Origin of the sequence: Pseudarthrobacter sp. S3 (genome assembly GCF_050156905.1) — a bacterium.
In the GTDB taxonomy this organism is placed as follows: Bacteria; Actinomycetota; Actinomycetes; order Actinomycetales; family Micrococcaceae; genus Arthrobacter.
Window position 1 is genome coordinate 2901797 of sequence record NZ_CP189583.1, and the last position, 113525, is coordinate 3015321.

Below are 113525 nucleotides of genomic sequence, written 5' to 3' on the forward strand. Positions count from 1 at the left end.
CATCCTGACGGACTGGGCCATCTACCTGGCACCGGTTGCCACTGCTGTGGTGCCCGTGTCGGCGCAGACCTATATGTACCTCGTCGGCGTCGTGGAGATTATCGCCGGCATTGCGGTGGCGGTCCGTCCACGCTTCGGCTCCGTGCTGATTGCCGTCTGGCTGCTGGGCATCATCATCAACCTGCTGGTCCTGGGCAGCTTCTACGACGTTGCCTTGAGGGACTTCGGCCTGCTCGTGGCCGCGCTCGCCCTGAACCGCCTGTCACCTGCCGGGTCCTGGCACAGGCACGGCAAGTAACCGGCACGGCTAATTCGACGGCGGTACCAAAAGGAGGCGTCCTGCGACGTCGGCCCGGGCGGCTGCCAGTGTGGCGTCGTCCGGGCAGGCCACGGAAATGTAGACCGACGATGCGGCGGCACCGAACACCCTGGCCATCACCGCCGTCGACCTGACGCCTGGTTGGCCGGGCTTCTCCAGCACCAGCACCTCGGCCGCTGGCCCCGGCTCGCCACCCTCACCGCCCCACCGCATTGACTGGGTCTTCAGGTAACCGGGCAGGATGCTCGGATCAAGGTACGTGAAGAGGCCAATGGTTGACTCCTTATCGTCCTGGCGCGCCAGCGGCACCTGGTTGGTACGGACCTTGGCCGCCACCAGACAGCCATCAGCCTTCAAATACTGGCTCTCGCCAGCCACGTCCTCCTTGACCTGCTGCCAGCCGGGCATTTCCTTCAGTCCGTCCGAGATCCCCACGGGGACTCCGGCGGCCAGGGAACCGCCAGCGGAGAACGGCATGTCCTTTGCGGCCACCGCTTCTGCGTCATGGCCAGGGGTAATGCTAGGGGTGGCCAGGGCGGTGCCGGTGGGCTCCACTTTTGGGGCGGCCGGATCGGGCACGCCAACACTGCAGCCTCCCAGTGCTGTCACGCCAAGCAGCGCCCCCCCACGAGTGCAGCCGCCTGTGCCTTCACGTCCACCCCAACATGTTCGCCCGGACGGCCAGCCTGCCGCCACCCTCAAAGAGTCAAGACGCCGGCCGCGGGAACTGCTGGCGCTGGCGCAGACGTTGTGTGGGCAGACGTTGTGTGGGCAGGCCGTAAACTGGGCGCACCGGGCTGCCCGCGGTGGACTGGCCAGACGAAGAAGAGGATGAGTGTTTGACCGAGAGCAGCAGCTCCTACTACGAGGTGCTCCGAGTCGCCGTGACAGCCACCGACAAGGAGATCAAAGTGGCCTACCGCCGGGCCGCACGAAAGGCCCATCCTGACCATGGCGGAGATGCCGCAGCCTTCCGGCAGGTGACGGCAGCATACGAAACCCTGATGGACCCCACGCGCCGGAAGGCCTACGACCGCTCCTATGCTGCAAGGACTTCCCGCGACATCGATGATTCGGCCGGACCGCATTTTGATGCGCCGGCGGCGGGCACCCATGCCTCGGCCACCGTGCACAGGACCACCACGCCCCGCAATACCGCGGGTGACCCGCCCGTTTACTTCCCTTCCTACGATGCTGCGGCTTTCGAGGCGTCCGGCACGGTGCCGCTGATCCCGTTCGCCCAAGCCAGCCAGCAGGTACACGGGACGCCACGGAAACGGGGCATTTTTGGCGCTGAGGCCAGAATCCAGCGCGAACTGCGCACCGTGCAGCTCATCACCCGCCAGGTCCTGCCCGCGGTCCCTGCGGCCCGGCTGGTGAACGGCCTGCAGTCGCCGGCCGACAACAGCCACATCGACCACGCGCTCCTGTCCGGCTACCGGCTGGCGCTGATCGGGTCCATGCTGCTGCCAAAGGGGGCCTACGCCTGGGACGGACAGACGCTGAAGCACGGCGGACGCTCCATCGCGCCGCCGCAGCTTGCCCATGTTGTCCGGGCCATGCAGGACATCTTCCCGGAGCTGAACGTCACGGGCTGGACGGTCATCCACAGCGCCGACGGCAACCTCCACGAACCCGTCATTGACCGCCACCGGCGAACAGCCAACACCTCCGAAGCCATTCAGGTGGTCAACGCAGCGGGCCTGGTCCGCGGCCTCAAACAATTTCTCTCCGCCGGCCCCACGCCCAACACAGTCAATGTGTCCGTGCTCGCCAGGCTGCTTCGCGGGATGCACTGAGACTAGGATTGGATCGTGTTCCGAATCCTCTTCCATGCCCCCGAAATCCCCGGCAACACCGGCAACGCAATAAGGCTGGCTGCCATTACCGGCGCCCAACTGCACCTGGTGGAACCCCTCGGCTTTGATTTCTCGGACGCCAAGCTACGCCGCGCCGGGCTGGACTACCATGACCTCGCCGTCGTCACCGTCCACAAAAACATCGAGGATGCCTGGCGCGAACTGCAGCCGGAGCGTGTGTACGCCTTCACTTCGGACGGCACCGCCAGCTATGCGGACATCGCCTACTGCCCGGGCGACGTGCTGATGTTCGGCCAGGAATCAGTTGGCCTGCCTGAAAACCTCAAGAGCGATCCGCATGTCACGGCCACCGTGCGACTCCCCATGCTTCCGTCCCTGCGTTCCCTGAACCTGGCTAACGCGGCGTCCATTGCGGTCTACGAGGCCTGGCGGCAACAGGGATTTTCCGGCGCCCAGATTTGAGCGCCCTCGGCCCATCCCCCGGGCCGCCGGCACCGAATTACTCCTGACAGCAATTCCGGGGCGAGGAGGAAGGAGCGGTAGGTGACACTGTTGGAGACGAGGCGGGCTAAGCCGCCGGCTTTCCCCTTTCCCATGGGCAGCACCGGACGGAATGCTCAGGTTTTACCGCCGGGCGACCTATGCTGGGTAGTGATGGAAACTCCGAACGCGCCAAACTACGAGGCCCCGGCCGCAGTAACAGACACACCGGCGGATCTCAGCAAGCGCTTGGCCGGGCTGCTGGCACGCATAGCCGGCGGCGACCAGGCCGCGTTTGCCGAGTTCTACCAATTGACATCCCGCCGGGTTTTCGGCATGGCCCGGCGAGTGCTCATCGATCCCGAACTCAGCGAAGACAGCACGCAGGAGGTTTTCCTCCAAGTATGGCAAAACGCCGCGAAGTTCAACCCGGAAGCAGGCAGTCCACTCTCCTGGCTGATGACCATTTCGCACCGCCGGGCCGTGGACAAGGTCCGTTCCTCGCAGTCGGCCACCGACCGCGAGGCGAAGTACGGTGCCAGCAGCCAGGACGTGGACCACGACTCCGTCTCCGCCGAGGTGGACAGCAGGCTCGAGGCCGAGGCAGTGGTCCGGTGCCTGGAAACGCTGACCGATACACAACAGGAATCCGTGCGGCTTGCCTACTACGGCGGCCTCACCTACCGCGAAGTCGCGGAAAAGCTAAACGCAGCAGTACCCACCATCAAGTCCCGCATCCGCGACGGACTGATCCGCTTGAAAACCTGTCTGGGGGTGAGTTGAGATGACAGAAATGAATAGTCAGGGAGGCCCCCGCCGTCCAAGCTCTTTCGGAACTGAGATCGCTGCCGACCTCGAATCCGGGCGGGCCGTGGATCTCGCCGAGCTCTATGCTCTGGACGCGATCACCGATACCGAACGCGCCGCTATTGAGCGCTATATCTCGGCCTCGCCCGACGCCGAGCGCAGCGCCTTCTTTGAGCGTGTCCGCCAGGCCCGGGAGACTCTCGCGACGTCCTTCACGGCTGAGGCCGAGCCTCCCGCTGACCTTTTCGCCCGCATCGTGTCGCAGTTGCCGTCGCTCGCGCAGCTGCCAGCCGATGGGCCCGCCGCAGTCACAGCGGCCCCTGCCGCCACGGCCACGCCGGCAACACAGTCGCCGGCAGATGGCTCGGATGAGCTCGCTGCGGCCCGGGTCCGCCGGGAAGAACGACGCCGGCCCGCCGGCGCCCGCCGCTGGCTCACCGCTGTGGCAGCCGCCGGCGTGATCGCCCTCGGTGGCGTGGGAGTGGGTGCGTACATGGCAGACCAGAACGACCCCCTGAACCAGGTGGTCCGGGCCGGCGACGTCCGCGAAGCATCCGTACCCGTCTCCGCCGGCGGCACTGCCACCGTGCTGATTTCTTCATCGAAGGATGCCGTGGTGGTCAAGATGAACGGTGTACCCGCGCCGCCGGCCGGCAAGGTCTACCAGATGTGGCTGATCCCGAAGGACGGCTCGGCACCAGTTTCCCAGGGCCTGATGGACGAAGCTGCCCTGTCGAAGCCTGCTGTGGTGAAAGGCATTGCGTCCGCTGCAGCGCTCGGCATCACCGTGGAGCCTGTGGGTGGCTCGGCCACCCCGACATTCCCCACCGTGGCTGCCGCACCTCTGGGCGCCTGAGCAAACCCTTCGAGTTTTTGTCCAGATAATGTGCCTCAGACGGCGTTTAGGGCACGTTATCTGGACAAAAACTCAGGGGCTGCGCCAAAGGCCAGCCGCGCCACCACCGGAAATCCTAGAACCCGGCGATCGTCCCTGGGCCGTTGACGGCAACCACGTGGAATGCTTCGGCGCTGCGGCCCTCGACAAAGCCCGCACGCCGGGCATTCGCGTGCATGCCGCTGCGCACCGCTGATTCCATGGCCGCGACGTCGGGATGCTGGCTCACGTGCACGTGGATTGCCTCAAGCTTGGCGTCCACATGGTCGGTAACGTCCACAACATGGTTCTCGCGCTCCTCCGGCCCGGCGTAGAGCCACAGCCACGGCAGCTTATAAGCCTCAAGGCCGGCCTCAGCCAGCTCGGGATAGGCGAACGGGTTTTCCACTGCAGGATAGACGGCCCGGGTCACCGCCTCCCCCACAGCGAGGTGGTCCGGGTGGCTCTTCTGCAGACGGTTCCAGTTCCGTTCCGGATGCATGGAAAGCACGACGTCGGGACGGATTTGCCGGATCAGCTTGACCACACCCTTCATCACCTCATGCGTCGGTTCCAGGTAGCCGTCGCGCTCATGGAGGTAGTGGATTTCGGTTACACCCACGAGTGCGGCGGCCCGGCGCTGCTCGGCCGCCCGTAGCGCGATGATCTCCACCCGCTGCGCAGGGTCGAAGCCGCCCGCGTCGCCGTCGGTCATGATGCAGTAGCTGACCTGGATCCCCGCGGCCGTCCAGGCGGCGATGGTGCCGGCCGCACCGAAGTCGATGTCGTCCGGATGGGCGGCGAAACAGAGCACCCGCCCAATCCGGTGGATGTCCGGGTCGAACGGGCTCTGTGCTGAGGCAGCGGCGTGGGCCAAGGTCAGCCTTTTCGCTTCTTGATTTCTTCGGTGGCCTGCGGAAGGACGTCGAAGAGGTCCCCGATGATGCCAAAATCAGCGATTTCGAAGATCGGCGACTCGGCGTCTTTGTTCACGGCCACGATGACCTTCGCTGTCTGCATCCCGGCTTTCTGCTGGATGGCTCCGGAAATGCCGGCGGAGATGTACAGCTGGGGCGACACGGTCTTGCCAGTCTGGCCAACCTGGGCGTCGTGGCTGATCCAGCCGGCGTCCGTGGCTGCACGGGAGGCGCCGACGGCAGCACCGAGGGCGTCCGCAAGCTGCTCCACGGGACCGAAGTCGCCGTCCACGCCGCGTCCGCCGGCCACCACGATGCGGGCGTCCGAAAGATCAGGGCGGCCGCTGGCCACCTTCAGCTCGCGGGCGGTGATGCGGGCCGCCGTGGTGGTGGCATCCGCCGGCACTTCGATGGTAGACGTCTCCGGAGCGGAAACCACGGATGCTGGCTCGGGCGTGACGTTGTTGGCCTTCACCGTCAGGACGGAAACCGCCGTGGTGGCCCTGGCAGCGGTGGTGTAGGAACCTGCGAAGACCGACTTGTGCGCCGTACCATCGGCGTCAACCGCCACAACGTCAGTGATGACGCCGGCGTTGAGCCGGATGCCGAGCCGCGCCGCGATCTCTTTGCCTTCGGGCGAGTTGTCCAGGAGGACCGTGCCCGCACCGGCTGCGCTGGCGGCAGCACCGAGATAGGCTGCCTTCGCCGAGACAAGGTAGTCATCCAGGTCCTGGGCGGAGGGCCGGAAAACGGCGCTGACGCCGTATTCGGCGAACGTGGCCGAAACACCTTGATGCAGTTCGCCGTTCAGGGCAACAGCGGTCTCGCCGAGGGAGCGTCCCAGGGTAAGCAGTTCGAGGGTGCTCTTCTTCAGGGCGTCGCCGGGGTTGTCAATGAATACGAGTACGTTTGCCATGTCTGTGATCCCTCTTAGAGCAGCTTCTGGGCGGCCAGGAAGTCGACGAGCCTGACTCCGGCGTCGCCTTCGTCGGTGATGATGGTTCCAGCCGTGCGCGGCGGGCGTTCCTCGGCAGCTGTTACCGTGGTCCAGGATCCGGCGTGCCCCACGTGCGCGGGATCAACTCCTATGTCGGCCAGGGACAGGGTAGTGATGCTCCTGCGCTTGGCCGCGATGATGCCCTTGAAGTTAGGGTAGCGCGGCTCGTTGATCTGGTCCGTCACGGAGACCACCGCGGGCAGCGAAGCTTCGACGGTCTCCGAGTAGGTGTCAGCGTCGCGGCGCGCGGTGAGCCGCCCGCCGTCGACCGTTAGCGAAGACGCGAAGGTGACCTGAGGCAGGCCCAGTCGCTCGGCGAGCTGGGCCGGCACCAATGACGTCTCGCCGTCGGTGGACGCCATGCCGGTGAGGACAAGGTCCACCGGGGCGCCGGTTCCCAGGTGGCGGATGGCGGCCGCGAGCGCCAGCGACGTGGCGGCGGCATCTGAACCTGCCAGCCCACTATCGGTGAGGTGCACACCTTCGGTGGCGCCCATCTGGAGTGCCTTCTTCACCGCGTTCACCGCACCGGACGCGCCCATGCTCAGCGCAATGACCTGGTTGCCGGCCTTGGCGCCACCGCGGGCCTCAGCCAGCTGCAAAGCGGCCTCAAGAGCGTACTCGTCCAGCTCGGAAAGGATGCTTTCGTCACGGTCCGTCGTGTAGCCCTCGCCGGTGAGGTGACGGTCAAACTGTGCGTCCGGTACATGCTTGACCAGGACGATGATCTTCAATGTCTCTTCCACTGTATTTACAGCAGCCTTCCATGCTTGTGGACAGCCAGCCGGATAGGGTCATGGCCTCGGAACGCCCGGGGTACGGGTAGATCCTAGCTAACCATATAGCCGTCCCCCGTTGCCGTCCCGTTAACGCCTGTGTCACGGCCCTGCCCTGCGCGCACTGGGAACACGGGGAACACGAACGACGGCGGCGGCGATCACCTTGGTGAGCCCCGCCGTCGTCCGCTGTTTATGGTTGGCCGTTCGTCCTGCTGCCCAGTCCCTACTGGTCCGCTGCGGTGCCAAGCGTGACGTCGAACGTCTGTTCCTGACCGTTGCGCAGGACCGTGAGCTTGACGGTGGAGCCGCCGGCCTGCTCGCGGACGGCCGCGGTCAGCTGGTTGGGCTCGCTGATGACCAGGTCATTGAACTTGGTCACCACATCGCCCACCTTGATGCCTGCCTTGGCTGCCGCTGAGTTTGCCTCTACCGTGGCCACGTCAGCGCCGACGGAGAACCCTGAGGTGGTCCCGCTGGATGACTTGTCCCGAACGCTGACACCCAACTGGCCGTGGGATGCCTTGCCGGTGTCGATAATCTCCTGCGCCACCCGTTTGGCGTTGTTGATGGGGATGCTGAAGCCCACACCGATGTTGCCGCTCGACGCGGAATCGGAGCCAGCGGACGCGATGGCCACGTTAACGCCGATGATCTCGCCCTTGCTGTTGACCAGGGCACCACCGGAGTTGCCGGGGTTGATGGCGGCATCCGTCTGGATCACATTGATGGAGATGGACCCCTGGTTTGCGGTGCTTTGGCCTTGGCCACCGTTTGGCGGCGCGAACTGGAAGCCCTGATCGCCGCCCTGCGAGCTGCTGTCACCGTTCTTGGGTGCCGCCGACGAGGCAACGCTGATGGTCCGGTTCAGCGTTGAGACGATACCGTCGGTAACGGTGCCGGTCAGGCCAAGCGGGGAGCCGATCGCGATGGCCGTGTCACCCACATTGAGCTTGCCGGAATCTCCGAGGGTCGCAGGGGTGAGGCCGGACGCGTTATCCACCTTGATGACCGCCAGGTCAGACAGCGGGTCGGTGCCCACGAGCGTGGCCTTGAGGACCTTGCCCGCACTGGTGCGGACCTCAAGGGCCGCGTTGGCGCTCTGGCCATCCAGGGTCACCACGTGCGTGTTGGTCAGAATGTGGCCCTGGTCGTCCAGGACGATGCCCGAGCCGGTCCCGCCGGAGCTGCCGCTGGAAGCGCTGATGGTCACCACGCTGGGGGAAGCCTTCAGCGCTGCTGCCGTGATGGCGTTGACGTCGTCCCTGTTGTTCACGATGACGGTGTCAGGCTGGCTGCTGCTGCTCGCCGCCGACGAGGATCCGCTGTTGAAGAGGTTGCCCGAACCCACTGTGGCTACGCCGCCACCCACGAGGCCGGCGGCCAGGATGCTTGCCACCAGGGTGCCGACGCCGAACGAGGCTTTTCGGCGGGGCGCGTCGGCCGGGTTCGGGGCAGCGTTGTACGGGCCCGCGTTATATGGGACTGCGTTGTACGGGCCCGCGTTATATGGGACTGCGTTGTAAGGGCCCGGACCGTTGTGGTCTGGGTTGTGCTGGCCCGGACCGTTGTGGTCTGGGTTGTGCTGGCCCGGGTTGTGCTGGCTCGGCGTCTGTTGGCCATAGAAGGGCTCGCGGGGAGGATAACCCGGACGGGCCGCACCCGGCAGCGGCTGGGTGGGGTTATCGGGTGCCCCGGATCGGTCCAGCTTCTCGGTTGGATTAGCCTGACCGGCAGCGTCACTGCGGACCTCCGCAGGGCTCTGGTCCGCATTCCGGTTCTCATCCGGTTTGCGGTTCTCCGGCGCTGCACCCTGGGTTGGGTTCTCAGTCATTGGACTTCCTTTCATCCTCGTCTGCATTAACTATGTACCGTCTGGCTGGAACTGGGGCGAACGTTGGCTGGGAGGTTGCTGGGAGGCCGAATTCCGCCGCCAACAGGCTCTTCCGGGGGTTTCGCTGGTGGCATATTCGCCGCTGTGGACGCACCAGGAGGTGCACCATAGAATCAAAAGGAAATGCCACAGCGACCTGCGGCTTTACACCACGCGTGGGGGCGCTGCTGCATTCTGAGACGCTCATTCGTCCCGAATCGGTGTCAGTCGTGCTGAAGGGTTGCACATGCGGTCAAAGTTCAAACGTATCCTCGCCGTGATCGGCCTGACCGGGCTGCTCGCGGTTCCTGCCGGGGCGGCCTGGGCTGAACCGCCCGTGACGCTGGATCCGGCGACCAAGATTGTGGACTCTGCCGGCGTTCTCGGTTCGAAGAAGGCTGATGTACAGGAAGCAATCAAGAAGCTGGGGACCGATCACGCCACCGTTCTCCATGTTGTCACTGTCAAGAAGTTCGAAAACCCAACCGACCGCGAAGCGTGGACGGACGAGGTAGCCAAAAAGGCCAACCTCGGACCTAACGCATTGATTTTTGCGGTGGCTACCGAGACCAGGCAGTACATCCTGAATAAACCCGGTGGCAGCAAGATCAGCACCGCCCAAATTGAAAACATCAAGAGCAAAGCCATCGGCCCGCAGCTGGCCAATGACGACTACGCCCAAGCGGCAATTAACGCCGCTGCAGCCATCGGCGATGCCGCAGGCGGTGGCAACGGCAACGTCCCAGGTGACGGGGCCGACGCTGGGGTCCTCGTCGGCGTAGGCGTCGTAGCCGCCGGTGGGGCTGGCGCCTATCTGTACCTCCGCAACCGGCGCAAGAAGGCCGCTCTGTCGTCCAGCGCCAGCTACGGTCCCCAGGGTGCCGAGCTCGATCCGCTGGCCTCGCTCAGCATCGAGGAACTCCGGCGCAGGAGCGGCTCGCTGATCATCGAGGCCGACGACGCCATCAAGTCCAGCGAACAGGAACTTGGGTTCGCGGAGGCCCAGTACGGCGATGCCGCGGTGGGGAACTTCACCAAGGCCCTGGCCGAGGCCAAAGCCCACATGTCAGAATCCTTCAAGCTCCAGCAGCAGCTTGACGACCACATCCCTGACACGGAAGAACAGCAGCGCAGCTGGCTCGGCGAAATCATCCGCCGTTCAGAGGCAGCGCTTAGCTCGCTTCAGGAACAGAAGGCCGACTTCGATTCGCTCCGCGAGCTCGAGAAGAACGCCCCGCAGGCACTGGCGGCCATCAGCGCCGGAGCCCACGAAGCCGACGCCAAGATCGCCAGCGCCGAACAGTCACTGACGGCTTTGCGTGCCAAGTATGCAGACAGTGCGCTGGTGCAGGTCGCTGACAACATCACCCAAGCCAAGGAACGGCTGGCCTTTGTGCAAAATGCCACGGCCACCGCCCAGGAGAAGCTCACCGCAGGCGAGGGCAGCCTCGCCGCGGTCGCCGTGCGGGCCTCTGAAGAGAGCCTGCACCAGACCAACGTGCTGCTGAACGCCATCGCCAAGGTTTCTGCCAGCCTTGATGAAGCCCGTACCGGCCTGGAGGCGGCCGTCGTTGAGACCTCCCAGGACCTCGCGCAGGCGAAGGCCATGATTCAGTCCGGCGAACACCCCGAACTGGCCGGCCCGGTGGCCGGCGTTGAAGCCGCGCTGGGCCAGGTCAAGGCCGAAATCCAGGGCGGGAAGATCGATCCCATCGCCACCCTGCGGCGGGTTGAGACGGCGCACCAGGCGCTGGACCAGTCCCTCACCGGCATCCGGAACCAGCAGGACCAGGCCCGCCGCGCCCAGGCGTCACTGCAGCAGACCATCATGTCGGCCCAGGCCCAGATCGGCGCCACGTCGGACTACATCACTGCCCGTCGTGGCGGCGTAGGCACGGAAGCCCGTACCCGGCTCGCCGAGTCCCAGCGCAACCTCGACTACGCGCTGTCCATCTCCCGCAACGATCCCGTTACTGCCCTCACGTACGCCCAGCAGGCCCACGCCCTCGCGGCCCAGGCAGCGCAGCTCGCCCAGGCCGACGTCGACAACTTTGGTGGCTACGCCAACCAGGGCTTCGGCGGCGGGGGCATGTTCGGCGGTCGCGGCGGAGGCGGTGGCGGCCTCGGTGGCGCCATCCTTGGCGGTATCCTCATCAACTCCATCCTCAATGGCGGCAGCGGCGGAGGCTGGGGCGGTGGCCACAGTGACGGCGGCGGCTGGGGCGGTGACTCCGGCGGCGGCGATATGGGCGGCGGCTGGGGCGGCGATTCCGGCGGCGGCGGGGACTTCTGACCCATCACAGGCTAGGCGCCGGACGGGATCACCCTGCCGGCGAAACAAGCGGTACAACAACTGTTCACTGATCTCAGTGGCCACCATTGAGCAGGACGAAAGGTAACACCATGGTTAAGCAGTCCATTTTCGGCCGGATCGCACAGCTGGCAAAGGCAAACATCAACACTTTGCTGGACAATGCTGAGGATCCGCAGAAAATGCTGGACCAGATGGTCCGGGACTACACCAACAACATTGCGGAGGCTGAATCCGCAGTCGCCCAGACCATCGGCAACCTCCGTATGCTCCAGGATGACTACCGCGAGGACATCAAGAACGCCCAGGACTGGGGCAACAAGGCCCTCGCCGCATCTCGCAAGGCTGACGAATACCGCAGCGCCGGCGACAGCGTAGACGCCGAGAAGTTCGACAACCTCGCCAAGGTAGCCCTGCAGCGCCAGATGTCCGCGGAAAGCGAAGCCAAGGGTGCTGAGCCGAGCATCGCCTCGCAGACCGAGGTAGTGGACAAGCTCAAGTCGGGCCTGGACCAGATGAAGGGCAAGCTCAACGAGCTGACCAGCAAGCGTAACGAGCTGGTTGCCCGCTCCAAGACGGCCGCGGCACAGTCCCAGGTGCACGATGCCATCAAGAGCATCGACTTCATGGATCCCACCAGCGAAGTTGGCCGTTTCGAAGAGAAAATCCGCCGCGAAGAGGCGAAGGTCCGCGGCCAGCAGGAGCTTGCCGCGTCGAGCCTGGACGCCCAGTTCAATCAGCTGGAAGATCTTGGCGAGCAGGTGGAAATCGAGGCACGCCTGGCAGCGCTGAAATCCGGCGGTGCCAAACCGGCCATCGGCGCTTCCGGCGCGAGGTCCGAGTCCACAGTCGACGAAGCCGGCTTCGACAAGCTGTAGCCAGCCGCGTCCGCCGCTGAGCGGGCCAGCCGGGGCCGGGGTTCATCATGAACCCCGGCCCTTGCTATGCCCGGACAGCACCTCCCACCGGTAGTGCAACCGGCCCCGGTGCGGCCGTGGTCGCGGATGTGTAGCGTGGAGGCCATGGCTTCCCTCGTCTCATCCTCCCTAGTTTGGCTCCGTGACGACCTTCGGCTGGACGATAACCCCGCACTGTCCCACGCCGTCAAACTCGGCCTCCCGCTCACGGTGGTCTACATCCTCGACGAGGAATCCCCCGGAATCCGTCCATTGGGAGCCGCGGCCCGCTGGTGGCTACACCACTCGCTGACGTCCCTGGCAGCGGCGCTTGCCGAGTCCGGGTCCGCACTCACCCTCCGGCGCGGACCTGCCCGCCGAGTGATCCGGGACCTCATAGCCGAAACCGGCGCGCGGCATGTGCTCTGGAACCGGCGCTACGGCGGTCCCGAGCGGTCCCTGGACGCCGATATAAAGGCCTGGGCAACCGCGAATGACATCGAAGCCGCCAGCTTCCAGGCCAACCTGCTCTTCGAGCCGTGGACCATCACCACCGGAACAGGCGGCCCCTACAAGGTGTTTACGCCCTACTGGCGGGCCTGCACAGCGTCCGGCGAGCCCCGAGGGCCACTGGATGCACCGGCCGGCCTGCCCTCCCCTGCCGCTGCCGGGTCGAAGACGCAGGCCGGCAGCGACGCACTGGCGGAGTGGTCACTGCTGCCCGTCTCGCCGGACTGGAGCGGCGGACTGGCTGCGACCTGGGAACCAGGGGAGGCCGGAGCACACAGCAGGCTTGAGGACTTCCTGGACGGGCCCGCACAGGATTACGGCACCGGGCGCGACATACCCGGGGTGGACGGCACCTCCAGGCTGTCCCCCCACCTCCGATTTGGTGAAATCAGTCCGTTCCGCGTCTGGCATGAGCTCCGCCGCCACTTCCCCCGCGAGACGACGCCCGACGTCGGGATCTTCCGTTCCGAGCTGGGCTGGCGGGAGTTCTGCTGGCAGCTGCTCTATGCCAACCCCCAGCTGGCTACCCGAAACTATCGGCCGGACTTCGACCGGTTCGAATGGCAGCAACCCACCGCGGCGGAACTGGGCGCCTGGCAGCAGGGCCGAACCGGCTATCCGCTGGTGGACGCGGGGATGCGGCAGCTGTGGCAGACGGGCTGGATGCACAACCGGGTCCGGATGGCCGCGGCGTCCTTCCTCGTCAAGAACCTCCTGGCCGACTGGCGCCTGGGCGAGGCGTGGTTCTGGGACACCTTGGTGGATGCCGATGCGGCGAGCAACCCCGCTAACTGGCAGTGGGTGGCAGGCTCAGGCGCCGACGCGTCCCCGTACTTCCGGATCTTCAATCCGGTAACGCAGAGCAAGAAGTTCGACGCCGAGGGCCGGTACCTTCGCGCGTTCCTTCCGGAGCTCGCGCAGATGGACCGCAAGGCCATCCATGAACCGTGGAAGCATCCCGATGGCCAGGGCTATCCCGCGCCCGTGGTGGGACTCCCCGAGTCCAGGGAGCGTGCGCTGGCGATCTATCAGAAGCTTCGGGAGGACCAGCCAGGCCGGGACGCGCCCACCGGCCCGGAAATCAGCGGCTGACTTTGCCCATCAGGGAAGCAATGGGGCGCAGGAAGATGGGCCGGGCGAGGAACCATGCCGCCACCATCACGGCCACGGATACAAGGAAGATCCAGAAGCCGAGCCAGCCGTCGCCGTCGGACACTGCGTACATGTGGTTCAGGTTCCGCAGGGCCCCGGTGGCGAACACCAGCAAGACATGCACAACGATGAAAGCCACGAAGTAAATCATGACGGGGAAATGGATGGCCCGCGCCAGCTCGATCGGGTACGCCTTGTTCAGCGCGGCAGCCTTCTTGGGCCAGGCGGAGGACGTCCGGATGCCCGAGATGAAGGCAAGCGGCGCAGCGATGAAGACGGTAAGGAAGTAGGTCAGCAGTTGCAGGGCGTTGTAGTTGACCCAGCCGTTTTCGGTGGGCCAGTTCAGGGATGCATACTGCAAGGCTGCGGACAGCGCGTTGGGAAAGACATCCCAGCTGGTGGGGACGATCCTGGTCCACTGTCCTGTCGCGAACAGGAGGACGGCAAACACCAGTCCGTTGAGGATCCACAGTGCGTCCAGCGTCAGGTGGAACCAAAGCTCCAACGTGATCTTGGTGGGCGCGTTCCTGGTCTTGAGCAGGCCCTTGTTGTTGCGCGTCCAGTGGCCGGTGGGGCGGTTGGTGGTCCGCACCTGCCAGCCGGTCCTGATGATGAGCAGCAGGAAGAAACCATTCAGGAAATGCTGCCAGGCCAGCCACGTCGGGAATCCGACAGGCGCGCCCTCAGGGAGTTCCGAATGCCCCGGATAGTCCGCCAGGAACGAGGCCACCGCAGGAAGGCCCGTCATCCATTTCGCCAGCAGCACCACCAGCACCAGCACTACGAGCGCGGCAGGAACACCCCAGTAGAGCCCGGAGCGCTTGCCTGTCGAGGAGCCGGGCTTCTTCGTGGGTGTGGACATCGAACAACATTCCTCTCGAGAATGACTGACCAGGTGCTCAAAGGGCTTTGCGAACGAGAATACTAGGAACCACGTGTAATCGGGCAAAAGAAGACCCCGACCGGCGTCATGCCGGTCGGGGTCTTCTCCATGGTTGCGGGGACAGGATTTGAACCTGTGACCTCTGGGTTATGAGCCCAGCGAGCTACCGAACTGCTCCACCCCGCGTCGCAAGAACAACACTACCGTACTTTGGAGTAGGTAAAAACCAATCGTGATTAAGGGTCACTTCAACACCGAGGTTGCCTGCCTGGGGCGGGTCCGGTTAAACCAAAAAGTCCGGATTCTGTTTCCAGAATCCGGACTTTTCCGCCAGTTGCGGGGACAGGATTTGAACCTGTGACCTCTGGGTTATGAGCCCAGCGAGCTACCGAACTGCTCCACCCCGCGTCGCAAGATCAACTCTACCGTTCGGTGAACGGGAGACCAAATCCTGGTGGCGTGATGTGCGTCTCGCTGGGTCAAACCCCCTAGTTGCTGGCTGCAGGCGAGGGCGTCGCCGTTGATTTAGCTTCCGGCGATGGGGTCGCCCCGGGCGACGGCGTGGCTTCGGGGGCCGGCGCCGGGATCTTGCCCTCGGAGTCAATCGCCTTCTGCAGGGCCGCAGCCAGCTTCTTCTGTGCTTCCCCATAAGCTGCAAAGTCGCCGGCTGCCAAGGCTGCCTGGCCGGCCTTGATGGCAGCGTTCGCCTCATCCAGCGCGGCCTTCAGGTCAGCCTGGGCACCTGCGCTCACCGGCGGTGTGGTCCCCGTAGGGGGCGGGGTCTGGCCGTTATTGGCCGAATCGCCGGCAGAGGCGCCCGAATCTCCGTTGAACAGCTGCTTCAACGCTTCATCCAGGGTCGGCGCAAAACCGACCTTGTCACCGAAGGCCACCAGCACACGCTGCAAGGTGGGGTAGGACGTCTCGCCGGTTGACTTCAGGTAGACCGGCTGCACGTACAGGATGCCGCCGCCCACAGGCAGCGTCAGCAGGTTACCGTTGAGCACTTCGGAGGCACCCTGCCGCAGAAGGTTCAGAGCCTGGGACACCGTGGGATCCGAGTTGAACTTGTTCTGGGCCTGTCCCGGGCCCGGAACCTGCGTTGCGGGGGGAATCTGAAGCAATCGCAACTGCCCATAGGTGTCAGCCTTGACGCCCATTTGGTTGCCGGCGTCAGAGTCCGCCGCCAGGAAGCCATAGAGGACGTTCCTGGCAGTGCCGTTCACGATCTGCGGAATGAAGGAGGACGTGAGCTGGAAGGCCGGTTGCTTCTGGTCGGGCATCTGCAGTGACATGTAGAACGGAGGCTGCTTGACGTCGGTCTTTACGGTGGGGTCGTTCGGAACGCTCCACACTTCGTCGCTCTTGTAGAAGCTCACGGGATCAGTGACGTGATACCGGCCCAGGAGCTCGCGCTGCACCTTGAACAGGTCCTCCGGGTAGCGGACATGGCTCATCACATCCCCGGACATCTCTGAGTACGGCTTAAGCGATGTGGGGAAGACTTTCTGCCACGCCTTCAGTATCGGGTCCTGGTCGTCCCACGCATAGAGGGTGACCGAGCCGTCGTAGGCATCAACCGTGGCTTTCACTGAATTCCTGATGTAGTTCACCGAACTGTTGGGAAGAGCAACGGTCCGGCCTGAGGTGGTCTGGGAGTCCGTGGTGGCAGCGGAGAGCTGCTCCTGCTGCGAGTAAGGGTAGTACTGGCTGGTGGTGTAGCCGTCCACGATCCACTTGACGCGGCCGTCAACAACGGCCGGGTAGGCGTTGCCGTCCACCGTCAGGTACGGCGCGACTTTCTCGACCCGGGCACGCGGGCTGCGGTCGTACAGGATCTGGGATTCAGCGTTGACCCCGTCTGAGAGGAGGAGATCCGAGGACTGGAACTTGATCGAGTACAGGACCTTGTTGAAGAAGCTGCCCACATTGGGACCGCCGTTGCCGGTGAAGGTGTACTGGGTTTCCGCGTCCCCTTCCTTGCCGGAGGGCCTGTCCTGTTCGCGCTGAGGGGATCCCGCCGGCGCGCCGACAATGGAGTACTCTGGGGAATTTTCGCCGAAGTAGATCCGTGGCTCGTAGGTGGAGTCATTGCCAAGGACTCCGGTTGATGGAATTCCCGACTGCAGGAACTCCGGCTTGCCGTCAACGGTGAACTTGTTTCCCTTGGCCGCCACCACGCCGTAGCCGTGCGTGTAGACGACGTGCTGGTTGAGCCAACCCTGCTGGTTTGTGGCGATGTTCGCCGGGTTCAGCTCGCGCACGGCGATGACGGTGTCCTGGATCTTGCCGTCCACCTCGTAGCGGTCCACGTTAAGTGCATCTGGGAACTGGTAGTACGGGCGGTACTGCTCCAGCTGGGAAAACGCGTCGGAAATCAGGTTGGGGTCCAGGAGCCGGATGTTGGCTGTGGTCTGTGCATCAGGAGCCAGCGCACCGGTGCTGGCGGTGTTCGTAGCGTCGTAGCGGTTCACTTGGATCTTGTCCAGGCCATAGGCGGCCCGGGTCATTTCGATGTTGCGGCCGATGAAGTCCTTCTCATACGTCTGCTCGGAAGGACGGACCTGGAACTGCTGGATGACCCACGGGTACACACCGCCGGCAAGGATTGAGGTGATGATGAGCATTGCCGTGCCGATAACGGGCAGGCGCCAGCGGCCAATGACTGCAGCGATGATGAAGAGGATGGCCACCAGGCCTGCAGCCACAGCGAGGATCGCTTTGGTGGGGATCACGGCGTTCACGTCCGTGTACAGTGCGCCAGCCCAACGCCCGCCGCTGTTCTGCAAGGCGGCGTAGCGGTCCAGCCAGAAGTTGGTGCCGAGCAGGAGCAGGAAGGCTGCACCGGTTACGGCGAGGTGGATCTGCGCCGCGCGGCTGGTGAACACGCCGCGTTCCATCAGCCGGATGCTGCCATAAAGGTAGTGGGTGAGGATTCCGGCGATGCCGGCCACCACCACCACGCTGATCAGGAACCCTGTGACGAATCCCAGGAACGGAAGAGTCATGAGGTAGAAGCTGATGTCCAGGCCGAACTCAGGATCGCTCTGGCCGAACGGCTCCTGGTTGAAGAACAGCAGCACTTTCTGCCATTGGCTGGCCGCAGCGCTGCCCGCGAACAGTCCGAACAGGATGGGCAGGCCCACCATAACGACGCGGCGGACCGGTTCAAGCTGGGCCTGGTAGCGGTTCAGGTTGTCACGCATCTCGGAGTCGGGTGCGTACACCGGCCGTGCGTGGTAGGCAACCCGGATGGCAAAAAAGACGGCCGCAAACATAAGCGCGAAGCCGGCGAGGAAGATCCCGATCCGGGCGAGGTTTTCCGTCACAAACACTTCGAAGTAGCCGAGCTGCCGGTACCAGAGGACGTCAGTCCAGACGTTGGCGAAGAAGATGAAGCCCACCACTACGATGGCAACAACGATCAGCGTGGGCGTTAGGGCCCCGCGTCGCGAGGGGGGTCTTCCGGGCGGGATGGGGCTGGTAGGACGGGACAAACTCGGTACCTCATAGCTGGTCGTCAGGTTTACATGAGAAGCGTGCGTGCGGTTGACGTCCGGCACCGGTCAAGCGTGTGGCAACGTCCGTCATATCTGCCACGAGTGGCGGTAAAGCTTAGTTCCTGGCCTCAGTCTAGTTGCTGGCGCAGACCGGCAAAGCGCCCGTGTCCTGCCCGGATCCGGCGAGTTCGACGGCGTGGCGCGCCTCTGCGATGTTCTCCACTTTGAGCACCTGCAGTCCCTCCGGCACATGGCCCACAACTTCGTCGCAGTTTTCTGCCGGGGCGAGGAATACGGTGGCTCCCCCGGCACGCGCGCCCAGCATCTTCTGCCGGATGCCGCCGATGGGACCTACGGTGCCGTCGGGGGTGATGGTCCCCGTTCCGGCGACATGTTTGCCGCCGGTCAAGTCCCCCGGTGTCACCGTGTCGATAATGCCCAGCGAAAACATCAGCCCAGCGCTGGGCCCGCCCACCTTGTCCAGGGAAATTTTCACGTCGAACGGAAACGTGAACAAGTACTTGAGCATGACGCCGAGAATGTAGCGGCCCGCACCGTTGTTCATGGGGGTGATGGTCTGTGTGACGGATTTCCCTGCGCGCTGCACCACCAGGGTGGCCGGCGCTCCGTTGCCGGCGGCAAGTTCCTCCTGCACAACAGCGAGCGAAGTGATGGGTTTGCCGTTGATCGATTCAAAGATGTCCCCGTCCTCAACCTTGCCGGCCGACGGCGAACCATCAGGCAGCCCCGCAGCCTGGAGCTGCTGGCCGAAGGGAATGCCAAGCTCCTTGAGCGCCGAGGCCACAGCGTTCTCCTGCGACGAGGTCATGGCCACGGAGCTCTGTTCGTCGGCCTGCTCCTTCGTGGTGCCGCTGGGGTACAGCAGTTCCACAGGGTGAACGGACTTGGACCCGTCCAGCCAGGCGGCGAAGGCACCCAGAACGCTCACCGGGCCGTTGGGGCCGCCGTCAACATAAACGGTGGTCAGGTCCAGGTTTCCCTGGGCGGGATAGGTTTCGTGGCCCCTCACGCTGATGACAGGACTGCCCTGGCTCTGGCCGATTGTGTTGAAGGTGGGTCCGGGTGACTCCACAACATAGGGCACCGGGACGGTTACGGCCGCGATCCCCAGACCCAGCGCCAGGACGCCGGAAAGCATCATCACGGACACCCGCCGGTCCTCTGGCGGGGAGCTGCGTGGGGCATATTGCCCGGTCGGCGGGATGCCGGCAAGGCCCGTTCCGGGTGCTGCGGCACTCGCTGTGGTGCCGGCGTCGAACTCTGGATCGTGGTCCTCATGCGGATGATCGCCGCGGGTTGTAGTCACTGAATCAACAGTACGCGGTGCCGCCTCCGGCCGGCTCTTTGCCTACAGCGAACGTGACGCCTGTCCGGCAGACAGCCGCTCCGGCCCGGGGTACCGTGAAGTGAACAGTCACACCGACGATCGGCGGGATCATGACCTCCAACCCACTCAATCCATCCAACGGCGACGATACGCCGAAGGATCCGTTGACCGAGATGCTGCAGAACCTGATGGGCGGCAAGGGCATGGAAAACTTCGACCCTGCCGAACTCGCAAAGGCAGCCGGCCTGCCGAACGACCCCAATCTCCTGGCCCAGATGTTCTCCCAGGTCCAGGCCATGATGAGCGCCCCGTCCGAGGGGCCCGTCAACTGGCAGCTCGCGCACGAGAACGCCCGCCGGGTTGCCGCCAGCAGCGCCGACCCGTCCGTCACATCCCTGCAGACCCGCGAAGTCGACGAGGCCCTGCGGCTGGCTGAACTGTGGCTGGATCCCGTGACCGACCTGCCTGCCACCGGCCTGATCGGCCGCGCGTGGTCCCGCGCTGAGTGGGTCGAAGCCACCCTGGGAACGTGGAAGCGGCTGACCGAGCCCGTAGCCAACAGCATCGCCAACGCTCTTTCCAGCGCCATGACCGAACAGATGCCCGAAGAGATGAAGTCCATGATGGGCGGGGCCTCGTCCATGCTGCAGAACATGGGCGGCGCGATCTTCGGGATGCAGCTCGGGCAGGCCATCGGCGCACTGTCCGCCGAGGTTGTCAGCTCCACCGACATCGGCGTTCCCCTGGCCGACCTGGAAATGGCGCTCCTGCCGGCCAACGTGACCAAGTTCGGCGAGGGCCTGAGCCTCCCCGAGAACGACATCCGGCTGTTCCTGGCCGTCCGCGAGGCCGCCCACACACGGCTGTTTGTCCAGGTGCCCTGGCTGCGCGGCCACCTGCTCGGCGCCATCGAGGCCTACGCCCGCGGCATCCACATCGACACATCCAGGATTGAAGAGCTGGCCCGCGACCTGGACCCCAGCAACCCTGAAGGCATCCAGGAAGCACTCTCCCAGGGTGTCTTTATGCCGCAGCGGACCCCTGCACAGGAGCAGGCGCTGGAAAAACTGGAAACCGCCCTGGCCCTCGTTGAAGGCTGGGTGGACGAACTCACCGCTGCGGCCACGGAGAAACTGCTGCCCTCCGCCGGCGCGCTCCGGGAAACAGTCCGGCGCCGCCGTGCCACCGGCGGTCCGGCGGAGCACGCGTTCTCTTCCCTCGTGGGACTGGAACTTCGTCCCCGCCGCCTGCGCGAGGCGGCCACGTTGTGGGCCGCGCTTAGGGACGAGCGCGGTATTGCCGGACGCGATGCCATCTGGCAGCACCCGGACCTCCTCCCCACCGCCGAGGACCTCGATGACCCGCAGGGCTTCAGCGGCCGCCGCAAGCTGGCCGAGGCCAGCGACACCGAAGTGGACGATGCCCTGCAGAAGCTGCTGAGCGGCGGCTTCGACGACGCGCCGCAGGATGATTCCGACGCTGGCGACGGGGAACAGCCCACTGGCGACGGTGACCAGCCCAAGGCTTAGCCAGACCCCACGGGACGACGGCGGCCACGCCGGCTTTCGCCGCCGCTGGAGGTATTCGAATGCGCCGGATCATCCAGATGATGTCGGTGTCCTTACGCGACGGCGACGTTTAGACGACCCTCCCTAGTCGGCGTCACCTGACGCTGAATCATTGCTGCCTGCGGTCAGACCCCGGGAGGTGGCGAAGGACACGCCTTCCAGGAATGCCTTGGCCCGCATCGTGTCAGGGTAGGCCTCCAACAGCTTCCAGAACGCGGCATTGTGCCCGGCCACCAGCAGGTGGGCGAGTTCGTGCAACAGAACATAATCGATGACCCACTGCGGCATGGGCCTGAGCTTGTCGGAGAGCCGGATGGAACCTTCCGACGGCGTCGCGGAGCCCCAGCGCGAGTTCTGGTTGCTGACCCAGCGGACCGACGTCGGGATTGCCCTGCCGCCGAAGTGCCGGGCCGAAAGGGCTGCGGCGTGGGCGGCCAACGCAGTATCTGTGGCTGGCTGCTTACTTCCTTTGCGGGAGCGCCGCTCCCCCTGGCGGTGCAGTTTCTCCAGCATGCGGTGCACCCATTCAGACTCCTGCGCCGCGGTGAAACGGGCCGGAATGGCCACCACTGCCGTGCCGTTCTCCCAGAAGGCGGCCACGGTCCTGGTCCGGCGCGCCGACCGCCGCACTTCAACGCGTGCCCCGTCTGCGGTGGTGAGGGGAAGGGTGTCCTGTCCTGCCGGCCGCCGGGTCACAGGGTGGTGCTTTCGACGAGCACCCGCAGCACGTCCTCGCCGTAGCGTTCCAGTTTGGACGGACCCACGCCTGCCAGCGCCGCCAGTTCCTCCAGTGTGGACGGTTTGGCCTCTGCGATGGCGGTCAGCGTGGCATCCGTGAAGACCACGAACGCCGGCACCTCCGCGGCCAATGCAATTTCCTTCCGCCACTGCCGAAGGGCATCGAAGCTCTGTTCTTCGTAGCTGGGAGGACAGTCGTTACAGCGGCCCACCTTCCGTTCGGCGCCACTCGCCAGCATGCTTCCACAGATCCTGCAGGTGGCGGGGGCCGCCGATTTCCGGCGCGGTGCCGGCCCTTTTCCGCGGGCGCTGGAACTGGCAACCGAGTTGGGCCGGAGCCCGTCGAGGAAGCGTGAGGGTTTGCGGTTGGCTCGGCCGCCCGGCGTGCGTGCCGTGGACCAGGAAAGTGACAGGTGCTCGCGGGCCCGCGTGATGCCCACGTAGAGCAGCCGGCGCTCCTCATCCACGGCTTCGGGTGTGTCCGCGAAGGAAATGGGCATCAGGCCTTCGCAGAGGCCCACCAGGAACACGGCGTCCCATTCGAGACCCTTGGCGGCGTGCAGCGAAGCCAGCGTCACACCCTGGACAGTGGGCGCATGCTGGGCGAGGGACCGCTCCTGGAGTTCATTAACAAAGTCACCGAGACTGAACTGCTCGCCCCGGACGTGGACAAGCTCGTCCGCAAGAGCCACTAGCGCGGCCAGGGACTCCCAGCGTTCGCGCAGCGCGCCGCCGTTATGGGGTGGAGCCTCCGTGTAACCCAGCGAGGCCACGATATCGCGGACCAGTTGGCCGAGAGGTTCCGGTGTCGCGGTTTCAGCGACGGCCCTGGTGGCCGCGCGCAGCTGAAGGATGGCGTCGCGCACTTCCTTGCGGGCGAAGAAACGCTCACCTCCACGGAGCTGGTAGCTGATTCCGGCCGCCGCGAGCGCCTGTTCGTAGGCTTGGGACTGTCCGTTGGTGCGGAAAAGGACAGCCACCTGGCTGGCGGGAGTGCCGGCGTCGAGCAGTTCCTGAATCTTGATGGCCACGGTGGCGGCTTCGGCTTCATCGTCGCTGCATTCGGTGAACTGCGGGACGGGCCCGGCCGGCCGCTGGGCCACCAGCTGCAGCGGAGCCGCCCAGGCAGCATCAGCCACCGGCCCGCCGCCGCGACGGGCGGCAAGGAGGTCGTTGGCCAGCTTGACCACCTGCGGCGTGGAACGGTAATCCCGGATCAGTTTGACCACATTGGCCTCGGGGTACTGGGCCTTGAATCCCAGCAGGTGTTTGGGCGAAGCGCCGGTGAACGAGTAGATCGTCTGGCTCGCATCGCCCACTACGCACAGCTCGTCCCGCCCACCAAGCCACAGTTCCAGGAGTCGCTGCTGCAGCGGCGAAACGTCCTGGTACTCATCCACCACAAAATGCCTGTACTGCTCGCGGACGGTGGCTGCGACTTTCTGGTCCTCCTGCAGGATCCCGACTGTGATCAGGAGTACGTCCTCGAAGTCGATGACGTTGCGGTCGGTCTTGACGTCCTCATAGGACTGGAAGACCCGGGCGACGGCGGTGAGATCGAACCCGCCCGGAGTTCCCCTGCCCTGCGCGTTCTCCAGGTAGTTGGCAGGGGTCAGCATGGAGACCTTGGCCCACTCGATTTCGGAGGCGAGGTCCCGGATGGACGCGCGGTCAGTGCTGAGCCGCAGGCGGCGGGACGCTTCAGCGATCATCTGGGCCTTGTGGTCCAGCAGGTTGGGCAGCGTGCCGCCGACCGCCTGCGGCCAGAAAAACTGCAGTTGCCGCAGGGCGGCGGCGTGGAAGGTGCGCGCCTGGACACTGCCCACGCCGAGGTCCCGCAGCCTGCTACGCATTTCCGCGGCAGCCCGGGCGGTGAACGTCACGGCGAGGAGCCGCTGGGGACTGTACACCCCTGAGTGCACGCCATAGGCAATCCGGTGCGTAATGGCCCGGGTCTTGCCGGTGCCGGCACCTGCAAGGACGCACAGCGGCCCATTCAGCGTGCTGGCGACCTCGCGCTGTTCAGCGTCAAGTCCCCCAAGGATTCGTTCCTCAAGGGACTCGGCACTGTCAAAATTCTCTGTGGTCACTTCTGCTGCTCTGTTGTTGTCGCGACTGCCACGTGCTGGCGTCTGGCCAAGGGTGATGCCTGGTCCGGGTCTTAGGTGTCCGGGCGGTCCATGATCCGGCCGCCATACCAGTGCTCAATCAGCGAGCGTGCAATGGACAGCCGGCTGGAGATGGTGATTTCACCTGTAAGCACGGCGTCCTGGAGTTCTGCCCGGCTGAACCAGCGCGCACGGGTTACCTCCACGCCGTCGGGCTTTGCCACGGCGTCTTCGGTGATGGCGGTAAATCCAAGCATAAGGGAGGCCGGGAACGGCCACGACTGCGAGCCCAAGTACTGGCATCCCGTGACCCGGACGCCCACTTCTTCGTGGATTTCCCTGACGACAGCCTGTTCCAGGGATTCGCCTGGTTCGACGAATCCGGCCAGCGTGGAGTAGTTCTTGGCGTCAACCGGCCCGCCGCCACCTAGCAGCAGCCGTCCGTCCGGCCCTACAACTGTGACGATGATGGCCGGATCCGTGCGGGGGTAGTGTTCCGAGCTGTCCACGGGACAGCGGCGGACCCAGCCGCCGGCCTCCACTGCGGTACGGGCCCCGCAACGGGGGCAATGCGTATGGCCGGCATGCCAGTTGGCGATGGCGCTGGCTTCCACGAACAACGCCGTGTCAGTGGGGTTTAGGACGGCAGCGATGTCGCGGAAGCCAGCCCACTGCGCATCATCCGGGATTCCCGCAGCACCGGGCTCGGCAGGTGCGGAAAGGATAACGAGGACCACTTCGGTGCCGGCGGCAAGATCCGAGCCGTCCAACGCTGCGCCAAGATAGATGACCTGCTCCGGGGCTGAGCCGCGGTCCCGCAGGTCAGCGAGCAATTGGGCGGCTGCGGGCAGCAAGAGCTGGTTGCCTTGTACCAGGGCCTGCCGCCCGGCCAGGACCACTGCCCGAGTATGCTCGCTGTCCAGCAATTCCTCAACCATGCCTGGCCGGACGCGGTCAGCGGAGCCTCGGTCAACGGCAGCAGGGAGGACCGGCAGCACGGTATCGAACAGGTGGTTGGCCGGCAGCTGGACTGACTGCGGCTGGTAGGCCGGTATAGCGGACTCCGCATGACTCATGTGTCCACCGTACTGACTCGGGCTGACAATTTACATTCGGCGGGGCCATTCGGCAAGGACATGTGCTGTGGGCCTCCACGCGGTGCGCCGAGACCGACTTTTGCAGCATATCTGGAGACTCGCCGCCGCACATCGTTGTCTTGGACGCCACTCAATCTACCGTGGAACGGTGAGAAGAAAACCGATCGAACTGGCAGCCGTGGCAACCGCGGCAGTCCCCGGGCTGACCCCTACCGCCGTTAGCTCCGCTGCGGACGATCCCGCGGATTTCGACTCCGCGCTGCTGCTGGATTCGGAGGGCAAGCAGTGGCGGGTAAGGTCCCCGCGGCATGCGGAAGCAAGCGCCAGGCTCGAAACGGAGTTCCTCGTCCTCCGGGCATTCGTACCGGCCATCCGGGCAGAGTTGCCCTTCCTAATGCCCACGGTGGCCGGTAGCGTCCGGCTGGGCAGCCTCAGCACCTTTGTCTACTCCCATCTGGCCGGCAGCACGCAAAGTGTTGAGGAACTCACCGCGGGTCCCGCCACGCTGGCCCGGGAAATCGGGACAGCTCTGGCGGCCATCCATGATCTTCCGCACTCCCTGGTCAGCAACGCGGACCTGCCCAGCTATACGGCCAACGAATTCCGCCAGCGCCGGCTCAACGAGCTTGACCAGGCAGCCACTACCGGAAAAATTCCGGCGTCGCTGCTGCTCCGCTGGGAGCATGCCCTCGAAGACGTTTCGCTATGGCGGTTCAACCCGTGCGTTGTCCACGGCGACCTGCACGAGGACAACCTGCTCGTGGAAAGCGGCCGCGTCACGGCCGTTGCGGGTTGGACGGACCTTCGGATCGGGGATCCCGCCGACGACTTTGCCTGGCTGGTTGCCTCGAATGAACAGGATTTCGTGGACGCCGTTCTGGCAAGTTACACCGGCAGCCGCCGCGACGCCCCGGACCCGCATCTGATCCGGCGGGCCGCCTTGTCTGCCGAGTTCGCGTTGGCCCAATACCTGGTCAAGGGCATAGCGGCCGGCGACGACGGGATGGTTGCCGAAGCCGAAGGCATGCTGGAAACGCTCGCGGCCGATGTCGAAGAGCACGGCGGTCAGGCCATCAGTGTCGAACCGCTCCGCGCACCGAATGCCCCGGCCGACGACGCCGCCCAGTCCCCTGCTGCCCACACCGCGGCAGCGGGCAGGTCCCAGCAGGTCGGTCAGGCCGCTGCTCCGGCCGTGACCGTCGCCCCTGTGCCCGTCCTGTCAGCGGTGCCGGTTCCCGCAACGCCCGTTCCAGTGGCGCCCGCAGTGGACGTCAGCCGAATCCCCGCCGAGCCCATCCCGTCCGACAAAGCAGCGGCCCACGACGAGCCTGACGACAAACCGGCAGCACGTCCGCTTGCCGAGGACACGTCCACCGCGGCCATCAGCATCGTCGAAGTCAGGAAGCACTGACACCCGGAAGCTCTTCGTGAATTCAGGGAGCACCGGCGTCAGGGCACGCTGACATCCAGGGCGGCGGTCACGATTCGTTCAAGCTCCTCGGCAGTGCCCAGATCGTGCAGCCGAACCACTTGGTTGTCCGCAACGTAGAAGAAGGCGGCCCTGACGTCCTCCACCGCCACGCCCTTGAGCCGGGACCAAGCCAGCCGGTACGCGGCGAGCTGCACCGATTTGGCCCTCAGCTGGGCGGCAGAGGGCCGGCGTCCGGTTTTCCAGTCCACCAGGTCCCACCTCCCGTCCCCGTCCTGGAAGACAGCATCTATGCGTCCACGGACCACAACGTCGCCAACACGGGTTTCCACCGGCACTTCGACAAATGCCGGCGACCGGTCGGCCCATTCCGAGGCTTTGAAGGTGGCCACCATGGTGTCGAGGCCGTACGCGGCGTCAATGTGATCGTCCGAGCCGGGGGCCTCACCAAGATCCAGCATGCCGGCTGCGCCGAAGTACTCTTCAACCCAGGCATGGAATGCCGTCCCCTTCCGCGCGGACATGCCGGGCTCACGCGGAACAGGCCTTCGCAGACGGCCCACTACCCCCGCCGGGTCCTCGCCAAGATCCACCAGCGTGGACGCAGAGATGTGGCCGGGCAGGTGAACGTCCTGCCCGGAAGCGCGCCGCGAACGCCGTTCCAGCAGCAAGGCCGCTTCCCTCGCCCAGCCAGCCGCATTGCCCCGAAGTCCTGACCCTGACTCCGTGGCGGATGCATGTTCCAGAATTGGCGCTGGGTCCCCGGGAATCAAGGCCTCCAGAGCGTCCCGGACACGCGCTGCGGCGTTCTCCATGGCCTGCCGCCTGCCGGGAACAACCCGCAGTCGCTCCCCGGTCCGCGCGTCCACCGGGCCTTCGAGGGGGTCATAGGGCCATCCGGCGACCTCAGTTTCGGTAGTCAGCGGGCTCTTCTCCGGCAGGGAGCCCTCGTCCACTGACGCCGGGTGCACCACGGCAGGGTTCGTTTCCGTGTCCCTTCCCGGAGCGCTGTCAGGCCCGGAGCCGACAAGCTGTTCCAGTTCAGCGAGGAACGGTGACATCTCGGCACGCCCTGCCCTGGAGCCCACCCATGCTGCGCTGGAGACCCAGAGGACGTGCTTTGCCCTGGTGTAGGCCACATAGGCAAGGCGGCGTTCCTCACCCTCACCGTGGACCTGGACCGCTGATTTGAAGTCCTTTTCGGCGTCCACCCAGCCCTTCTGGTCCGGCTGGTCGGTATCCCATTGGGGCAGGTCCGTTCGGTCCCCGCGCAGCGGCCACGGCAGTGCCGCCGCGCCGCTGCTCCAGCGGGAATCCTTGTTGCTGGGGAAGGCACCGGCGTTGAGGCCCGGAACAAAAACGACATCCCATTCCAGCCCCTTTGACGCATGGACAGTCAGCAGCTGCACAGCCTCGCGGTTGATATCCGGCGGCGGAGCCTCTAGGCCGTTTTCCTCGGCCGCGGCGGCTTCAAGCCAGGCCAGGAACGCCAGGATGTCCACGCGGTGCGAGGTTCGCAGGAAGCCGGCTGCCGCGTCCTGAAAGGCATCCAGGTTTCGGCGGGCCTGGTGGATGCTGGTTCCCGGCCGCGCTGCCACTTCGATGTCGAGCAACATGGCTCGTTCCACCTCACCGAGCAGCGTGGTGAGGTCGTCCCCGAGATAGCCGCGCAGCTGCCTGAGTTCCGTAGAGAGCCTGCCGAGGCGGTCGCGGGCCTGGTCCGTCAACGACCGTCCGTGGGAAGAGGTCCAGTCTTCTCGTGGCAGCCAGTCCAGCGCTTCGACCAGGCTGGCGCCGTCAATAAGGTCGCTTTCGATAACGGTTTCCTCGGACGCGTCTGCGGGCCCGTCCCCCGGTGTGGCAGCGCCGGCCGGGCGGCCGCGGCGGCGTGCGAGCTGGCTGGACCAGTCTTGGAAGGCCAGCAGGTCTGCCGGCCCGATCCGCCAGCGCGCGCCAGCCAGGAGGCGCATCAGAGAGTCCGAGCGTCCGGGATCGGCCAGCACCCGGAGCGTGGCCACCAGGTCAACGATTTCAGGGGTATCGAGCAGCCCGCCAAGCCCCACGATTTCGTAGGCAATCCCCCGCGCCTCGAACTCCCGACGGAGGGTTTCCATCTGGGCACGTCGCCGGCACAAGACGGCGAGTGCCGGTGGTACCGGCGTGCCGTCAGGCTCCCGCTCAAAGTCCGTGATCCGGTACTTCAGGACGTCCCCGGCAAGGACTGCGGCTTCGTCGAGGTCTGTGCCGAAGCGGCCCAGTACCACCCGCCCCTCCACCGCGAAAGGGCTGGGCTGCAGGGGCGGCACATTCGCTGCAGCGTCAGCCGTGCCCGACGGAATGGTGCTGTCCGCAGCGCTGCCGGCAGGGGCCTTCTGGGCCTCGGCGCGCCCTAAGGCCTCGGACATGATGTTGGCGGCGGACAAAATGGCCCGGCCGTTGCGCCACGCCGTTGTGAGGTAGGACGTAGGTGCGGGCACGAAGCGTCCCGGCCCGTCGTTCCCGTCCACGCGGACCGGGAACTCACGGACAAAGTGGAAGAGCTGACCTGCCGAAGCACCACGGAAGCCGTAAATCGACTGGTTGGGGTCTCCCACAGCGGTGACCGCGTGGCCCTCGCCGAAAAGCCGCGAAAAAAGAACCAGCTGGGCATACGATGTGTCCTGGAACTCGTCCAGGAGCACCACCTTGTAGCGCTGGCGTTCCATGTCCGCTGCAAGGGGGACCTCACGGGCAACACGGGCCGCAAGTGCCACCAGGTCGCCGAAGTCCAAAGCTCCCCGTGACTTCTTAGCGATGGCGTAGCGGCCCACCATGTCAGCCACGCTGGCCCTCGTGCGCAGCATCGCAGCGAGTTCACCGGCTGCCTGGGGGGCGTTCTTTTTCGCTCCGGCCACATAGGGACGTTCTTCGAACTCGGCGAGCCGCGCCAGAAGCCAGGCCTCGACGTCGGCCGGTTCCTGCAGGTGCTCTGCGCACTCCCCCGCGAGCTGGATGACAGCCTTGACCAGTGTGGACTTGGCGGCCTTAAAGAGGCTGTAATCGCCGTCGAACGCTTCCACCACTTCGCTGGCGAGCTGCCAGGCCTGGGCCCCGCCAAGCAGCACAACGTCGCGTTCCACGCCCAGCCGCAGCCCATAGTCAGAAACGATGCCGCTGGCAAATGAGTGATAGGTGGACACTTTGGGCTCAAGGGCATCGCTGCTGAGCAGCCCGTCGGGGAACACTTCATGCCGTGTGTCCTGGGCAGCGATCCGCTGCAGTGCCGCCAGCTTAGCCCGGATCCGAGTGGCCAGCTCGCCTGCTGCTTTCCTGGTGAAGGTCACGCCCAAGACTTCCTCTGGCCTGACCCAGCCGTTGGCGACGAGCCAGACCACGCGGTCGGCCATCGTGGCGGTCTTGCCGGAGCCCGCTCCCGCGATCACCAGCCGGGGGGCCAGGGGTGAGGAAATGATGGCGGACTGTTCGGGCGTCGGCGTATTCTTTTCGCCCAGCAGCCTGGAGAGCTGCTCCGGGGTAAACAGTGGCGTTGGCACCTGGGGCTGGCTCATTCAGTGACCTGCTTTCCACGGATACAGAGCGGACAGACCTCAGGTAGCCTGCAGCCGTGCCCCCCGTGGCTGCTCTTTGCCGGGTCGTGCCTGGCTTCGAAGCTGTTGCCGGACATGACGGCGGCCGCATCCGTGACCATGTCCAGCGCCCAGTTATCCTGGGCCTCCAGGGGATCCTGTTGCTGGACGCCGGGGCTCTTGGTGCTTGTTCCGAGCTGCGCCAGCACGGCGCCGCCCGGCACCGGGGAGCCCTGTGATGAGTCCGGCACTAGCGTGTCGGGTTCGGCTGGGCCGGGCAGACCGTGGACATCCGCGAAACCGCCCGCAAGGACCGCTGCCTGGTAGGCCCCCAACTGTGGATGGCGAGCCAACTCTGTCTTGCCAGGCTGCCTTTTACCAGTTTTGAGGTCCACAATGACCAGCCTTCCTTCGCCGTCCATCTCCAGACGGTCAACCTGGCCGCGGAGCACGGCGGCGCGGGGAAGGCCGGTCCCGACGGCCAAATCTTCGACGGACCGGGCATCGTGCTGCCCGGCGTCCGCCGGGGGAACGTCGGGCAGCCGGACCGCAAAGTCCTGCTCGACGCCCAGCAGGCTCCGGCCCTCGCTCCGCATCACCAGAACGTACTGGGCGAGCTTGCGCACCATTGTTTCGGCACGTTGGAAGTCGAGTTTGCCTTCCCAGTTGTCCTTCATGCCCAGGGTTGGCCACCGGCGGATGAGCTCGGCGACGTACTCGCCGCCGGAGGCCTCCGGCAGGTCCTGCGCGATAGCGTGCACCAGCGTGCCCAGACTCCGGGCGAAGTCGGTGGCGGCTTCTCCCCCCGCCGCCTGCACAAACCAGTCGAGCGGTGATTTCTGCACGGATTCCACCTTCGACGGCGAGACGTAAACCGTCCCTCCGGGCGGGACAACCGGCTCCGACGTCGTCAGGGGCGGCAGGCCCCACCAGCTGTCCGGATGCGCTCCGGGGACGGCCGGTTCCACGGCGGCAAGTCCGGCCAGGACCCTTGCGGCTTCGGCGGCCTCGGGCTCATACCTTCCATCCAGCTGAGCGTATTGGCGCAGTTCTGCCACCAGGGCGCGAAGAGTCATGGGCCGTTCCACCGGGGTGAACCCCCGGCCCTCGGCGCCAGGCTCAAGCGGCGCCACATAGTCAAGGAAAGACGACGGCTGGTCATCCTCGGACGAAACTGCGGTGCAGATCAGGATCTCGCACGCCCTGGAAACGGCCGTGGAGAAGCTTCGGAGTTCGTCGTAACGAATTTCCCGCAGCCGGCTCAGCGGGTCCAGCTGCAATGCATAGCTGACCCCGTGCTCGACGGCGTCAGCGTACAGGCTGCTGCCCAGCAGCTCACCGCGGAGCCGGGTATTGGGCCAGACGCCTTCCTGCAGCCCCGCCACGATGACCACGGGCCACTGCCGCCCGGCAGCACTGGCCGGGGTCATCAGCTCGACGGCGTCGTCCACCTGCGCCCGGGCGGCCAGGGTATCCATCGGCAGCTCCTGGTTCAGGAGGTACTCAAGGAACTGCTCCGGCCCGGCGCCGGGCATCTGGTCCACGTAGCGCTCGGCTGTGTGGAAAAGCGCCATCATGGCATCGAGGTCCCGGTCGGCGCGGGCGCCGTGGGAACCGCCGGTGAGGGCGGATTCGGTCCACGCGTTGGCCAGTCCGGTGGAGTGCCACAGGGCCCAGAGAACGGTCTCGGCGTTGGCTCCAGGCTCGGCCGCGGCGCTCCGCCCGGCCTGGATCATGCGGGCGGTCCGGCGCGCGGAACGGCCTTCCAGGCCCAGTGTCCCCAAGGCCCCGGGTTCCGATAATGCTTCAACCAGCAGTGCGTCGCTGGTCCGTCCGCCGCCGCCCAGCAGTTCTTCGCGCCTGAGCGACTGGCGTAGCCGGCGCAATTCAATTGATGTGGCGCCCCCGATCCGTGACGTCAGCAGCGCGACGGCGGCTTCCGGGGTCAGCAGTTCCGGATCCAGCGCAATGGCGTAGGCGTCCAACAGCGGGCGCACGGCCACCTCATCGCGGACCGCGGACTCGGCTACCGGAACGCGTACCGGGATCCCCTGGCCCGTGAGGTATCGCTGCAGCTCACTGAGCTGGCCGCCGTTACGCACGATCACGGCGATCTCGGCCAGGTCGCGGCCATGGTTGACGTGCTGGTCCAGGATGCGCTGGGCAACGTACCGCAGTTCGTGGACCGGGGACGGCACCAGGTGTGCTTCCACCGTGCCGGCGGACTGCGGGTGGGGTTCGACGACGGCGGTGGGCCCGTGCGCGGTTCCGGCTAGGCGTTCGGGCTGCTTGAGCCGCCTTGCCAGCTGGCCGCCCGCACGCTGTGAGATCCGGCCCGCGACGCCGAGCCAGGCTTCGGCGATGGCGGGGGCGTGCCGATAGGTGTGCCACAGCGGCCGCTCGATGACGCCCGCTGCCGTCGAAAGCAGGCGCGGCAGCTCAGCGACCAGGTCGGGCCTGGCCCCGCGGAAACCCTGCACGACGGTATCCGGGGAGAAGGCGATATAGCAGTCCTTGCCGGCGGCGATGTCGGCGAGCAGTTCGAAAACGGCAGGGTTTGCCTCCTGCACATCGTCCACCAGCACCAGCTGGAGACGATCGCGTTCCGCGGCAAGGAAGTCAGGCGCATCCTGGAAGATCTGCCTTGCCGTTGTGATGATGCCGGCGGGGTCGAAGGCCTCCGGCATGCGCAGGTCCAGGACGTCCCGGTACTCGGCGTATAGTGCCGCCGCGGCGATCCAGTCCGGCCGGCCGCACCGGCGGCCCAGCTCCTCCAGGTCACCGGCGGTCCGGCCGGATTCGATGATCCGGTCGAAGAGTTGGCGTACCTCGTGGCGGAAGCCCCGCGTCTCTAGTGCCGCTTCCAGGTCGGCAGGCCACGGAAGTTCCAGGCCGGGCATCCGGTGGCCCTCCAAGAGTTCGCGGATGATGAGGTCCTGTTCCGGGCCGGACAGGAGGCGCGGCGCGCGCGGTAGCGGAAGGATTCCCTCAGCCTTTGCCCGCCGGATCAGGTCAAACGCATAGGCTGCCCAGGTCCGGGCCGGCGTGGTGCTGAGGCTCCTGTCCAGCCGTGCGGTGAACCGGTCGCGGAGTGAATCGGCGGCTAGGCGTCCGGGTGCCAGAATGAGGATCCGTTCCGGATCAACGCCGTCATGCAGGGCACGACGGACCGCGGCTTCGATCAGGACGGTTGATTTTCCGGTTCCTGGTGCACCGGGAACCAGGACCGGCCCGGAGCCGTGAGGCACGTCGACGGCATCACGCTGGTCCGAAGACAACGCCGGAACGTCGGCGTGCAGCTGCCGCGGAGGCAGCAGACGCAGGCCCGTACCGTTGGCACGCCCGGCCGCGGAAGCGGGCCTGGCAGATGTGCGTGTGGACTTGGTGGGGTCAACTACGGGGATTGTTACGCTCACACAGTCATTTCATCATCAGCCACCGACAATCTATGCGGCCGCCGCTCCAGCTGCTCCGCCATGGCGTCGATCCGGTCGAAGTCATCCTCACCCGGGGCCCAGCGTGCTGCAGTCAGGTCCACCCGCCAATTGCCTTCGCCGGTACGCAGGAAGGCATCGTAGTTGCCGAGCAGCGGCGTTCCCTCCTGCAGGTACCGGCGGAGCGCTTCGGCCTCGTGGCCTTCCGGACCCTGGCCGCTTGCTTTGAGAATGCGCCACCACGCGACCTGGCTGCCGTAGTGGCTCATGGCGTGGCCCACCTGCCGGGGACCGCCGGATCCCAGCAGCTCGGCCACATCACCATAGGCCAGTGCTGTTCCGGCTGGAACCAGCTCGACAAGCGAGAGCACCGTCTCGATGAACTCTGTCCGCATACACCAAGGGTACCGGCAGTGGCGTTGGCGGATCCTGTCGGTGCTGGCCGGTAGCGTTGAAGCATGACCTCCTGGAACACCCTTCCCCGCGCAGCCTTCGATCTCGAAACCACCGGACGGAATTCGCGTGCCGCGCGCATCGTCACGGCGTCGGTCACCGTGGTGGACCACAAGGGGGACGTCATCACCGAACACGAATGGCTGGCCGATCCCGGCGTCGAAATCCCTGCCGAGGCCAGCGATGTCCACGGCATCACCACGGAGCAGGCCCGGCGTGAGGGGCGCCCGGCCCAGGAGGTCACCGGAGAGCTCGCCATCGTACTGCAAGACCTCTTCGACGCCGGGATTCCTGTCATTGCCTTCAACGCCAGCTACGACTTCACCGTCCTGGCCGCGGAGTCCGCCCGCTACGGCGTCCGGCAGTTGAGCCGCTTCCCCGTCCTGGACCCGTTCATCATGAACAAACAGGTGGACCGTTACCGCAAGGGTAAGCGCACGTTGACTGCTTTGTGTGAGGAATACGGCATCACGCTGGACAACGCCCACACGTCGGCCGCGGATGCTTTGGCCACGCTCCGGATGCTGGATGCCATGGCCATCAAGTTCCCTAAGCTCAAGATGCCGGCCAGCCAGCTTCACGAACTGCAAAAGGACTGGGCTGTCAGCCAAGCCGCAGACTTCCAGAACTACCTGCGCAAGACCAAGCCCGCTGCGGTGATTGAAGGCGAATGGCCTGTCCTTCCCCCGGAAGACGCCAGCGGTGACTTTTAGCTGAGAGCTAACTCACAATTAGGCGGGAACCGCGGACAGCCCTCATGGGAATCCTTGGATTCGGCTACGAGGGCATCATTCATTCATCAGATGTTTAGAAACAAATACATTCGTTCGTATATTCGGCCAACAGCGCCTTCAAGCATGATTTTATTCTCCTGAAAGCGCCGAAAGCCTAAAATGAGAAGATTAAGTTCAGTGGTAATCCCGCCCCGGCCGGCCACCAGATGGGAACAAGGCGCCCGGCGCCACACGCGCAGCCTTAGGCCCGGTTGAACTTATGACTCTGATGAAAGTGACTTTCCATGAAGACCAATGCCATGAAATGGCTGACCAGCATTCCCGTCGCGATTGCCCTTGCTGTCTCGCTGGCCGCCTGCGGCTCGGGGACAGCGCAGCCAAGCGGCACGCCAACCGACGCCCTCGCCGGCAGCGACCAGCAGACGCTGGACAAGTACACCACCGCCGACGTCACGCCGTTGGACAAGATCGACAAGACCAAGCTGGGCCTTGTCACCGACGGGACCTTGCGCGTAGGCACGCTTTCTGACGCTCCGCCCAACATCTTTATTGACCCGTCGGGCAACTTCACCGGTTACGACAACGAACTCCTGCGTGCAATGGGCGAAAAGCTGGGGCTCAAGGTCGAGTTTGCCTCCACGAAGTTCCAAGCGCTTCTCAGCCAGGTCAAGAACAAACAGTTTGATGTTGGGTCCTCGTCGATTTCCACCACGGACGCCCGCCGCGAAAGCGTTGCTTTCACTAACGGTTACGACTTCGGCTACATGGCTCTGGTGACCAAAGAAGACGCCAAGGCCCAGACGTTTGCCGATCTCAAGAGCGGGCTGCGCATTGGCGTCGTCAGCGGCAGTGTGCAGGAAGACTACGTCAAGAACACCCTGAACCTTGAGCCGGTTGCATTCCCCGACTACAACACTGTCTTTGCCAGTCTGAAGAGTGGCCAGGTGGATGCCTGGGTGGCTCCCTCGCAGCAGGCCACAGGCCAGGTCAAGGAAGGTGACGGCACGAAGATCGCCGAGAAGAAGCTCAACACGCAAAACTTCACTGCCTACGCGGTCGCCAAAGACAACCCGGCCCTCCTCGAAGCACTGAACTCTGCCCTGGACGCGATCGTTGCCGATGGCACCTGGACCAAGCAGACTTCCCAGTGGTACACGGACCGCAAGACCGCTGCCGAGCAGACCCCCGAGGGATGGAAGCCGGGTAGCAAGGCCGTCCAGGTCGCTGCGAACTAGAAACCGGCAACCCAGAGAAGATAGCGACGCCAATGGATTACCTGACACGACTCGGAGAAACCTTCCTCGACTGGGGGCAGATCGCCGAAGTTCTGCCCAGCATGTTCACCGTGGGCCTGCCCAATACGCTGCTGCTGGCGATCACCTCAGGACTGATCGGGGCATTCTTCGGCCTGGTCCTGGCCCTCATGGGGATCTCCCGGAATCCTGTGGCGCGGTGGGCCGCCAGGGCCTACACGGACGTGTTCCGTGGGCTGCCCGCGGTCCTCACTATCTTGGTCATTGGGCTTGGATTCGGGCCTATTTACCGCGAAATCACGGGGAGTAACAGCCCGTACCCGATGGGCATTGCTGCGCTTTCCCTGATGGCAGCCGCGTACGCAGGCGAGATCTTCCGCTCCGGTATCCAGAGCGTGGAGAAGGGGCAGTTGGAAGCTTCCAGGGCCCTGGGCTTCGGCTACGGCCCCTCGATGAGGCTCGTGGTGGTACCGCAAGGAATTCGCCGGGTGCTTCCGGCACTCATGAACCAGTTCATTGCCCTGATCAAGGACTCTTCACTGGTCTTCACCTTGGGCTTGTTGGCCACTGAACGCGAGCTGTTCCAGATCGGCCAGGACGCTGCCGCGCGCAGCGGCAACCTGTCCCCCTATGTAGCTGCGGGCATCTTCTATCTGGCCATGACCATTCCGCTCACGCACCTAGTGAACTACATCGATAACAGACTGCGGACCGGCAAACCGGAAAAGCGTGAACCGGACGAGCTGGCGGCACCTATCGGCAAGGGGGCACAGGCATGACGGAATTTACTTCCGGCACCCTGACCGGCAAGAACCTGCACCTTTCGTTCGGGCATAACCATGTGCTCCGCGGCATCGACCTCCACGTTGAGAAGGGCACCACGGCCTCGGTCATTGGCCCGTCCGGCTCCGGAAAGTCAACGCTCCTGCGGGTCATGAACCGTCTCATCGAACCGGACCAGGGAGACATCCTGCTGGATGGCCGTTCGGTACTGAAGGACAACCCGGACGAGCTGCGCCAGCGGATCGGCATGGTGTTCCAGCAGTTCAACCTGTTCCCACACAAGACCGTGCTGGACAACGTCTCGCTCGCGCTGCGCAAGCTCCGGAAGCTCTCCAACGAGCAGGCGCGCGCCGAAGCCCTGGAGCAGCTGGACCTGGTGGGCCTCAAGCACAAAGCTGACGCCCGCCCGGCCAACCTCTCCGGCGGCCAGCAGCAGCGTGTCGCGATCGCCCGTGCGTTGGCCATGAAGCCTGAGGTGATGTTCTTTGACGAGGCCACCTCCGCGCTGGACCCCGAGCTCGTGAAGGGCGTCCTGGCGCTGATGGCCGACCTCGCCAAAGGCGGCATGACCATGGTGGTGGTGACCCACGAAATGGGCTTCTCCCGCAACGTCTCAGACACCGTCACGTTTATGGACGCCGGCGTGGTGGTCGAATCGGGTCCGCCCGAGCAGATCTTCACCTCGCCCGCAACGGACCGGCTGAAGGGCTTCCTTTCGGACGTGCTCTAGTCGCACCAACGGCAAATCCCCGCCTCCCAGACATTTTCCCCCCCACGCATGGTGCGGGGATTTGCCCGGGAGACGGGGATTTCTTGCTTAAGCCGTGGACTGCATATGAGGGCGCCCGACGCCGGGACTAACCTTTGGCGGCAGCGGCGGCCCTTGCGGCGGCCGGGAGAGCGTCAAAGATCCGGTTCATCGCGGCGTCGTCGTGGGCGGCCGAGAGGAACCAGGCCTCGAAGACCGACGGCGGCAGGTAAACTCCGGATTCCAGCATGGAGTGGAAGAACGGCGCGTACCGGAAGGTTTCCTGCGCCTGGGCGTCAGCGTAGTTGTGGACCCCGTTGGCGGACGTGCCGAACGCCACCGAGAACAGGTTTCCGGCGAACTGGATCGAGTGGTCCACGCCGGCACCATCCAGGGCCTCGGACAGTGCAGAAGCGAGTTCCAACGAGCGGGCGTCCACAAACGAATACACGTCGCGGGTGGCGTGCGTCAGGGTGGCCACGCCGGCTGCCATGGCCACCGGGTTCCCGGAGAGCGTGCCCGCCTGGTACACCGGGCCCAGGGGCGCGAGGTAGTCCATGACGTCGGCACGCCCGCCGAGGGCCGCCGTCGGCATTCCGCCGCCGATGACCTTTCCGAAGGTGAGCAGATCCGGGGTCCACGGGTCCGTTGCGTCAGGAGCGCCGCCGGTGAGCCCCCAATAGCCGGAGTAGCCGGTGCGGAAGCCGGTGAGTACTTCGTCCACGATCAGCAGGGCGCCGTGCTCGCGGGTGATGCGTGACAGCCCCAGGTTGAAGCCCTCCCCCGGGGTCACCACGCCCATGTTGGCGGGGGCGGCTTCGGTAATGACGGCCGCGATGCTCGGCCCGTGCGCGGCAAACGCTGCTTCGACGGCGGCGAGGTCGTTATAGGGCAGAACCAGCGTTTCTGCGGCAGTGGCTTCGGTGACGCCAGCCGATCCCGGCAACGCCAGGGTGGCAACGCCCGATCCTGCAGCGGCAAGCAGTCCGTCCAGGTGGCCGTGGTAGCAGCCGGCGAACTTGATGATGAGGTTCCGGCCGGTGAAGCCTCGGGCCAGCCGGACTGCCGTCATGGTGGCCTCCGTGCCGGTGGAGACCATACGGACGCGTTCGGCGGCCGGCACGCGCTCCTGGAGGATGGCAGCCAGATTGGCCTCGTCCGGGGTGGACGCGCCGAAGGAGAGGCCGCGGTCAACGGCCGCATGGACGGCCTCCAGGACGCCAGGGTGGGCGTGTCCCAGCAGCGCCGGCCCCCAGGAGCAGACCAGGTCGACATATTCTTTGCCGTCGGCATCAGTCAGGTACGGGCCTTTGGCCGACACCATAAACCGCGGGGTTCCACCCACCGAGCCAAAGGCCCGGACGGGTGAGTTGACGCCACCAGGCATCAGGGTTTGGGCACGGGCAAAGAGGTCTTCGGAGCGAGTCATGCCCCTATTCTTCCATCCCGTGCGGTGGCATGCGGCGCCACCGCCACCTGCTGGCGCTGGATACAGTGGCCGCCCGATGAAGAAGCGGCCTGCCTCAGCGATCCGCGAACATGTCCGCAAGCTTATCTGCAACGAGAGGCGCCACCCTGGAACCGAACAGCTCGATGGAACGCATCATCTGCTCGTGGGGCAGCGTGCCACTGCTGTACTTCATCTCGAAGCGGTCCGCACCGAGGGTGCCCTTGAGCCGGGCGACCTTCGCCGCCACTGTTTCCGGCGAACCAATAAACAGGGCACCATCCTCGTCGGCCGCGGCTTCATACTCGCCGCGCCCGGCCGGTCCCCAGCCTCGCTCCGCCCCGATCTTGTTCCGGGTGGCGAGCCAATGCGGGTAGTACTCCTCAAGGGCCTGCTCGTCAGTCTCGGCCACATAGCCGGGCGAGTGCACGGAGAGTGCCTGCGGTTCCTTACCGGCTTCGGCAAGGGTGCGGCGGTACAGATCGGCGTAGGGACGGAAGCGCTCGGGCTCGCCGCCGATGATGGCCAGGACCATCGGGTAGCCGTAGGTTGCCGTGCGGACCACGGACTGGGGTGAGCCGCCCACCCCGATCCAGGTGGGAAGCAGTCGGCCCTCCACGTGCGGATAGACCATCTGGCCCCGAAGCGACGCCCGCGTCCGGCCGTCCCAGTTCACCGGATTCTGGGACCGTACCCGGTCATAGATTTCCAGCTTCTCCTCGAACAGGGCGTCGTAGTCGCCAAGGTCGTAGCCAAAGAGCGGGAAGGACTCGGTAAACGAACCCCTGCCGAGGATCACTTCGGCGCGGCCGTTGGAGAGGGCGTCGAGTGTGGCGAAGCGCTGGAAGACGCGGATGGGATCGTCCGAGCTCAGGACCGTGACCGCACTGCCAAGCCGGATGTTTTCCGTGACCGTGGCGATGGCTGCGAGCACCACGTCCGGCGCGCTGACGGCGAAGTCCTTGCGGTGGTGCTCCCCCACGCCGAAGGAGTGGAGTCCGACGGCGTCGGCCACCTTGGCCTGTTCCACCACCTGGCGCAGCACCTCGGCGTGGTGCTTGGGTGCTCCGTCGGCAGCCAGGTCGACGTCGCCGAAAGTGCTGACGCCAAGCAGGATGGAGTATGCAGGGACGGGGGCCGTGGGGTTGCCCGGGGCTGACGGAGTGTTTACGGAAGGCTCGCTATTTTCATGCATACGCATACAAACCGCGGAGCATCCGGAAACATTCCCCGCCGGGTCAGGATTCCTTCAGCCAGCCGGCAACTTCGGCGGCCCAGTAGGTCAGCACTGTGTTGGCACCGGCCCGTTTGATGCCCAGGATGGATTCCGTGATGGCACCGCGCCGGTCGATCCAGCCGTTGGCTGCGGCAGCCTCGATCATCGCGTATTCACCAGAGATCTGGTATGCCGAGACAGGCACGGGGCTCATGGCGGCGACGTCGGCCAGGATATCCAGGTAGCTCATGGCCGGCTTCACCATGACCATGTCTGCGCCTTCCTCCAGGTCCAGTTCCACTTCGAGGAGGGCTTCGCGGCGGTTGGCAGCGTCCATCTGGTAGGTGCGGCGGTCGCCCTTAAGCTGCGAATCCACGGCTTCCCGGAAGGGGCCGTAGAAGGCGGAAGCGTACTTGGCCGCGTAGGCCAGGATGACGGTGTTTATGTGGCCGGATTCCTCGAGTGCCTGGCGGATGACGGCGATCTGGCCATCCATCATGCCGGAGGGTCCCAGCACGTGGGCGCCGGCGTCGGCCTGGGCAACGGCCATCTGGCCGTAGATTTCCAGCGTGGCATCGTTGTCCACGTAGCCGTCGGCGTCCAGGACGCCGCAGTGGCCGTGGTCAGTGAATTCGTCCAGGCAGACATCGCCCATGATCACCAGGTCGTCGCCCACCTCGGCTCGGACATCCCGGATGGCCTTATTGAGCACGCCGTCCGGGTCAAGGGAAGCGGTGCCGCGGGCATCGCGCACGGCGGGGACGCCAAACAGCATGATGCCGCCCACGCCCAGTTCCACGGCTTCCGCTGCGGCGCGCTTGAGCGAATCGGTGGTGTGCTGCACAACACCGGGCATGGAGGAAATGGGCAACGGCTCGCTGAGCCCTTCGCGGATGAACGCCGGCAGAATCAGGTCCGCCGGAGCCAGCCGGTATTCAGCGGTAAGCCGGCGCATGGCGGGCGTGGTGCGGAGGCGGCGCGGGCGGTGGTTCGGAAAGCTCATCGGGTGTTCCCTTCGTTGGCGAATACGGTGCCCAGCGCGGCCACTATGCCGTCCGGGGTGGGGACTTGGGCGGTGGCGGCCACCGGGATGCCAAGGGCGGCAGCCTCCGCCGCCGTCGGGCGTCCGATGGCTACGAAACGGCAGCGGCCCAGCGGCAGGAGGGTCGCGGCGATGCGGCGGGCAGCGCTCGGCGAGGCGGCCACAACGGCGTCGAGCGTCCCGGCGTCGAGCTCACTGCGGGTCTGCGACTGGCTGAGCTCACGGGGAGCCCCAGGGTGGGAGACCCCGACGGCGGACGGCAGTTCCGCCTCCAAGCGGACTTCCGGACGGGCCGGGTAGTCCACGGTGTGATAGGCCACAACAGCAGTGACGTCTGCCCCCTGGGCTGCCAGTCCATCCCGCAGGGCAGGCGCAGCTATGTCCGCCTGTGGCAACAGCACGCGCGCCGGGGCGGCGGTCCAGAGGTCCACGAGCCCTTCGGCGGACTGGATGTTCACCGGGGCGAGGGCCACGGGGATGCCGGCGGCTTCAAGGATCCGTCGGGAGGACGGGCCGATCGTGGCCACCCGCGTTCCCGCCGGCACCAGGCCAGCTGGCGTGGTCCCACGCTCGGCCGCCTTTTCCACGAGCATCCGCACCGTGGTGATGCTGCTGACCACCAGCCAGTCGAAGCCACCGGCGGCCAGGGTATCCAGGGCGGCATCGAGAGCCGGCTGGTCCGCGGCCTGTTCAAAGTCGATGAGCGGCAGGACCAGCGGTTCGGCCCCCAGGCTGCCGAGCAGCGCGGCCAGAGGGCCGGCACGGTCTGCGCTCCGGGTGATCAGGACGCGTCGGCCGCCGAAGGCGCCTGTAGGTGCATCAGGATGCGGCAAGGTCCGCGATCTCCGCGGCGCCGGCAGCGAGCAGGAGCTCGGCCACCTCGATGCCGAGCAGCGTGGCCCCGACTTCGGTGAGGCCGTCCGTTGCCTTCTTCTCGCGCACAGAGCTGGTGCCGTCCACGGCACACACCGCGGCTTCGAGGTACAGCACGCTGCCCTTGCGGTAGGCAAAGGCACCCACGGGGGCAGCGCAGCCGGCCTCGAGGCGGGCCAGCACGGCACGCTCGGCGGTCACGGCGAGGCGGGTGTCCTCGTCGTTGAGCGCGGCAAGGGCTTGCGCCAGAACACTTTGCGAGCCTTCGGTGGAGCCTGCCTTGCGGGGGGCGTCGGCACTCCGGCATTCGATGGCCAGCGAACCCTGCCCTGGCGCCGGCAGCATCACGTCCAGCTCGAAGAATTCGCTGATGGTGTCCAGGCGGCCGATGCGTTCCAGACCTGCGGCGGCCAGCACGACGGCGTCGAGGTCCCCTGGTGCGCCTGCCGCGTTGCCGGGCAGCCCGGGCACGCGGCCCAGCCGGGTATCCACGTTGCCGCGGATGTCCTGCACGTCCAGGTCAGGGCGGGCGGCCCGCAGCTGGGCAGCGCGGCGGGGCGAGCCTGTGCCCACCTTTGCGCCCTGCGGGAGATCTGCCAGCTTGAGGCCATCGCGTGCGCACAGAGCGTCCCGCACGTCGGCACGTTTGGGTGTTGCGGCGATGGTTAGGCCCAGCGCAGCGCCCGTGGGGAGGTCCTTGAGTGAGTGCACAGCGACATCGCAGGTGTCCTGCAGCAGTGCATCGCGCAGCGCTGCTACAAACACCCCGGTGCCGCCCATCTGGGACAGTGATCCTGTCTTGACGTCGCCTTCGGTGGTGATGTGCACCAGCTCTACCGGGAAGCCTCCGACGGCGGCCAGCTGGTCCGCCGTCTGCTGCGTCTGGGTCAGTGCCAGCTTGCTGGCCCTGGTTCCGATCCGTACTGTCACTGCGTTCCTACTCCCCCGGCAGCGCCCGCGGACGCGGCCGGATATGCGTCATGTCCGGTGCCGACGGTGGTGTCGGCTCCGGCGATGGTGGGCTTCTCGCCGCGGAAATTGGCGCAGCAGCCCGGCCGGCAGACGTCATACCAAGGGCCCAGGCCGGTCACGGAGGGCCGGTCGCCAATGTTGTTGGCGAGCGTCCGTTCGGAGATGAGGTCAACCAGGCCGGTCACAAACTTCCGGTGCGTGCCCGGGGTAGGCACACGCGTGGCAGCCAGGCCGAGGGTGCGGCAGGTCTCCAGGGCTTCGGTGTCGAGATCCCAGACAACTTCCATGTGGTCGCTGACGAAGCCCAGCGGGACGATGACGATGCCTTTGATGCCCTGGCCCGCCAGGTCTGCGATGGCGTCATTGATGTCAGGTTCAAGCCACGGGACGTGGGGCGCGCCCGAGCGGGACTGGTACACGAGGGACCAGGGGGCGGTCAGGCCTGATTCGGCCTGCACCCGGCTGATGACGGCTGCGCCGGTGGCCAGGTGCTGGGCAACGTATGCGGATCCTTCTTCGAACTCGCGAGGCTCGTCCCCGGACCGTCCGGCGGCCTCGGCATCCCGGGTCGGTATGGAGTGGGTGGCAAACAGGATGTGCACAGGGGCGTCCGGCGTTCCCGCAGCCGCGAGCTGCGCCCGCACGTCCGCGAGTCCGGCGGTGGTGCCTTCCACGAAGGGCTCCACAAAGCCCGGGTGGTCGAAGTACTGCCGGACTTTGTCCACCTCAATCCGGCCGTCCAGCCCCGACTCCGCCAGGGCGATGCCGATGTCCTCGCGGTACTGGCGGCAGCTGGAGTAACAGGAGTAGGCACTCGTGGTGACCATCAGCAGTTTGCGGTGGCCGGCGTCGTACGCGTCCTGCAGAGTCTGCGGAATGTAGGGGTCCCAGTTGCGGTTGCCCCACAGCACCGGAAGCTCAATGCCGCGGGCCGAGAGCTCCACTTCGAGGGCAGCCTTGAGTTCGCGGTTTTGCTGGTTGATGGGGCTGATGCCGCCGTTGGCCCGATAGTGGTGGGAAACCTCTTCGAGCCGCTCGTCCGGGATGCCGCGGCCGCGGGTGACGTTGCGCAGGAACGGGATGACGTCGTCCTGGCCCTCTGGCCCACCAAAGGAGGCCAGCAGGACGCCGTCATAGTTTTTGGGCGCCATCCGGCCGGCCTCGGTGACCGGGTTGATTCCGGTGAGTTCGGCGCCCGCAGCGGGCTCGGGCCGGGTCATGCGAGGACCTCAGCGACTTCTGCGGCGGTGATGCGGCGGCCCGTGTAGAACGGGATTTCCTCCCGCACGTGGTTGCGTGCTTCGGTAGCGCGGAGGTGGCGCATCAGGTCCACGAGGTCCACCAGTTCGGGAGCTTCCAGGCCCAGGATCCACTCCCAGTCGCCCAAGGCGAAGGAGGATACCGTGTTGGAGATGACCTGGGGGAATTCCCGGCCCAGCAAGCCGTGGTCGCGGAGCATCTTGCCGCGTTCGTCGTCGGGGAGGATGTACCACTCATAGGAGCGCACGAACGGATAGACGCAGAGCCATTCGGCCGGGGCCACACCTCGTGAGTAGGCCGGGGTGTGGTTCTTGGCGAATTCGGCTTCCCGGTGGACGCCCATGGCGGACCAGACAATCTCCGTTCCGGCGAAGAGCGTGCTGCGGCGGATGTCGCGGATGGCCTGCTGCAGCGCTTCGGGCTTCGAGCCGTGGAGCCAGACCATCACATCGGCGTCGGCGCGCATTGCGGAGACGTCGTAGCTGCCGCGGTGCGTCACTCCAGCCTCGGCCAGGCGGAACAGCAGGGCATCGAAATCGGCGGCAGCGTCAGCGCTGCGCACGAGTTCCTCGGACCGCTTGAAAACAGTCCAGAGAGTGAAGAACTGCTCGGCTGATTCTTCGGTTTTAGTGACAGATTCGGCAGAAGTGTGGCTCATGGTTACCAGTTTGCCCCTTCCCAACCGCCAAGTCGAAACCGGCGACTTCTACAAGACGTAGAAGTGCTTAATGTCACAGCTTCGGCCAAGTGCGGGTTTTGAGCCGATCCGCCATAGTGGTCAGATCTTGCGGATCCGGGTAAAAAGTAGTCCAGCGGCCCCGGCAGACCCCACCAGCCCCACACCAAGCCAGACCTTCGCAGGTTCGGCCGCCGCAGCTGCCGCAGTGGCCGAGGCCATGTTGTCCCGGCTGGCGGGTGCGTTTCCGTGGCGCCCCGGTCCCGAAACAGGCGTGGCGTTGGCGCCGTGGGCGCCCGTGGGCTGGTCCGCAGCGGGATCGTCGACCTGCCCGGGATCCTGGGTCCCGTCAGCTGGGGCGCCGGGTTGGCCGTCCGGCTGCGTGCCCGCCGGAAAGCCGGTGGCATGCGGAGACGTGCTCAGCGGCACCGGAACGCTCGACGGCGATCCTGGGCTCTGGGGCGTCGTGACCTGCGGAGTCGTGCCCTGCGGAGTCGTGCCCTGCGGAGTCGTGCCGTGGGGCGCTGGGCTGGCAGACGCCGATGGAGCGGACGTAGGCGCAGGTGAGGTCGGCGTCGTGGACGTAGGGGCGGGAGACGCTGTAGCCGTGGCCGTGGCCGTCGGAGCCGGAGTGGGAGAGGCTGAGGGCGCGGAAGTCGGTTGGGGCGAGGCTTTGGTCTGTCCGCCGGAACCGCCCAGGAGGCCATTCAGCAGGCCAGTGACCCTGGAAAAGTCTCCATCCGCTGCTACCTCGGCGGAGGCGGTGGGATCAGTACTGCCATCGGCCGCCTGGGATGCCGGCACGCCGGCGGACAGGACCAGTACCGCTCCGACAGCAGCCACGGCAGCGCCACGCCGGAGTCCCCCATGGATACTGGTCTGGGAACGGGAAAAGTCGGACCTGTAAATAACCATAGTTATCGACCCTAGCCACGTCAGGGGGTGGACGGAAAACCGAAACCTGCACCCCGGGGCGGCCTTTTCAAGGCCCGTATTCCGCTGAACAGGGGCGATGGTCAGCTGAGCAGGCTGCGAATTTCTTTTCGGGTATCGGCCACCACGGCGGCAAGTCCGTTGCCGGCCACCCATCCGCCCACTATGCCAAGACCAGCCTCTGCGGCGCAGAGTTTCCTGACCTCGGCCACACGCGCCTTGTGTCCCACGGCCGCGAACGGCAGGGCCCCTTGCCACCTGACAACATCCCAGCCGACGACGTCGGTCTCCTGCACCGGGACGTCCAGCAGTGCCGAAGCGTCATGCAAGGCAGCTGCCAGGAAGTCGGGGGCAATGGCGGGGGCCCCGGTCGAGTGTTCCGAGGCTTCCAGGCGGCCGTACGACAGCCGCAGGACGTGCGTCCCGGGACCTGCCGCAGCGGCCAGCCAATCCCATTTCGCGGTTGCATGCGTCAGGGCTTTCGCCCGGATGCCCGGAGTCTGGGGCGCCACCAGGATCCCGGTGCCCCGGGGCCTGCGGTCAAGTTCGGGCAGGTCCACCACCAGCGTGACCAACCTGACGTCCGGCCCGCTTTCCGGGCTCCTGCCAGCGAGCCCGGGTACGGCCGCCTGAAGCAGCCCCACTGCTGCCGGGCCGGGCAGCGCCACCACCAGCAGGCCGCCGTCGTACGTTGCGTCACCGGCGGTGACCCGCCACCCGTCCGCCGTCCGTTCGACGGCGCCCGCTGCTGTTCCACTCATCAGGGTGACCCCACGGCTGCGGAGATCGCTGAGCAGGGCCACAACCAGGGTGTGCATCCCGCCTTCCAGGCCCGCAACGGCGGAACCCGCCTTCGCGGCGGATGGCTGGGTGGAACCGCGCCGCTGGGCGGCCACCGCGGCGGCAAGGGAGCCGTGCTCTCGGACTCCTGACCGGAGGCCGGGGGCCACCATGTCCACGTCGAGGAGACCGGGGTCCGCGGAGTGCACGCCGCCCACCACCGGGGCCACGAGGCGCTCCAATACCCGGCGGCCCATCCGTGCCCGCACCAGCGCTGCGACGCTGGTGACCGAGGCAGACGCGCCGATCGAAGCCGGCAAGTACTTGTCCAGGGATGCCCGGAGCGAACCCACAAATCCCAGCGATCGCCTGACCTCCGGGTCCCAGGGGTTGGCGGGAATGCCCAGGACTCCGGTTTTGGGCAGTTCGCGCGGGCCGTCCGGAAGCTGCACCCAGGCGCCGCCCGGACGCGGCGCCACAACGTTGCCGCCGAGTCCAAGCTCAGCAGCAAGCTCAGCCACGGCGGAGGAGCGCGTGGCGTAAGACTCTGCTCCGCTGTCCAGGGTGAGGCCAGCCACCACATGACTGCCCACGCAGCCGCCCCAGGATGCGGCCGCTTCCAGGACGGTCACCGTATGTCCGGCAGATGCCAACTCCCGCGCTGCCAGCAGGCCGGAGATGCCGCCGCCCAGGACGAGGGCGGCCTGGTCCGGCGTCAAGGAGCTGCTCATGGTCCTACTCCGTGGAAATGGAGTGGATGAGTTCTACAACCCGGGTCAGGACCGTAGGGTCGGTTTCAGGCGGCACGCCGTGGCCTAGGTTGAGCACGTGGCCGGGCGCGGAGGCGCCGGCCGCAATGACCGCACGGACGTGGGCTTCGAGTACGTCCCAGGGCGCGGAGAGCAGCGCGGGGTCGATGTTGCCCTGCAGCGGCACCGTTCCGCCCAGGCGCCGGTTGGCCTCATCCAGCGGCAGGCGGTAGTCCACGCCAACCACGTCCACGCCGACATCCCGCATGGCGACAAGGAGTTCGGAGGTTCCGGTACCAAAGTGGATCAGCGGCGCGCCGAGGTGGCGGACGTGGTCCAGCGCCCGGGCCGAGGCGGGTGCCACAAACTTGGTGTAGTCGGCCAGGCCCAGCGATCCCGCCCAGGAATCAAACAGCTGTCCCGCGGACGCGCCGGCTTCCAGCTGGGCGCGGAGGAACAACCCCGAGGCGTCGGCGGCCCAGTTGGCCAGCGCAGTCCAGGTTTCCGGGTCCGCGTGCATCATGGTGCGCGGGCCCAGGTGGTCACGGGAAGGCTTGCCCTCAACCATGTAGGCAGCGAGGGTGAACGGGGCACCGGCAAAGCCGATCAGCGGTGTTTTGCCCAGCTCGGCGACGGTCAGCCGTATGGCTTCGCGGATCGGTTCCAGCGCTTCCCAGGTCAGCTGCGGCAGGGCGGCAACGTCTGCAGCCGTGCGCACCGGCTTGTCCAGCACGGGCCCCACGCCCGGCACGATGTCCACGCGCACGCCCGCGAGCTTGAGCGGAATGACAATGTCGGAGAAAAATATGGCAGCGTCGACGTCATGGCGCCGGACGGGCTGCAGTGTGATTTCGGCCGCGAGCTCGGGCCGCAGGCAGGAATCCAGCATGGCCACGCCTTCGCGTACCTTCAAGTATTCCGGCAGCGAGCGCCCTGCCTGGCGCATGAACCACACCGGCCGCCGCGATGGCTTGCCGCCACGGTAGGCAGTGATGAGCGGCGAATCTGCGGTGCGGCCGTCCATCAGCGGATGGCCGGCAGAAAGGGCACTGTTGTTAGACAGGACACTAGACGCGGACTTGGACACGGCGGAGCTGGAAGTCATGCCTTTGATTGTGCCCAAAATTGGTCCTAAAAGATAACGACAGCCTGTCACCTGCAGCCGCCCGGCCGCGCCGTGGCATGAATCACGGTCCTCCAACGCCCGTGCATTTTGGTTGGGTTGTTTTACCGGGCAACGAAAAAGCTATGATTGGTCTGCTGTGGTTCTTTTTTCATTGGTGGCTACACACGCCGACATCGACCTTGAGACCGTTGCTCACCTGAGCAACGGTGCTTCCGGTATCGCAACATCCGCACTCTCCGGATCGCCGGCAGTGACGGGTGCGATTGTGCTTGCCACCTGCAACCGGTACGAAATCTACGGCGAAGCGCCCCACGCTGACGATGTTGAGGCCGCCCGTGCGGCCCTCGTGTCCGAGATCAGCGGACTCAGCGGGCTCAGCGAACAGCTTGTGTCCCGCTCCTTCAGCACACGTACCGGCCCCGAAGTCAGCCAGCACCTTTTCGCCGTCAGCGCCGGGCTGGACTCCGCCGTGGTGGGTGAACGCGAAATCGCCGGCCAGGTCCGCCGCGCACTCATCACTGCCCAGCACGAGGGCACGGCCAGCTCGGGCCTGGTCCGCCTCTTCCAGGCCGCCTCCAAGACGGCCAAGGACGTCGGGGCGCAGACCGCCCTCGGTTCCCGGGGCCTGTCCATCGTTTCCGTGGCACTGGATCTGGCCACCGACCTTTCCGAGAGCCCCGACTGGTCAGCGAAAAAGGTGGTGGTGTTCGGCACCGGAGCCTACGCCGGCGCCACCATGGCACTGCTCCGCGAAAGGGGCTGCACCGACATCTCCGTGTTCTCCTCGTCGGGACGCGCCGAAGCGTTTGTCGCCACCCGCGGCGGAACATCGCTGGACAGCGGTTCCCTGCCGGTAGCCGTGGCGGCGGCCGACGTCATGATCGGCTGCAGCGGCTCCGACACCCGGGTCGAGGCCGGTGAACTTGCCGAGATCCGCGTGGACTCCGTCCAGCCGTTGATCGCGATCGACCTCGCCCTCACCCATGATTTTGACCCTGAGGTTGGCCAGCTCGACGGCGTCGAGCTGCTCACGCTGGAATCCGTGCGTTTGGCGGCACCCCAGGAACAGGCCGAGTCTCTTACCCAGGCCAGCGGCATTGTGTCCGGCGCGGCCCAGGCCTTCGAGCAGGAACGGGAAGCCCGCTCGGTGGATTCCGCCATCGTGGCGCTCCGCCGGCACACCATGAACGTCCTGGACGCGGAAATGGAGCGCGTGCGTGCCCGCCACGGCTGCACGGCCGCCGCCGAGGAAGTGGAATTCGCCCTCCGCCGGATGGTCAAGCAGCTGCTGCACGTGCCCACCGTCCGTGCCCGTGAGCTGGCGGCCAACGGCCAGCAGGACGACTACGTGTCGGCGCTCGAAACGCTCTACGGCATCACCGTGGAGCAGCCCGCTACGGCAGCGCAGGCAGAGTGCCCCGTGGACCACCTAGGCTTCGAAACCGCCTGACCTGCCCGCCCGTTGCTCTATCAGTTTTGGCTCTCAACCGAACGTTTTAGGGACCAAAAGTGATAGAGCAACCGGCTAGTAGACCGGCTTCTGCGGCTCCACGTCGCGCACCCAGGCCAGGATTCCGCCGTCAAGATGGCTGACCCGCTGGTAGCCTGCCTTTCGCGCAGCTTCCAGCACGTTGGCTGACCGTGTGCCCGCCTTGCAGTGGAACACAATGTCCTTGTCCTGCGGGAGTTCCGCCCAAGCCTCCCCCGCGAGGATCCTGCCCTGCGGGATCAGCACCGAGCCGTCGATGCTCACAATGTCACGTTCGCCGGTTTCCCTGACGTCCACCAGCTCGAAGTCCTTCAGGCCCGCCTTACGGGACGCCAGCATGGTGGCAAGCTGGGTTGCTGTTACCGTGTGCTCGGTGTCTGCGGAAGCAGCAGGGGTGATGCCGCAGAAGGCTTCGTAGTCCGTCAGTTCCGTAATGGGGGCCGCTGCCGGGTCCTTGGACACGCGGATCTCGCGCCAGCTGCCGCCCAGGGCATCAAACAGTGCCAACCGGCCCAGGAGTGAACGCCCGACGCCGGTGATCAGCTTGACTGCCTCGGTCACCATGAGTGATCCCACGGCAGCGCAGAGCATGCCGAAGACGCCGCCCTCGCCGCAGGAGGGCACAGACCCGGCCGGCGGGGCCTCTGGGTAAAGGTCCCGGTAGGTGGGTCCGTGCTTTTCCCAGAACACGCTGACCTGGCCGTCGAAGCGGAAGATCGATCCCCACACGTAGGGCTTGCCGAGGATGGCGGCGGCATCGTTGACCAGGTAGCGGGTTGCGAAGTTGTCCGCCCCGTCCAAGATCAGGTCGTAGTCTGCGAACAGTTCCAGTGCGTTGGAGGCATCCAGCCTGACGTTGTGCAGCCGGACCTCCACGAGCGGGTTCAGTGCGGCGACGGCGTCCCGTGCGGACTCGATCTTGGGCCGTCCAACGTCGGCCACACCGTGGATCACCTGGCGCTGGAGGTTGCTCAGGTCAACGTGGTCGTCGTCGACGATTCCCAGGGTTCCCACACCCGCCGCCGCCAGGTAGAGCAGCGCCGGCGAACCCAGCCCCCCGGCACCAATGACCAGCACCTTGGCGTTCTTCAGCCGCCGCTGCCCCACCGCTCCGATTTCGGGAATGATGAGGTGCCGCGAGTAGCGTTCCACCTCGGCCGGCGTCAGTTCACCGGCGGGCTCCACGAGCGGTTTAAACGAGACAGGGGAATCATTTGCGGTCAAAGTCGAAGCCATACCCCAATGTATGCCCCGAGATGCCGCCAGGTCATATTACCGCGCAGTATTGTGTAGGTAACGGCAAGCGAAAGTAGGGCAACTGTGGTCCATGAAGCACGGGCTGACCGGGCGTCCGGCGGCGAACCGGCCGCCCCCGAACCGGCCGCCCCCGAACCGGCCGCACCTCAACGGACCGCCGGCCAGCGGTCCGCCCGGCTTCCCCGGGATGAGCGCCGGGCACAGCTTCTCGCGGCGGCCCAGGAGGTTTTTGTCGCCAACGGCTACCACGGCGCGGCCATGGATGAGATCGCCGAGACGGCGCATGTCAGCAAACCGGTGCTCTACCAGCACTTCCCGTCCAAACGCGAGCTGTATCTTGCACTGCTGGACAGCCATCTCGCGTCGCTGACGGATCTGATGCTCGGGGCCCTGAGTTCCACCGATGACAACGACGAACGCGTGCAGGCCGTGATGCGTGCTTACTACCGCTTCATCGCCAGCGATGACCAAGCGCACCGCCTGGTCTTCGAATCGGACCTCATCAACGATCCCGATGTCAGTTCACGCCTCGAGACATTCAACAAGACGTTCGCGGATGCTGTGGCCCGCGTGATCGCCGAGGACACCAAACTGCCGCACCTGGAAGCACAGCTCCTGGGGCGCGGCCTGGCCGGAATGGCCCAGGTCAGCGCACGGTATTGGCTTGAAACGGATGGGAACCTGGACCTCGATGTGGCCAGCGACCTCATTTACCGTTTAGCTTGGCGCGGAATCTCTCGCTTCCCCAAAGAGTCCTAGACTACAAATAAGAGAACCCAAAGAAACTTTGATTGGCTGGGAGGCCCCCTGTTGGAAATTAAGATCGGCATTCAGAACATTGGCCGCGAAATCGTCCTGGAATCGGCTCAGGATGCAGACACTGTAGCCACGGTTGTTGAAGAAGCCATCACCAAAGGCACCGAACTCCGCCTCAAGGACGACAAGGGCCGCATCATCATCATTCCCGGCAACGCCCTGGGCTACGTGGAAATCGGCGCCGAAGAGGCCCGCAAGGTCGGTTTCGGCCAGTTCTAGCAGATCCGCAGCTGGCCGCCTTGGCGGTTGGCCGCTGCTTTCCGAGGAGATTAGATGCTTTCGCTGACCATCGTTGTCCTGGTCGCAGCGGCCGCAGGTTTTATTGTCTGGGCCAATGACAAGCGCCACACCCGGTATGGGACGGGGTTGCCCGCAGGGGTTGCCGTTGCGGTGGGTGCGGTCAGCTGGATCATATTTATCGCGGCAGGATTCGGCTACCAGCCGGGCCTGACGTGGATTCCCTGGGTCCTGCCCATGGCGCTGGGCACCGTCGCTGCCATCGGGACGGTCATCTACCTCGGGCGGATCCGCGAAGGCCACGATACTCAGCGGCTGACGCAGGCGCTCAAATTGTAGGCAATTTCTTATAGAACGGTGACCACCACCCAGCAGGGTGGTGGTCACCGTCCTTTAAGCCACCGGCTGGGCAGTAGCACCGAGCCGGGCGGCAGCAGCACTCACGGCCGCCGCCGCAGTGGCATCCCGTTCAGTGGCCTCGCCGCCGGCGTCGTGGGACGTATAGCGGAGATGGACCTTGTTGTAGCGCCAGTCAAGGTCCGGGTGGTGGTTCTGGTCTTCGGCCAGGCGTCCGACGGCGGCAATCAGCTCGAGTGCAGCGGCCGCCGTCGGCGTCTTATAGACAGCAACGAGCCCGCCCTGCCGGTACTGCCAGCCAGGCAGCGCGGCGAGGACGGCCTCGACCCGCTCGCGTGTGAGTGTGTCATGCTTGCCGGCCATGGCGGCCTCCTTGGCTCGTCTGGTGAGCCCGCCGCGGCCTTTGCCGACGGCGCCCGGCCTGGAGGAGAAGGCCTAGAGAAACTCTGCCCGGCCTTCCATGGCCGATGACGCCAAAGCGTGCTCGCGGCGCGGAATCCTGCCGGCCGCTTTCGCCAGCCTACCGGCGATGACGGCGTGTTTGAAGGCCTCCCCCATGAGTGCCGGGTTCTGCGCACGCGTGACCGCGGTCGCCAGCAGCACGGCGTCACAGCCAAGTTCCATGGCCAGTGCGGCGTCGGATGCCGTGCCGATGCCTGCGTCCAGCACCACGGGCACCGAGGCGCGCGAGACGATCAGTTCGATGTTGTGTGGATTCAGGATTCCCAGGCCGGTGCCGATGGGCGCTCCGAGCGGCATAACCGCGGTAGCACCCAGGTTTTCCAGCCGCAGGGCCAGGACCGGGTCATCGTTGGTGTAGGCAAACACTTTGAAGCCGCGGTTTACAAGCTGTTCCGTGGCGTCCACCAGCTCCACGGCGTCCGGCAGCAGGGTCTGTTCATCGGCGATGACTTCCAGCTTGAGCCAGTCGGTTTCCAGCGCTTCGCGGGCGAGTTCCGCCGTCATAACCGCGTCCCGGGCGGTGAAGCAGCCTGCAGTGTTGGGCAGGATCCGGATCCCGTGGTCCACCAGGAGCTGGAAAAGGGACCCCGATTCGGCTGGCGAATAGCGCCTCATGGCCACGGTGGTCAGTTCGGTTCCGGACGCCAGCAGGGCAGCGCCCAACCCGTCGAGGCTCGGGGCTCCCCCGGTGCCCATGATGAGGCGGGAGCCGAGCTCGAAGCCGTCGATCATCAGCCTGTCAGCGGCTTCGGGCAGGTTCTGTGAGCTGATGTTGCTAGTTACTGTCATGGTGTCAGCCTCCCTGGACTGCTGTGACCAGTTCGACGTCGTCACCTTCGGCGAGCGCCGTGACGAACCACTGGCTGCGGGGTACTACTTCGGAGTTATGGGCGACGGCGACGCCGAGTTTCTGCCCGTCTGTCGCCTGACCGTTGGCTGCGAGGGGGCGGCCTGTGATCTGACTGATAAGGGTGGTGATGGAGGCGTCGTCCGCCACGGAATGGCGCGAGCCGTTGAGGGTGATGTTCATGCTGATTCCTTCTGAGGGTCGAGGTCCTTCATGTTGCTGATGTCCTTGGGTGGGGACTGTGTGCCGGTTGTGCGGTGCTGTCTTGAAAAGCGCGCCGGGTTGAGCGCCCACCAACGAGGATCCGTCCGGCCGTCGAGCAATTCCCGGCAGATCGCTGCCGCCGCCGGAGCAAGGAGCACTCCGTGACGGAAGAACCCGGTGGCAATAATCAGCCCGGCAATGTTCTCCATGCTCTCCTGGTTTCCCGTTCCTGGTGCGGAAACCGGTACGCGGCCCAGGAGCGGCGCGTTGTCCGGGGTCGCCGGCCTTGCCCGTGCCGTGCATTCCAGGAGTTCAAGCTCCGAGACGGCCGGCACCAGGACCTGGGCGTCACGCAGCAACTGGTAGACGCCGCCGGCCGAGACAGCACCATCGCCTGTCCCGGCGAGCGCGTCCTCCCGTTGCGTCGCCCCGATCACCACCGTGCCGTCCCCTCTGGGAACGATGTAGACCGGCACACCATGGACTATTCCGCGGACTGTCGAGGTGAGGAGCGGACGCAGGTGCTCCGGAACAGCAAGGCGCAGGATGTCACCGTAGACGGGTCGCAGGGGCAGGTGCAGCCCAGCAGGCAGGCCTTCCAGCGACCCCGCCGCCAATCCGTTGGCCACAATCGTCTCCCCGGCGTGGACAGTTCCGCCGTCAGCGAGCGCCACGCCGCAGATGCGTCCGTCCTCCCAAAGAACGGCAGCGGCCCGCTGGTCAACGGCGAATCCCCCGCGGGCACCGGCCACGGCGGTTTCTGCTCCCGGTTCGTGGACGGCCAGGACTTCCTGGAGGCACGCCACCAGCTTCCGTGGATCCACCTGATGGTCTGCGGGGATGTCCAGGGCACAGGAGATGGCCGGGCTGAGCAGGGATTCCCTGGACCTGGCCTCACGGACAGTCAGGGGTTCCACCACCAGGCCGCTGGCCTGCTGTACGGCCCGGAGGTCCATCAGCGCCCTGCGGTCCGCGGCGTCCGCGCCGATGGCGAGGGTCGGCGTCGTCAGGTATCCGGTCTCGCCAGCCCCTGCCAGGGCGAGGTCTGCCGCGAAACCGGGCCACAGGCCGGAGGATGCAAGCATCAGCTCCAGGAGGTCTCCCTCCTGATAGTGGAGTTCGCTTACAGGTGCCAGCATGCCGGCGGCTGCCCAGCTGGCGCCTCTCCCGGGCGCGTCATCGATCAGCACAACGGAACGGCCGGACCGCCGGGCCTCCCAGGCTATGGCGTGGCCGATGACTCCACCGCCGATGACCGCCACGTCGGCGAGCAGCACCGGGTCCGGTCGGAATGATGCAGTCTCAGGCGGGCTGCTTATTGCGGGGGGCATATGGTTCCTTCCCTACGCCGGTACTAGCCGGATCAGGTCAAGCGGTCGGCTCTGACGCCCTCTCAGCCCGGCCGCTTTGTGACGGCTGCAACGGGCTCCCGCAGTACCTGCCCAGTTTAGGGGAATTAGGCTGGTTTCCATGAACTCGCAATCCTTCGCCGCTGCAGGCACGCCCTCAGCCAGCTCTTCCACACCCGAATCCTCGATCTCAACAGATCCCACCGGCGGCATAGGCCCGGGCCTCCCGCACAGCGCCCGGCTGTACCTCTGCACCGACTCACGCCGTGACCGCGGCGACTTTGGCGAGTTTGTGGACGCGGCTTTTGCCGGCGGCGTCGACATCATCCAGCTCCGCGACAAGGCGATCGAGGCGGCGGAGGAGCTGGAGCTGCTGGCCGTGCTTCAGGCCGCGGCCGAACGCCACGCAAAGTTATGGGCCGTCAATGACCGTGCAGATGTCGCTATGCTGTCCGGCGCCCCCGTCTTCCACATCGGGCAAAAAGACCTGCCGGTCGCTTCCGCCCGCGCCCTGCTTGGGGCACCCACAGCGGTCGGGCTGTCCACGCACACCGCCGAACAGATCGAAGGCGCCATCCGGCTGTCCGGCGGGCTGACGTCCGAACGCGGCCTGGACTACTTCTGCGTCGGACCGGTCTGGGCCACTCCCACCAAGCCCGGCCGGGCCGGCGTCGGCCTTGAGCTGGTGCGGTACGCTGCCGAAGCAGTCCGCGCTGCCGGCGGCGCCCAGGCCACCTTGCCCTGGTTTGCCATCGGAGGCATCGATCTTGGCAACGTGGAGCAGGTAGTGGAGGCCGGTGCCGGCAGGATTGTGGTGGTGCGTGCCATCACCGAGGCCCCCGATCCCGCAGCGGCGGCTGCAGCACTCGTGGCGGCCCTGGACGCAGGCGCATCCTGACAATTCCCCGCGTGGCGGACCGTGGGCGTGCACGATCCATGCAAATCGGGCTAACCTGATTTTCGTGTCACATCATCGGTTGGCCCCCAATGTCCACGAGCAGACCAACGAGCTCGCGGCGGCACTGAGCGCCCTGCGGACCGAGCTGGAACTTCCCGGAACCTACCCGGCGGAGGCGGTCCGGGACGCGGAAGCGGCGGTGGCCGCACACGAGTTGCCGGGCGCTGACCTGACAGAGGTGGACTTCCTCACCATCGATCCGGCGTCCTCCACTGACCTGGACCAGGCGCTGTTCATCGAGCGCGCGGACGCTGGCTACCGCGTGCTCTATGCCATCGCTGATGTGCCGTCCTTTGTCCGCCCCGGCGGCGTGCTGGATGCAGAGACCCGGCGCCGCGGCCAAACGTTCTACGCCCCGGACGGCCGGATCCCGCTGCACCCTGAGGTCATCAGCGAAGGAGCCGGCAGCCTCCTGGCCGGGCAGCTTTGTTCCGCCTACGTGTGGGAGTTCGGGCTGGACAACACCGCACAGGTCTCCACGGTGAGTATCCGCAGGGCCACCATCCGCAGCAGGGCCAAGCTGAGCTACAAGGGAGTCCAGGCCGAACTCGACGCCGGGACGCCCGCTCCCGTGCTGCAGCTCCTGAAGGAAGTGGGGCTCAAACGGGTTGAACTGGAGCGGCAGCGTGGCGGCGCCAGCCTGAACATGCCTGAGCAGGAAATCGTGCAACTGCCCGACGGCGGCTACCGGATTGCCGCGGCACCGCAGCTTCCGGTGGAGGACTGGAACGCCCAGATTTCCCTGATGACCGGAATGTCGGCGGCGAACCTCATGTTGGCGGGAAAAGTTGGCATCCTGCGCACCATGCCGGCGCCGGACGAGCGCTCACTGCGCCACTTCCGCCTCCAGACCGAGGCCTTGGGCAAGCCGTGGGACGGCAAAATCAGCTACGGCGAATACCTCCGCAGCCTTGATCCGACAGTGCCCCGGCAACTGGCCATCCTGCACTCCGCCGGCATGCTGTTCCGCGGCGCCAGCTACACGGCGTTTGACGGCACCGTCCCGGACGACGCCGTCCAGTCCGCCATCGGCGCCGCCTATGCCCACACCACAGCACCGCTCCGGCGCCTTATCGACCGCTTTGTCCTGGTAATCTGCGAAGCCTTGAGCAACGGCAAGCCGGTACCGGACTGGGCGCGGGAAGCCCTGCCGTCCCTGCCGGAGATCATGGCCGGATCCGACCAGTTGGCATCGCGGATGGAGCGCATGGCGCTGGACACGGTGGAGGCCGCGCTGTTGGTCAACCATGTGGGCCAGGAATTCGAAGCGATCGTGATTTCCGGCTCCAAGCCACAAAAGGACAACGGAAACGGTAACGGGAAAAACGGCAACGGAGCCAGGAACGGCGCTGCGAAAAACGGGGCTGCGAAAAACGGGAACGGCCCCTCGGGGATCATCCAGATCGCCGAACCCGCCGTGACGGCACGCTGCGCCGGCGACCTGCAATCGGGCACAAAGGTGCGGGTCCGCCTGATCTCCTCCGATATTGCCGCGCGAGAGGTCCACTTTGAGCTGCTGGCCTGAACCATCAGTGCCCGGCCTGATCGGCCCAAAGCCGGGATTCCCGGTCCTTGCGGCTAGACTGAAGAAGTAGATATGGATGCCCGGTCGTTGATTTCCTTGATTTTGAATTCAACAAGCCCGCCCCTACGCGATCTTGAGATGCACCCGTTGGTCACCAGTGCCAGCATTTTGATAGCCCGCGATCGGCTTCCACTGGATTTGCTTGCGCGCCAGAGCGTGCTCCGGAACGGCCATGTTGGCCGGCCCGTTGAGCAGGCAGCGCCAATGCCCAAATGAATAAGGAAACTCCCCTGTGAGTGAATTGCATACCCACCAGATCCTGACTGACGACTCCGGCATCGAGACGATCGAACCCGAAGAAACCATCATCTCGGACGAGAAGCCGCACGAGATTGAGGAAAAATCCTTCGCTGACTTCAACGTCCGCGCCGACATCGTGGAATCCCTGGCCGACGCCGGGATCACCCACCCCTTCCCCATCCAGGCCATGACACTGCCCGTGGCGCTTTCGGGCCACGACATCATCGGTCAGGCCAAGACCGGCACCGGCAAGACCCTCGGCTTCGGCATCCCCGCCCTGCAGCGCGTTGTGGGTCCGGACGACGCCGGCTATGACAAGCTCGCAGTTCCCGGCGCACCGCAGGCCCTGGTCATCGTGCCCACCCGCGAACTGGCCGTCCAGGTGGCCAACGATCTCCAGAACGCCTCCCGCAAGCGTAACGCCCGCATTACCACCATCTACGGCGGCCGTGCCTACGAGCCCCAGGTGGAGGCCCTGCAGAGCGGCGTCGAGGTGGTCGTCGGTACTCCCGGCCGCCTCATTGACCTTTACAAGCAGAAGCACCTCGTCCTGAAGAACGTCAAGATGGTCATCCTTGACGAGGCCGACGAAATGCTGGACCTCGGCTTCCTCCCGGACGTGGAAACGCTGATCGCCGGTACCCCCGCGGTTCGGCAAACGCTGCTGTTCTCCGCCACCATGCCCGGCCCGGTCATCGCCATGGCCCGCCGCTACATGACGCAGCCCACGCACATCCGGGCCGCTGATCCGGACGACGAGGGCCTGACCAAACGCGACATCCGCCAGCTCATCTACCGTGCCCACAGCATGGACAAGATCGAAGTTGTGGCCCGCATCCTGCAGGCCCGCGGCCGCGGCCGCACCATCATCTTCACCAAAACCAAACGCACCGCCGCGAAGGTTGCCGAGGAGCTGGTGGACCGCGGCTTCGCCGCCGCCGCCATCCACGGTGACCTGGGCCAAGGCGCCCGCGAGCAGGCCCTGCGCGCCTTCCGCAACAACAAGGTGGACGTCCTGGTGGCCACCGACGTCGCCGCCCGCGGCATCGACGTCGACGACGTTACGCACGTCATCAACTACCAGTGCGTCGAAGACGAGAAAATCTACCTGCACCGCGTAGGCCGCACGGGCCGCGCCGGCAACAAGGGCACGGCCGTGACCTTCGTTGACTGGGACGACATGCCGCGGTGGGGCCTGATCAACAAGGCCCTGGGACTCAGCGTCCCGGAGCCGGTGGAAACGTACTCCTCCTCACCGCACCTCTACGAAGAGCTGGACATTCCGCAGGGCACCAAGGGCCGTCTGCCCCGCAACAAGCGCGTGCTGGCCGGCGTCGACGCCGAGGTCCTCGAGGACCTGGGAGAGACCGGCAAGAAGAACACCCGCCCCAGCGGTGGCCGCGATGGCGGACGCGACAGCAGCAGCCACGATGCCGGCCGCACCGGTGGACGCGACAGCAGCAGCCGCCGCACCGGCGAGCCCGGCGGACGCTCCGGTGACCGCCGTCGTCGTACCTCTGATGCGGCGACGGCCGGCACCAGCCCCGCCCCGGAACCGGCCGCTGCGGCTCCAGCCGACGCCGAAGTGGACCCCCGTGCCCGCCGCAGCCGGACCCGCACCCGGCGCCGCAACGGCGAAGTAGTGGCTGGCGCCAACAACGGCCCGCAGCAGCGCAGCACCGAGGCATAACAGCGTCGATGACTGACACCGTCTGGGCGCCGGACGGCAGCAACCTGGTGGTTCACGCGGACAACGCGGAGTTCCTCCCCTCGCTGCCGGACGGCGCCTTCACCCTGATATACGTTGACCCGCCGTTCAACACCGGCAGGGTTCAAAAGCGCCAGGAAACGCGGATGGTGCTGAACACCGACGGGGATGGCGACCGCGTGGGCTTCAAGGGGCGTTCCTACGACACCATCAAGGGCGCCCTGCACCGTTACGATGACGCCTTCAGTGACTACTGGTCGTTCCTGGAACCCCGGCTCGTGGAAGCCTGGCGGCTGCTGGCAGACGACGGCACGCTCTACCTCCACCTGGACTACCGGGAAGTCCACTACGCGAAGGTAATGCTGGACGCCATCTTCGGCCGCGAGTGCTTCCTCAACGAGATCATTTGGGCCTACGACTACGGTGCCCGCGCCAAGTACCGCTGGCCCACCAAGCACGACAACATCCTCGTGTACGTCAAGAACCCGGCGAAATACCACTTCGACAACGCAGAGGTGGACCGCGAGCCCTACATGGCCCCAGGCCTGGTGACTCCGGCGAAGCGGGAGCTCGGGAAACTGCCCACCGACGTCTGGTGGCACACCATCGTCTCCCCCACGGGCAAGGAAAAGACCGGCTACCCCACGCAGAAGCCCGAGGGCCTCATCCGCCGTGTGGTGTCGGCGTCAAGCCGGCCCGGGGACTGGTGCCTGGACTTCTTCGCCGGTTCCGGGACCCTTGGCGCCGTGGCGGCCAAACTTGACCGGAGGTTCGTGTGCGTGGACCAGAACCAGCCGGCCATCGATGTGATGGCCAAGCGGCTGGGTACCAAGGCAACGTTTACCTCGTTCCCGTCCATCTAGGCTCTGGCCCGTTTACTTAGGTTTTCTTGGTAGTCGTTTCAGCGGCCAATTGGGCATCTTCCGTTTGATGACGCGTGGGTTGGTGCGTTGCCGGCGCGAGGGTAATAGTTCGTTCAGGATTTCCTGGCAGAATGCGGTGAAGGCTTCGGCCAGGCGTTTAGGGAGAAAAGGCCGATCCCGGGCCCGGGGTCTGTAGTTGTTCCGCCTGGCCTTCGGGGTCGGGTAGACCCAGGACTCCCGACACGGCAATATATTCTGTGTGCGATAGTTCGGGCTTGGCATCCACTTTCTGACCAACAAACCCGCGGAAATCCAGGGTTTTCATCGCCGCTACTCGCTGGCGACACCACCTTAATTTTCTCGCAAATCGTGGCCTGGTCACCGGACATTCGACGGCAAGAACCCCGGATACCTGCGGATCTGTTACCTACTGAGATTCGTCGTGTCCAGAGCCCTGAGACCGCGGAAAGGTAGGAACCGTCCTCGACTTCCTCGAGTACGGGCAGCACGGCATTGGCCCTGACCCACCACAACAGGGCCGCCCCGATTCCGGCTCTGTCCTTCCCAGCCGTGTACGAGAAGAACCCGCGGTCTGCCATCGCCAGCATGTCCTCCTCCAGCCTGTGGAGGAGGCCCGGATACAGGGCTCTTCAAGGTTCCCGGGGAATGGTCTGCTGAGATGAACGCTTATGCTGCCATCCGGGCTGCACTTCTCAAGAGGATACGCGATTTGTAGTTGTCCGGGTTCCGGTAGCCTCGCGCCGTGCGTTTGATGTGCTTTATCGCTGTGTTATTCGCCTCGACTTTGGCTGTTGTCGCGCCGGTGACAATGAGGACTTCGATCTCATTCCACCAGCGGCAGACGGTGCGGTAGAGCCTGTTGGTCTCCGGGCATTGCTGCCCGTTCCACGAGGTCAGCAAGCGCGTTCTTCGCCGCACCCGCGTCCTCCAGGGAACTTGTGTTCAGTAGGGTGCGGAGCTGCTCCTTCACCTGCCAGGCGACCTCGAGGCTGCCCGTCGGGTCATCAGCGGCGAACACCCCGGCGAGTCGGTGGCGGGCGCGTTCTGAAAGGTTTTCGTTTGCTTTCAGCAGCAGCATCCGGTTCGCCCACGCCGGGTCCGTGGCCCTGCCCCGCCGGCCCCTTACCTGCTGGGACAGGCCCTGACGGACCGTGGTGAGCATGTCGTTGGCCAGCATCGTCACGTGGAAAAGATCCACCGACACCGCCGTGCGCGGCAACCACATCCGCAGCGCCTTCCGGAACGCCGCGGACGGGTCAATCGCGACGACCTGCACCCCCAGCCGCCAGTCCAGCGGCCGGGCGAAGAGCCAGTCGCCGACACCCTTGTGGTCGCGTCCGTCCACGATGCCCAGGACCTGCCCGGTGTCCAGATCCACGATCGTTGTCATCCACGGTTCATACCGGGTCCAGGCCTTCGTGCCGGAGTCCTGGAAGAACCGCACCGACCGGTACCGGTGCTCGTCGATGCCCAGCATCCGCGGCGAAAGGAGGTCCACGTCGGGCAGGCGGAGCGCGGCCTCACCGATGACCTGTTGGACCAGCCACCACGAGATCCCGAACGCCGTGGCCGTCTCGGATACGGCACGGCCAGAATCGATGACCGCGTCCACCAGCGTCTCCCGGAGCCTGCGTGTAGATCGTGCCCGGCGAGGGACCTGAGGGGTTGCCTCGCAAAACGATTTCCGATCGCATAAGTACTCGTCGCAGAACCAGCGCCGCTTGTCCCAGAGGAGCACTACGGAGCCGGCGACCGGGATGTCGCGGAGCTTCTGGCAGCGGCGTTCCTTGACCCGGGAAGCGATGACCCCGCAGCTCGGGCAGCCCGGCGGGAAGGTGGACTCCACGGTGACATGACGAACCCCGTCAGGGAGCACGGCAGTAGCCAAGACACGATAATCATGCAGGTTGAAGATCATGCTGGCAGCATCATGGCCAGCCCAAGTAGGCTCTATCAAGGCTCGTGGTTCCTGTTCAGGTTGAATGCGTAGTAACACTCATCCCAGCAGGACCACGAGTCCTTTGCTGACTACAACACGAACCTATTTCCCCGGGAACCTTGAAGAGCCGGATACAGCTCGTGCCCGCTGGCGGAGGAACCGGAGACCACGGCGCCGGTCACCGCGTGTGTGCCGCATTCGACCAGACCGAGGACCCTCGCCTGCGGGTAGGAGCTCTTGAGGTCCGTGGCCGTTCCGGGCCGGCCGTACGCGTGCTCGTTGGCGGGTGTGTCGGCCAGGTCCAAGCAGGTCCCTTCCACGGACTGCGCGCCACCCCTTGTAGAAGCCAGGCCCGCCCGGTCCCGCCAACGGCTTGGCGGTCTCGGCGAACAACTCCGCCATCGCGGCCGAACCGAGCCTGGTCCGGGCCTTGAAAATCGCGGCCTTCGTCGGGATCTGCCAGTGGCGGAAACCGGCCCGTGATCCATTCCATCCCGGAGAGCAGGGACCTCTCACTTCCTCGTACGAGCCTGCGGACAACAACGCCAACGCCATCACGTAATAGAGCATCAAGCGCGAGGGAAGTACCGGCTGCGCTGCTCACCGGAAAACCCGTCCGAGATCACCTATCCACTACGCGCCATCCCGAAACATTAACACACCCTGAGCTAAGTAAACGGCATTGGGCCTAGAGCAGGTTGGGTTCTCCCGGCTCCGCGGCGTCGGGCTTGAATCCGAAGGACACGAGGATCTTTTCCAGCTTTCCGCTCTTCCTCAACTCCGCGACGTCGGCATTGAAGGCGGCGACCAGACCTGGGTTGTCAAGGTTGACGGGGAAGTTGATTTGACCCGGCTTCACGGTTGAGAGGATTGCGGGATCAGCGGGCGGCACCTCAAACTTCAAACCGTCGATCGGGCTCTTCTCCAAGGTCGACTTCGCGGATGGGTAGGTGTCGATCACGACATCGATCCGGCCGGCTGCAAGGTCGGCGTACATAGCCTGCGCGGTTTCATACAGCTTTACACTGTCACCGAGGTACGTTTGGAGGTCGTCATTCCACAGGAATCCGAGAATGGAGCCCACCTTGTGACCTTTAAGGTCGGGTACCGTGGCCACGCCCTTCTGGGAAACGATGATCAGCCGGTCGGCGAAAACGGGGTCGCTGAGCAGCACAACCTTTGCTCGTTCGGCGGTACGGTACCAGCTTCCCGCCGTGGTGTCGGCGCGCTTGGACGTGATTGAGGGGATCATTGCTGCGCCCGCACCGGGGATGGCTTTGACCTTCAGGCACTCCATCGCTGCGATCTCGGTGAGAATCGCGCCTTCAGCGCCGCCGACACCAGCTCCCTCTGGGTATGCGAACGGAGGATACTGATAGGCCGCAACCGTCAGGAAGCCGGTCTCGACTGTGGTCACATTGTGCTTCGGCGTGCAATCGGAGGGTGCCGCACCCTCGTTCGCGCAGCTCGTGAGGACAAGAGATAGTCCGACAGCTGCGGTGAGGATGGCAAGTTTCTTCTTCATTGAAGTTTCATCGCTTTCTGAATTGTGGCTGGGCAACAAATTTGACTTCTGGAGTTGACGGGTTCGCGTGCTACAGATGTTTGGCTAGGTGACGCTCCAATCGCGAGACGAGCATTGTCGCGGGGATCGTGATCACTGCGTAGAGGAACGCGGCGGCGAGGAACACGGAGAAGTAGTCGAAAGTGACGGTTGCCTGAAAATAGGCTGCCTGCATAATTTCGGGAACCGTGATGACATAGGCCAGTGACGTGAACTGGAAGAACTGGATTGCGATATTCATCAGTGGCGGAATTCCCACGCGGATTGCCTGCGGCGCGATGATGAATCGGAACGAATCGAGACGGTTCATGCCGACCGCGATCGCGGCTTCGCTCTGACCATTGGGCACCGCATCAATGCTGGTTCGGATGACCTCTGCAGAGTAGGCGCCCGCCGACCAGGTGAACGCGATCACCGCCGACGCGAATGCTGTCGGAGTCAGCTGCAATTGAGGCAGGCCCTGGTAAACGATGTAGAGCAGCACGAGCAGAGGAACTCCGCGTCCGACCTCGACGATGACGAGTGCGACGATCTTAATCACCTGGAGCTTGCTCACGCTCGCATAGGCGAGTATGAGTCCCAAAAGGTATCCGAGAACGATCACGATCCCGGTCATGGAGAGAGCGACACCGACACCCTTGGAGAGGGCCGGCAAGTACTGTGTCCAGGACAGCAAGTTCTCGATCATGCGACTGAGAACCTTGCGCGCAGCCGGCTATCGACCTGCCGGGACACAATGGCGAGGGGAAGGCTTAAGATCAAGTAGATGATCCCGACGATGGCGAAAACAGTTAGCCCCTGACCTGTCTGTTGCGCCTGGGAGGCGGCACGGAACGTGAGTTCCACGACGCCGATGGTGGATGCCAGAGCTGAATCTTTCAGAAGACCAATTCCGTAGCTGGCCATCATCGGGCCGACAACCCGAAACACCTGAGGAACCACAATGAAGCGGTAGCTGTCGACGGTGCTCAGCCCGAGTGCCGCGCTGGCCTCTTCTTGGCCCCGACTGAGGGCGGCCAGCCCGGCCCGATAGATCTCCGCGAAGTAACTCATGGCGATGAAACTAAAAGTGGCGATCGCCGCCATCAGCGGAGACATCCGCAACCCCAGTTCGGCGAAGCCGAAGAACACGAGAAAGAGCCACACGAGCGGTGGCACCGCGCGCACCAGGTTGACCACTCCTCGCACAAGAATCCGGAGAAAAGCGAATCGCGATCGCTGCGCGAGAGCAAGCGGTATGGCGAGAATCCCGCCGATGGTGAAAGCTGATGCCGTGATCAACAGCGTGGCACCGATTCCGAGCGCGATGTACCCCACGACTCCTAACATCAACGCCCCACAACTGCGCTGAGGAACTGGCGGGTGCGTTCATGGGACGGCGCACTCATAATAGCGTGCGGATCCCCTTCCTCAACCACCGAGCCGTCGACCATGACCACCATGCGGTCGGAGACGTCCCGCGCAAAGGACATTTCGTGGGTGACCACGATCGCGGTCATTCCTTCATCGGCGAGTTCACGCATTACCGCCAGAACTTCCGCACCCACCTCAGGGTCAAGGGCGGAAGTTGGTTCGTCGAACAACATGACCAGAGGGTCGAGTGCGAGGGCTCGCGCAATGGCGATGCGTTGCTGCTGCCCGCCGGAGCATTGACCGGGATAGGCCTTCGCTTTTTTATCGAGCCCGACACGCTTCAGAAGCTGATAGGACTTCTCGTCGGCCTCTTCGCCGGAGCGCCCCAGCACGCGCTCCTGGGCAAGTGAGATGTTCCGCAGGGCAGTGAGGTGAGGAAACAAATTAAACGACTGGAACACCATACCTACGCTTCGCCGAATCGCGGCGAGCTCTGCCCTCGAAGGCAGTCGAGAGTCGGTCCGGACCGCAACAGATTCCTTGCCGATCGACACCGTGCCCTCGGTCGGCATTTCAAGGAAGTTGATGCACCTCAGAAAGGTACTCTTCCCCGCTCCACTCGGGCCGATGATCGACACTACTTCACCTTGATCGATTTCGAGCGTGACATTGTCCACTGCTCGGTGTTCCTTATATTTCTTGGTGATTCCGCTGGCTCGCAGAAACATTGGCGCAGACTCTTCAGTATTGTTCACGGGATGATTCATGATTGTTTTCCTTCATTGGAAGAACTCGCGGCACCGTGCGCCGCAATCGCGCTGATTTCAATTCGTTTGTCTCCACGAAATCCCGCCACTTGCACGGTCGTTCGGGGCGCTAGCGGGTATCCGGAGAAACGTTTGAGATACGCCAGGGTGTAGGCGTCGAAATCCGTGAAATCAGCCAGGTACACCGTGAGTTACAGAACGCTGCAAGGTTCGAACCGGCTGCAAGAAGTGTCCGCTCAGGATGGTGATCACGACCGTTACTTGGACAGTAATCTCGCTAGGCGCGGAGCCGTGGGCCCGGGCCGGAATCTGCCCGCAGGGAGAGACGAGGCCACCATAGAGTCTCGCCGCCCCATACGTGCGCTCGACACAAATCGTGGTTGCCTCAGAGGTTCGGCGGGAGGACTGGCTCGGATCACTTGTACTCCTTGATTAACATCGTTGTTAGTGGGCTTAATCATAGGAATCAATTTGTGAAAAAAAAAGTATCAAAACGCTATCAATTCATCTTCATTTACTATGAATAAATGGTTGATCTTTCGGCGTGGTGCGTAGTGGATGTGTGACACACGAGGGTCCTGAGCGGTTGAGTCATCATGTCTCGATCAGCGTTTTGACGCGGGTTTTTCCGCCGGATGTGGTGGAAAAGGTGATGGCGTTGGTGTCCGCAGGCTTGTACGAGGAAGTGAGAGATCCCTGGTCTCCGGGATGGAATGGATCACGGGCCGGCGGGTTGAGTGAAGGTGGGCATGCCGAGTTGGGTCGTGTTGCGGCGCTCGGTGATTTGGTCCATTTCGGCAAGTTTGGCACGGGCCCCGGCGAGGCTGACTTTGAGGCCTTCGGCTTCTCCGAGCCAGCGGTGGGACTGGGCTTTGGCGATGCGCTCAATGAGGTTATCGCGGATCTGTGCCAGACGGGGTCTGGCCGTGGGATCGGGCCGCAGCAGCGGGCAGCGCAGGCAGCTGTGCTCGTGGATGCAGTGCGTGTCGTAGGAGCGGCCGCAATCACCGATGGAAACTCGTTGGGCACTGCCTACGACGAGACACGCAATGGGCCTTCGCCGCTCCCCAGTAAGCGCTAGAGTACTCAGCGTTGACTAATGGTCAATGCGCGCTCCTTAGCTACAGATCCGCGCGCACAACGGCGGTTCCCGTACCCAATTCCTCTATCCTTGCGAGTACCTCCGGTGCAGTGAGATTCTCCCCGAAAAGATTGGGTTTTCCGGTCCCGTGGTAATCCGAGGAACCCGTGATCAGCAGTCCGTGCTTGGCGGCAAGGCTCCTAAGGAATTCCCGCCCCTCCTCCGGGTTGTCGCGGTGATCGATCTCCAGCCCTGCCAGGCCGGCGTCGATCATGTCGCGGTAGGTGCGCTCCCCCACGATCCGGCCCCGGCCGGACGCCACAGGGTGGGCGAACACGGGAACGCCACCTGCGGCACGGACCAGTTCGACGGCGGTGGCCGGATCGGGTGCGTAGTGTTGGACAAAGTAGCGCGAATGGGACGTCAGGATGGACGTGAACGCCTCCGAGCGGTCCGAAACCACACCGGCCGCCACCAAGGCATCAGCGATGTGCGGCCGCCCCAGGGTGGCCCCTGGAGCCACATGGTGGATAACGTCGTCCCACGTCAGCGGGTAGTCTTCGGCCAGCAAGGTCACCATACGTTCCGCCCTGGTGAGGCGCGCGTCCTTGGCCTTGGTGATCTCTTCAAGCAGCCCCGGATGGGCAGGATCGTGCAGATAACTCAACAGATGCACACTGATGCCCTGCCCGGTCCGGCAGGAAACCTCCATGCCGGGAACCATTGCCATCCCGTTTTCCCGTGCGGCGATGGACGCTTCAGCCCAGCCATCGGTGGAGTCGTGATCGGTCAGTGCCACCACGTCCAGGCCCGCCCGGGCAGCCGAAGCCATCACTTGGGCGGGGGTTTCGGTGCCGTCCGAAACATTCGAGTGGGCATGCAGGTCAATCCTCACCTGCCCAGCCTAGTTGACCGCGCCGGCGCGGGTATTGGCCCTGGTCTCGGTGCTGGTGAGACGATGGTGCCGTGAACGATGCCGAAAATACCCTGAACTCTGCTTCCCAGCCCCTCGATGAGCGCGTCAACAACCGCTCTCAGCGGCCCAGTTCCGCTGCATTCAAGGCCTTTATGGCCAGCAATTGGGCGCCTTCCGAGCAACAACTTCCGGCGCTCGACGCCGTGGCCCACTACGCCGCGGCCCGGCGTAAGGCCATCTCGGAGAAGTTCAAAGGCGAACGCCTGGTCATCCCGGCCGGTCCGCTGAAGGTCCGCTCCAACGACTGCGACTACAGGTTCCGTCCTCATTCCGGCTTTGCGCATCTCACCGGGCTGGGCCTGGACCACGAGCCGGACGCTGTCCTCATTCTGGAGCCTGCCGGTGAAGGAAAGGGCGACGGCGGCAGCCACCACCGTGCCACACTGTACTTCCGTCCGCTGGCCGGCCGGGATACAGAACAGTTCTACGCTGACTCCCGTTCCGGCGAGTTCTGGATCGGTGCACGGCCCACACTGGCCGAGTTCGAAGGACGCCTGGGCCTGGCTACGGCCCACATCGATGGACTTGAATCAGCGATCACCAAGAACGTGGGCGCGCCCGAAATCGGCGGCATCTCCATCAGGCTGGTCCGTAAGGTGGACGAGAACATCGATGCCTTGGTGGATACTGCCCGGTACAACACTGCCAAGGACCCGGACAACCTGGACCTGGCTGTCCTGGATGCACTGGATGAAAAACTTTCCGAAGCGCTGTCCGAACTCCGCCTGCTGAAGGATGAGTGGGAAATCGAACAGATGATGACCGCAGTAGCTGCGACTGTCGAGGGCTTCATGGAGGTAGTCAAGGCCCTGCCCCGCGCCCTGACCCATGCCCGCGGCGAGCGCGTCGTGGAAGGCGCGTTCTTTGCCCGTGCCCGCGAGGCAGGCAACGAACTGGGCTACGACACCATCGCCGCCGCCGGAAACAATGCCACCGTCCTGCACTGGACTCGGAACACCGGCCGGATCAACGCCGGCGAACTGCTGCTGCTCGATGCCGGTGTGGAAGCGGACTCGCTCTACACCGCCGACATCACCCGGACGCTGCCGGCCAACGGTACGTTCACTGATGTTCAGCGCAAGGTCTACGAGGCAGTCCTGGATGCTGCCGACGCCGGCTTCGCCGCTGCCCGGCCGGGTGCGAGGTTCCGTGACATCCACACCGCCGCAACCACCGTGTTGGCGGAACGCCTCGCCGAATGGGGGCTGCTCCCAGTGAGCGTCGAGGAAGCCGTCAGCCCCGAAGGCCAGCAGCACAGACGTTGGATGCCTCATGGCACCAGTCACCACCTAGGCTTGGATGTCCACGACTGTGCCCAGGCAAAGCGGGAGCTGTACCTGGACGGCATCCTTACGCCGGGCATGGTCTTCACTATCGAACCGGGCCTGTATTTCAAGAACGAGGACCTGGCCATCCCCGCTGAGTACCGCGGCATCGGAGTGAGGATCGAGGACGACATCCTGATGACCGCCGATGGTCCGGTGAACCTCAGCGCCGCGCTGCCCCGCAAGGCCGATGACATCCAGTCCTGGATGGCAGGCATCTACCAGGAGCTGGACGGCGGGTTGCCAACCGGCGATAACGGCTAGAGAACGTACGTCCAGCGCATCTCCGCACGGATGCGCTGGACAGTCATATCCCTCGGTGAAACTCTCATAACAGTTTTTGGCAATCGCTTGCCAAAAGTTGGCGTTGATGATTACTCGTCTCGATGACCCCATCGCCAAGAAGCCTACGAGACGTACTTCGGCTGGGTGACCAAGGACAAGTTGATTGGACCCGTCCTCTGTCTGGTGGGCAAATCCGAAGGCCCTGGCCGCCTTCGCGGCCGGCAAGGCAGCCTACTTCCCCATGGCGTCGCCGCTGTCCATCCCCGCACTGGACGCCTCAGCCGTCAAAGGCAAGTACAAGTACGCCCTAATGCCCACTCTTCCCCCGGGCGAGACCTCCAACCCTTCACCGCTGCAGGTCTTCGCGTCCGCGGTCGAGGGTGGCGCAATCCCCGTGTACTCGCAGCTGATGGCGGCCTCGCTGGTTTGCGCCGTCCCTGTCGTGGTGCTGTACTTCATGTTCCAGAAGTACCTCATTGGTGGACTGACAGCTGGCAGCGTCAAGAAGGACAGCTAAACAAACAACTCCGCCCGGTGCAGCAGTTGCTGCACCGGGCGGAGTTGTTTGCTTACTGCCGGCATCGCTCCTCGGGCCATGTATATAACCAGGCCTCCGGGGCGCTGCCTAGTGCGTGGATTCGCCGGAGTCCTTGGTGGTGTCAGGCAGGGACTGCGTCTGGGACTGTTCTGTGGTCTGCTGGCCTGTGCCTTGCTGTTCTGAGCCAGGCTGGCCGGTAGTGGCCTGGTCTGTGACACGGACTCCGTACTGGGGCCGGCCGTCAGGGAGGTCCGGGTAGCGGACGGCGGCCGCGGGAGCCTTCGCCGGCTGGGCCGCTGCCTCCGGCTGCGCGCCCTGCTCTGGGCCGGCGGCGTGGCCCGCATTTTGGACTGTCCCCTGTCCTGGGGTACCAGCACCCTGCTGTCCGTAGGGGTCATTCCAGCTGGCAGGGCGCGCGGGGGCCGGACCTGGCTGACTGCCCGGCTGGCCCTGTTGACTGCCCGGCTGGCCTTGTTGACTGCCCGGCTGGCCCTGTTGACTGCCCGGCTGGCCTTGTTGGCCGTACTCCTGGTTCTGGTAGCCCTGCGGATTGTAAGGCGCAGCGGCTGCGTCCGACCGGTTCATGGGCAGTTGCTGGAGCAGCCGGCGCGCATCATGGGCGGCTTCGACTGACACGACAACGTCGTAGTTGGTGGCCACCACCTGGCTGGTGGAGGTGAAGTCCCGCTTTCCGCGCTGCATGGCATACGTGACAATCCCGAACAGCATAAAGAAGGCAGCGCCCATCAGCACAGACGCCAGGATCGAGAAGTAGCCGGGCGATGGTGCGAAGAACGAAAGCATGACGCCAACGAAAAGGCCGAACCACATACCGCTGAGCGCCCCGGAGAGAGCCACCCGCGGGTAGCTGAGGCGGCCGGTCACCCGCTCAACCATCTTCAGTTCGTTGCCCACGATCGAAACCATGTGGACCGGGAACTGCTGGTCGGCGAGGTAGTCCACCGCCTTCTGGGCATCCAAGTAGGAGGTGTACGAGCCCACGGTGTCGCCGGTAGGCACCGTCCGGGCGTCGTCGGGCCCACTGGGGCCACCGGCCTTGGGAGCACCAAAAATGTTTGACATACACCCATTCTTGCCCATCAGCATGTAAGCCGCCTGTAAATTCAGCTAAAAGAGAGCAGACTCGGTAGCCTGTAGACGTGAGCACAAATCTTTCGCGCGTCTTCGTGGCCCGCCTGCTGGGTCTTGACGTCTTCGACCCTTTGGGCGACCGCCTGGGCAGGTTGCGCGATGTGGTGGTGCTCTCACGTGGCAGCCGCGGTGCCCCGCACGTGGTGGGTATCGTCGTCGAAGTTCCCGGCAAAAAGCGGGTCTTCGTGCCGATGACACGCATTACCTCCATCGACCAGACGCAGATCATCTGCACGGGACTGGTCAACCTCCGGCGCTTTGAACAGCGCGGCGCGGAGACGCTGGTGGTCGCGGAAATGTTCGACCGGCGCGTCACTCTCCGGGACGGCAGCGGCGACGCCACCATCGAGGACATCGCCATGGACCAGCACCGGTCCCGCGACTGGTTCGTAAGCAAGCTGTTCGTCCGCCGGGGCCACTCGCTGTCCCCGCTCAGCCGGCTGCGCCGGAACGAGACCATGATCATCGACTGGGCCGACGCCCTCCAGGGTGCCCGCACTGAACCGCAGGCAGCCACGCAGTTCGTCGCCAACCACGAGGACCTCAAACCCGCAGACTTCGCCGAGGCACTGCAGGAAATGAGCGACAAACGCCGGTTCGAAGTGGCCAGCGAACTCCAGGATGAGAGGTTGGCTGACGTCCTGCAGGAGCTGCCCGAAGACGACCAGGTGGAAATCCTGTCCGCCCTTGACGTCCAGCGCGCAGCCGACGTCCTGGAGGAAATGGATCCCGACGACGCCGCCGATCTCCTCGGCGAACTGCCGACAGCACAGGCAGAAGAACTGCTTCAGCTCATGGAACCCGAAGGCGCCGACGACGTCAGGCGGCTCCTCGAATACGACGAGGACACCGCCGGTGGCCTGATGACGCCGGTTCCGGTGATCCTTCCCCCGGAAGCGACTGTCGCCGAAGCACTGGCCCACGTCCGCCGCGAGGAACTCTCCCCCGCCCTGGCCTCGTCCATCTTCATCACCCGGCCTCCGCTGGAAACCCCCACTGGACGCTTCCTGGGTGTGGTCCACATCCAGCAGCTCCTGCGGTTCCCGCCCTTCGAGCCCTTGGGCAACCTGGTGGACAAGAATCTTGAGCCGTTGTCCGATCAAGCCCACATCAGCGAAGTGGCCCGCACCCTGGCAACGTACAACCTGAACTCCCTTCCGGTGGTCAACGACGCCGGCCGGCTTGTGGGGGCGGTGACTGTTGATGACGTCTTGGATCATCTGTTACCCGATGACTGGCGCGCCTATGATGGCGAAGCCCCGATAAGAAAACTGGGAGGCCGCATTGGCTGACACCGGCGCCCCCAAGAATCCCAACAAGAAGGCGGCAGCCAAGGGCGGGCTCGACACACCTTTAAGCGGCCGCCAGCGCATCCTGCCAAAATTCTCGCCGGATCCGGACGCGTTCGGCCACGCCACGGAAGGCTTCGCCCGGTTCATGGGCACGCCACAGTTCCTGGTCTACATGACCGTCTTCGTTGTCATCTGGCTGGTCTGGAACACGTGGGCACCGGAGGCGTGGCAGTTCGATTCGCGCCTCCTGGGCTACACGCTCCTAACGCTGATGCTTTCGCTGCAGGCCTCGTACGCGGCACCGCTGCTGCTGCTTGCCCAGAACCGGCAGGATGACCGCGACCGCGTTTCGCTCCAGCAGGACAGGCAGCGCGCCGAACGCAACCTATCCGACACCGAGTACCTCACCCGGGAACTGGCGTCCCTGAGGATCGCGCTGCGCGAGGTTGCCACCCGCGACTACGTCCGGGCCGAGCTGCGCACGCTCCTTGAGGACATGCTGGAAGCGCAGGAGGAACTGCGGACACACGATCACGCCGGAGCCGGCAGCCACGAGTCACCGCGCGAGAAGATCAAGGACAGGCTCAAGGAAAAACGCGATAAACAGCGGAACCCCCGCACGCAACAGATTCCCAAGGTCAAAGCCAGCCATGCCGCCAAAGAGCAGGCAGCTAAGGACCAGGCCGAGAAGGAGCCATCCGTTCAGGAACAGGCCGTCCCGGAGCACAACCCGACCACCGAAAGCTGAGCCTCCCCGCATGAGCCACCCTCTGGAGCAGGCTGTCAACGCTGCACTGGCCACCGTGATCGATCCTGAGCTCCGCCGTCCCATCACGGAACTGGGCATGGTGGAGTCCGTGGACATCTCTGCGGACGGCCATGTCAGGCTAGCCGTCCTGCTGACCATAGCGGGCTGCCCCCTGCGCGGGACCATTACTGCCGACTCCGAAAAGGCGCTCTCCTCAGTTCCAGGCGTGACCGCCGTCGACGTTGAACTGAAGGTGATGAACCAGGCCCAGCGGGACGCCCTGAAGGAACAGCTCCGCGGCGCCTCCGGCCAGCGCGGGATTCCGTTCAACGAGCCGGGGTCGCTGACCAAGGTGTTTGCTGTGGCCAGCGGAAAGGGCGGCGTGGGCAAATCATCGCTGACGGTCAACCTGGCCTGCGCCCTGGCCGCCCAAGGCCTCAGGGTGGGCATCGTGGACGCCGATGTGCATGGATTCTCGGTTCCCGCCCTGATGGGCATCACGCAGGCGCCCACCCGCGTGGACGACATGATCCTGCCGCCGGTGGCCTACGGTGTGAAAGTAATTTCCATCGGCATGTTCGTGGCCGGAAACCAGCCGGTTGCCTGGCGTGGGCCGATGCTCCACCGGGCCCTGGAACAGTTCCTGACCGACGTCTACTTCGGCGACCTCGACGCCCTCTTCCTCGACCTGCCGCCCGGCACCGGTGACATCGCGATTTCGGTGGCCCAGTTGCTGCCGAAGGCGGAGATCCTGGTGGTCACCACGCCGCAGGCCGCAGCTGCCGACGTCGCCGAGCGCGCCGGTGCCATCGCCACCCAGACAGGTCAGACGGTGGCCGGCGTCATCGAGAACATGTCATACCTGGAAATGCCCGACGGCGGAAGGATGGAGCTGTTTGGCAGCGGCGGCGGGGCGGTCCTCGCCGAAAGACTCACGACGACGGTGGGAACCGATGTTCCGCTTTTGGGACAGATTCCGTTGGACATCCTGCTGCGGGAAGGCGGCGATGCGGGCGCGCCGATCGTGCTGGGCCGGCCCGAGACCCCGGCGGCCATTGCCCTGATCGAGATTGCGGGAAAACTTGCTGCCAGGCCCCGAGGCCTCACTGGGATGAGCCTGGGCCTGCAGCCGCGCTAGCGCAGCCCATCAGGGGCGACTGCGCCTAGGTTGCTTCGGTATCGAACGGGGCTGGTTCGCCCGGGGGCAGTGACTGGACCACGCGTTCCGGACGGGACGAAGCCGTCCCGCCTGTGGCAGCGGCCCCTGCTCCGGCGACGGCAGCTACCGCGGCCGGCGCGCCGGCACTGACGGGTTTGGCGTCGTCGTCCAGGAGGGCTTCCTTGATGATGCGCCGCGGATCATACTGGCGGGGATCATATTTCTTCCAGTCGACATCATCAATGTCGATGCCGACTTCTTCCTTGATCTGCTCCCGCGCACCGGAGGCCATCCGGCGGACTTCCTTCACCAGATTCGCAAGTTTCTGGGTGTATTCGGGCAAGCGCTGGGGACCGATCACCAGGATGCCGATGAGCAGCAGGATGAAGAACTCCGGGCCGTTGATTCCAAACACTTTAGGAAGATTACCCTCTCCGGAGCCCGGCTGACGATTTTTGCCCGCCAGCGTCGCAAAGTGCCTGTATCATGGAGCCAGTATCTCCCCGAGTTTGCGGATTCCCCGTTCCAACCGCGCCACGGGGGAGTCGTCCGCTGCAACCGTCGGGTAGGCGCCGGCCTCCGAGCTGGCAGCCGTGTTAATGCCTTTAACGGCGAGGACGCTGAGCCGCTCCAGCAGCGGAACGGCGTCGTCGGCCTGTTCCGCCGGGAGGTCGGACTCAACCGTAAAAGTGCCGGCCGTGGTCTCAATAACGGCCGTCCAGGGGGCCGTGTTGCTGACGATCAGCTTCTCATGCGACTGGTATGTGCTCAGGCCTGCGTCCTGACCGGACTCCTGCCGGACGTCCGCAGGATGCTGTTCGACGATCGTGGCGTAGTGGCTTCCATCGGACAGGCGCAGCTCCACCGCCGGCCGCCCGTTAAGTGTTATCGCATTTGCCATCCGGACGTGGAACCCAAGTTGCTCCAGTTCCGGGCAGACCCAGCCTTCCGAGCGAAGGGCGAGCAGTTGCGGGGCACCGAGCTCCCTGCCGTCGGCCGGCAGTTGGGCCGTATGCTGCGCCAGGCTCCCCTTGATAGCCGTTTGGGGGACGGACGTGCTGTCCCCTGCCAGCGCAAACGCACTGACGGCAAGAATTCCTGCGGCTGCGGCTGTACCGCCGGCAGTGAGTGCAAGGACTTTCACGGCCTGGTACGGGCGCTGGGCTGGCTCGGCCGCAGCCGCCAGCAACTGCGTCCTCGCCAGCAGCCGGGCGGTCAGGTCATCGCTGGCACGTGGCACGGCCGCGTCACGGAGACGCTCGATGTACTGGCGTTCACGCTTCTGCGCGGCTGCACATTCTGAGCAGTCCTGCACATGCTCGGCGCCGCGGGGATGCCGGCGGCCGAAGGGGTTCTGGGGCGTCATGGTACCGATCAGAGGATGCTGGCGATGCGCGGCAGCGAAAGCTTCGGCTTGCGTCCCTGCTGAGGCCGGGGATCACGGTGGGCCAGCTTTTCGCGCAGCATGGTCCTGCCCCGGTGGATACGGGAACGGACAGTACCCAGTTTGACGCCGAGCGCAGCGGCCACTTCGTCGTAGGACAGGCCTTCGAGGTCGCAAAGAACGACGGCGGCGCGGAAGTCTGGGGGCAGTTCCTCCAAGGCGGCCTGGACGTCAAGGTCCAGGTTGTTCAGTTCGAAGCTTAGCTCCGGCCCGGGCTCCCGCCCTGGAATCCTGGATTCGGCGTCATCGGCCAGCGCGTCAAAGCGGATGCGGGTCTTCCGTCGCGCCTGGTCCAGGAACAGGTTTGTGGTGATCCGGTGCAGCCAGCCATCGAGTGTCCCTGGCTTGAAATTCTCCAGTGACCGGAAGACGCGGACGAACACTTCCTGGGTGAGATCCTCGGCGTCGAACTTGTTCCCGGTCAGGCGGTACGCCAGCCGGTAGACCTTGGCGGAGTGGTTGGCCACCACTTCCTCCCAGGTGGGCCTGACCCACACAGCGGCGGAAACTTGCGTTGCAAGGACAGGTGCCATACCTGATGCTGACATCGTCCACTCCCATCGTGGATTGCTATCGCCTGGATACTTTTGACATCTCTGGTTCGGCGCCGGTCACCTCACGGATGACCGGATATCCATTATTTCAAATTTGGCTGGGAATTTCCTGACCAAGGCGGTTATTCGGCCAGAGGCACAACGATTCCCTTCTCCGGCCGGCACCCCCGCACACAGTAGGCTGTACTAAACACTCCCCTGCCGCCCAGAAAGCGAATCACATGAGCGCCGACAAATCCACGAGCTGGTCCTATGCAGAAGATCTGCCCGCAGAGGATGAGGTTATGCTTCGTGCCAGGGAGCGCTCCTTCGAACTGGGAGTGACCCCCATCGGCGCAGGTGTTGGTGCGGTGCTGACGGTGTTGGCTGCGGGCTCGAAGGCCCAGACCGCCGTCGAAATCGGCACAGGCGCAGGTGTCTCGGGGGTTTGCATCCTGCGGGGGCTCGGACCGCAGGCCGTGCTGACCACCATCGACGTGGACGTGGAACATCTCAAGGCTGCACGTGAAGCTTTTTCCGAGGCCGGCAGCCCGGCCAACCGCACGCGTACCATTTCCGGCCGCGCCGGTGATGTCCTGCCGCGCCTGACCGACTCCGCTTATGACCTGGTGTTTGTTGACGCGGACAAGCCCGGCCTGCCCGGCTACGTGGAACAGGCCGTCCGGCTCCTGAAGGCCGGCGGACTGCTCATCATCAATGACGCCCTGGACAAGGACCGCGTGGCCAACCCGGCTGTCCGGGAGTCCAACACTGTGGTGCTCCGCCAGGTGGGGAAGGCAATCCGCGATGACGACCGCCTGGCGTCCGCTATGCTTCCCACCGGCGACGGCCTGCTGGTCGCGGTCAAGAAGTAGCTCCACCGAAAATAAGCCAGGGTCCGCAGCCGGTTGGCTGCGGACCCTGGCCCTGCGGGATTATTCGGCAATGCCGAACAGGATTTATTCAGTCACGCCGACGAGGCATTCCTTAAGGTTGACCGCCTCCGCAGCGTTCAGTTCCACCACAAGCCGTCCGCCGCCTTCGAGCGGTACGCGCATGATCAGGCTGCGGCCCTCTTTGGTGACTTCCATAGGGCCGTCGCCGGTGCGTGGTTTCATAGCCGCCATGAGGAATTTCCCCTCCATTTAGTCCCAGGACATATCAGCCCGGATGGGCTGTGTCCGCATGGTCAAATCAAGCCGCTATGGCGGCCCGTACTGATGCCGCCACGGCTGAACATTTCTGAATGCTTTTTGTCCCTGCTTACTTACTATTATCCCGTAATGACCCGCACGTAGCTAATCGATGGACATTTACGGCCGCGTCGGATTCCCCAATCCGCCGGCCAGGCGCCGCCCGCGATCACGGCGGATAATCTCCGCCGCCCGGAAGCTGCGCCCATGCCCACAGCCAGACGATCCACACGATCTGGAGCAGGATAAACATTGTCAGGACCGTGCCGCGGTACGCCTTGGACCGGGACAACAGCGCGGCTGCCAGTGCCAACGGGAACAGCGGGAGCAACATCCGGAAGGTACTGGTCTGGGGGTGGAGGAACACCAGGAGGTAGCCCATGTAGCAGGCGCACCAAAGGCGCATCTCCACACCAAGCCGGACCACCGGCGGGGAGAACAGCAGGAGCACAAAAAGGCCTGCAAAGACGAATGGCGCCACGATCCCCAGGACGGGGCCAAAGAGGTCGACGCCGGCGTCGAACCAGGGCTTGAAGGGCACCAGGTCACGGCCGCGCCACACTGTCTCGGTTTTGGTATACGCCTCAATATCTCCGGTGGCGGCCCAGGCCGCCGCCGGCCACAGCAGTGCCGAGGCCCCGCACACCACGGTTAGGCCCGCCAGTGAGACCAGCTCCCCGAGGCTGTGGGTGCCCGGCCGCTCCTCGCGCCCCCGTTCGACCAGTCGCCAGAGGAAGAGAAGCCCCACCATGGCGGCAAAGGGAACGCCCACAGGTCGGGAGAGGCACAGCAGCAGGACCACCGGCATGGCAACGAAATAATGACGCCTGATGACGAGCAGCAGGGCGGTGGCCAGCAGGAAAACGGTCAGCGGCTCCGCATACGGGACCTGGAGAATGGCGGACACCGGAAAGGTCGCGAAAAATGCCACCCCCCAAAGCGCCGCAGTGTGCGAAGCCTTGTGCCTGAACAAGCAATACAAAACCAGCGCCGCGCCCAAGCCCGCCAGCATAGCGACGCCCGTCAGCGCCGCGGCAGGGCTGATTCCGGTCAGGCCCGCGAGCGCACGGCCCAGGGCCGGGAAGAGCGGATAGAAGGCCCACGCATTTTCCTGCACGTTGCCAGCGGCATCCGTTGGAAGCGGTGAGGGATACCCGTCGGTGATGATCCGGCCGTACCAACGCGCATCCCAGATATTGATGAAGTTCCAGTAGTCAGGGACGGCCGGAAACCACGGATTGGGCCCTTGGTGCAGGGCTGCTGCCATAAAGATGCAGGCGCTGACCATCCGGGCAGTGGCGTAGAGGGCGGCAACCTGCAGCCACCAGGGCCAGCGTTGGACCGCCCCCATGGCGCGGGCGCCGAATGCGGTGATCAACGCAGGCGGGCCCGTCCGGTCCCCTGTGTCAGTGCTCAAGCTCCGGCCTCCGGGTGCGCCGCCCGTTCCGAGTCCAGCAGCCGTGCCCGGAGCCTGCCCACTTCTTCGTCTTTGGCCGCGATCTGGTCCCGCAGTTCGTCGAGGACCTGGTCCACCTGGTCCATCCGGTACCCACGCAGGCCGAGGGAAAAGCGGACCCGGTCGACGTCGGCAGGTGCAGCGTCCGCGGGCAGTAGCACCGGCGGAAGGTTGGCGGGCGGCTGCCCGAACCCCGGGTAGAGAATCGGATTCTCCGGGACCTCGGCGCCTGTGGCCGGTTCACTGCCCCGGCGGAGGCTGCGCAGAATGCCGCGGCGGCCACCGGCGCCTGCCCACAGGGTGGCGGCGATCAGCACGATGGCGAAGTAGACCAGGAAAAAACTCACAGCACCCATCGTGCCAGATTCGCGCAGGCGGCCTATTCGGGCCGTTGCTCGCCATTGGCGGGAACGGGGGGCGTCGCGTGCAGCACCAGCTGCACCGCTTCTGCGGGATCGTCCACCACCTGGATGAGGTCCAGGTCCTTTGCGGAGACCATTCCTTCGGCCACGAGGGTGCCCTTGATCCATTCGATCATCGGCCCCCAGAAGTCGACGCCCAGGAGCACGATCGGGAAGGAGGTCACCTTCCGGGTCTGGACTAGGACCATGGCTTCGAAGAGTTCATCCAATGTCCCCAGTCCGCCCGGAAGAACGATGAAGCCCTGGGCATATTTGACGAACATGGTTTTCCGGGCGAAGAAGTACCGGAAGTTAATGCCGAGGTCCACCCACTGGTTCAGGCCCTGCTCGAACGGCAATTCAATGCCCAGCCCGACGGAGACGCCGTTGCCTTCCACGGTGCCGCGGTTGGCGGCCTCCATGGAGCCCGGACCGCCGCCGGTGATGACGGCCACGCCTGCCGCTGCCAGCTTCCGGCCTACTTCCATGCCCATTTCGTAGTACGGGCTGCCAGGCTTGGTACGGGCCGAGCCGAAGACACTGACGGCGGGCCCCAGATCGGCAAGCGCGCCGAACCCTTCGACGAACTCGCTCTGGATCCGGAGGACACGCCACGGGTCTGAATGGACGAACTGTCCGGCGCCCTTGGTATCAAGCAGATGCTGGTCCGACATTTCCACAGCTGCCTGCTTGCGGCGGAGTTCAAGGGGCCCCTTACGGCGCGGCTGGGAAGTTTTGGCCGGATCTGCGTTGATGCTCATCCTCCAAGGCTAATGCCAAGGCGGGCGTGCCCGTGGCAGGTATCTCTTGAATCACGATCCGCGCGAACTTGGCGTGATTCGCCTCATATCCAGCCAATGTTCGCTAGATTCTTCTTATGACTACTCATGTGCCCGGCGATGCGCTCGTCTCCCTGAATGGTGTGAATAAGCATTACGGTCAGCTGCACGTATTGAAGGACATCAATCTCCACGTCCGCAAGGGCGAAGTGGTGGTGGTCATTGGACCGTCAGGCTCAGGAAAGTCCACGTTGTGCCGTGCCATCAACCGTCTCGAAACCATCGAAGGCGGCACCATCAGCATTGATGGAAAGGTGTTGCCGGCGGAGGGGAAAGAACTGGCGCAGCTCCGCGCCGACGTCGGCATGGTCTTTCAGTCCTTCAACCTTTTCGCGCACAAGACCATCCTTGAGAACGTGACGCTTGGTCCCATCAAGGTCAAAGGCATTGCCAAGGCCCAGGCCGACAAGGAAGCCATGGCGTTGCTTGAGCGCGTGGGCGTGGGTCATCAGGCCCCCAAACTCCCGGCGCAGCTCTCCGGCGGCCAGCAGCAGCGTGTGGCCATCGCCCGCGCCCTGGCCATGAAGCCCAAGGTCATGCTCTTTGATGAGCCCACCTCTGCGCTTGACCCGGAGATGATCAACGAAGTTCTCGATGTCATGATCCAGCTGGCCAAGGAAGGCATGACCATGGTTGTGGTCACCCACGAAATGGGCTTTGCTCGTAAGGCCGCCGACCGCGTGGTTTTTATGGCTGACGGTCAGATCATCGAAGACGCCACACCGGAAGAATTCTTTACCAATCCGCAGACTGACCGCGCGAAGGACTTCCTGTCCAAGCTGCTCACGCACTGATTTCCCAACACCGAACACACACTGCAGTTCGCACCCAGGCCGTGACCCACGGCCGATCAATGAAAGGAATGTCATGAAGGCATTTATGACCCGCCGGAAGTCGTTCTTCGTGGCGGCCACCGCTGCCCTGGCTTTGTCCCTTAGCGCTTGTGGCGGCACCACCCCCGGCACCAGTAATCCCACCGTTGCCGACAAGCCGACGTTTGCCGCCGGCACAACCATGGCCAAGCTGTCCGCCGCAGGCACCATCAAGATCGGCACCAAGTACGATCAGCCGCTCTTCGGCCAGGTGGGCCTGGACGGCAAGCCGGTGGGCTTCGACGTCGAGATGGGCAAGCTGATCGCAGCCAAGCTGGGCATCGCTGCGGACAAGATCGAATGGTCAGAGACTGTCTCAGCCAACCGCGAACCCTTCATCGAGCAGGGCAAGGTGGACATTGTTATTGCCACGTACACCATCAATGACAAGCGCAAGCAGGTTGTCAGCTTTGCGGGCCCGTACTACGAGGCCGGTCAGGCGCTGATGGTGAACAAGGACAACACGTCCATCACCAAGCCTGAGGACGTCGCAGGCAAGAAGGTCTGCTCCGTGACCGGTTCCACCCCTGCCGCGACGATCGTGGACAAGTACAAGGCCGAGCTCGTGCCGGCAGCCACTTACTCCGCTTGCCTTGAGCCGCTGCGCAACAAGCAGGTCGAAGCGATCACCACGGACAACGTGATCCTGGCCGGCTTTGTGGACAAGGAACCGGATGCCTTCAAGCTGGCGTCGGATCAAACCTTCACCAAAGAGCCGTACGGCATTGGCCTGAAGAAGGACGACACCGAGTTCCGCAACTGGATCAATGACCAGCTCGAGGCGTTTGGCAAGGACGGGTCCTACAAGAAGGCCTGGGAAGCAACTGCAGGTTCGGTCATCAAGACCGCCCCTGAACTTCCCGCCATCAAACGCTACTAGGTAGCCACGGCGGCTTCCGGGGATTTGCTGCACGCGTTCCCCGGAAGCCGCCAGCCTGCTTTGACCCCCTACGCCAGAGCCGAAGGATCCTATGGAAGTCATCATTGAAAACCTCCCCCTTTATTGGGAAGGCCTTCTCCGCACCCTTTTCCTGTCCGTCGTCTCCGGGATCATCGCCCTCATTCTCGGAACACTCCTGGCAGCAGCCCGCGTTTCGCCCGTTGCGGCCCTCCGGGGATTCAGCACCGTCTACGTGGAGATTCTCCGGAACACTCCGCTGACCATTGCCTTCTTTTTCGCGGCGATCGTCCTGCCCCGCCTCGGCGTAACATTCCAGCAGTTCGAGGTCGCAGCGATCATCGCCCTCAGCGCCTACACAGCGGCCTTCATCGCCGAAGCAGTCCGCTCAGGCGTTAATAGCGTCCCTCTTGGCCAGGCGGAGGCCGCCCGCAGTATCGGCATGAATTTCGGCCAGGTCCTGAACCTCATCATTCTTCCCCAGGCGTTGCGGACTGTGATCCCGCCGCTGATCAACATCCTGATCGCCCTCGTCAAGAACTCCTCCGTCGCCGGCGCGTTCTTTGTCCTGGAACTGTTCGGCTACGGCCGCCAAATGGCCAACGCCAACGGTGACCAGGTCATGGCAGTTCTGCTGGGCGTTGCGTTCTTCTATCTGCTCCTCACCATTCCGCTGGGCGTCCTTGCCAGCACGGTGGAACGAAAGGTGGCGATTGCCCGATGACTTCAGTGCTCTACGACGTTCCCGGCCCCAAAGCGCGCCGGGTCTCGCTGATCGGTTCCGTGGTTGGAACCGTGCTGATCCTGGGACTTCTGGCATGGATCGTCATGACCCTCGCCCAGCAAGGCATTTTTGAAGGCCGCCGCTGGGCGATCTTCACCCGGGGCGACGTCTGGATGCTGCTCGGCAATGGCCTCGGTGCCACGCTCAGCGCCGCCGCCCTCGCCGCAGTGATCGCTTTTCCCCTCGGCCTGTTGTTCTGCCTGCTGCGCATCTCGCTGGTCGCCTGGATCCGGATTCCGGCCCGCGTGGTCCTGGAGTTCCTGCGCGGCATGCCGGTTGTCCTGATGATGCTCTTCGTCCTGCTGGTATTCGGGACGAGTTCCTTCGTCGCGGTGGTGACGGGGCTCGTCCTCTACAACACCGCTATCTTCGCGGAGATCATCCGGGCCGGCATCCAGTCACTGCCGAGGGGACAGCGGGAGGCGGGCCTGACCATCGGCCTGACCAGTTTCCAGTCCCGGTTGCTCATCGAGCTGCCGCAGGCGGTCCGGCGCATGATGCCGTCGCTGGTTGCCCAACTGGTGGTGCTCCTGAAGGACACCTCGCTGGGCTACATCGTGGCGTACGGCGAACTTCTGCGCGCGGTGCAGGTCATGGCGGACTTCCTAGGTAACGCGTTCCTGTTCCCCATCTTCTTCGTAGCTGCCGCGATCTACATTGTGATCAACATCTGCGTTTCCCGGCTCGCAATCTGGATCGAGCGCCGGGGTTCGACGAAAACGGCAGGCGGTGTTGCGCCGGCGCCAACCGCAGTGGTCGCACCTGAACTACCGGACGTATCGGAACGCAAATAGCAGCACGCGCGCACACGCAAAAGGTCCGGAACCCTCCAGGGGTTTCCGGACCTTTTGTGTGGAGCCTGTTGTTGGTGCTTTTGCCTTTCGGGAGGAGCTACGCCGCCAGCCAGCTCCGCAACGCCCGCAGGCACTCCCGGATGGCGTCGGCATCAACGTGCTCGTTGTCCTTGTGGGCCAGCAGCGGATCACCGGGCCCGAAGTTCACTGCCGGGATCCCCAGTTCGCTGAAACGCGCGACGTCGGTCCAGCCGTATTTTGGTTTCGGTTCGGCTCCCACCGCGGCCACGAAAGACGCGGCGGCAGGGTGGTTCAGTCCCGGGCGGGCGCCGGCGGCTGCGTCCGTGCGGACCACAGCGAAGCCCTCCAACAGTTCCCGGACATGCGCCTCCGCCTGGTCCGGCGTCTTGTCCGGGGCGAAGCGGTAGTTGATCTCCACCACGCACCGGTCCGGAATGACGTTACCCGCCGTGCCGCCGTTGATCTTCACAGCGTTGAGGCTCTCCCGGTAGTCCAGTCCGTCCACGTTGATGGTCTGGGGTTCATAAGCCGCCAGCCTGGCAAGGATGGTTGCCGCCGCGTGAATGGCGTTGCTGCCCATCCACGCCCGCGCGGAGTGCGCGGCCTCGCCCACCGTAGTGGCCTCAAAACGGCTGGTGCCGTTGCAGCCACCCTCGACGGTGCCATGGGTCGGCTCCAGGAGGATGGCAAAGTCCCCGCCCAGGAGGCTGCCGTGGTTGCGGACCAGGCGACCCAGCCCGCTCTTGACCGCTTCCACTTCCTCGTGGTCGTAGAACACAAAGGTGACGTCCCGCTTAGGTTCCGCGCCGCCGTCGAACATTGTGGCCGCCAGCGCAAGCTGCACGGCGACGCCGCCTTTCATGTCCGTGGCTCCTCGTCCGTAGAGCACGCCCTCCCCCGGGACACCGGATTCCCAGGTGGACGGAACGGTACCGCGCGCTCCTTCGGTCACGGGCAACGGCACTGTGTCCAGGTGTCCGGCGAGGATGACGCGTTCCGCCCTGTCCAGTTCGGTGCGGGCGATGATGGAGTCACCGTCGCGGACCACGTGGAGTTCGGGGATGGCCCGCAGCGCCACCTCGACGGCGTCAGCCAGGTCCGTCTCGTTCCCGGACACACTGTTGATGTCCATCAGGGCGGCTGTCAGCACGGAGACATCCTGACGGAGGTCCAAAGGCACGGTGATCGATTCAGGAGCGGTTTCGGCAGTCACGTTGCCAGTCTAGTTCGAACCCGGCGCCTGCCTCGATAGACTGGGGCCATGACTGAGACTGCTACTTCCGCCGCGCCCGAGAACCAAAACGCAACTTCCGAAGCCCGCTCCGCCTACGGCTTCGGCTTGGCAACCATCGCTACTGCCACCGGTGGGGAAAATTCTGAAGCCACCGTCCTCGACGTCTGGTTCCCCGCGCCTGCACTGGGTGTTGCGGCCGATAACCTGCGCGCCGTGGAGAATGCGGACGAAACCCTGGTCCAGCTCGCCGAAAGCGGCTCCGACGCGGACCGAGGGACCGAGCAGAAGGTGGTCTTCGTCCAGATCAACCTCGATGAAGCTCCGGCCGACACCGCCGATGCATACCTCCGCCTGCACCTCCTCTCCCACCGGCTGGTCCGGCCCAACACTATCAACCTGGATGGCGTCTTCGGCAAGCTCCCCAACGTGGTGTGGACCAACTTCGGTCCCGCCGCTGTGGAAGGCTTCGAGCTGACCCGCGCCAAGCTTCGCCGCCGTGGTGCCGTCACCGTCTACGGCGTGGACAAGTTCCCGCGCATGGTGGACTACGTGGTGCCTTCCGGTGTCCGGATCGCCGACGCCGACCGCGTCCGCCTCGGTGCCCACCTCGCCGAAGGCACCACCGTGATGCACGAAGGCTTTGTGAACTTCAACGCCGGCACCCTGGGCGCCTCCATGGTGGAAGGCCGCATCTCGGCCGGCGTCGTGGCCGGCGACGGCAGCGACGTGGGAGGCGGCGCGTCGATCATGGGCACCCTCTCCGGGGGCGGCAAGGAAAAAATCGTCATCGGTGAGCGCGTCCTGCTGGGCGCCAACTCCGGCGTCGGCATCAGCGTGGGCGATGACTCCGTGGTGGAGGCAGGCCTCTACGTCACCGCTGGAACCCGAGTGCTTGTTCCCGGGCCCAAGGACGAGGACGGCGAAGACACCGCCACGATCGTGAAGGCAGCCGAGCTGTCCGGCGTCCCCAACCTCCTCTTCCGGCGCAACTCCACCACCGGCGCCGTAGAGGTGCTGCCGCGCAAGGGCCAGACGGTGGAACTCAACCACGCCCTCCACGCCAACTGACCTGTCGGTGGCACGTGGTCGCAGTTTCGTTCGCCCCAGCGTGCTGCTGCTTACCCTGGCGCTGGCGGGCGCCGGAATCTACACTGCGGCCTCCTTCCTGCAGCGCTCCGAAACCCTGGTCACGGAGCGCTGCACGGCCGAGGTCGGAACCCAGCGCGCGGAGCTTGCAACGGACCAGGCAGTTAACGCCGCACTGATCACAGCGGTGGCAGTGCAGCGTGGGCTGCCTGCCCGGGCAGCCAGCATCGCTCTTGCCACCGCCATGCAGGAATCCAAGCTGCGCAATATCGGCCATGGCGACCATGCTGGCCCTGACTCCCGCGGACTCTTCCAGCAACGCCCCTCTCAGGGGTGGGGCACCGAGGCCCAGATCATGGACCCGTACTACGCTGCCAATGCGTTCTACGATGCACTGGTCAAGATTCCCGGCTATGAGTCCTTGGAGATCACCGATGCCGCACAGCGCGTCCAGCGCTCGGCATACCCCCTCGCCTACGCAGAACACGAAGATATGGGCCGCTTCTTCGCGTCCGGCCTGACCGGCCAGACGCCCGCCTCCGTGCTGTGCACTTTGCGCGCGCCGCAGGAGCCGGGCATCCCCGCCGCCGTCGAGTCCGAGCTCGCCCTGGCGTTCGGGCCGCTTGCGATCACCACGGAAATTGAGTCCCTCGTGGTGGAAGCTGACGGCACCCAGGCATGGTCCGTGGCGCATTGGGCAGTTGCCAACGCGAAGGGCCTGGCGGTAACGCGTGTGGACGTTGCCGGCCGCAGCTGGGACCGTGAGGATCAGGGCGGCTGGCGGGAATCTGACGCTCCGGCCGGCCAGGTCAGCATTACTGTGGCACCGGCCGGCACCGGCCGCTGACTGCCCGTTTACTGAGGCCAGCGTGGTGACCGCGGAACCTCAGACCAGGATGTCCACCACGGGCTGGACGTAGCTGCGGAAGAGCTCCGGCGCGGACATGAGGTTATGGCTCATGATGATCTTGTCCGGCTCCAAATACCACGCCCGTTGTTCGTTCAGAGGCAGTTCGATGATGGTCAGGGTGAAGTCCCGTGACCCCCGGCCGACCTCCAGCAGGCGGTCATCCACCATGTCGCCCAACAGCTGGTCCGAACCGCTGGCCACCCGTTCGGCTTCCAGCCTGGCGTACTCGCTGCGGCGCTCCCGTGCCCAGGTCAGGGCGGACCCGAAATGCGCCTGCAGGACGCGCTGGAGGGCCGGGGAATTTCCGAATTCCCCAAAATCCGGCGGGGACAGCTCAGGTGACGTCTGGGGATGCGCCTTCAGCAGCTGCTCCCACCAGGCTTCCCATTCGGTCTTGAGGGCGCTCAGCCCGCCGACGTCGGAGGTGAGATGCGAGTGGTCGGCAGGGCGGATCTTCGGCGCGGTATTCGACAACGCGGGGTGGCCTGCGCCGTCGAGTCCTGCCGCATCGCGGACAAAGAGCGCGATCATCAGAGGCCCGGACGTATCCGTAGTAATCTGCCAGCCGGAACCACCTGTGTGATGCATCCCTACTCCTCCTGTGGCCTGCCTGTACCGGCCTGACCAGCCGGTTCCGCTCCCCCGGCTCCCAGTCTATTCCCGATGCCACCGGACGGTAACGTCAGGCGGCCAGGCTCTTCAGGTGCCGGTCCAGGACGTCATGGCACATCTGTGCCGTCATCCAGGCGGGCTGCAGGAGGGCGTGCATGCACAGCCCGTCCAGCGTAGCCAGCAGCCTCTCCGCCTCGACCGCCAGCGACTGCTGCCCGTCGCCGTCGTCCGGTACCAGTGCGGTGATGACCTGCCCGACCACGGCGGCCACCTCCCGGTGGCTCCGATCGGCCTCGGCTGCGAGGAAGGGGCGGATCCTGGCCGCGTTCTTGAAGGCCATCCACACACAGGCGTCCACCGCCCGTTCCTCGTCTAGCGGCAGAAATTCACTCAACAGGGTTAAAACCGCTTCACGATGCGGGCCGGTCCCGGGTACGCTGGCGGCCATCGCCGGCAATGCCGCTGTGAGGCGGACCATGATCCGATCCACAACCGCGGCAAAGGAATGGCTGAGCAGCTCTTCGCTGCCGGCAAAGTAGTGCCGGACGGAGCCCACGGCGAGGCCGGCTTCGTCGGCCACCTCCCGCAGGGACGCACGCTCGAGGCCGTCGCCGGCGATGATCCTGAAGACCGCTTGAACGATTTCTGCGCGCCGGGCTTCGGCATCAACAAGTTTAGGCACCTTTAGTATTTAGCACACCCGTGCTTAAATCCACTCATCGCCGGAACTGGGATAGCGTAGAGGCATGAAAATTCTGGTCACAGGTGGCACCGGGTACATCGGTTCGCACACAGTCTTGTCCCTGCAGGAAGCCGGCCACGACGTGGTGGTGATCGATAACCTGGTGAACTCCAGCGAGGAGTCCCTGCGCCGGGTTGCCGAACTCAGCGGCAAGACCGCGGAATTCCACAACGTGGACCTGGTGGACGAAGCCGCCGTCGAAGGCGTCTTTGCCGTCCACACAATCGACGCCGTGATCCACTTCGCCGGGCTCAAGGCCGTGGGCGAGTCGGTCCGCGAACCCCTCAAGTACTACTACAACAACCTCGTGGGAACCCTGAACCTGATCCGGGTCATGGACCGCCACGATGTCCGCTCCATCGTCTTCAGTTCATCCGCCACCGTGTACGGGGAGCACAATCCCATCCCCTACGTGGAAAAGATGGAGATCGGCGCCAACAACCCGTACGGCCGCACCAAGGAACAGATCGAGGACATCCTCGCCGATCTGGGCGCCGCTGACAGCCGCTGGCACATAGCCCTCCTGCGCTACTTCAATCCGGTGGGCGCACACCCGTCAGGCCGCATCGGCGAGGATCCCCAGGGCATCCCCAACAACCTGGTGCCCTTCATCGCCCAGGTGGCCGTGGGTCGCCGTGACAAGCTCATGGTTTTCGGCGGCGACTACGACACACCTGACGGCACCTGCCTGCGGGACTACATCCACGTCGTCGACCTCGCCGAAGGCCACGTCGCCGCCCTCAACCACGTTGCCGACCGCCCAGGCGTCTACCGCTGGAACCTGGGCTCTGGAAAGGGGTCCTCGGTCCTGGAGGTCCTGCGGTCCTTCGAGAAGGCCGTGGGCCAGCCCATCGCCTACGAGGTCACCGGACGCCGCGCCGGCGACCTCCCGGCCTTCTGGGCCGATGCCACCTCCGCCCTCGCCGACCTGAGCTGGTCCACCACCAAGACCGTGGACCAGATGTGCGAGGACCACTGGCGCTGGCAGAAGAACAACCCCCAAGGCTACTCCGCTTAAGCAGCAACGCGGGGTCACTTACGGCCCGTCCCGAAGCTCGGGATGGGCCGTAAGTGACCCCGCGTTGTTCTGTAGCGGAGCTCTTAGCGGACCGGGTAGTCGCGCTCGGGCTCGCCGATGTACAGCTGGCGCGGGCGGCCGATCTTGGTGTTCGGGTCGCTGATCATTTCACGCCACTGGGCGATCCAGCCCGGCAGGCGGCCGATCGCGAACAGCACGGTGAACATCTTCTCGGGGAAGCCCATGGCCTTGTAAATCAGGCCGGTGTAGAAGTCCACGTTCGGGTAGAGCTTGCGCTGGATGAAGTAGTCATCGTTCAGCGCCTTTTCTTCCAGGCGCATGGCGATCTCAAGCAGTTCATCGTTGCCGCCGAGCTTGCTGAGGATCTCGTGGGCCGTGGCCTTGACGATCTTGGCACGCGGATCGTAATTCTTGTAGACGCGGTGTCCGAAGCCCATAAGGCGGACGCCGTCTTCCTTGTTCTTGACCTTCTCCATGTAATCCTCCGGCTTGGTGCCGTCGGCCTGGATCTGGCGCAGCATCTTCAGCACTGCCTCGTTGGCGCCGCCATGTGCGGGACCAAAGAGGGCATTGATGCCGGCCGACACCGAGGCGAAGAGGTTGGCGTTTGAGGAGCCCACCAGGCGCACCGTGGACGTCGAACAGTTCTGTTCGTGGTCGGCGTGCAGGATCAGGAGAAGGTCCAGCGCCTTGGCGATGACCGGGTCCACTTCGTACTGCTCGGCGGGAAGGCCGAAGCTGAGGCGGAGGAAGTTCTCCACGAGGTTGTGGGAGTTGTCGGGGTACAGCATGGGCTGGCCGATGCTCTTCTTGAGGGCGTAGGCGGCGATGACCGGCATCTTGGCCAGCAGCCGGTACGTGGAGACCTCTACCTGCTCAGCGTTGAACGGATCCAGCGAGTCCTGGTAGAACGTGGACAGTGCCGACACGGCCGAAGAGAGCACAGGCATCGGGTGAGCATCACGGGGAAAGCCGCTGAAGAAGCCCTTGAGCTCTTCGTGCAGCAGCGTGTGGTGACGGATCCGCTGGTCGAAGGCGTCCAGTTCCGTGGCGGTCGGCAGGTTGCCGTAGATCAGCAGGTAGGACACCTCGAGGAAGCTGGAGTGCTGCGCCAGCTGTTCGATGGGGTACCCGCGGTAACGCAGGATGCCGGCATCGCCGTCGATGTAGGTAATAGCGGACGTGGTTGCTGCGGTGTTCATGAAGCCGGGGTCAAAGGTGACTGCGCCCGTCTGCTTGAGCAGCTTGGAAACGTCGTAGCCTTCGTTTCCTTCAACAACCTGGATGCGCGGGAGCTTGAGCTCGCCTCCTGCATGGTGCAGTGTTGCACTGTTGGTCTCAGTCATGGAGTCCCCTTCATGAGGCGCGTAGGCCTCTGTCGAAAGCTTGATCCAACATCCGGTGAGCCGCGGCACTGACCCTGTTCTTCCAGGAATCCAACACCCGGGCTGCCTTCTTGTAGAAAGCCACCATTGATAGTCACTTAAAAAGTACCGCCCGATTGCGGGTGTCACTAATCGGAGGCGCGGAAAACCCCCGTAAAATGCCGTCTTTGTGGCGCGAGTCACATGATTGTTACGGCGTCGTGGCCAGTCTGGCCACGGCCGCGTCAATCCGCTCATCCGTGCCGGTCAGGGCGACACGCACAAACCCGTTTCCGGCCTCGCCGTAAAAGACGCCTGGACCCACCACGATGCCCCGCTCAGCCAGCCGCGCCACCGTGTCCCAGGTGCTATCTCCGGCGGTGGACCAAAGGTACAGTCCGGCGTCGGAATCCTTGATCTCTAGCCCGAAACCCTGCAGTGCCGGCATCAGGCGCTCCCGGCGTCCGCGGTACAGGTCCTTCTGGGCCTGGACGTGGGTGTCATCGCCCAGCGCAACCCGCATTGCTTCCTGCACCGGGTAGGGGACGATCATGCCCGCATGCTTGCGGCTGTTGACGAGGCTAGCCATGATGGCCGGGTCACCGGCCACGAACGCTGCGCGGTAGCCTGCCACGTTGGACTGCTTACTCAACGAGTACACGGCCAGGAGACCCTCGTGAGACCCGCCGGAAACGCGATGATCCAGGATGCTGGGAACTGGCTCGCCGCCTCGCTGTGCGTCCCACGCGCCCCACCCGAGTTCGGCGTAGCACTCGTCCGACGCCACCACAGCGCCCAGTTCGCGGGCTTGCGCCACAATGGCTTGAAGTGACTCAACGCCCCTAACGCTTCCGGTGGGGTTGCCCGGCGAGTTCACCCAGATCAGCCGCACGCGGGAGCGCGTGGAGTGGTCCAACTCGTCAAGGTTGTCGGTAGCCACAGAGGTAACGCCGGCGAACGTAGCCCCGATGTCATAGGTGGGGTAAGCAACCTTGGGACGGACGACGACGTCGCCCGGCTTCAGCCCGAGCAGGAGCGGCAGCCAGGCCACCAGTTCCTTGGAGCCGACGGTGGGCATGACGTTCTTAGGGTCCAGGCCGGGGACGCCGCGGCGCCGCTCAAACCACGCCGCAATGGCTTCCCGCAAGGGAAGGATGCCGTGAACGGTAGGGTATCCCGGCGCGTCCGCGGCGGCCTTGAGGGCAGCCTGGATCAGTGCGGGAGTAGGGTCGACGGGAGTGCCGATCGATAGGTTCACGGCCCCGCCGTGGTGCTCAGCTGCTTTGGCCAGGTACGGAGCCATGGCCTCCCAGGGGTAGTCGGGCAGGCTCAGGCCGAAGCTGTTCACGGCTGCTGTCAACGCGCTGCCCGGCTCAGTGGTCTTGGTTCTGGAGCGGCAGGGCGGCGATCATCGGGTGGTCCTTGCCCGTGTTGCCCACCTTCGCGGCGCCGCCGGGCGAGCCCAGGTCATCGAAGAATTCGACGTTGGCCTTATAGTAGTCAGCCCACTCTTCAGGAGTGTCATCCTCGTAATAGATGGCCTCCACGGGGCAGACCGGCTCACAGGCACCACAGTCGACACACTCGTCGGGGTGGATGTACAAGGAACGCTCACCCTCATAGATGCAGTCAACGGGGCACTCCTCAATACATGCCTTGTCCTTGACATCTACACACGGCTGCGCGATTACGTACGTCACGTCCCTTGCCTCTCCACGATATTTCCCGGCAATGGCCGGCACTTGAATCCGGCACCGGCCGGACTGTTGACTTCTGAGCCTATTATCTCCCAGCCCATCCACGCGAACCTAGCCGGCCGCCTTAGTATGAACTGGTGAGTCCCGCCCAGCCTACGCCCCGAGAATTTCTGGCCAGCGCCCCGCCCGGAACACGGGTTGTAGTCCGCTACCGGATCGACGGCGGCCTGACCGATGCACTGGGGTACTTGGTGGCAACTGACGACGGCGGCTCCACGGTCCGCACGCGGAAGGCCGACGTCGTGATCCCCTTGGACCTTGTGGTGGCTGCGAAGGAAGTGCCGCCAGCACCGGAGCGGCGCCCCGCCCGCGTCCGCAACTGACGCTCTCCTGACACAAAAAAGCTGCCGGCACGACGGCGGGAATCCCGCCCGCCGTACCGGCAGCTTCGGTGACGTGCGATTTAGGACTACGCCTTGGCGCGGGCGCGGGTGGCCTTGGCGCGTTCGCTGGCGTCCAGGATGAGCTTCCGGATACGGATGGACTCCGGGGTCACCTCAACGCACTCGTCTTCGCGGGCGAATTCCAAGGATTCTTCCAGAGTCAGGTTGCGCGGCGGGGTCATGTTCTCGAAGGTGTCCGAGGACGCTGCGCGCATGTTGGTGAGCTGCTTTTCCCTGGTGATGTTCACGTCCATGTCATCGGCGCGTGAGTTCTCGCCAACGATCATGCCTTCGTAGACCTCGGAGGTGGGCTGCACGAAGAATGACATGCGTTCCTGGAGCTTGATCATCGCGAACGGGGTGACCACGCCAGAGCGGTCAGCCACGATCGAACCGTTGGTGCGGTACTCGATGGGGCCGGCCCACGGCTCGTAGCCCTCGGCGATGGAGGAAGCAATGCCGGCACCACGGGTGTCGGTGAGGAACTTGGTGCGGAAGCCGATCAGGCCACGGGCCGGAACGATGAACTCCATGCGGCACCAGCCGGTGCCGTGGTTGGCCATGTTGGTCATGCGGCCCTTGCGGGCGGCCATCAGCTGGGTGACGGCGCCGAGATACTCTTCCGGAACGTCGATGGTCATGTGTTCCATCGGCTCGTGGATCTTGCCGTCGACGGTCTTGGTGACAACCTGCGGCTTGCCGACAGTCAGTTCGAAGCCTTCACGGCGCATCTGCTCAACCAGGATGGCAAGGGCCAGCTCGCCACGGCCCTGGACTTCCCAGGCGTCGGGACGCTCGGTGGGGAGAACCTTGATGGAGACGTTACCGATCAGTTCCTTGTCCAGGCGGTCTTTTACCTGGCGGGCCGTGACCTTGGCGCCCTTGACCCGGCCGGCCAGCGGCGAGGTGTTGATACCGATGGTCATGGAGATCGCGGGATCATCCACGGTGATCAGCGGCAGCGGCTGCGGGTTGTCGACGTCAGTCAGGGTCTCACCAATGGTGATTTCCTCGATACCGGCAACGGCGACAATTTCGCCCGGGCCTGCAGACTCGGTGGGAACACGGTCCAGTGCCTTGGTGGCCAGCAGCTCGGTGATCTTGACGTTCTTGAGCTCGCCGTTGGCGCGGGCCCAGGCAACGGTCTGGCCCTTGCGCAGGGTGCCGTTGTAGATACGAAGCAGGGCAAGGCGGCCCAGGAACGGAGAGGCATCCAAGTTGGTCACGTGTGCCTGGAGGACGCCGTTCGGGTTGTACGTCGGGGCCGGGATGTGCTCGATGATGGTCTTGAACAGCGGCTCAAGGTCTTCGTTGTCCGGAGCGGAGCCGTCGGCGGGCTGGTCCAGGGAGGCGCGGCCCACCCTCGCTGCTGCGTAGACAACCGGAACTTCAAGGATCTTGTCGAGGTCCAGGTCCGGAACTTCGTCAGCGAGGTCCGAGGCGAGGCCCAGGAGGAGGTCCATGGATTCGTGGACAACTTCCTCGATGCGGGCGTCGGGGCGGTCCGTCTTGTTGACGAGGAGGATGACAGGCAGGTGCGCGGCCAGGGCCTTGCGCAGCACGAAGCGGGTCTGGGGCAGCGGGCCCTCGGATGCGTCAACGAGGAGCACAACGCCGTCCACCATGGACAGGCCGCGCTCCACTTCGCCGCCGAAGTCGGCGTGGCCGGGGGTGTCGATGACGTTGATGGTGATGGTTTCACCGTTGGAGGACGGTCCGTTGTAGGCCACGGTGGTGTTCTTGGCCAGGATGGTGATGCCCTTTTCGCGCTCCAGGTCGCCGGAGTCCATCACGCGGTCTTCGAGGTGGTTGTGTTCGGCAAAAGAGTTGGTCTGCTTGAGCATGGCGTCGACCAGTGTGGTCTTGCCGTGGTCAACGTGGGCCACGATCGCGACGTTGCGGAGGTCACTGCGTGAGGCAGTGGCTACCGCGGTGTTGGTGGTGGTTTCAGACATGCGTAAGTGCTCGATTCAGTGGTGAAGTCAGCTGTTGTATCGCGACATTTCCAACCGGAACGCACGACGGATTAGCCCAATAACACAGGGCTCCTTACCTCATTCTAGACGCTGGGCCTATTTTGGCCTAAAAAATTTCGGATCGGTCCAGTTCGTCCGGTGGGCAATTTCGGCGCGCCATGCCTCAAAGAGTGATCAAGCTCACTGGATTTTTGTGACTTGATGGCCGATCATTGCTGTGATAACACAGCAAGCCCGGAGAATCCCTGATGCGAAAAGCCTCGGCTCTTACCCGCTTTGTCGCATCTGGAATCGCGATAGCCGCGCTCCTGGGCGGCTGCGGAAAGGCCCCAGCAGCCACACCGGATTCCGGCGTGCCATTCCCGGTTCGGGAAGCCGCGGCCGGCGGATACCAAGCCGGCGGCAGGGAACCGATCGGCTTGCCTGACGGCTTTGTGTACCGCAATCTGGCCAGCGGACGTGATGAGGTTGTAGTGCCGGACATGCGCCACACCGCCCTCCTGATCGGCGACTCCCAATCCGAGCCCGCCGACGGCTGGCCGCGGCTTGGCCTTGCAGCCATCGGTTACAAGGTCCATTTCTGCGGGCTCGGCGGGACGGGATTCGTGGCGTCCAACGGCAAGACGGGGAACTACATCGACGCTTTGCAGCGCGGTGACTGGAAGCTGCCTTACGGGACGCCCGCGCTGATCGTCATCCAGGGCGGCGGCAACGATGCCGCGCGGGGGGCCACGGATGCCCAGATTGTGGCCAACGCCGACCGTCTGATCGCTGCGCTGAAGGACCGCTATCCACGCGCCAGGATGGCCATGATCGGCACCCTGGCCCGCGGCGCCAACTACGGCGGCGGGCGCAGGACGCAAGTGGACGCGCTTCTCGGCACTGTGGCGGCCAGGCACGGCCTTCCGTTTGTGGGCGTGGGCGACTGGCTGTCGAAATACAACCTCGCGAAGAACCTGGCAGATGCCGTCCACATGGATGCCGCTGGCCGCAGGTCACTGGGCGGGCTGCTTGAAATCAGGCTCCGGCAGCTGGGGCTCGAAGGCCCGGCGCTGGACGGCACGGTCCCGGCAACAGCCTCCGCACTCACCTCGGCGGACTGAACAGAATCTTAAATGGCGATGGAGCCGGTGCCCTGAGGCACCGGCTCCATCCTTAACTCGGGATACTGCGGCCCGATCAGGCCACTTCGGGCGGAAGCATCAGCTTCGCACCGGGAATGGCGTTGAGCAGTGCCTTCGTGTATTCCTGCTGAGGGGACTCGAAGACGTTATCCGTGGAACCGGTCTCCACCAGCTTGCCCTTTTCCATCACACAGACGTGGTCGGCAATCTGCCGCACCACGGCCAGGTCGTGGGTGATAAAGAGGTAGGTGAGTCCGAGGTTCGCCTGCAGGTCCGCGAGCAGGTTCAGTACCTGTGCCTGGACCAGGACGTCCAGCGCGGATACGGCCTCGTCGCAGATGATCACCTCGGGATCCAGCGCAAGGGCACGGGCAATGGCAACACGCTGCCGCTGGCCGCCTGACAGCTCGTTCGGGTACCGCTGCATGCTGGACTGCGGCAGGGCCACCTGGTCAAGCAGTTCGCGGACCTTCTTCTCCCGGCTGGCTTTGCCGCCGATTTTGTGGACCCGCAACGGCTCCTCGATGGTCCGGAAGATGTTGTACATCGGGTCCAGCGAACCATAGGGGTCCTGAAAAATCGGCTGCACCCGCCGCCGGAACTTGAAAAGCTCCGCGGGCTTCAGCACCGACGTATCAACACCGTCGAACAGGATAGTGCCCGCGGTGGGCTTCTCCAGCTGCAGGACCATCTTGGCAACAGTGGACTTTCCGGAGCCGGACTCCCCCACAATCGCAGTGGTGGTTCCGCGTTTGACGCTGAAGGACACGTTATCCACGGCAGTGAAGTCCGTGGCCTTGATAACCCCGGAGCGCAGTTTGTAGACCTTGGTGAGGTCCCGGACCTGCAGGAATTCCGCATCGGCTGGGGCCGGTTGAACTACCGCCTCGCTTGGGGCGAGCAGCTCATCCGTTCCCACGCCGAGTTCCTTGGCAACCTGGATCCGCCGTGATGCAAGGGACGGTGCCGAAGCAACCAGCCGCCGGGTGTACGGGTGCTGCGGATTCCGGAGAAGTTCCAGCGACGGACCCGCCTCAACAACGTTGCCCCGGTACATGACCACTACCTTGTCCGCACGCTCGGCTGCGAGTCCCAAATCATGGGTAATGAGCAGGACCGACGTACCCAGCCCCTGGGTCATGGTCTGAAGGTGGTCCAGGATCTGCCGCTGGACGGTCACGTCCAGGGCGGACGTCGGCTCGTCAGCGATCAGCAGCCGCGGCCGGCAGGACAGGCCGATGGCAATCAGCGCACGCTGCCGCATGCCGCCGGAAAACTCGTGCGGGTACTGGTTGGCGCGCCGGCGGGCATCCGGGAGGCCCGCCTCGGCCAGAACCTTGGCAACATCATCCGGACCGCTGGGACGCCCATTTGCCCTCAGCGTCTCCCTGACCTGGTAACCGATCTTCCAGACGGGGTTCAGGTTGGACATCGGATCCTGCGGAACCATGCCAATGGTGTTGCCGCGCAGCTCAATCATCCGCTTTTCGCTTGCGTGGGCGATGTCCTCGCCATCGAGCAGGATCTGTCCGCCGGACACCTTCCCGTTCGTGGGCAGGAGTCCGATTGCGGCAAGTGCCGTGGTGGATTTTCCGGACCCAGACTCGCCTACGATGGCTACGGTTTCACCCGGCATGATGGTCAGGTGCGCGTTGCGGACCGCTTGGACATCGCCGCTGCCGGTTTTGAAGGTGATGGCGAGGTCGAGGATTTCGAGCAGGGGCGTGGTTCCTGAAGATCCGGCCTCGGCGACGTGAATGTCAGGACTTGTCAACTTCTTATCTCTCATCGCTGCCGGCTCTTCGGGTCTAGGGCATCACGCACGGCATCGCCAAGCATGATGAAACTCAGGACGGTGATGGACAGGGCCGCCGCCGGATACAGCATGATTTCCGGCTTGGTCCGAATTGAGGACTGCGCTGCGGCGATGTCGTGCCCCCAGGACATAACACCTTCCGGCAGCCCGATCCCCAGGAATGACAGCGTGGCCTCGGCCACAATGAACACGCCGAGTTCCAATGTGGCGAGCACAATGACGGGTGCCAACGCGTTCGGCAGGACGTGCCGGACCAAAACACCGAACCTGGAGACCCCCAAAGCCCGGGCAGCGGTGACAAAGTCCGCATTGCGCACCTCCAGGACTGCACCGCGCGTAATGCGCGCCATCTGCGGCCATGAAAGCAGCGCAATGACCATCACGACGGTCCATACGCTCTTGTTGGTCCGGAACGCCGGCAATTGAGTAATAACGAGCGCGCCAAGGATCAAGGGCAACGCGAAGAAGATGTCACCGAGACGGGCGAGAACGGTATCAAGCCAGCCGCCGTAGAATCCGGCGAGTGCGCCGAAAGTGACACCGACAATCAGGACGCATATCACGGAGAGGACACCGACGGAGAGTGAGGCCTGAGTCCCGTGGACAACCCGCGAGTAGATGTCGCAACCCTGGAACGTGAAACCGAAAGGATGCCCCGCAGCGGGACCGGCTTCAGAATTGGCCAGCTCGCAGCCGTCGTTTGGTGCCACCGTCGAAAGAAGGCCCGGGAAGAGTGCAATTACCGTCAATGCCACGATGAGCAGGCTGGAAATGATGAACAGGGGCCTGCGGCGAAGTTTCCGCCAGGCATCGGCCCACAGGCTCAGCGGCGCCTGATCGGTTTTCAGGTCATCCGTGGCCAGCAGGGGTGTTTCTTCCATGGGTGCCACAAAATGGCTGTTTTTACTGATCATAACGAATCCTCGGGTCGAGCCAGGCGTACAGAAGATCAACGAGCAGGTTAGCCACCACAAAGACCAGCACAAGCACGCTGACGATGGAAACGATGGTGGGGCCCTCAGTCCGCAAGACGGCCTGGTAGAGCTTATTACCTACGCCCGGAACGTTGAAGATGCCTTCAGTGACAATGGCGCCGCCCATCAGTCCGCCAAGGTTCGCCCCCAAGTAGGTCACCACAGGGATCAGCGAGTTGCGCAGGATGTGGGCCAACACCACTCGGGGACGCGAGAGGCCCTTGGCCGTGGCGGTCCGGACGTAGTCGGCGTTCATGCTCTCACTGACCGACGCGCGCGTCAGGCGCAGTACGTAAGCAAACGACACCAGTCCCAGAACCACTGCAGGAAGCAGCAGGTTGCCCCAGTCCGCGCTTGCGCCGACGGTCGGTTTCGCCCATCCGAGCCGGACTCCGAATATCAGTTGGAAAACGAAGCCAAGAACGAAAGTGGGAACCGCGATGACAACCAGCGACGCCACCAGCACGGTGGAGTCAAACCACTGGCCGCGGCGGAGTCCTGCGAATACTCCGAAGGCCACCCCGAACACGGCCTGGATGATGAGCGCCTCCACAGCGAGCATTGCGGTCACCGGGAAGACCCGGGCCAGGGTGGCTGCAATTGGCTGGCCTGTGAAGTCGTTGCCCAGGTTAAAGGTGAAAAGGTTCTTGAGGAAGATTCCGTACTGGACCCAGAACGGTTCGTCCAGATGGTACTGGCTGCGCAGAGTATCGATGACGGCCTGGGGTGGCTGCCGGTCGCCAAAGAGTGCAGCAATGGGATCACCCGGCAAGGCGAACACCATGTAATAGACCAAGAGGGTGGTGCCAATGAAGACCGGGATCACCTGAAGGAGTCGTCGCAGAATAAAGCGGACCACTGGATCACCGGCCTTCCGGGAGGTACGTGCTGAGTTTCATTTGTGCCTTCCTGCCGTACAGGACAATGGGGGCCCGGCTGTTGACCGGACCCCCATACGCCTGGCGGCAAGTTAGATCCTGGAGACTACTTGGCCGTGATGTTGTAGTAGAGGATTCCGCCGTTCCAGCCGGTCTCGGCGCTCAAGACGTTGTTGCTCCACACAATCGGCCTTGCATAATCCCAGAGCGGCAGTCCGGGAAGGTCCTGGAAGAGAATCTCCTGCGCCTTGTTGAACTTGGCGTTAGCCTCGTCGGTAGTCTTGGCAGCAAGGCCCTCCTTGAGCAGCTTGTCGAACTCGGGGTTCGAGTACTTCTCGTAGTTTGACGATGCGCCCGTTGCCCAGACCGGTCCGAGGAAGTTGTAGAGCGATGGGTAGTCACCCTGCCAGCCGGAGCGGGCCAGACCTGGGAGGGACTGGGACTTGCGCAGGTTGAGGACTTCAGCAAACTTGGCGAAGGGCTGGATTTCAGCCTGGATACCGAGGTTGTTCTTGAAGCCGTTGGCCACGGCGTCAATCCATTCCTTGTGTCCTCCGTCAGTGTTGGAGGCTATCTGGAGCGGCTTCGAGCCGTCGTACGGCTTGATCTTCTCGGCCTGGGCCCAGAGGTCCTTGGCCTTGGCGGGATCAAACTTCAGGACTTCGTTGCCCGGGATGTTGGCCGTGTAACCGTCGATCACCGGCGGGGCGAACCCGGTGGCCGGCGTTTTTGTTCCGTTGAAGACCACCTTCGTGATTTCCTCGCGGTTGATGGCGTAGGACAGAGCCTGACGGCGCAGCTTTCCGGCTTCACCCTGGAAGTTCACGTTGTACCCCGGGATGTCCAGCGTGGCGTCGCTGGCAACGGGCTTGGTGGCGTTGCGGCCAGAGAAGTCCGTGACGTAGGTCTTCGTGGCGTTGGAGGGCAGCACGTCAGTGATGTCCAGGTTATCGGCCTGCAGGTCCGTGTAAGCGGGGCTGGGATCGGTGTAGATCTTAAACGTGACGCCACCGTTTTTGGCCTCCCGCGGACCCTTGTAGTCGGCGTTCTTTACCAGGGAAATCGACTGGTCATGGACCCAGGCTCCCTGCTTTTCAAACTTGTAGGGGCCGTTGCCAACGGGGTTTTCGCCGAACGTCTTAGGGTCCTTCAACGCAGCGGAGGGCAGCGGGTAGAAGGCCGAGTAGCCAAGACGCAGGGACCAGTCAGCCTCAGGCTGGGCCAGCTTGACCGTGATGGTGGAATCGTCGGTTGCTGCCAAGCCGGACATGGTGTCGGCCTTCGGGGCGGGCGTGGTGGTGGTCTTGCCGTCCGCGGACTTTTCAGTGGTCACGGCCGAGACGTCGTCGTAACCGGCGATGGACTCGAAGAAGAATCCGTTGTTCTGCAGGTTCTTGGAGTTGGCGGCGAAGTTCCAAGAGTCAACGAAGGTTTTCGCCGTGATGGCTTCACCGTTGGTGAACTTCTGGTCCTTTTTGATCTTGATGGTCCAGTTTTGAGCGTCAGGTGAGTCAATGGAATCAGCAACGGCGTTGATCGGCTTGCCGTCGGCGTCGTAGCTGCGAAGGCCTTCGAACAGCAGCTCTACCACGTGCCCACCACTCGTTTCGTTGGTGTTTGCCGGTAGCAATGGGTGTTGGGGTTCGCCGTTGTAAGCGGTGATGACCTTATTGGGGTCACCGGCAGATTGGCTGGCACCGTCAGTGCTGCCGCCTCCAGCGCCGCAGCCGGTCAAGGCAAGGGCGGCGATTGCCACGATGCCGAGTGCTTTGGAAGTGCGCGTAAAACGCATTCCGCCTCCTATGAGTTGTGGGAGAAATTCAGGGGAAATCTTGTGCTCCCCGGCAGGCCAAACACAGGTTCTCACTGTGACGTGGCATACATATACGAGTAGCCTAACCGCACAAAGTCCAAATACTGGTACTCCGTTGCCAAACCGTAACCAGTTAATCGTCAATAACTAGCCGGTACCCGTAAGTTGCGCAAGTCACATGCTACTCGCTGGTAAGGGATGCTGCGAATCGAGGCCGGGGACGGACTCCCACAACGTCGACGAGCCCCCAGGACGGCCTATTTCAGGCGCCACTCCCACACATTCCACCAGACGCCCAAAGGGCCGGAACTGGGCTTGACACCCGTCACGCGGCTGCTGAGGGCGACAGTTCCCGTGGTCTGGTACAGCGGCAGGCCGTAGGCGCTTTCCCAGACGCGTTTGTCGATGTCAGCCAGCAGTTCGTCCTGCTTCGCCAGGTCCGTGGTGCCAGCCAGTTGCTCCATGGCTTTGTCCGCGTCGCGGTCGGAAAATCCGTTGAAGTTGCTGCCGCCACCGGTCTTGAAGATCTGCGGGACACGACTGACGCCGACCCCGGGTCCGATGAAGCCGAAGATGGCGGCGTCGTAGCTGCCGCCGCCGAGCGCTTTCGCCCAATCCGAACTGCCGAGGCCCGCGTCTTCAACGCTGAATCCGGCCAAGCGCGCGGATTCGCGGATCAGGGAAAAGGCCCGCACCCGGTTGGGGTTGTCCTTGTTGTACAGGACCCGGATGGTAGGAGCAGCATCCCGCAATTTCGACCTAGCGCCTTTGATATCCACGTCGGAGTAGTTGGCCGAACCGTTGCCCTTCACGGCGTCCCGATATTTGGGCTGGGCTGGCAGGAAGACCTGTGAGTCCAGCGGTTTCGCGTCGGCTACAAATCCGCCCACGACGTCATCCACGATCTTCTGCCGCGGTACGGTCTTCAGAAACGCTTCCCGGACGTCCTTGTCCGCGAACGGTCCCGAAAAGTTGAGATCGAGGTGGTCGTAACCGGACTGGCTGAAGCGCTGGATGGTATTGCCCTGCTCCGCCAGCCCGTCGAAGAGGCTTTCGGTACCGGCAGAAGGCTGCGGGGCGATGATGTCCGCCTGTCCGTTCCGGAGGGCGGCAATGGCTGTGGAGGCGGCCCCGGTGAACCGCACGGTGATGTCATCCAGATAGGGCTCCGGCCCCCACACATAGTCCCTGTTCCGGACCAGCCGCATCGAAGAGCCTGGAACGATGTCGCGAACAATGTACGGGCCGCTGGAGAGATACATGGCAGGGTCATCTGGAAGCGTTTTTGTGTCGAAACCCGAGTTCCAAAAATCGCTGACCCGCTTCAGCGGAGCATTGATTACGGGCTCTTTGGTGTCGCCCCGGGGCGAGCCCTTGATCAGGTCTATGAGGTCCGCTTCGTCGTTCAGTCCGCTCTTGGCGGCTACAACATGGGCGGGGAGCCCGACGTCGAACGCCACTTCCCAGTCGGCGTACGGTGAGGCGTACTCGAGGGTGATCGAACGGCCGTCACTGCCGACCTCGGGGAGGGCGGTGGCCGCAAGGCCGCTTTTGTCAGCGGCGGCAGAAAAGTAGGTAGTGCCGGTCCGGGCTTGGGGGTCAGCGTTGTCGAAGTAGCCGGATCCGGCGGCCCACGACAGAAGGAGGTCGCCGGCGTCGACGGGTGCGCCGTCGGACCATTTCACACCCTCATTGACGGTGTACTTCACCTTCAGTGGCTTGTCGGAAATCTTTTCGAACCGGCCGAACTTCTCGTTCCGAACCACCTTTTCGGTGTCGTCCACATAGAAGAACCCTGAATGGGTGATGTGGCCGATCTTGGTGTTGATGTCCGTGTTTCCGGCGGCACTGAACGGGTTGAAGGACGTGAAAGCATTCACCTCGGCCACGGTGGCGCTGCCGCCGCGGTTCGTCTCGCCGACCACCACCGGGGGCGCTCCCCCGGACGCGGAGCACCCCGAGATAACCAGCGCCGCACCGACGGCCCCGGTAATGACCTTAATCAGATGCCTCAGGGGCATGCCGCCTCCTTTGTTTTCCTTGAATTCTAGTGGTTCAGGGCGTGACCCAATGTCGGCTTACCATGAGGATCAGCCGTACACCAATCCTTGAAGGAAGCCCATGCCCCACTCTTCACGACCGTTACGCAAGCTTGGATTCCTTACTATTGGCCTCTTCGATCCGGCGGATCCGGGCGCGGGGCACGAATCGACGTTGCAGGTCATCGAACTGGGCGAGCGGCTTGGGTTCGACAGCGCCTGGCTGCGCCACCGCCATCTGCAGTTCGGAATCTCTGCCCCCATTGCGATCATGGCCGCGGCCAGCCAGCGAACCTCCCGGATTGAGCTTGGAACCGCAGTGACCCCGATGGGCTGGGAAAACCCATTGCGCCTGGCCGAGGACCTGGCCACCGTGGACCTGCTCGCGGGCGGACGCATCAATCCGGGCCTGAGCGTAGGCGAACCTATGAACTATGGCACGGTGAAGCACGAGCTGTATCCGGATTCAGCCGAGCTGGAGGACTTCAGCTACGCCCGCGTGGATCGGTTTGCCCGATTGATCGCAGGGGAACCCGTCCGGGAATTTTCCGGCAGGCAGGGTGTGGTCGAGGAATTCTCCAACCGCGTCGAGCCCCACTCTCCCGGGCTGCGTCAACGACTTTGGTATGGGGCGGCAAGCAGGAAATCGGCTATCTGGGCTGGCGCAAACGGATTCAACCTGCTCTCCAGCAGTGTGATGTTCCCGGAGGCTGACCAAGAACCGTCATTCGCCGACATCCAGCAATCGCAGATCCGCGCCTACCGTGAAGCAGCCGCGACATCGTCCCAAGCGCGAGGACAAGCCCGGGTCTCGCAGGGACTGGTGGTGATCCCGACCGATTCGGCGTCGGCGAAACAGCGGGAAAAGTACCAGCGTTACGTCGACGAACGAACTCCCCGCACCCGTGCGCCGCAGGGGCCGAAGCGAATGCTGTTCGCCCAGGATCTCATCGGCACCAGCGATCAGATTGCGGAACAGCTGTACGCACACGCGGGCTTCCAAGAGGTCGACGAAGTGGCGTTCGCGCTGCCCTTCAGCTTCGGCCACGAGGACTACATCCAGATCCTCACCGACATCGCCACCAAGTTGGGTCCCGCCCTGGGGTGGTCCCGGGCAGGGTAGACGTTGACTGCCTGCCGGCTGAACAATGACACCGGATGGGCATCATCCGATCACGTAGACCATGCCGCGTCCCTCAGAAGCAGGTTCACCGCAAACGTCCGCGCCTGCCGAAGGTAGCTCACGACATAGTCGAACTCACCTTCAAAGTCCCGACTGAAGCAATGCGATTCCCGCAGCCGCAACGCCACGTCTTCGTCGGAAACATCTTCCAGGTCCCTTGCGACGGCCAAAACCTCCGGTGGGGTCAACGTCCGCACCCAAGCCTCCCAGCCCATGCCGTTCATGGCCACGTCGCCCTCGAACATCCGATAGGCAGGACGGGCGATCCGGTCTGGTTCCGCTGGTGCAGTGAGGCACTGCACTTGCCGCCATACTTTGTCGAGGTACAGCATGTCCCGTTCAGGCACCGCTTGCTCAAACGTCGGGGTGCTGATCATGGCACCGTGTTCGAATCCCCATGCATCGGCGAGCGGATCAACGGAGAGAACGCTGAGAGGATCGGCAAGCGCTTGATCGGTAACGTTGTCGTCGAAGGCGTACGCGTAGTATCTGATTCCCATTCGCCAAGCATCGCCGGACAGCGGGCTGCACGTAACCGCCACATTCGGGTATGTGGATAACCCTGTGGTTCCTTGGCAGTAAGGGCCAGCGCCCTCCTGCTGGCATGGACTCTATCCCTTACTGCCAAAGCACCGGGTGCTGATGCATCCACTCCAAAAGGGTTCGAATCGAGATCAACCTTCGTAATCCCCGAGTCAAACGTTGAAGCGGAACTCGACTACACGTTAAACCGGAACTCCACCACGTTCTGTAGCCGAGCAATCTTTCCCCCGATTGGCCTCGCGGTCTCACTCTGCTGAGAGCGACTGAATGTATCTGCTGATCGCCGGCAGGTCGACGATCATCGTGTCCCAGACCGCACCGTAGTCAGTTACCTCGTAGTGATGCGCCAGGCGGTCCCGCATCCGCTTGATCAATGTCCATGGCACTTCGGGATGCCGGTCGGTCGTAGCGTCGCTCAGACGAGCCACATTCTCGCCAATCTTGATGATCAGTGACTCTGACGCCAGGCCCGGAACGTTGTCGGGGTCCCCGAGGTACCACTCGTCGCCGCGTGCCACGAGATTCGCGCCGACGCCACACAGTCGGATGATCTCCGTCAGAGCTGCATCATCCCGCTTGTTCATACCGCGACAGCCGTCGCCATGATCTCATGATCGGCACGCAGACCGCCGTCGGTCACCACATCGACCTCGACACCGAGCAACTCGCTCGCATCAGCAGCGAACGCCGCGACCGTAAGCAACCCGGTGCCGGGCGATCGGGTGACCAAGATGTCCAGATCGCTGCTGGAACTGTCTGTGCCGCGAGCCGCCGAGCCGAAGACACGGACATTGTCGAAGCCATACCGGCCCGCTAGGCTCAGAAGGTCGGCACGGCGCGCAGCGAGCGCATCATGAGGCAGTGGCCGCGCGGCCGTCCGCAGGCGCTCGAGCATCTTGACCGAGACGCTGCGCCGCCCTGCCTCATAGGCGGCAACATTCGGCTGAGCAATCCCGGATCGTCGGGCAAGCTCTGCCTGGCTCAGGCCGGCGGCCTCTCGAAGCGCTCGAACTGGATTCACCATGGTCGAATTATATCGCATGATATGACTCTAGCGACAGCTAGACCGATTTGGACGCAACCGGTCACCTGAGCGCAGCCATCACCCTGAGAGTCACGAACAAGCAGTGCGGTCCGGCTACCTCACTCGTTCGGTGGGCCCATCATGGCTCTCGCCCGCCACGAGATTGATCTACATCCCGTCCCCGAGCTCCACGCGTCACCATTGCTTGCAGCGTTGGAAAGTCCACTTGGCTTAGACAGTTACCCGGAATCAATTAGACATTAAATCTAAACTCCACCACATCGCCGTCAGCCATCACGTATTCTTTTCCTTCAATCCGGACCTTGCCACGGGACTTCGCTTCAGCCATGGACCCCGCCTCGATGAGGTCATGGAAGGACACCACTTCGGCCTTGATGAAGCCGCGCTGGAAATCGCTGTGGATGACGCCTGCTGCCTGCGGCGCGGTGTCGCCCTGGTGGATGGTCCAGGCGCGTGTTTCCTTCGGACCGGCTGTGAGGTAGGTCTGGAGCCCCAGGGTATGGAAGCCGACGCGCGCCAGCTGGTCGAGGCCGGACTCGTCCTGGCCGTTCATTTCCAGCATTTCGCGCGCCTCCTCCTCGTCCAGCTCCACGAGGTCGGATTCGAGCTTCGCGTCCAGGAAGATGGCGTCCGCGGGGGCAACCAGGGCCCGCAGCTCGTCCTGCTTCTCCGGGCTGCCCAGGATGCCTTCGTCGGCGTTGAAGACGTAGATGAACGGCTTGGCGGTCAGGAGGCTGAGCTCCTTGAGGTGCTCCATCTCCAGCTTGTCGCTCTTGATCGAGGAGAAGATGGTGTCGCCGCGTTCCAGGACCGACTGCGCGGCCTTGATGGCTGCCAGCTCAGCGGCTTCCCGCTTCTTGATCTTGACTTCTTTTTCGATCCGGGGAATCGCATTTTCGATGGTCTGGAGGTCAGCCAGGATCAGCTCGGTGTTGATGGTTTCCATATCCGAACGGGGATCCACCTTGCCGTCCACATGGATGACGTCGGGATCATCAAACACCCGGACCACCTGGACGATAGCCTCGGCCTCACGGATGTTGGCAAGGAACTTGTTGCCCAGGCCTTCGCCCTCCGATGCGCCCTTCACGATTCCGGCTATGTCGACGAAGGACACCGGGGCGGGCAGGAGCCGCTGCGAGCCGAAGATGTCCGCCAGCTGCTGGAGCCGGGGATCCGGCAGGTTCACGACGCCGACATTGGGTTCGATGGTAGCGAACGGATAGTTCGCGGCCAGCACCTGATTCCGGGTCAGTGCGTTGAAAAGAGTTGATTTGCCGACGTTGGGCAGTCCGACGATGCCAATAGTAAGAGCCACGAGCATTGATTCTACCGGTTGCCGGAGACATGGGCCCCAGCCGGTCCCCGGCGCTGCAACACCGTGGTGGAACGGGTGGCCGAATATGTCGCTTCCGCAAATTGTCACAGGGTCATGCAACAGTGAGGATATGGATGCTTTAGCCCTGATTCTCGCCCTGTTGATGCTGCTGGTGGGTGCCGTCGCCGGCGCCGCCACCGCCTACTTTTTCCTGCGCCGGCACAGTCGTGCCCTGGAGGAAGACTTCGACGCCGTCTCGTCGCGCCTTTCCGAGGTCAGCGCCCAGTTCGCCGCCGCAGACGCGGAACGCCGCCTCCTTTCCCTGCAGAACCGGGAGCTCGGCGAGTCTCGCAACCAGGACGGGAGCGTCCTCCGCGCACTGGCCCCGGTGGCGGAAAAGCTGTCCGCCGTGCAGCAGCAGGTGGCCCTGCTGGAACGCGACCGCCTTGAACAGTACGGCCAGCTGGCCCAGCAACTGCAGGAGGCCAGGCTCTCTGATGCCCAGCTGATCCGCTCCACGCACGCCCTCGAGTCCGCCCTGCGCTCCAACAGTGCGCGTGGACAGTGGGGTGAAGTTCAATTGCGCCGTGTGGTTGAAGCGTCGGGGATGCTCAAGCACGTGGATTTCCTGGAGCAGGTCCACAGCGCCGGAACAGATTCAGCGGTCCGCCCCGACCTCGTAGTCCAGCTTCCGGGCCAGAAGCAGCTGGTGGTGGACGCCAAGGTGCCGTTGTCCTCCTATCTGGAGGCCCAGGAGCTGGGTGCGCGTCAGGATTCGGGCACAGCTGGGAACCCCGGCAACCAGCAATCCCTGCTGGCTGCCCATGCCAAGGCGCTGCGGGCCCACGTGGACTCGCTGAGTAACAAGAAGTATTGGGACATCCCCGGGAACTCCCCTGAGCTGGTGATCTGCTTCCTGCCGGCGGAATCCATCCTGGCTGCCGCCCTGACAGCCGACGCGACGCTGTTGGACCACGCGCTCTCCAGGAATGTGGTGCTCGCCTCTCCAAGCACCCTGCTGGCCGTACTCAAATCGGTGGCCTTCACGTGGCGCCAGGATGTGCTGACGGACAGTGCACGCGAACTCTTTGACCTCGCCCGTCAGCTGTACGAACGCATGGGAACACTCGGGGAGAGCGTGGGCAAGCTAGGTTCGTCACTCAAGTCTTCAGTGGACCGGTACAACGCCATGATCGGCACCCTGGAAGCGCGGATCCTGCCCACCGCACGGAAACTCAATGCCATGGATGAATCAGGGCTGCTCACCCCGCCGGCACTCGAGGTTACGCCGCGCACGCTGGCGGCGCCGGAGTTTCAGCAGGACGAGGCCGCAGCCTGACGTTGCCGGAGACTGGTCAGTCGCGGGAGCGGCGTCCGCCGAGTGCCCGGCTGACGTCCCCGGCTTCCTTCAGGGTTGCGCGGAGTTCCTTGGGCAACGAGAAAAGGAGGTCCTCTTCGGCCGTGACAACTTCTTCTACGGAGCCGTAGCCGTAGTCGGCCAGCAGGCGAAGGACGTCCGTGACCAGGATCTCCGGCACTGAAGCCCCTGACGTGACTCCGACCGTTTCCACGCCTTCAAACCACGCTTCATCCACTTCATTGGCGAAGTCCACCCGGTAGGAGGCCTTGGCCCCATACTCCAGGGCGACTTCCACCAGGCGGACCGAGTTGGAGGAGTTAGCCGATCCCACCACAATGACCAGGTCGGCCTGGGGCGAGATCTTCTTGATGGCCACCTGACGGTTAGTGGTGGCGTAGCAGATATCGTCGCTGGGCGGATCCTGCAGGGTAGGGAACCGCTCCTTCAGCAGGCGGACGGTTTCCATGGTCTCGTCCACGCTGAGGGTGGTCTGGGACAGCCAGATGACCTTTTCGGGATCCCTGACGGTTACCTTGTCCACTTCGTGGGGACCGTTAATGATCTGGATGTGCTCCGGGGCCTCGCCGGCGGTCCCTTCCACTTCTTCGTGACCGTCGTGGCCGATCAGCAGGATGTCGAAGTCGTCCTTGGCGAACCTCACGGCTTCCTTATGAACCTTCGTCACCAGCGGGCAGGTGGCGTCAATGGTGCGCAGCCCGCGGTCCTCGGCGGACTGGACGACGGCCGGCGATACCCCGTGGGCGGAAAATATCACCAGGGCGCCTTCCGGGACCTCGTCCGTCTCGTCGACGAAGATGGCGCCCTGTGCCTCCAGCGAGCTCACCACGTGGACGTTGTGCACGATCTGCTTCCGGACATACACCGGCGGACCGTAGTGTTCCAAGGCCTTCTCGACGGCGATCACGGCCCTGTCCACACCGGCGCAATAACCGCGGGGCGCAGCCAGGAGTACCTTTTTGGGACCGGTCACCGGAGCCGCCGCGGCTACCTCCTCAGGCGAGCGCCGCCTGCGCGGGACCGTTGGCATCGAGAGGGACACAGCAGAGGAAGTCATCTCTCCATGCTACCGGGTTGGGGGCCGCCGCCCCGGCGAGGCGATCCGGAGCACAAGGGCCGCCGCGACCAGCACACCGCCGGTTATCGCGGCACCGCCGACCCATGATTGGAAGCTGCTGGAAGCGGCCGCCACAAACGCATCCTTGAACATGTCCGCAAGCCCATTGCCGCTCGCCGCCCCCACAACAGCATCCCTTGCTAGCTGCGAACCGGCAGACCACAGGCCGGTCAGCGCAAGCGCCGCAAGTCCCACCGCAAAAACCACTGACCAGCGACGGCGGGCGGAAACAAGGGCAAGCGCAAAGGCAATACCCGCTCCGATGGCAAGGGGATAACCGAGCGGCGCGTAAACGGACACCCTCTCGACCAGCTGGCGCTGCTCCGGTTCTCCAACGTTGATCAGCGTCTGCTCCGGCGCAGTCAGCGGCAGTCCCGTGGTGCGCGCGAGCTCCTCCGTCGCCAGCGCTACCAGTGGCGCCAAGTCCAAAGTGAGCGACGACGGGGAGTCCGGGCCGGCAGGAACTGCTGCCGGTGCGGCTAGGTTGAGCCGGTGGCTCTTCCGCAGTGTCTCCTCCCAGGCCGCCTGGTAGCCCGGTAACGCAGTGAGGGAACCGGCCGCCGCCTCAAGCACTGGCCTCACCAGACCTGCCAGAGCGTCCGGGATGGTCCCAGTGTCAATGGTGCCAACAGCGGCGATGGCCAGCCGCTGCTGAAATTCTGCGTCCTTCCCCAGCGGACCGGCCAGCGCCACAAAGCCATCCTCCTGAACCACGTTGCGGTCAAGCCAGATGGCGGGAACGGCCAATGCGGACAGCAAAACGCCCAGGACGACGGCGATGGCTGAAACGAAGGTGCGCAAAACGGGTCCTCACGGGTTGGCGGCAGCACAGCCATCATAGGGCTGGTGTCTGGACAAAGAATGTCAGTCTAGGGTGCTACAGCTTATGGATAAGGTTGAATGGCATCCGCCAGCCCGCTGACAGCAGCCAGTTGACTGACCGCCGCCATTCAAACACGAACCGCCACCTCCCGAACAAAGGACCGCAATGCCGCCACCCACAGCTTCCCGGGGCGGCGGACATGTCTGACCAGGCCGCCCGGCCAGGCACTGCTGCCACTACGGTGCCTGCCACAGCCGCTGAGACCAGCCCGGACAATCCCTGGCCGCTGCAACTGCTGTCCCAGAAACTCAAGGCCCATATCGACCGCACACCCTCGGCGTGGGTGGAGGGTCAGGTCATAGAGATGAACCGCCGGGGCGGCAACGCGTACCTCACCCTCCGGGATGTGGACGCGGAAGTTTCCCTGCCGGCGTCGGTCTGGACGAAGGTCCTGGACCGGCAGAACATGCCCCTGGAGCGTGGCTCCCGCGTGGTGGCCTTGCTCAAGCCGGAGTTCTGGCTGAAGACCGGGCGGCTCAACATGCAGGTAAGGGACATCAGGCCTGTCGGGCTTGGCGATCTGCTGGCGCGGATCGAACGGTTGCGGCATGCCCTGTCAGCCGAGGGGCTGTTTGCCGATTCACGGAAGAAACCATTGCCGCTGCTCCCCCACCGCATCGGCCTGATTACCGGACGGGACTCCGACGCCAAAAAGGACGTGGTCCAGAACGCCGCACTGCGCTGGCCCGCCGTCGAATTCGAGATCCGTGAGGTGGCAGTCCAGGGCAACACCGCGGTCTCGCAGATCATCCGAGCTCTGCAGGAGTTGGACGGCCGCCCCGACGTTGACGTCATTGTCATCGCCCGGGGCGGCGGAGCGTTGGAGGACCTGCTGCCTTTCAACAGCGAGGAACTGATCCGTGCCGTCGCGGCCACGACCACCCCTGTGGTCAGCGCCATCGGACATGAAGCGGACCGCCCCCTCCTCGACGACGTGGCGGACCTCCGCGCGTCCACGCCCACTGATGCCGCCAAGCGGATTGTGCCTGACGTTGCCGAGGAACTGGCCGGTGTGCGCCAGGCACGCGAGCACCTGCGCAGGAGCATCGGCAGGCTCGTGGACCGGGAGTCGGACCGGTTGTCCGCACTCCACTCCCGGCCGGTCCTGGCCACGCCCGAAGCAATGGTCACCGGACGCGCGGAGGAAATCGAACGCCTCCTGAGGAGATCATCGGCCGCCGTCAGCTCAACAGTGGTCCGGGCGGCTGACCAGCTGGTTCACCTGCAGGCACAGGTCCGTGCGCTGTCACCGCAAAAGACGCTGGACCGCGGCTACGCCGTGGTCGAACTGGCCAACGGACGGCCGGCCCACGCCGCTGAAGCCGCCGGCCACGCTGTGGTCCGCGACCCTTCGGAGGCGCCGTCGGGAACTGCGTTGTCCGTACGCGTGGCCCAGGGCCTGTTCGGCGCCACATCCACTGGGGAACTACAACAAGGAGAAGCACATGCCCGAGACAAAGCCTGACCCGGAAATGGAAGCACTGAGCTACGAGGAAGCCCGCGAACAGCTGGTACACGTGGTGGGGAGGCTTGAGGCGGGCGGCGCCAGCCTTGAGGAATCCCTGGCACTGTGGGAACGCGGCGAAGCCCTGGCTAAGCGCTGCGAGGAGTGGCTGGAAGGCGCCCGCAAGCGGCTCGCTGCCGCCCGCGACCAGCCGCTCTGACGAGCCCTCTGAATACCCAGTGCGGTCCTGCCCTCGGAACAACCGGCCCCAAACAAGTCAGGACCGATCGACCAGTTCCCGTTCGATAGCGACGTCGAACTCAGCTTTCGGCCAGTCCAGCTTCATATCAGACAGCGCACCCAACACCAGCTGCTGTACGGCGATCCTGGCATACCATTTTTTGTTGGCCGGAACCACATGCCAGGGTGCCGCTTCCGTGTTGGTCTCGTCGAACGCAGCTTGGTAGGCGCCCATGTAGTCGCCCCAGAACGCCCGTTCCTTGAGGTCATTGCTGCTGTATTTCCAGTGCTTGGCGGGGTTGTCCAGTCGGGCAAGGAGCCGGGTCTTCTGTTCATCCTTGCTGATATTGAGCATCACCTTGATGATTTTTG

The 113525-nt window shown here is 64.5% G+C and carries 106 protein-coding genes, 2 tRNA genes, 2 pseudogenes and 1 riboswitch (2 of these 111 running past the window's edge); of the genes and pseudogenes, 42 read left to right on the forward strand and 68 right to left on the reverse strand.

Annotation, left to right across the window (positions count from 1 at the left end; genetic code table 11):
* On the forward strand, positions 1-298 hold the 3' portion of the coding sequence (locus ACQCSV_RS13880) for a hypothetical protein (protein WP_426938621.1). The gene continues 131 nt to the left of window position 1, outside the view; 298 of the gene's 429 nt are visible here — the last part of the coding sequence; the start codon falls outside the window, past its left edge; the stop codon is at positions 296-298.
* 9 nt (positions 299-307) lie between these two features.
* Here ACQCSV_RS13880 and ACQCSV_RS13885 read toward each other — a convergent pair whose 3' ends face one another.
* On the reverse strand, positions 308-898 hold the full coding sequence (locus tag ACQCSV_RS13885; protein WP_354222961.1) for a hypothetical protein: 591 nt from the start codon (positions 896-898) through the stop codon (positions 308-310).
* Positions 899-1158: 260 nt separating this feature from the next.
* Here ACQCSV_RS13885 and ACQCSV_RS13890 point away from each other — a divergent pair, with 260 nt between their 5' ends.
* The 4 genes from ACQCSV_RS13890 to ACQCSV_RS13905 all read left to right on the forward strand — a co-directional run bounded on the left by ACQCSV_RS13890 (position 1159) and on the right by ACQCSV_RS13905 (position 4282).
* A complete protein-coding gene (locus ACQCSV_RS13890) occupies positions 1159-2118 on the forward strand; it encodes a J domain-containing protein (protein ID WP_354222963.1) in 960 nt (319 codons plus the stop codon).
* 15 nt (positions 2119-2133) lie between these two features.
* Positions 2134-2601, forward strand: a complete 468-nt coding sequence (locus tag ACQCSV_RS13895; protein WP_354153488.1) for a tRNA (cytidine(34)-2'-O)-methyltransferase — start codon at positions 2134-2136, stop codon at positions 2599-2601.
* A gap of 192 nt (positions 2602-2793) precedes the next feature.
* On the forward strand, positions 2794-3402 hold the full coding sequence (gene sigK / locus ACQCSV_RS13900; RefSeq protein ID WP_282328840.1) for an ECF RNA polymerase sigma factor SigK: 609 nt from the start codon (positions 2794-2796) through the stop codon (positions 3400-3402).
* A gap of 1 nt (position 3403) precedes the next feature.
* The gene (locus tag ACQCSV_RS13905) at positions 3404-4282 is read left to right on the forward strand and encodes an anti-sigma factor (protein ID WP_354153486.1); all 879 of its coding nucleotides are present in this window, start codon (positions 3404-3406) and stop codon (positions 4280-4282) included.
* 115 nt (positions 4283-4397) lie between these two features.
* On the opposite strand, the gene ACQCSV_RS13910 is transcribed toward ACQCSV_RS13905, so the two are convergent.
* The 4 genes from ACQCSV_RS13910 to ACQCSV_RS13925 form a co-directional block, all read right to left on the reverse strand.
* Positions 4398-5177 carry a PIG-L deacetylase family protein gene (locus ACQCSV_RS13910; protein ID WP_354153485.1) on the reverse strand — a complete coding sequence of 260 codons (780 nt, stop codon included), beginning with the start codon at positions 5175-5177 and terminating at the stop codon, positions 4398-4400.
* Positions 5178-5179: 2 nt separating this feature from the next.
* On the reverse strand, positions 5180-6133 hold the full coding sequence (locus tag ACQCSV_RS13915) for an electron transfer flavoprotein subunit alpha/FixB family protein (RefSeq protein ID WP_426938622.1): 954 nt from the start codon (positions 6131-6133) through the stop codon (positions 5180-5182).
* A 14-nt stretch (positions 6134-6147) separates the two neighbouring features.
* Positions 6148-6948, reverse strand: coding sequence for an electron transfer flavoprotein subunit beta/FixA family protein (locus ACQCSV_RS13920; RefSeq protein ID WP_354153781.1), 801 nt, complete (start codon positions 6946-6948; stop codon positions 6148-6150).
* Positions 6949-7216: 268 nt separating this feature from the next.
* Complete coding sequence (locus ACQCSV_RS13925; protein ID WP_426938623.1) at positions 7217-8824, reverse strand: trypsin-like peptidase domain-containing protein; 1608 nt, start codon at positions 8822-8824, stop codon at positions 7217-7219.
* Positions 8825-9110: 286 nt separating this feature from the next.
* Here ACQCSV_RS13925 and ACQCSV_RS13930 point away from each other — a divergent pair, with 286 nt between their 5' ends.
* From ACQCSV_RS13930 to ACQCSV_RS13940, 3 genes are all read left to right on the forward strand, one after another.
* Complete coding sequence (locus ACQCSV_RS13930; protein ID WP_426938624.1) at positions 9111-11156, forward strand: TPM domain-containing protein; 2046 nt, start codon at positions 9111-9113, stop codon at positions 11154-11156.
* Positions 11157-11266: 110 nt separating this feature from the next.
* Complete coding sequence (locus tag ACQCSV_RS13935; RefSeq protein ID WP_354153481.1) at positions 11267-12052, forward strand: PspA/IM30 family protein; 786 nt, start codon at positions 11267-11269, stop codon at positions 12050-12052.
* A gap of 144 nt (positions 12053-12196) precedes the next feature.
* Positions 12197-13672 carry a cryptochrome/photolyase family protein gene (locus tag ACQCSV_RS13940; RefSeq protein ID WP_426938625.1) on the forward strand — a complete coding sequence of 492 codons (1476 nt, stop codon included), beginning with the start codon at positions 12197-12199 and terminating at the stop codon, positions 13670-13672.
* On the opposite strand, the gene ACQCSV_RS13945 is transcribed toward ACQCSV_RS13940, so the two are convergent.
* From ACQCSV_RS13945 to ACQCSV_RS13965, 5 genes are all read right to left on the reverse strand, one after another.
* Positions 13662-14594 (reverse strand): hypothetical protein, encoded by a 933-nt coding sequence (locus tag ACQCSV_RS13945; RefSeq protein WP_354153479.1) that lies wholly within the window; start codon positions 14592-14594, stop codon positions 13662-13664. The two genes, ACQCSV_RS13940 and ACQCSV_RS13945, sit on opposite strands and share 11 nt — an antisense overlap.
* Positions 14595-14724: 130 nt before the next feature.
* Positions 14725-14801: transfer RNA gene (locus tag ACQCSV_RS13950), tRNA-Met, on the reverse strand.
* Between the two features lie 148 nt (positions 14802-14949).
* Positions 14950-15023: transfer RNA gene (locus ACQCSV_RS13955), tRNA-Met, on the reverse strand.
* 80 nt (positions 15024-15103) lie between these two features.
* Positions 15104-18112 carry a UPF0182 family protein gene (locus ACQCSV_RS13960; RefSeq protein WP_354153478.1) on the reverse strand — a complete coding sequence of 1003 codons (3009 nt, stop codon included), beginning with the start codon at positions 18110-18112 and terminating at the stop codon, positions 15104-15106.
* 136 nt (positions 18113-18248) lie between these two features.
* Positions 18249-19442, reverse strand: coding sequence for a YlbL family protein (locus tag ACQCSV_RS13965; RefSeq protein ID WP_426938626.1), 1194 nt, complete (start codon positions 19440-19442; stop codon positions 18249-18251).
* 131 nt (positions 19443-19573) lie between these two features.
* Between ACQCSV_RS13965 and ACQCSV_RS13970 the strand changes: the two genes are divergently transcribed.
* A complete protein-coding gene (locus ACQCSV_RS13970; protein WP_354153476.1) occupies positions 19574-20992 on the forward strand; it encodes a zinc-dependent metalloprotease in 1419 nt (472 codons plus the stop codon).
* A gap of 123 nt (positions 20993-21115) precedes the next feature.
* On the opposite strand, the gene ACQCSV_RS13975 is transcribed toward ACQCSV_RS13970, so the two are convergent.
* The 3 genes from ACQCSV_RS13975 to nudC form a co-directional block, all read right to left on the reverse strand.
* Positions 21116-21727 (reverse strand): M48 family metallopeptidase, encoded by a 612-nt coding sequence (locus ACQCSV_RS13975; protein WP_426938627.1) that lies wholly within the window; start codon positions 21725-21727, stop codon positions 21116-21118.
* The gene (locus ACQCSV_RS13980) at positions 21724-23859 is read right to left on the reverse strand and encodes an ATP-dependent DNA helicase UvrD2 (RefSeq protein ID WP_426938628.1); all 2136 of its coding nucleotides are present in this window, start codon (positions 23857-23859) and stop codon (positions 21724-21726) included. Before ACQCSV_RS13980 ends, ACQCSV_RS13975 begins: the two co-directional genes overlap by 4 nt.
* A gap of 71 nt (positions 23860-23930) precedes the next feature.
* On the reverse strand, positions 23931-24953 hold the full coding sequence (nudC, locus tag ACQCSV_RS13985) for an NAD(+) diphosphatase (protein WP_354153473.1): 1023 nt from the start codon (positions 24951-24953) through the stop codon (positions 23931-23933).
* A 169-nt stretch (positions 24954-25122) separates the two neighbouring features.
* On the opposite strand from nudC, the gene ACQCSV_RS13990 reads away from it, so the two are divergent.
* Entirely contained in the window at positions 25123-26385 is a 1263-nt protein-coding gene (locus tag ACQCSV_RS13990) for a macrolide 2'-phosphotransferase (protein ID WP_426938629.1), read from the forward strand.
* A 38-nt stretch (positions 26386-26423) separates the two neighbouring features.
* On the opposite strand, the gene ACQCSV_RS13995 is transcribed toward ACQCSV_RS13990, so the two are convergent.
* The 3 genes from ACQCSV_RS13995 to ACQCSV_RS14005 form a co-directional block, all read right to left on the reverse strand.
* Positions 26424-29951 (reverse strand): ATP-dependent helicase, encoded by a 3528-nt coding sequence (locus ACQCSV_RS13995; protein WP_426938630.1) that lies wholly within the window; start codon positions 29949-29951, stop codon positions 26424-26426.
* Positions 29948-33292 (reverse strand): ATP-dependent helicase, encoded by a 3345-nt coding sequence (locus tag ACQCSV_RS14000; RefSeq protein ID WP_426939569.1) that lies wholly within the window; start codon positions 33290-33292, stop codon positions 29948-29950. Before ACQCSV_RS14000 ends, ACQCSV_RS13995 begins: the two co-directional genes overlap by 4 nt.
* Before the next feature lie 89 nt (positions 33293-33381).
* Positions 33382-33798: an MGMT family protein gene (locus ACQCSV_RS14005; protein WP_426938631.1), complete on the reverse strand. Its 417-nt coding sequence runs from the start codon at positions 33796-33798 to the stop codon at positions 33382-33384.
* Positions 33799-33861: 63 nt separating this feature from the next.
* Here ACQCSV_RS14005 and ACQCSV_RS14010 point away from each other — a divergent pair, with 63 nt between their 5' ends.
* From ACQCSV_RS14010 to ACQCSV_RS14025, 4 genes are all read left to right on the forward strand, one after another.
* The gene (locus ACQCSV_RS14010) at positions 33862-34569 is read left to right on the forward strand and encodes a 3'-5' exonuclease (RefSeq protein WP_354153469.1); all 708 of its coding nucleotides are present in this window, start codon (positions 33862-33864) and stop codon (positions 34567-34569) included.
* Between the two features lie 305 nt (positions 34570-34874).
* A complete protein-coding gene (locus tag ACQCSV_RS14015) occupies positions 34875-35825 on the forward strand; it encodes an ABC transporter substrate-binding protein (RefSeq protein ID WP_354153468.1) in 951 nt (316 codons plus the stop codon).
* Positions 35826-35857: 32 nt separating this feature from the next.
* Complete coding sequence (locus ACQCSV_RS14020) at positions 35858-36622, forward strand: amino acid ABC transporter permease (protein ID WP_354153467.1); 765 nt, start codon at positions 35858-35860, stop codon at positions 36620-36622.
* Complete coding sequence (locus ACQCSV_RS14025; protein ID WP_282328819.1) at positions 36619-37356, forward strand: amino acid ABC transporter ATP-binding protein; 738 nt, start codon at positions 36619-36621, stop codon at positions 37354-37356. The genes ACQCSV_RS14020 and ACQCSV_RS14025 overlap by 4 nt, the downstream gene beginning before the upstream one ends.
* A gap of 127 nt (positions 37357-37483) precedes the next feature.
* Here ACQCSV_RS14025 and hemL read toward each other — a convergent pair whose 3' ends face one another.
* The 10 genes from hemL to hemE form a co-directional block, all read right to left on the reverse strand.
* Entirely contained in the window at positions 37484-38803 is a 1320-nt protein-coding gene (gene hemL, locus ACQCSV_RS14030) for a glutamate-1-semialdehyde 2,1-aminomutase (protein ID WP_354153465.1), read from the reverse strand.
* A gap of 94 nt (positions 38804-38897) precedes the next feature.
* Positions 38898-40016, reverse strand: a complete 1119-nt coding sequence (locus ACQCSV_RS14035) for an LLM class flavin-dependent oxidoreductase (RefSeq protein WP_426938632.1) — start codon at positions 40014-40016, stop codon at positions 38898-38900.
* 43 nt (positions 40017-40059) lie between these two features.
* Positions 40060-41040: a porphobilinogen synthase gene (hemB, locus tag ACQCSV_RS14040; protein ID WP_354153463.1), complete on the reverse strand. Its 981-nt coding sequence runs from the start codon at positions 41038-41040 to the stop codon at positions 40060-40062.
* Entirely contained in the window at positions 41037-41912 is an 876-nt protein-coding gene (locus tag ACQCSV_RS14045) for a uroporphyrinogen-III synthase (RefSeq protein ID WP_354153462.1), read from the reverse strand. The genes hemB and ACQCSV_RS14045 overlap by 4 nt, the downstream gene beginning before the upstream one ends.
* Positions 41899-42882 (reverse strand): hydroxymethylbilane synthase, encoded by a 984-nt coding sequence (gene hemC, locus ACQCSV_RS14050; protein WP_426938633.1) that lies wholly within the window; start codon positions 42880-42882, stop codon positions 41899-41901. Before hemC ends, ACQCSV_RS14045 begins: the two co-directional genes overlap by 14 nt.
* Positions 42879-44144 carry a ferrochelatase gene (locus tag ACQCSV_RS14055; RefSeq protein ID WP_426938634.1) on the reverse strand — a complete coding sequence of 422 codons (1266 nt, stop codon included), beginning with the start codon at positions 44142-44144 and terminating at the stop codon, positions 42879-42881. Before ACQCSV_RS14055 ends, hemC begins: the two co-directional genes overlap by 4 nt.
* Complete coding sequence (hemQ, locus tag ACQCSV_RS14060; RefSeq protein WP_282328812.1) at positions 44141-44842, reverse strand: hydrogen peroxide-dependent heme synthase; 702 nt, start codon at positions 44840-44842, stop codon at positions 44141-44143. The genes ACQCSV_RS14055 and hemQ overlap by 4 nt, the downstream gene beginning before the upstream one ends.
* Positions 44843-44962: 120 nt before the next feature.
* Positions 44963-45703 carry a hypothetical protein gene (locus ACQCSV_RS14065; RefSeq protein WP_354222972.1) on the reverse strand — a complete coding sequence of 247 codons (741 nt, stop codon included), beginning with the start codon at positions 45701-45703 and terminating at the stop codon, positions 44963-44965.
* Between the two features lie 173 nt (positions 45704-45876).
* Positions 45877-47304: a protoporphyrinogen/coproporphyrinogen oxidase gene (locus ACQCSV_RS14070; protein ID WP_426938635.1), complete on the reverse strand. Its 1428-nt coding sequence runs from the start codon at positions 47302-47304 to the stop codon at positions 45877-45879.
* A gap of 4 nt (positions 47305-47308) precedes the next feature.
* Positions 47309-48427, reverse strand: a complete 1119-nt coding sequence (gene hemE, locus ACQCSV_RS14075) for a uroporphyrinogen decarboxylase (protein WP_426938636.1) — start codon at positions 48425-48427, stop codon at positions 47309-47311.
* 157 nt (positions 48428-48584) lie between these two features.
* On the opposite strand from hemE, the gene ACQCSV_RS14080 reads away from it, so the two are divergent.
* Entirely contained in the window at positions 48585-49898 is a 1314-nt protein-coding gene (locus ACQCSV_RS14080; RefSeq protein ID WP_426938637.1) for a glutamyl-tRNA reductase, read from the forward strand.
* Between the two features lie 75 nt (positions 49899-49973).
* Here ACQCSV_RS14080 and moeB read toward each other — a convergent pair whose 3' ends face one another.
* Positions 49974-51173 (reverse strand): molybdopterin-synthase adenylyltransferase MoeB, encoded by a 1200-nt coding sequence (gene moeB / locus ACQCSV_RS14085; RefSeq protein WP_426938638.1) that lies wholly within the window; start codon positions 51171-51173, stop codon positions 49974-49976.
* Between the two features lie 84 nt (positions 51174-51257).
* Here moeB and ACQCSV_RS14090 point away from each other — a divergent pair, with 84 nt between their 5' ends.
* Genes ACQCSV_RS14090 through ACQCSV_RS14100 form a run of 3 tightly spaced genes read left to right on the forward strand, consistent with a single transcriptional unit; the run spans position 51258 to position 52586 of the window.
* Positions 51258-51953 carry a TetR/AcrR family transcriptional regulator gene (locus tag ACQCSV_RS14090; RefSeq protein ID WP_426938639.1) on the forward strand — a complete coding sequence of 232 codons (696 nt, stop codon included), beginning with the start codon at positions 51258-51260 and terminating at the stop codon, positions 51951-51953.
* Between the two features lie 51 nt (positions 51954-52004).
* Positions 52005-52229, forward strand: coding sequence for a DUF3107 domain-containing protein (locus ACQCSV_RS14095; RefSeq protein WP_160672408.1), 225 nt, complete (start codon positions 52005-52007; stop codon positions 52227-52229).
* Between the two features lie 54 nt (positions 52230-52283).
* The gene (locus ACQCSV_RS14100; protein ID WP_354153454.1) at positions 52284-52586 is read left to right on the forward strand and encodes a hypothetical protein; all 303 of its coding nucleotides are present in this window, start codon (positions 52284-52286) and stop codon (positions 52584-52586) included.
* A gap of 54 nt (positions 52587-52640) precedes the next feature.
* Here the strand turns inward: ACQCSV_RS14100 and ACQCSV_RS14105 are convergent, their stop codons facing one another.
* The 4 genes from ACQCSV_RS14105 to thiO form a co-directional block, all read right to left on the reverse strand.
* The gene (locus ACQCSV_RS14105) at positions 52641-52967 is read right to left on the reverse strand and encodes a 4a-hydroxytetrahydrobiopterin dehydratase (RefSeq protein ID WP_354153453.1); all 327 of its coding nucleotides are present in this window, start codon (positions 52965-52967) and stop codon (positions 52641-52643) included.
* Positions 52968-53039: 72 nt separating this feature from the next.
* On the reverse strand, positions 53040-53855 hold the full coding sequence (locus tag ACQCSV_RS14110; protein WP_426938640.1) for a thiazole synthase: 816 nt from the start codon (positions 53853-53855) through the stop codon (positions 53040-53042).
* 4 nt (positions 53856-53859) lie between these two features.
* Positions 53860-54096 carry a sulfur carrier protein ThiS gene (gene thiS / locus ACQCSV_RS14115; RefSeq protein WP_058931870.1) on the reverse strand — a complete coding sequence of 79 codons (237 nt, stop codon included), beginning with the start codon at positions 54094-54096 and terminating at the stop codon, positions 53860-53862.
* On the reverse strand, positions 54093-55448 hold the full coding sequence (thiO, locus tag ACQCSV_RS14120; RefSeq protein ID WP_426938641.1) for a glycine oxidase ThiO: 1356 nt from the start codon (positions 55446-55448) through the stop codon (positions 54093-54095). The genes thiS and thiO overlap by 4 nt, the downstream gene beginning before the upstream one ends.
* Positions 55441-55560, reverse strand: a riboswitch (TPP riboswitch). It overlaps the preceding gene by 8 nt.
* A gap of 27 nt (positions 55561-55587) precedes the next feature.
* Between thiO and thiE the strand changes: the two genes are divergently transcribed.
* The 4 genes from thiE (at position 55588) to ACQCSV_RS14140 (ending at position 60820) form a co-directional block, all read left to right on the forward strand.
* Positions 55588-56364, forward strand: a complete 777-nt coding sequence (thiE, locus tag ACQCSV_RS14125) for a thiamine phosphate synthase (protein WP_426938642.1) — start codon at positions 55588-55590, stop codon at positions 56362-56364.
* A 64-nt stretch (positions 56365-56428) separates the two neighbouring features.
* On the forward strand, positions 56429-57949 hold the full coding sequence (locus tag ACQCSV_RS14130; protein ID WP_426938643.1) for an RNB domain-containing ribonuclease: 1521 nt from the start codon (positions 56429-56431) through the stop codon (positions 57947-57949).
* A gap of 292 nt (positions 57950-58241) precedes the next feature.
* On the forward strand, positions 58242-59939 hold the full coding sequence (locus tag ACQCSV_RS14135; protein ID WP_354153447.1) for a DEAD/DEAH box helicase: 1698 nt from the start codon (positions 58242-58244) through the stop codon (positions 59937-59939).
* A gap of 8 nt (positions 59940-59947) precedes the next feature.
* Positions 59948-60820 carry a DNA-methyltransferase gene (locus ACQCSV_RS14140; RefSeq protein WP_426938644.1) on the forward strand — a complete coding sequence of 291 codons (873 nt, stop codon included), beginning with the start codon at positions 59948-59950 and terminating at the stop codon, positions 60818-60820.
* Positions 60821-61248: 428 nt separating this feature from the next.
* On the opposite strand, the pseudogene ACQCSV_RS14145 reads toward ACQCSV_RS14140, so the two are convergent.
* From ACQCSV_RS14145 to ACQCSV_RS14185, 9 genes and pseudogenes are all read right to left on the reverse strand, one after another.
* A pseudogene (locus ACQCSV_RS14145) lies at positions 61249-61464 on the reverse strand (IS4 family transposase); the annotation flags it as partial.
* A gap of 43 nt (positions 61465-61507) precedes the next feature.
* On the reverse strand, positions 61508-61759 hold the full coding sequence (locus tag ACQCSV_RS14150; protein ID WP_426938645.1) for a transposase: 252 nt from the start codon (positions 61757-61759) through the stop codon (positions 61508-61510).
* Positions 61665-62759 carry an ISL3 family transposase gene (locus tag ACQCSV_RS14155; RefSeq protein ID WP_426938646.1) on the reverse strand — a complete coding sequence of 365 codons (1095 nt, stop codon included), beginning with the start codon at positions 62757-62759 and terminating at the stop codon, positions 61665-61667. Before ACQCSV_RS14155 ends, ACQCSV_RS14150 begins: the two co-directional genes overlap by 95 nt.
* Positions 62760-62869: 110 nt before the next feature.
* On the reverse strand, positions 62870-63085 hold the full coding sequence (locus ACQCSV_RS14160) for a hypothetical protein (RefSeq protein ID WP_426939586.1): 216 nt from the start codon (positions 63083-63085) through the stop codon (positions 62870-62872).
* Positions 63086-63224: 139 nt separating this feature from the next.
* Positions 63225-63350 (reverse strand): annotated as a pseudogene (locus tag ACQCSV_RS14165) (IS4 family transposase); the annotation flags it as partial.
* A 118-nt stretch (positions 63351-63468) separates the two neighbouring features.
* Positions 63469-64305, reverse strand: coding sequence for an ABC transporter substrate-binding protein (locus tag ACQCSV_RS14170; RefSeq protein WP_354153445.1), 837 nt, complete (start codon positions 64303-64305; stop codon positions 63469-63471).
* Between the two features lie 70 nt (positions 64306-64375).
* Positions 64376-65032, reverse strand: a complete 657-nt coding sequence (locus ACQCSV_RS14175; RefSeq protein ID WP_282328796.1) for an amino acid ABC transporter permease — start codon at positions 65030-65032, stop codon at positions 64376-64378.
* Positions 65029-65661 (reverse strand): amino acid ABC transporter permease, encoded by a 633-nt coding sequence (locus ACQCSV_RS14180; protein ID WP_426938647.1) that lies wholly within the window; start codon positions 65659-65661, stop codon positions 65029-65031. Before ACQCSV_RS14180 ends, ACQCSV_RS14175 begins: the two co-directional genes overlap by 4 nt.
* 11 nt (positions 65662-65672) lie before the next feature.
* Complete coding sequence (locus ACQCSV_RS14185) at positions 65673-66464, reverse strand: amino acid ABC transporter ATP-binding protein (RefSeq protein ID WP_354153443.1); 792 nt, start codon at positions 66462-66464, stop codon at positions 65673-65675.
* Between the two features lie 757 nt (positions 66465-67221).
* On the opposite strand from ACQCSV_RS14185, the gene ACQCSV_RS14190 reads away from it, so the two are divergent.
* Positions 67222-67545, forward strand: a complete 324-nt coding sequence (locus ACQCSV_RS14190; RefSeq protein WP_426938648.1) for a hypothetical protein — start codon at positions 67222-67224, stop codon at positions 67543-67545.
* Between the two features lie 40 nt (positions 67546-67585).
* Here ACQCSV_RS14190 and ACQCSV_RS14195 read toward each other — a convergent pair whose 3' ends face one another.
* The gene (locus tag ACQCSV_RS14195) at positions 67586-68440 is read right to left on the reverse strand and encodes a PHP domain-containing protein (protein ID WP_354153442.1); all 855 of its coding nucleotides are present in this window, start codon (positions 68438-68440) and stop codon (positions 67586-67588) included.
* Between the two features lie 71 nt (positions 68441-68511).
* Between ACQCSV_RS14195 and ACQCSV_RS14200 the strand changes: the two genes are divergently transcribed.
* The gene (locus ACQCSV_RS14200; RefSeq protein ID WP_354153441.1) at positions 68512-70110 is read left to right on the forward strand and encodes an aminopeptidase P family protein; all 1599 of its coding nucleotides are present in this window, start codon (positions 68512-68514) and stop codon (positions 70108-70110) included.
* Between the two features lie 184 nt (positions 70111-70294).
* Complete coding sequence (locus tag ACQCSV_RS14205) at positions 70295-70648, forward strand: hypothetical protein (RefSeq protein ID WP_426938649.1); 354 nt, start codon at positions 70295-70297, stop codon at positions 70646-70648.
* A 108-nt stretch (positions 70649-70756) separates the two neighbouring features.
* Here the strand turns inward: ACQCSV_RS14205 and ACQCSV_RS14210 are convergent, their stop codons facing one another.
* Positions 70757-71752, reverse strand: a complete 996-nt coding sequence (locus tag ACQCSV_RS14210; RefSeq protein WP_354153439.1) for a general stress protein — start codon at positions 71750-71752, stop codon at positions 70757-70759.
* 77 nt (positions 71753-71829) lie between these two features.
* On the opposite strand from ACQCSV_RS14210, the gene ACQCSV_RS14215 reads away from it, so the two are divergent.
* The 3 genes from ACQCSV_RS14215 to ACQCSV_RS14225 are packed head-to-tail and all read left to right on the forward strand — an operon-like array spanning position 71830 to position 74999.
* Positions 71830-73113 carry a magnesium transporter MgtE N-terminal domain-containing protein gene (locus ACQCSV_RS14215; RefSeq protein ID WP_185261097.1) on the forward strand — a complete coding sequence of 428 codons (1284 nt, stop codon included), beginning with the start codon at positions 71830-71832 and terminating at the stop codon, positions 73111-73113.
* On the forward strand, positions 73106-73861 hold the full coding sequence (locus tag ACQCSV_RS14220; RefSeq protein WP_354153438.1) for a DUF1003 domain-containing protein: 756 nt from the start codon (positions 73106-73108) through the stop codon (positions 73859-73861). The genes ACQCSV_RS14215 and ACQCSV_RS14220 overlap by 8 nt, the downstream gene beginning before the upstream one ends.
* Before the next feature lie 10 nt (positions 73862-73871).
* The gene (locus ACQCSV_RS14225) at positions 73872-74999 is read left to right on the forward strand and encodes an Mrp/NBP35 family ATP-binding protein (protein ID WP_354153437.1); all 1128 of its coding nucleotides are present in this window, start codon (positions 73872-73874) and stop codon (positions 74997-74999) included.
* A gap of 25 nt (positions 75000-75024) precedes the next feature.
* Here ACQCSV_RS14225 and ACQCSV_RS14230 read toward each other — a convergent pair whose 3' ends face one another.
* From ACQCSV_RS14230 to sigE, 3 genes are all read right to left on the reverse strand, one after another.
* Complete coding sequence (locus ACQCSV_RS14230; RefSeq protein ID WP_354153436.1) at positions 75025-75435, reverse strand: Sec-independent protein translocase TatB; 411 nt, start codon at positions 75433-75435, stop codon at positions 75025-75027.
* Positions 75436-75504: 69 nt separating this feature from the next.
* Positions 75505-76386: an anti-sigma factor gene (locus ACQCSV_RS14235; protein WP_354153435.1), complete on the reverse strand. Its 882-nt coding sequence runs from the start codon at positions 76384-76386 to the stop codon at positions 75505-75507.
* An 8-nt stretch (positions 76387-76394) separates the two neighbouring features.
* Complete coding sequence (gene sigE, locus ACQCSV_RS14240) at positions 76395-77012, reverse strand: RNA polymerase sigma factor SigE (RefSeq protein WP_354153434.1); 618 nt, start codon at positions 77010-77012, stop codon at positions 76395-76397.
* 227 nt (positions 77013-77239) lie between these two features.
* On the opposite strand from sigE, the gene ACQCSV_RS14245 reads away from it, so the two are divergent.
* Positions 77240-77872 carry an O-methyltransferase gene (locus ACQCSV_RS14245; protein ID WP_056343985.1) on the forward strand — a complete coding sequence of 211 codons (633 nt, stop codon included), beginning with the start codon at positions 77240-77242 and terminating at the stop codon, positions 77870-77872.
* Positions 77873-77956: 84 nt separating this feature from the next.
* Here ACQCSV_RS14245 and ACQCSV_RS14250 read toward each other — a convergent pair whose 3' ends face one another.
* The 4 genes from ACQCSV_RS14250 to ACQCSV_RS14265 form a co-directional block, all read right to left on the reverse strand.
* Positions 77957-78124: a DUF3117 domain-containing protein gene (locus ACQCSV_RS14250; RefSeq protein ID WP_354153433.1), complete on the reverse strand. Its 168-nt coding sequence runs from the start codon at positions 78122-78124 to the stop codon at positions 77957-77959.
* Between the two features lie 235 nt (positions 78125-78359).
* Entirely contained in the window at positions 78360-79541 is a 1182-nt protein-coding gene (locus ACQCSV_RS14255; RefSeq protein ID WP_354153779.1) for a hypothetical protein, read from the reverse strand.
* 62 nt (positions 79542-79603) lie between these two features.
* A complete protein-coding gene (locus ACQCSV_RS14260) occupies positions 79604-80002 on the reverse strand; it encodes a DivIVA domain-containing protein (RefSeq protein WP_354153432.1) in 399 nt (132 codons plus the stop codon).
* A 23-nt stretch (positions 80003-80025) separates the two neighbouring features.
* Positions 80026-80808 (reverse strand): TIGR00730 family Rossman fold protein, encoded by a 783-nt coding sequence (locus ACQCSV_RS14265; protein ID WP_354153431.1) that lies wholly within the window; start codon positions 80806-80808, stop codon positions 80026-80028.
* Positions 80809-80924: 116 nt separating this feature from the next.
* On the opposite strand from ACQCSV_RS14265, the gene ACQCSV_RS14270 reads away from it, so the two are divergent.
* The 4 genes from ACQCSV_RS14270 to ACQCSV_RS14285 all read left to right on the forward strand — a co-directional run bounded on the left by ACQCSV_RS14270 (position 80925) and on the right by ACQCSV_RS14285 (position 84234).
* Positions 80925-81680, forward strand: coding sequence for an amino acid ABC transporter ATP-binding protein (locus tag ACQCSV_RS14270; protein WP_354153430.1), 756 nt, complete (start codon positions 80925-80927; stop codon positions 81678-81680).
* A gap of 73 nt (positions 81681-81753) precedes the next feature.
* Complete coding sequence (locus ACQCSV_RS14275; RefSeq protein ID WP_354153429.1) at positions 81754-82638, forward strand: glutamate ABC transporter substrate-binding protein; 885 nt, start codon at positions 81754-81756, stop codon at positions 82636-82638.
* Positions 82639-82729: 91 nt separating this feature from the next.
* Complete coding sequence (locus tag ACQCSV_RS14280) at positions 82730-83380, forward strand: amino acid ABC transporter permease (RefSeq protein ID WP_160672472.1); 651 nt, start codon at positions 82730-82732, stop codon at positions 83378-83380.
* Positions 83377-84234, forward strand: a complete 858-nt coding sequence (locus ACQCSV_RS14285) for an amino acid ABC transporter permease (RefSeq protein ID WP_354153428.1) — start codon at positions 83377-83379, stop codon at positions 84232-84234. The genes ACQCSV_RS14280 and ACQCSV_RS14285 overlap by 4 nt, the downstream gene beginning before the upstream one ends.
* 97 nt (positions 84235-84331) lie before the next feature.
* On the opposite strand, the gene dapE is transcribed toward ACQCSV_RS14285, so the two are convergent.
* Positions 84332-85468 (reverse strand): succinyl-diaminopimelate desuccinylase, encoded by a 1137-nt coding sequence (dapE, locus tag ACQCSV_RS14290; protein ID WP_354153427.1) that lies wholly within the window; start codon positions 85466-85468, stop codon positions 84332-84334.
* Positions 85469-85516: 48 nt separating this feature from the next.
* On the opposite strand from dapE, the gene dapD reads away from it, so the two are divergent.
* Positions 85517-86557: a 2,3,4,5-tetrahydropyridine-2,6-dicarboxylate N-succinyltransferase gene (gene dapD / locus ACQCSV_RS14295; RefSeq protein WP_354153426.1), complete on the forward strand. Its 1041-nt coding sequence runs from the start codon at positions 85517-85519 to the stop codon at positions 86555-86557.
* Between the two features lie 7 nt (positions 86558-86564).
* Positions 86565-87422, forward strand: coding sequence for a hypothetical protein (locus ACQCSV_RS14300; protein ID WP_426938650.1), 858 nt, complete (start codon positions 86565-86567; stop codon positions 87420-87422).
* A gap of 39 nt (positions 87423-87461) precedes the next feature.
* Here the strand turns inward: ACQCSV_RS14300 and ACQCSV_RS14305 are convergent, their stop codons facing one another.
* Together ACQCSV_RS14305 and ACQCSV_RS14310 are read right to left on the reverse strand one after the other, a co-directional pair.
* Positions 87462-88073 (reverse strand): hypothetical protein, encoded by a 612-nt coding sequence (locus tag ACQCSV_RS14305; protein ID WP_282328775.1) that lies wholly within the window; start codon positions 88071-88073, stop codon positions 87462-87464.
* A gap of 94 nt (positions 88074-88167) precedes the next feature.
* Positions 88168-88779: a TetR family transcriptional regulator C-terminal domain-containing protein gene (locus ACQCSV_RS14310; protein WP_354153424.1), complete on the reverse strand. Its 612-nt coding sequence runs from the start codon at positions 88777-88779 to the stop codon at positions 88168-88170.
* A gap of 64 nt (positions 88780-88843) precedes the next feature.
* Between ACQCSV_RS14310 and galE the strand changes: the two genes are divergently transcribed.
* On the forward strand, positions 88844-89857 hold the full coding sequence (galE, locus tag ACQCSV_RS14315; RefSeq protein ID WP_354153423.1) for a UDP-glucose 4-epimerase GalE: 1014 nt from the start codon (positions 88844-88846) through the stop codon (positions 89855-89857).
* A gap of 83 nt (positions 89858-89940) precedes the next feature.
* Here galE and ACQCSV_RS14320 read toward each other — a convergent pair whose 3' ends face one another.
* The 3 genes from ACQCSV_RS14320 to fdxA all read right to left on the reverse strand — a co-directional run bounded on the left by ACQCSV_RS14320 (position 89941) and on the right by fdxA (position 92942).
* Positions 89941-91224 carry a citrate synthase gene (locus ACQCSV_RS14320; RefSeq protein ID WP_354153422.1) on the reverse strand — a complete coding sequence of 428 codons (1284 nt, stop codon included), beginning with the start codon at positions 91222-91224 and terminating at the stop codon, positions 89941-89943.
* Positions 91225-91453: 229 nt separating this feature from the next.
* Positions 91454-92602: a succinyldiaminopimelate transaminase gene (gene dapC / locus ACQCSV_RS14325; protein WP_354153421.1), complete on the reverse strand. Its 1149-nt coding sequence runs from the start codon at positions 92600-92602 to the stop codon at positions 91454-91456.
* 13 nt (positions 92603-92615) lie between these two features.
* Positions 92616-92942, reverse strand: coding sequence for a ferredoxin (gene fdxA, locus ACQCSV_RS14330; RefSeq protein ID WP_056344030.1), 327 nt, complete (start codon positions 92940-92942; stop codon positions 92616-92618).
* A 134-nt stretch (positions 92943-93076) separates the two neighbouring features.
* On the opposite strand from fdxA, the gene ACQCSV_RS14335 reads away from it, so the two are divergent.
* Positions 93077-93322 (forward strand): hypothetical protein, encoded by a 246-nt coding sequence (locus ACQCSV_RS14335; protein ID WP_354153420.1) that lies wholly within the window; start codon positions 93077-93079, stop codon positions 93320-93322.
* Between the two features lie 86 nt (positions 93323-93408).
* On the opposite strand, the gene typA is transcribed toward ACQCSV_RS14335, so the two are convergent.
* Positions 93409-95337 (reverse strand): translational GTPase TypA, encoded by a 1929-nt coding sequence (gene typA / locus ACQCSV_RS14340; RefSeq protein WP_354153419.1) that lies wholly within the window; start codon positions 95335-95337, stop codon positions 93409-93411.
* Between the two features lie 269 nt (positions 95338-95606).
* Between typA and ACQCSV_RS14345 the strand changes: the two genes are divergently transcribed.
* Complete coding sequence (locus ACQCSV_RS14345; protein ID WP_426938651.1) at positions 95607-96461, forward strand: SGNH/GDSL hydrolase family protein; 855 nt, start codon at positions 95607-95609, stop codon at positions 96459-96461.
* A gap of 76 nt (positions 96462-96537) precedes the next feature.
* Here ACQCSV_RS14345 and ACQCSV_RS14350 read toward each other — a convergent pair whose 3' ends face one another.
* The 5 genes from ACQCSV_RS14350 to ACQCSV_RS14370 form a co-directional block, all read right to left on the reverse strand.
* A complete protein-coding gene (locus ACQCSV_RS14350) occupies positions 96538-98271 on the reverse strand; it encodes an ABC transporter ATP-binding protein (RefSeq protein WP_354153417.1) in 1734 nt (577 codons plus the stop codon).
* The gene (locus tag ACQCSV_RS14355) at positions 98268-99212 is read right to left on the reverse strand and encodes an ABC transporter permease (RefSeq protein WP_354153416.1); all 945 of its coding nucleotides are present in this window, start codon (positions 99210-99212) and stop codon (positions 98268-98270) included. The genes ACQCSV_RS14350 and ACQCSV_RS14355 overlap by 4 nt, the downstream gene beginning before the upstream one ends.
* Entirely contained in the window at positions 99202-100131 is a 930-nt protein-coding gene (locus ACQCSV_RS14360; protein WP_354153415.1) for an ABC transporter permease, read from the reverse strand. Before ACQCSV_RS14360 ends, ACQCSV_RS14355 begins: the two co-directional genes overlap by 11 nt.
* Positions 100132-100256: 125 nt before the next feature.
* Positions 100257-101942, reverse strand: coding sequence for an ABC transporter substrate-binding protein (locus ACQCSV_RS14365; protein ID WP_354153414.1), 1686 nt, complete (start codon positions 101940-101942; stop codon positions 100257-100259).
* A 278-nt stretch (positions 101943-102220) separates the two neighbouring features.
* Positions 102221-103984, reverse strand: coding sequence for an ABC transporter family substrate-binding protein (locus ACQCSV_RS14370; protein ID WP_426938652.1), 1764 nt, complete (start codon positions 103982-103984; stop codon positions 102221-102223).
* 100 nt (positions 103985-104084) lie between these two features.
* Here ACQCSV_RS14370 and ACQCSV_RS14375 point away from each other — a divergent pair, with 100 nt between their 5' ends.
* Positions 104085-105125, forward strand: a complete 1041-nt coding sequence (locus tag ACQCSV_RS14375; RefSeq protein WP_426938653.1) for an LLM class flavin-dependent oxidoreductase — start codon at positions 104085-104087, stop codon at positions 105123-105125.
* A gap of 50 nt (positions 105126-105175) precedes the next feature.
* Here the strand turns inward: ACQCSV_RS14375 and ACQCSV_RS14380 are convergent, their stop codons facing one another.
* The 4 genes from ACQCSV_RS14380 to ychF all read right to left on the reverse strand — a co-directional run bounded on the left by ACQCSV_RS14380 (position 105176) and on the right by ychF (position 108091).
* Entirely contained in the window at positions 105176-105685 is a 510-nt protein-coding gene (locus tag ACQCSV_RS14380) for a hypothetical protein (protein WP_426938654.1), read from the reverse strand.
* A 288-nt stretch (positions 105686-105973) separates the two neighbouring features.
* Entirely contained in the window at positions 105974-106312 is a 339-nt protein-coding gene (locus ACQCSV_RS14385; RefSeq protein ID WP_426938655.1) for a HepT-like ribonuclease domain-containing protein, read from the reverse strand.
* Entirely contained in the window at positions 106309-106752 is a 444-nt protein-coding gene (locus tag ACQCSV_RS14390; protein WP_426938656.1) for a helix-turn-helix domain-containing protein, read from the reverse strand. The genes ACQCSV_RS14385 and ACQCSV_RS14390 overlap by 4 nt, the downstream gene beginning before the upstream one ends.
* A gap of 253 nt (positions 106753-107005) precedes the next feature.
* Entirely contained in the window at positions 107006-108091 is a 1086-nt protein-coding gene (ychF, locus tag ACQCSV_RS14395) for a redox-regulated ATPase YchF (protein ID WP_111908549.1), read from the reverse strand.
* Positions 108092-108221: 130 nt separating this feature from the next.
* On the opposite strand from ychF, the gene ACQCSV_RS14400 reads away from it, so the two are divergent.
* Entirely contained in the window at positions 108222-109430 is a 1209-nt protein-coding gene (locus ACQCSV_RS14400) for a DNA recombination protein RmuC (protein WP_426938657.1), read from the forward strand.
* A gap of 16 nt (positions 109431-109446) precedes the next feature.
* Here ACQCSV_RS14400 and ACQCSV_RS14405 read toward each other — a convergent pair whose 3' ends face one another.
* A complete protein-coding gene (locus ACQCSV_RS14405; RefSeq protein ID WP_426938658.1) occupies positions 109447-110526 on the reverse strand; it encodes a 4-hydroxy-3-methylbut-2-enyl diphosphate reductase in 1080 nt (359 codons plus the stop codon).
* Positions 110527-110535: 9 nt separating this feature from the next.
* Entirely contained in the window at positions 110536-111387 is an 852-nt protein-coding gene (locus tag ACQCSV_RS14410) for a hypothetical protein (RefSeq protein WP_426938659.1), read from the reverse strand.
* 221 nt (positions 111388-111608) lie between these two features.
* Here ACQCSV_RS14410 and xseA point away from each other — a divergent pair, with 221 nt between their 5' ends.
* A complete protein-coding gene (xseA, locus tag ACQCSV_RS14415) occupies positions 111609-112934 on the forward strand; it encodes an exodeoxyribonuclease VII large subunit (protein ID WP_426938660.1) in 1326 nt (441 codons plus the stop codon).
* Complete coding sequence (locus tag ACQCSV_RS14420) at positions 112915-113133, forward strand: exodeoxyribonuclease VII small subunit (RefSeq protein WP_426938661.1); 219 nt, start codon at positions 112915-112917, stop codon at positions 113131-113133. Before xseA ends, ACQCSV_RS14420 begins: the two co-directional genes overlap by 20 nt.
* 57 nt (positions 113134-113190) lie before the next feature.
* Here ACQCSV_RS14420 and ACQCSV_RS14425 read toward each other — a convergent pair whose 3' ends face one another.
* Positions 113191-113525 carry the final stretch of a polyphosphate kinase 2 family protein gene (locus ACQCSV_RS14425; RefSeq protein ID WP_354153403.1) on the reverse strand. Its footprint extends 520 nt past the window's final position, so 335 of the gene's 855 nt are visible here — the last part of the coding sequence; its start codon lies beyond the right edge, outside the window; its stop codon occupies positions 113191-113193.

Excerpts from the sequence above, each read along its gene's own strand:
- ACQCSV_RS14025 (WP_282328819.1), top strand. The coding sequence starts at position 36,619 with ATGACGGAATTTACTTCCGGCACCCTGACCGGCAAGAACCTGCACCTT.
- ACQCSV_RS14170 (WP_354153445.1), bottom strand. The coding sequence starts at position 64,305 with ATGAAGAAGAAACTTGCCATCCTCACCGCAGCTGTCGGACTATCTCTT.
- ACQCSV_RS14275 (WP_354153429.1), top strand. The coding sequence starts at position 81,754 with ATGAAGGCATTTATGACCCGCCGGAAGTCGTTCTTCGTGGCGGCCACC.
- ACQCSV_RS13935 (WP_354153481.1), top strand. The coding sequence starts at position 11,267 with ATGGTTAAGCAGTCCATTTTCGGCCGGATCGCACAGCTGGCAAAGGCA.
- typA (WP_354153419.1), bottom strand. The coding sequence starts at position 95,337 with ATGTCTGAAACCACCACCAACACCGCGGTAGCCACTGCCTCACGCAGT.
- ACQCSV_RS14370 (WP_426938652.1), bottom strand. The coding sequence starts at position 103,984 with ATGCCCCTGAGGCATCTGATTAAGGTCATTACCGGGGCCGTCGGTGCG.
- ACQCSV_RS14175 (WP_282328796.1), bottom strand. The coding sequence starts at position 65,032 with ATGATCGAGAACTTGCTGTCCTGGACACAGTACTTGCCGGCCCTCTCC.
- ACQCSV_RS14105 (WP_354153453.1), bottom strand. The coding sequence starts at position 52,967 with ATGGCCGGCAAGCATGACACACTCACACGCGAGCGGGTCGAGGCCGTC.
- ACQCSV_RS13995 (WP_426938630.1), bottom strand. The coding sequence starts at position 29,951 with ATGAGCCAGCCCCAGGTGCCAACGCCACTGTTTACCCCGGAGCAGCTC.
- ACQCSV_RS14155 (WP_426938646.1), bottom strand. The coding sequence starts at position 62,759 with ATGATCTTCAACCTGCATGATTATCGTGTCTTGGCTACTGCCGTGCTC.
- hemQ (WP_282328812.1), bottom strand. The coding sequence starts at position 44,842 with ATGAGCCACACTTCTGCCGAATCTGTCACTAAAACCGAAGAATCAGCC.
- ACQCSV_RS14225 (WP_354153437.1), top strand. The coding sequence starts at position 73,872 with ATGAGCCACCCTCTGGAGCAGGCTGTCAACGCTGCACTGGCCACCGTG.
- ACQCSV_RS14015 (WP_354153468.1), top strand. The coding sequence starts at position 34,875 with ATGAAGACCAATGCCATGAAATGGCTGACCAGCATTCCCGTCGCGATT.
- ACQCSV_RS13940 (WP_426938625.1), top strand. The coding sequence starts at position 12,197 with ATGGCTTCCCTCGTCTCATCCTCCCTAGTTTGGCTCCGTGACGACCTT.
- ACQCSV_RS14390 (WP_426938656.1), bottom strand. The coding sequence starts at position 106,752 with ATGGTGAATCCAGTTCGAGCGCTTCGAGAGGCCGCCGGCCTGAGCCAG.
- ACQCSV_RS14260 (WP_354153432.1), bottom strand. The coding sequence starts at position 80,002 with ATGGGTGCTGTGAGTTTTTTCCTGGTCTACTTCGCCATCGTGCTGATC.
- ACQCSV_RS14405 (WP_426938658.1), bottom strand. The coding sequence starts at position 110,526 with ATGACTTCCTCTGCTGTGTCCCTCTCGATGCCAACGGTCCCGCGCAGG.
- hemL (WP_354153465.1), bottom strand. The coding sequence starts at position 38,803 with ATGACTCGCTCCGAAGACCTCTTTGCCCGTGCCCAAACCCTGATGCCT.
- ACQCSV_RS14010 (WP_354153469.1), top strand. The coding sequence starts at position 33,862 with ATGACCTCCTGGAACACCCTTCCCCGCGCAGCCTTCGATCTCGAAACC.
- ACQCSV_RS14345 (WP_426938651.1), top strand. The coding sequence starts at position 95,607 with ATGCGAAAAGCCTCGGCTCTTACCCGCTTTGTCGCATCTGGAATCGCG.
- ACQCSV_RS14380 (WP_426938654.1), bottom strand. The coding sequence starts at position 105,685 with ATGGGAATCAGATACTACGCGTACGCCTTCGACGACAACGTTACCGAT.
- ACQCSV_RS14385 (WP_426938655.1), bottom strand. The coding sequence starts at position 106,312 with ATGAACAAGCGGGATGATGCAGCTCTGACGGAGATCATCCGACTGTGT.
- ACQCSV_RS14210 (WP_354153439.1), bottom strand. The coding sequence starts at position 71,752 with ATGTCAAACATTTTTGGTGCTCCCAAGGCCGGTGGCCCCAGTGGGCCC.
- ACQCSV_RS14055 (WP_426938634.1), bottom strand. The coding sequence starts at position 44,144 with ATGACCCGGCCCGAGCCCGCTGCGGGCGCCGAACTCACCGGAATCAAC.
- ACQCSV_RS14255 (WP_354153779.1), bottom strand. The coding sequence starts at position 79,541 with ATGGGGGCGGTCCAACGCTGGCCCTGGTGGCTGCAGGTTGCCGCCCTC.
- ACQCSV_RS13905 (WP_354153486.1), top strand. The coding sequence starts at position 3,404 with ATGACAGAAATGAATAGTCAGGGAGGCCCCCGCCGTCCAAGCTCTTTC.
- moeB (WP_426938638.1), bottom strand. The coding sequence starts at position 51,173 with ATGGCTTCGACTTTGACCGCAAATGATTCCCCTGTCTCGTTTAAACCG.
- ACQCSV_RS14235 (WP_354153435.1), bottom strand. The coding sequence starts at position 76,386 with ATGACGCCCCAGAACCCCTTCGGCCGCCGGCATCCCCGCGGCGCCGAG.
- ACQCSV_RS13925 (WP_426938623.1), bottom strand. The coding sequence starts at position 8,824 with ATGACTGAGAACCCAACCCAGGGTGCAGCGCCGGAGAACCGCAAACCG.
- ACQCSV_RS14350 (WP_354153417.1), bottom strand. The coding sequence starts at position 98,271 with ATGAGAGATAAGAAGTTGACAAGTCCTGACATTCACGTCGCCGAGGCC.
- ACQCSV_RS14245 (WP_056343985.1), top strand. The coding sequence starts at position 77,240 with ATGAGCGCCGACAAATCCACGAGCTGGTCCTATGCAGAAGATCTGCCC.
- ACQCSV_RS14035 (WP_426938632.1), bottom strand. The coding sequence starts at position 40,016 with ATGCATGAAAATAGCGAGCCTTCCGTAAACACTCCGTCAGCCCCGGGC.
- ACQCSV_RS14140 (WP_426938644.1), top strand. The coding sequence starts at position 59,948 with ATGACTGACACCGTCTGGGCGCCGGACGGCAGCAACCTGGTGGTTCAC.
- ACQCSV_RS14420 (WP_426938661.1), top strand. The coding sequence starts at position 112,915 with ATGCCCGAGACAAAGCCTGACCCGGAAATGGAAGCACTGAGCTACGAG.
- ACQCSV_RS14365 (WP_354153414.1), bottom strand. The coding sequence starts at position 101,942 with ATGCGTTTTACGCGCACTTCCAAAGCACTCGGCATCGTGGCAATCGCC.
- hemB (WP_354153463.1), bottom strand. The coding sequence starts at position 41,040 with ATGAGCTTTCCGAACCACCGCCCGCGCCGCCTCCGCACCACGCCCGCC.
- ACQCSV_RS13930 (WP_426938624.1), top strand. The coding sequence starts at position 9,111 with ATGCGGTCAAAGTTCAAACGTATCCTCGCCGTGATCGGCCTGACCGGG.
- ACQCSV_RS14270 (WP_354153430.1), top strand. The coding sequence starts at position 80,925 with ATGACTACTCATGTGCCCGGCGATGCGCTCGTCTCCCTGAATGGTGTG.
- ACQCSV_RS14070 (WP_426938635.1), bottom strand. The coding sequence starts at position 47,304 with ATGAGCAGCTCCTTGACGCCGGACCAGGCCGCCCTCGTCCTGGGCGGC.
- ACQCSV_RS14110 (WP_426938640.1), bottom strand. The coding sequence starts at position 53,855 with ATGACAGTAACTAGCAACATCAGCTCACAGAACCTGCCCGAAGCCGCT.
- ACQCSV_RS14400 (WP_426938657.1), top strand. The coding sequence starts at position 108,222 with ATGGATGCTTTAGCCCTGATTCTCGCCCTGTTGATGCTGCTGGTGGGT.
- ACQCSV_RS14375 (WP_426938653.1), top strand. The coding sequence starts at position 104,085 with ATGCCCCACTCTTCACGACCGTTACGCAAGCTTGGATTCCTTACTATT.
- sigE (WP_354153434.1), bottom strand. The coding sequence starts at position 77,012 with ATGTCAGCATCAGGTATGGCACCTGTCCTTGCAACGCAAGTTTCCGCC.
- ACQCSV_RS14005 (WP_426938631.1), bottom strand. The coding sequence starts at position 33,798 with ATGCGGACAGAGTTCATCGAGACGGTGCTCTCGCTTGTCGAGCTGGTT.
- ACQCSV_RS14305 (WP_282328775.1), bottom strand. The coding sequence starts at position 88,073 with ATGCATCACACAGGTGGTTCCGGCTGGCAGATTACTACGGATACGTCC.
- ACQCSV_RS14320 (WP_354153422.1), bottom strand. The coding sequence starts at position 91,224 with ATGACTGAGACCAACAGTGCAACACTGCACCATGCAGGAGGCGAGCTC.
- ACQCSV_RS13915 (WP_426938622.1), bottom strand. The coding sequence starts at position 6,133 with ATGGCAAACGTACTCGTATTCATTGACAACCCCGGCGACGCCCTGAAG.
- ACQCSV_RS14280 (WP_160672472.1), top strand. The coding sequence starts at position 82,730 with ATGGAAGTCATCATTGAAAACCTCCCCCTTTATTGGGAAGGCCTTCTC.
- thiE (WP_426938642.1), top strand. The coding sequence starts at position 55,588 with ATGAACTCGCAATCCTTCGCCGCTGCAGGCACGCCCTCAGCCAGCTCT.
- galE (WP_354153423.1), top strand. The coding sequence starts at position 88,844 with ATGAAAATTCTGGTCACAGGTGGCACCGGGTACATCGGTTCGCACACA.
- sigK (WP_282328840.1), top strand. The coding sequence starts at position 2,794 with ATGGAAACTCCGAACGCGCCAAACTACGAGGCCCCGGCCGCAGTAACA.
- ACQCSV_RS14265 (WP_354153431.1), bottom strand. The coding sequence starts at position 80,808 with ATGAGCATCAACGCAGATCCGGCCAAAACTTCCCAGCCGCGCCGTAAG.
- ACQCSV_RS14020 (WP_354153467.1), top strand. The coding sequence starts at position 35,858 with ATGGATTACCTGACACGACTCGGAGAAACCTTCCTCGACTGGGGGCAG.
- ACQCSV_RS14185 (WP_354153443.1), bottom strand. The coding sequence starts at position 66,464 with ATGAATCATCCCGTGAACAATACTGAAGAGTCTGCGCCAATGTTTCTG.
- ACQCSV_RS14355 (WP_354153416.1), bottom strand. The coding sequence starts at position 99,212 with ATGATCAGTAAAAACAGCCATTTTGTGGCACCCATGGAAGAAACACCC.
- ACQCSV_RS14100 (WP_354153454.1), top strand. The coding sequence starts at position 52,284 with ATGCTTTCGCTGACCATCGTTGTCCTGGTCGCAGCGGCCGCAGGTTTT.
- dapD (WP_354153426.1), top strand. The coding sequence starts at position 85,517 with ATGACTGAGACTGCTACTTCCGCCGCGCCCGAGAACCAAAACGCAACT.
- xseA (WP_426938660.1), top strand. The coding sequence starts at position 111,609 with ATGTCTGACCAGGCCGCCCGGCCAGGCACTGCTGCCACTACGGTGCCT.
- thiS (WP_058931870.1), bottom strand. The coding sequence starts at position 54,096 with ATGAACATCACCCTCAACGGCTCGCGCCATTCCGTGGCGGACGACGCC.
- ACQCSV_RS13945 (WP_354153479.1), bottom strand. The coding sequence starts at position 14,594 with ATGTCCACACCCACGAAGAAGCCCGGCTCCTCGACAGGCAAGCGCTCC.
- thiO (WP_426938641.1), bottom strand. The coding sequence starts at position 55,448 with ATGCCCCCCGCAATAAGCAGCCCGCCTGAGACTGCATCATTCCGACCG.
- ACQCSV_RS14250 (WP_354153433.1), bottom strand. The coding sequence starts at position 78,124 with ATGGCGGCTATGAAACCACGCACCGGCGACGGCCCTATGGAAGTCACC.
- ACQCSV_RS14285 (WP_354153428.1), top strand. The coding sequence starts at position 83,377 with ATGACTTCAGTGCTCTACGACGTTCCCGGCCCCAAAGCGCGCCGGGTC.
- nudC (WP_354153473.1), bottom strand. The coding sequence starts at position 24,953 with ATGAGTCATGCGGAGTCCGCTATACCGGCCTACCAGCCGCAGTCAGTC.
- ACQCSV_RS13970 (WP_354153476.1), top strand. The coding sequence starts at position 19,574 with ATGACCTCCAACCCACTCAATCCATCCAACGGCGACGATACGCCGAAG.
- hemE (WP_426938636.1), bottom strand. The coding sequence starts at position 48,427 with ATGACTTCCAGCTCCGCCGTGTCCAAGTCCGCGTCTAGTGTCCTGTCT.